Genomic DNA, 115,343 nt, shown 5'->3' on the forward strand with positions numbered 1-115,343 from the left:
AGCCCGAGCACCTCGACCGGCTGCTGGGGCACCTGGTCCGCTTCGAGGTCCGCGCGCTCACCAGCGCACCGCCGACCCTTGAGGAGCTGTTCCTGCGGCACTATGGCGACACCGCCGGCAACGGATTCGGCGCGTCCGCCGGAGGGGACCGATGAGCAGCTTCACCGGCACCGGCCGGCTGGCCCGGCTCGCCCTGCGCCGCGACCGGGTTCGCCTGGCCGTCTGGACCCTCGGCACACCCCTGATCGGCTACGCCCTCGCCCAGAGCGTCGCCGCCGTCTACCCCGACGAGCAGGCCCGCCTCGGGTACGCCGAGGCCGCCACCACCAGCGTGGTCGCCCGCGCGTTCAACGGCCCGATCGCCAGCACCGATCTCGGTGCCGTGGTGGTCACCGAGACGTACCTGACCCTGGCTCTGCTCGTCGCGTTGCTGAGCACCTTCGCCGTGGTCCGGCACACCCGGCAGAACGAGGAGACCGGCCGGGCGGAACTGCTCGGTGCCGCCGCCGTCGGCCGGTACGCGCTGCTCACCGCCGCCCTGGTGGTCGTGGTCGGTGCCAACGTGCTCGCCGCCGCGCTGCTGGCCTTCGTCTTCACCGGTGCCGGGCTACCGGTGGCCGGCTCGGTGGCCGCCGCCGCGGCGATCGGCGGCGTCGGCATCGCCTTCACCGGCGTCACCGCCGTCACCGCTCAACTGTCGGTGACCTCCCGAGGTGCGAACGCGCTCGCCGCCGCCGCGGTGGGTGTCGCGTTCCTGCTGCGGGCCACCGGAGACGTGCTCGGTGAGCGCGACCCCGATGCGGTACGGCTGGACAGCGCCTGGCCGACCTGGCTGTCTCCGCTGGGCTGGGGGACCCAGGTGGGTGCGTTCGGCGGGGAGCGCTGGTGGGTCCTCGCCCTGCCCGTCGCGCTGCTGGTCGCCGGGGTCGCGGTCGCCTACGCCCTGGCCGAACGCCGCGACGTCGGTGCCGGCCTGCTCGCCGCGCGGCGGGGCCGGCCCGAGCGTCGGCCGGGCTGCTCAGCCCGGCCGGGCTGACCTGGCGCCTGCACCGTGGCGCGCTCGCCGGCTGGGCGGTCGCGGTGGCGGTGCTCGGCCTCGCCATGGGGGTGGCCGGTCACGAGGTGGACGACATGATCGCCGACAACCCGGCCGCCGCCGAGGCGATCGCCCAACTCGGCGGCGGGTCCGAGCTGATCGACGCGTACCTGGCCGCGATGCTCGGGCTGTTCGCGCTGACCCTTGGCGCGTACGTCGTGCAGGCCCTGCTCCGTAGCCGGGCCGACGAGTCGGACGACATCCTCGAACCATTGCTCGCCACGGCCGTGAGCCGCACCCGGTGGCTCGGTACCCAGGTGCTCGGCGCGGTGCTCGGTGCGCTGGTGCTGATGCTGCTGGCCGGCGTCACCACCGGTCTCGGGTACGGCCTCGCCGCCGGTGACCCGCTCGGGTGGACCATCGAGCTGGGCGGTGCGGCGTTGCTGCGGTTGCCGGCCCTGCTGGTGGTCGCCGGCGTGGTGACCGCCCTGTTCGGGGCACTGCCCCGCTGGTCGGTCGCGCTGAGCTGGGCGGCGCTGATCGCGTTCCTGTTGCTCGGACAGCTCGGTGCGGTGCTCGACCTGCCGCAGGCGGCGCTGAACCTCTCGCCGTACACCCACGTGCCCTCGGTACCCGCCGCCGACCCGGCGGTGCTCCCGGTGGTCACCCTCACCGCCGTCGCCGCCGTCCTGCTCGCCGCCGGCCTGCTCACCTTCCGCCGCCGCGACACGCCCAGCTGAGCAGGGCTGCCGGAGCGACTGTGATCGCCTGTACGGCAGTGACCCGACCCGCCGCCGGACCTGGTGGCGCGGCACCGTACCCGGCCGACGGCCTGCCCGGGTGTTGCCGGCGGGCCAGGTGATCCTCTACGGTCTGTCCAGCGGTGAGCGGTGCGGTCCGCACCCGAGAAGACGCCGCCGGTGGTTCGTCGCGTGGGTCGGGATGGTGGAGTCCCGGGCCCCAGGTGCGTGGCGGTCAGCCGGCGGTCGAGCCCCGACCTGAGGGCGGCGCGTCGAGGCGCCGCGCGGCGGTGGACGGGGCGCGGACATTCACCGGGAGCACCCGTGTACCTCACCCCCCACGAGCAGGATCGCCTGCTCGTCCACGTGGCGGCCGACGTCGCCCGGCGCCGCCGCGACCGCGGCCTGCGCCTCAACTATCCGGAAGCCGTCGCGGTGATCACCGCCTTCCTCCTCGAAGGGGCGCGCGACGGGGCATCCGTGGTCGACCTGATGGCCGCCGGCCGCACCGTCCTCAACCGCGACGACGTGCAGGACGGCATCCCCGAGTTGCTGAGGGAGGTGCAGGTGGAGGCGACGTTCCCGGACGGCACCAAGCTGGTGACGGTGCACCACCCGATCCCGTGATCCCCGGTGAGATCCTGCCGGCCGCCGGGCCGGTGGAGATCAACGCTGGCCGTCCGGTCACCGTGCTGCTGGTGGTCAACACCGGCGACCGGCCGGTGCAGATCGGTTCGCACTACCACTTCGCCGAGGCCAACCCGGCGCTGGACTTCGACCGGGACGCCGCCTGGGGGCAGCGCCTCGCCGTGCCGGCCGGCACGTCGGTGCGTTTCGAACCGGGGGTGAGCCGCCCGGTCGACCTGGTGCCGCTGGGCGGTGCGCGGGTCGTGCCCGGCCTGCGCGGCGAGTGCGGCGGATCGCTGGACGAAAGGCGGCAGGCATGACCCATCGAGTGGACCGGGAGCGTTACGTCGCCCTGTACGGGCCGACCACCGGCGACCGGATCCGGCTGGCCGACACGAATCTGCTCATCGAGGTCGAACACGACCACTGTGCCGGCGGCGACGAGGCGGTGTTCGGCGGCGGCAAGGTGATCCGCGAGTCGATGGGCCAGTCCCGGGCCACCCGGGCCGAGGGGGCGCTGGACACGGTCATCACCGGGGCGGTCGTCCTGGACCACTGGGGAGTGATCAAGGCCGACGTGGGGCTGCGCGACGGCCGGATCGTCGCGCTGGGTCGGGCCGGCAACCCGGACACCATGGACGGTGTCCACCCGGATCTGGTCATCGGCCCGGCCACCGAGGTGATCGCCGGCAACGGCCGGATCCTCACCGCCGGTGCGGTCGACACCCACGTGCACCTCATCTGCCCACAACTGGTCAGCGAGGCGCTGGCGAGCGGGGTCACCACCCTGGTCGGTGGCGGCACCGGGCCGGCCGAGGGGACCCGGGCCACCACGGTCACCCCGAACGCCTGGCACCTGGCCCGGATGCACGAGGCGCTCGACACGTTCCCGGTCAACGTGCTGCTGCTCGGCAAGGGCAACACGGTGTCGGCGGAGGCGCTGTGGGAGCAACTGCGCGCCGGGGCCGGCGGGTTCAAGCTGCACGAGGACTGGGGCACCACGCCGGCGGCGATCGACGCCTGCCTGCGGGTGGCCGACGCCTCCGGCGTGCAGGTCTCCATCCACACCGACACGCTCAACGAGGCCGGTTTCGTCGCCGACACGCTGCGCGCGATCGGCGGTCGGGCCATCCACTCGTACCACACCGAGGGGGCCGGCGGCGGCCACGCGCCGGACATCATCACCGTCGCCGGTGAGCCGAACGTGTTGCCCTCGTCGACCAACCCGACCCGCCCGTACACCCGCAACACGCTGGCCGAGCACCTCGACATGCTGATGGTCTGCCATCATCTCAACCCGTCGGTGCCGGAGGACCTGGCCTTCGCGGAGAGCCGGATCAGGCCGTCCACCATGGCCGCCGAGGACCTGCTGCACGACCTCGGGGCGATCTCCATCATCGGCTCCGACTCGCAGGCGATGGGCCGCATCGGTGAGGTGGTGCTGCGCACCTGGCAGAGCGCGCACGTGATGAAGGCCCGGGTGGGCGCGCTGCCCGGCGACGGCGCGGCGGACAACCACCGGGCCCGGCGGTACGTCGCGAAGTACACCATCTGTGCCGCGATGGCCAACGGTCTGGATCACGAGGTCGGGTCGGTGGAGCCGGGCAAGCTCGCCGACCTGGTGCTGTGGGAGCCGGCCTTCTTCGGCGTCCGCCCGCACCTGGTGATCAAGGGCGGCATGATCGCGTACGCGCAGCTGGGTGACGCGAACGCCTCCATCCCCACCCCGCAGCCGATGTTGCCACGGCCGATGTTCGGCGCGTACGGCGTCGCGGCGGCGGCCACCAGTCTGGCGTTCGTCGCACCGGCCGCGATCGACGCCGGGCTGCGCCTCGACGTGCGGCGGCGGGTGGTGCCGGTGGCCGACGTGCGGTCGCGGGGCAAGGCCGACCTGCCGGAGAACGGGGCGCTGCCGCACATCGAGGTCGACCCGGACACCTTCACCGTGCGGATCGACGGCGTGGTGGTGGAGCCGGATCCGGTGACCGAACTGCCGATGGCGCAACGGTACTTCCTGTTCTGATGGCCACTCCGACCATGCTGCTGCTGCTCGCCGACGGGCGGTTCCCGGCCGGGGCGCACGCCCACTCGTCCGGCCTGGAGGCCGCCGTCGCCGCCGGCCGGGTCACCGACCTGGCCACGCTGGGCGAGTACCTGCGGGGCGGTTGGCCACCGCCGGGATGGTCGCGGCGGCGTTCGCCGCGGCGGCCCGTCGGGCGGCCTGGTCACCCGGCCGGGCCGCCGCGCTGGCCCGGCTCGACGTCGAACTGGACGCCCGTACCGCCGCACCGGCCCAGCGGGCGGTCTCCCGCCGGCAGGGGCGCGCGCTGCTGCGGGCCGGCCGGCAGATCTGGCCGGAAACGACCTTCGACGACCTGCCTGCCGTGCCGGGTGGCCCGCACCAGCCGCTCGTGCTGGGGCTGGTCGGTGCGGCCGCGGGTATCGACCCGGCGCAGGTCGCCACGGTCGCCGCCCACGCGACGGTGACCGGTTCGGCCAGCGCCGCCGTACGCCTGCTCGGCCTCGACCCCTACCAGGTGCAGGCCCTGCTGGTGCGGCTCGCCGCCGCCTGCGACGCCACCGCGGCGCGGGCGGTCCGGGCCGCCGAGGAACCACCGGAGCGGCTGCCGGCCGCCACCGCGCCGCTCGCCGACATCCATGCCGAAGCTCACGCCACCTGGGAGGTGCGTCTCTTTGCGTCCTGAAAACGACCACGACGAGTCCGTTCCCCACACCCACCCCGAGCCGGGGTCGACCCGCACGCCCCGCTGCCCGCCGCCGCCCGCGCCCTGCGGGTGGGCATCGGCGGCCCGGTCGGCTCCGGAAAGACTGCCCTGGTCGCGGCGCTGTGCCGGGCCTTCGCCGGCGAACTGCGCCTGGGCGTGGTGACCAACGACATCTACACCACCGAGGACGCCGACTTCCTCAAGCGGGCCGGCGTGCTCGATCCGGCCCGGATCCGGGCGGTGGAGACCGGCTGCTGCCCGCACACGGCGATCCGCGACGACATCGGTGCCAACCTCGACGCGGTCGACGAACTGGCCGAGGCGCTGGGCCCGCTGGACCTGGTGCTGGTGGAGAGCGGCGGCGACAACCTGACCGCCACCTTCAGCCGGGGACTGGCGGACCGCCAGATCTTCGTGGTCGACGTGGCCGGCGGGGACAAGGTGCCCCGCAAGGGCGGCCCGGGGGTGACCGCCGCGGACCTGCTGGTCATCAACAAGACCGACCTGGCGCCGATGGTGGGCGCGGACCTGTCCGTGATGGACCGGGACGCGCGCGCCCGGCGGGGGGCCCTGCCCACGGTCTTCCAGTCCATCACCGAGGATCCACTGGCCACCCGGGTGGCCGAGTGGATCCGCCACGAACTGGCCCACCACCGGGCCGCGATGGCGACCCCGCTGGCAGTGGCCGCCGGGCAGGCCTGATGCGGGCCAGCGCCCGGCTGGTGGCCCTCGCCGACCGGCACGGCCGCACCACCCTGCCCGAGTTGCGCGGTGAGAGTCCGCTGCTGCTGCGCCAGGTTCCGGCCGCAGGCGGTGGCGTCACGGTGTACGTCGTCGGCGGCGCGGCCGGTCCGCTCGCCGGCGACGACCTGCGGCTGGACGTCGAGGTGGGGCCCGGTGCGGTGGTCCGCGTCCAGACGGTGGCCGCCTCGATCGCCCTGCCGGGCCGTCCCGGCGCGGTGTCCCGGATGCTGGTCCGGGCGACCGTCGCGGCCGGTGGCGCGCTGCGCTGGATGCCGGAGCAACTGGTCGCGGCGACCGGCTGCGCGCATGTCGCCGACTCCCGGGTGGATGTGGCCGAGGGCGGCACCCTGCACTGGCGGGACGAGCTGATCTGCGGCCGGCATGGCGAGCAGCCCGGCAACGTCGAGGTCAACACCTGGGTCGACCTGGCCGGCCGGCCCCTGTTGCGACAATCCCTCGCGGTCGGGCCGGACGCCCCGGGCTGGGCCGGCCCGGCGGTGCTCGACGGCGCACCGGCCACCGGCTCGCTGCTGGTGATCGACCCGACCCGGCCCGGCGAACCGCCCTCGGTGCGGCAGACCGTGGCCCGACTGCCGTTGGCCGGCGGCCCCGCGACCCTGTGGACCGCCACCGCACCGGACGCGCACACCCTGCGCGCACACCTCGAACCGGACGGCGGGGAGGCTCCGGCGGCGCCGGACGAGATCGCGACTTCGGCCGAGGGACAGGCGTCCACTCCGGACTTCTCGCTTCGTTGATGCGCCGACATGGCAGGGTGTGTCCGGTACCGCCCTTGCCGGTGCACCAGGAACAGCGGGTGCTGTCCCGGCACCACGAACCGAGGGAGTGGAATGGCCAAGCATGTCAGTCGTCGAGCCGCGATCGGGATCGGCGCGGCAGCGGCGGCGCTGGTGACGGCGCCCCGCAGCGCCGCCGCGTCGAACGAGCCGGCAACCCGCGCGGCCGGGCCCGATGGCACCGACCCGGGCACCGTCGGGCCCGGCGCCGGGCGAGGTCCGGAGCTGATCCGGCGTACGTACCAGCGGCAGAAGGCCCGAGCCGGCGGGGTGTGGCGCTCGCACGTCGCGGTGCTCGACGCCGCCGGTGTGTTGCGGACCGTGGTGGCCGACGACGCCGATCGGGTGACGCACGGGTACAGCGTGCAGAAGCTCGCGGTCGCGGTGGCCGTCATGGACAAGATCGACCGGGGTGAGCTGCGGCTCGACCAGCGGCTCGATCTGACCGCCGACATCATCCTCGGCGGCAGCGGAATCTACTTCCTGCAGACTGTCTGGGGCGACGAGGTCACGGTGGCGAACTTCCTCACCGCGATGCTGCTCGTCTCCGACAACACGGCCGTGCGGATGTGCGGCCGGGTAGTGCCGGCGCTGGAGATCAACGAGATCCTCGCGGCCAAGGGTTTCCCCCATACCCGGGTGGAGCCGGTGGCCAACCCGAACCGGTTCTTCCTCGGCGTGACGACGCCGCGCGAGACGCACGACCTGCTGTGGGGACTGGCCACCAAGACCCTGCTGTCGGCCAGATCGAGCGACTTCCTGCTCGGCGTCCTGCGCTGGATCAACGGCTACCACGACGGCATCCGTCGCGAGATGTCCTCGGCCGAGCGCAGCCGGGTCGCCACCAAGTACGGCGCCGACTTCGACACGTCGGGCGCGGCCCGGCACGAGGCGGGCATCATGTTCGACGCGACCGGCGCACCCACCCTGACGTACGCGTTCTTCGCCGACTCGCTCGGCGACCTGGACAACTACGGCGGTACCCACCCGGCGGTGCGGGCGCACGCCGTCCTCGGCCGGGTCATGCTCGACGTTGTCGAACCGGTTACCAACCGGGCCGCGCGGGCGCGACACACCGTCCGGCCGTTCAGCCCGGTCGACGGCGGCTGAAAGTGCCCCTTGGCCTCGGAAAATGGGTTGGTGGGCTCGGCCTGACCGGCTAGCGTGCCGGGAACATGGACCTGCCACGCAGCTTCGTCATCCGCGAGGGTGACCTCCGGATCCTCAATCCGTTCGACGCCGTCAAGCTGGCCACCCTGGGGCGGGCGCTCAAGCTGCGGCCGGACACCTCGGTCCTCGATCTGTGCAGCGGCAAGGGCGAGCTGCTCTGCACCTGGGCCCGCGACCACGGCGTGGTCGGCACCGGCGTCGACATCAGCACCGCCTTCACCGAGGCCGCTCGGGAGCGGGCGGTCGAGCTGGGGTGGCCGGGCGGGTCCGGTTCGTGCACGGCGACGCCGCGTCGTACGTACCCGAGGACTCGGTCGACGTGGCGGCCTGTGTCGGTGCCACCTGGATCGGCGGGGGTGTCGCCGGCACCCTGGAGATCCTTCAGCGGGGGCTGCGTCCGGGTGGCATCGCGCTGGTCGGTGAGCCGTACTGGCGGATCGACCCACCGGACCAGGCGACGGTCGAGGGCTGTCACGCGGCAACCCGGGAGGATTTCCGGAGCCTGCCCGATCTGGTCAGTCTCTTCGGCGACCAGGGGTGGGACCTGGTCGAGATGGTGCTGGCCGACCTGGACAGCTGGGACCGCTATGCGGCGGCGCACTGGCTCAACCTGCGCCGCTGGCTGGACGCCAATCCGGACGACCCGCTGGCCGGCGAGCTACGGCAGGAGTTGACCGAAGACCCGCTGCGCCACGTCCGTTACGAGCGCGAGCACCTGGGCTGGGGAGTCTTCGCGCTGATCCGCCGCTGACCGGCCGGGCGGTGGTCAGGCGCGGGCGGTGGTCAGGCCCGGGCCGGGCTCGGCACGCGGGCGGTCCTGCGGGTCCAACCGTCCGATCAGGGCGTCGAGCAGCCCGGCCAGGTCGGCGTCCTCCGGTGCGCTCGAACCGGCCAGGTCGGTCTGGATCTGCGCGGCGAGGCGCTCGTGCTCGCGCCGGCCCCGGGCGGTCAGGTAGGCCCGGATGCGGCGGCGGTCGACGGGGTCGACCCGGCGGAAGACGAGGTTACGGTCGACGAGGTGGTCGACCAGCTTGGTCAGGGTGCCCGGCGGCAGGGACGCCTCGGCGGCGACCTCGCTCATCGGGTGGCCCCGGCCGTCGGCGAGCAGGCAGAGCACCCGCCACGCCTCGATGGTGAGCGACTCGGCGGCGAGCACCCCGCCGACCCGGCGCGAGAGCAGCCGTTCGGCGCGGGTGAGCAGGGGCAGCAGGTCGGCTGCGGAACCGGGAAGGTCTGACATGGCACTCCCGCCTGGCGGTTGCGGTGTCATCGTACCGAGACGTCCCGCTGGGTGGGGAGGTCTGGTCATCACCTGCGGGTGCGGCCACCATGTGTTCATGTCCGCGTCGGCACCGGGGTCCGGGCGCCCGCAGGCGGGAGAGAGCATCTCCGCCGGGGCGTCCTGGCTGACCGTCGACCGGGGCGTGGTGAGTATCGCGCTGGTGTATCCGATGCGCGGCCCGGCCGGGATGTTCGGCCCGAGCTGCGAACTCTGCGCCCAGCTGGCGGTGGAGGAACTCAACCGGGGCGGCGGGGTGCTCGGCCGGGAGCTGCGGCTGGTGCCGGTCGACGGCGGCGCGCCGCCGGCCGAGGTCGCCGCCGAGGTGGAGGCGCTGGTGTCGGTGGGCGCGGTGCAGGGGGTCACCGGCTGGCACATCTCCTCGGTGCGACAGGCGGTGGCGCCGCGCATCGCGCACCGCGTGCCGTACGTCTACACCGCCCTGTACGAGGGCGGTGAGCGTACCGAGGGTGTCTTCCTGACCAGCGAGACGCCGGATGCCCAGCTGTGGCCGGCGATGCGGGTGCTCGCCGCCGAGGAGGGAGTGCAGCGCTGGTTCGTGGTGGGCAACGACTACGTCTGGCCGCGCCGGACGAGCCGTGCCGCCTACCGGTACGCGCTGAGCAGCGGCGGCCGGGTGGTCGGGCAGCACTTCCTGCCGTTGGAGACGCACGACTACGCCGAGGTGCTGCGCCGGATCGAACGCAGTGACGCCGACGGGGTGTTGATGCTGCTGGTCGGTGCGGACGCGGTGCGGTTCAACCGGGCCTTCGCGCGGTCCGGCCTGGATCAGCGCTGCCTGCGACTGAGCACCCTGATGGACGAGAACATGTTGCTGGCCAGCGGTCCGGCGAACACCCGCCGACTGTTCAGCACGGCGGGCTTCTTCGCCGGGCTGGTCACCCAGGAGAATCTGGACTTCCACGGCACGTTCGCCCGCCGCTTCGGGGTGGAGACGCCGCCGCTGGGCAGTCTGGGGGAGTCCTGTTACGAGGGCGTGATGCTGCTCGCCGCCCTGATCGCCAAGGCCGGCACGCTGGACGTGCGGGCCGTGGAGGCCTCGGCCGACGTGGTGTCGTACGACGGACCGCGCGGCGAGTTGCGGCTGCGTGGCCGGCACGTCCGCCAGCGCATCTACCTCGCCGAGGCCGACGGCCTGGACTTCACCGTCCTTGCCGAGCTGTGACCCGGGTGACCGCGTCGTCGGCGTGACCTGACCGTGCCTTGACACATCCGCCCGCCGGCCGCATAAGATACTTCCTGCGTGAAGTATCCGGGCCGGTTCGCCGGATACCGTCACCCGTCCGACGACGGACGAAAATTGCCGTCCTGCGGCTGATAATCATGCGCCGATGCCATTCCGCCGATTCTCCTCGGCGGGGCATCGGCATTTTCTGTGTGGGCCCTCGGAAACGTCCCGGGTCAGCGGAAACAGTTTATTGAGGATTGGGAAACATCCGCGCAACGAAGTGGATCGAAGCTTTCCCTGCCCGATATTCGAATCGATGCCCGGCCGGCGTCCACCCGCCGCTCCGGGCGCGCGATGTTCCGACGGACCGCACCGCAGGTAACGCAGAACCTCTTCCTCGACTTGGGACCGACGATCGTTCCCGGGCCACTGACTGACGCCTCATGCGCGACGCAGGGAGACTTGATGACACTGTTCCGGGGCCGCCGCATCCTGGCGGGTGCCATGACCCTGGTCGCCGCGGCCGCTTTGGCCGCGTGCGGCAGCAAGACCACCGACGAGAACACCTCCGCGGGAGTGAGCGCCGACGTGTCCGGCGACACCGTCAAGGTGGGCCTGCTCAACTCCCTCTCCGGCACCATGGCCATCAGCGAGGTCACCGTCCGTGACTCGATCATGCTGGCGATCGAGGAGATCAACTCGGCGGGCGGCGTCCTCGACAAGAAGATCGAACCGGTCGCTGAGGACGGTGCCTCGGACTGGCCGACCTTCGCCGAGAAGGCCGAGAAGCTGATCCGCGAGGACCGTGTGGCCGCCGTCTTCGGCTGCTGGACCTCGGCCAGCCGCAAGGCCGTCAAGCCGGTGTTCGAGAAGAACAAGGCGCTGCTGTTCTATCCCGTGCAGTACGAGGGACTGGAGCAGTCGCCGTACATTTTCTACACCGGTGCCACGACGAACCAGCAGATCGTCCCCGGCCTTGACTACCTCAAGGCGCAGGGCGCCAAGTCGCTCTACCTCGTCGGCTCCGACTACGTCTTCCCGCGGACCGCGAACAAAATCATCAAGGCGTACGCCGAGGCGAACGGGATGACCGTGCTGGGGGAGGACTATGCCCCGCTGGGCTCCACCGAGTTCGGCACGATCACGAACAAGGTGAAGTCGTCCGGGGCGGACGCGGTCTTCAACACGCTCAACGGTGACAGCAACGTGGCGTTCTTCAAGGAGTACAAGTCCGCCGGGTTGACCGCCGCCAGCATGCCGGTGGTGTCGGTGTCGATCGCCGAGGAGGAGGTCAAGAGCATCGGCACCCAGTACCTCGAGGGACAGCTGACCGCCTGGAACTACTACCAGACCACGCCGGGGGCGGCGAACGAGAAGTTCGTCGCGGCGTACAAGGCGAAGTACGGGGCGGACAAGCCCACCAGCGACCCGATGGAGGCCGCGTACGTCTCGGTCTACCTGTGGAAGGCGATGGTCGAGAAGGCCGGCACCTTCGACGTGGAGAAGGTCCGGGAGGCCTCCGACGGCATCACCTTCGAGGCGCCGGAGGGTCTGGTCACGGTGGACGGTGCGACCCAGCACATCGCCAAGACGGCCCGCGTCGGCAAGGTCGGCGCGGACGGCCTGATCACCGAGGTCTGGAACTCCGGCCAGCCGATTACACCCGACCCGTACCTCAAGAGCTACCCGTGGGCCGGCGGCCTGAGCTGAACGGTTCGGCCCTGGTCCCGCGGCCGAGGCGTGAGCCGGCCGGGTGAAGCCCAGGCCCGGGCGGGACGCGACGTCCCGCCCGGGCCGCCCCCCAGCAGTTCGGAGTACGCACCGTGACAGTTCTCATCGGCCAACTCTTCACCGGCGTCAGCATCGGCGCGGTGCTGCTGCTGATCGCGCTCGGCCTGGCTCTCACCTTCGGCCAGATGGGTGTGATCAACATGGCGCACGGCGAGTTCATCATGGCCGGCGCCTACACGACCTACGTCCTGCAGCAGGTCATCACCGCGGCCGGCTGGTCGCTGCTGATCGCCCTGCCGGTCGCCTTCGTGGTGGCCGGCGCGATGGGCGTACTGCTGGAGATCCTGCTGATCCGCCGCCTCTACGCCCGGCCGCTGGACACGCTGCTGGTCACCTGGGGGGTGTCGCTGATCCTGCAACAGCTGGCCCGGGACGTCTTCGGCAGCCCCAACGTGCAGACCCGCGCCCCGGACCTGCTCACCGGCAACATCGCGCTGCCCGGTGGGATCACCGTGGCCAACAACCGGCTGTTCATCCTCGCCCTGGCCGCCGGCGCGGTCGTCGCGCTGACCGTCGCCCTGCGGGTCACTCCGCTGGGGCGCCGGATCCGGGCCGTCGTACAGAACCGGGACCTGGCGGCCGTCTCCGGCATCCCCACCGCCCGGGTCGACCGGATGACCTTCTTCATCGGCTCCGGTCTGGCCGGCATCGCCGGGGTCGCCCTCACCCTGCTCGGCCCGATCGGACCCACCATGGGCACCAACCTGATCATCGACGCCTTCCTGGTCGTCGTGGTCGGCGGGATCGGTCAGCTCAAGGGCACCGTGATCGTCGCCTTCGCCCTGGGCGTGCTCCAGGCGTCCGGCGAGTACCTCACCACCCTCAGCGTCGCCAAGGTGATGGTCTTCATCGCCATCGTCGCGTTCCTCCAATGGCGACCCCAGGGCATGTTCACCCTGCGAACCCGGAGTTTGGCATGACCACCGTCGCCAGAGATGCCGTCGCCGCCGTCGACCCGGCACCGCCGCCGGACAAACCCGCCGCCGGCCCGTCGCGGCACCGGTTCCGGGCCGTCGCCGGATTCGCCTTCGGCGCCGCCCTGCTGTTCGCCGTCGCCCCGCTGCTGCTGTCGGACTTCCGGCTGTCCCTGCTGGCCAAGTACCTCTGCGTGGCCATGGTCGCGGTCGGTATCGGCCTGGCCTGGGGACGTGGCGGCATGCTCGCCCTCGGCCAGGGCGTGTTCTTCGGTCTCGGTGGCTACGCGATGGCCATGCACCTCAAGCTCGCCGACGCGGGCCCGGGCAACATGCCCGACTTCATGATGCTGTACGGGCAGCTCGACGAGCTGCCACTGTGGTGGCGACCGTTCGCCAGCCCGTGGTTCGCCCTGCCCGCGACGGTGCTGCTGCCGATGGCGGTCGCCTTCGTGCTCGGCTCGCTGGTCTTCCGCCGCCGCGTCCGGGGCGCCTACTTCGCCATCCTCAGCCAGGCCCTCGCCGCCGCCATGGTGATCCTGCTGATCGGCCAGCAGGGCACCACCGGCGGCACCAACGGGCTCACCGACATCCAGGGCTTCTTCGGCTACAACCTGGACGACCCGGTCAACCAGCGGATGGTCTACTTCATCATCGCCGGCACCCTGCTGGCGTTGCTGGCCCTGGTCCGGCACCTGATGCAGAGCCGCTACGGCGAGCTGCTGGTGGCCGTCCGCGACTCCGAGGAGCGGGTCCGCTTCCTCGGGTACGACCCGGCCAACGTCAAGCTGGTCGCGTACGTGGTCGCCGCCGGCATGGCCGGGCTGGCCGGTGCGCTCTTCGTGCCGGCGGTCGGCATCATCTCGCCGGCACTGATCGGGATCGTGCCGTCCATCGAGTTCGTCATCGGCGTCGCCATCGGTGGCCGGGCGACGCTGCTCGGGCCGGTGCTCGGCGCGGTCGCGGTGGCCTGGGCGCGTACCGCCCTGTCGGAACGGTTCCCGGGCACCTGGACGTACCTGCAGGGCCTGCTGTTCGTGGTGGTGGTCGCCTTCCTGCCCGGCGGCCTGGCATCGCTGGTCGGCCTGGCCCGGCGCCGCGACGGTGAGTCGCGCGACGGCGAGCCACGGGCCGGTGTGCTCGCCCGACTGCGGCGAGGTAGGAAGGAGGCGGCGTGACGGAGCAGCTGGACGGACTCTACGTGCGTGACCTGCGGGTGAGCTTCGACGGGTTCACCGCCGTCGACGGGGTGTCGCTGGACGTCCCCCCCGGCGACATCCGGTTCCTCATCGGCCCCAACGGTGCCGGCAAGACCACATTGGTCGACGCCGTGACCGGGCTGGTCCGGGCCACCGGCTCGGTGCGCTTCGGCGACCGGGAACTGCTCGGCCGGCCGGTGCACCGGATCACCCGACTCGGGGTCGGCCGGACCTTCCAGACCTCGACGGTGTTCGAGGAGCTGACCGTGCTGCAGAACCTCGACATCGCGGTCGGGGCCCGGCGGAGCTGGGCGACGCTGCTGCGCCGCCGGCACGGGGTGCCCGACGAGGTGGCCGAGGCCCTCGACGTCATCGGCCTGGCCGGGCGGGCCGACCAGCTCGCCGGCACCCTGGCCCACGGGCAGAAGCAGTGGTTGGAGATCGGCATGCTGCTCGTGCAGGACGCCCGGCTGCTGCTGCTCGACGAGCCGGTGGCCGGGATGAGCCACGAGGAACGCGACGCCACCGGGCGGCTGCTGGAACGGGTCAGCCACGACCGCACCGTGGTGGTGATCGAGCACGACATGGACTTCCTGCGCCGCTTCGCGCGTACCGTCACCGTGCTGCACGCCGGCCGGCTGCTCAGCGAGGGCACCGTCGCGCAGGTGCAGGCCGACCCGCGCGTGCAGGAGGTATACCTCGGCCACCCGGTCGACGCCGGGACGGCTCCGACCGGTACGGAGGCATGATGCTCACCATCCGTGGCGTGCACGCCGGCTACGGGCGTAGCCGGGTGCTGCACGGCGTCGACGTCAGCGTGCCCGGCGACGGGGTCGCCACGGTGCTCGGCCACAACGGCGCCGGCAAGTCCACCCTGCTGCGGGTCGCCGCCGGCCTGCTGCGGCCCAGCGCCGGACGGGTCGAACTGGACGGCGAGGACATCACCCGGCTCGCGCCGCACCAGCGGGTCGCCCGGGGCGTCGCGTACGTGCCGCAGGGACAGCAGTGCTTCCCGCACCTGACCGCCGCGGAGAACCTGCGGCTGGTGGCCGACGGTCGGCGGGACGGGCCGGCGACCACCGCCGAGGTGCTGGATCTGTTCCCGGCGTTGCGCCCGCTGCTGCGACGGCGGGCCGGTCTGCTCTCCGGCGGCCAGCGCCAGCAACTGGCCATCGCCCGGGCCCTGATCACCCGGCCCCGGCTGCTGATGCTCGACGAGCCGACGGAGGGCATCCAGCCGTCCGTCGTCGCCGAGATCCAGGACCGGATCGTGGCGCTGATCGCGCAGACCGGCTTCAGTGTGCTCCTGGTCGAGCAGCACCTCGGCTTCGCGCTGCGGGTGGCCGACCGCTACCACGTGCTGGAGTCGGGCCGGGTCACCTCCGCCGGAGACGGTGGCGCCACCGCGGAACGCAGCGTCCGGGAGGCCCTCTCGGTCTGATCTATCTTGGCCGCGGCCACGGGTGCCGTAGTTGTAGGCATGCTGCCACTCGGACGAGTAGATCTTCGCGGTGGTGCCGGGCGACGATCTGCAGACCGACGGGCGTCCCGTCGCTAGCGAAGCCGGCTGGTGCGCTTGCGGCTGGGTGTCCACTGAGGTTGAATGCCCAGGTCAACGCTACGTTCATGCGCTCGCCCGGCCCGGTGTGACCGTGAGCGGCGTAGGGGGTCGTCGGCGTGAGCAGCACGTCTGAGGTCCTGAACACCTCAGCGAGCTGCTGGTTGTTGTGGGTGCGCAGGGTTCCGGCGGCGGCTTGCTGCGCGGCCGAACCGGCACGCAGCGCATGCCAGGCGGGCGCAGGATCGCTGAGGACCAGGTCGTGTTCGACCCACTGGATCGAACCGCTCGCGGCGAGTCGGTCGGCGGCAGCGCGTGCCGGCTCCGCCACCTGCGGGTCGACGTCGGCGTAGCCCAAGCTGCCCGACCAGGCCGCTCGAACGGGTTGCCCTTCGGTCGGGTCGGTGACCTGGCTGGCAAGGTCTGTGCCGAGAACGGCATCGAGGTAGGCGGTGGCGTCATCGGTGGTGCGAGCCAGCGGGCCAGGTGCGTTGAGCACGCTCGTGGAGGGACAGCGGCCACTGGTGGTCTTGATGCCGATGACGCCGCACCAGGCGGCCGGAATGCGGAGCGACCCGGCGCCGTCGTTACCGGTTGCCAGGGGTACGAGACCCGCCGCGACCGCGGCTGCCGAACCGGCGGAGGAACCGCCGGGGGTGCGGTCTGCCCGCCAGGGGTTGGTGGTGGGGCCGCGGTCGGTGTGTCCCCAGGTCTGCCAGGCGGTGCCGCGCGGCACTGAGGTGGCACCGATCGGGATGCACCCGGCGGCGATGAGTCGTCGAGCTTGTGGTGAGTCGACGCCTTCGGTGGCTTTGATACCCAGCGGCACCCCCGCGAGCGGCAGTCGGGTGCCATCGCCGACGGCGCGACGCAACTCGTGCGCGGTGCGGCGGGCCCGGTCCGGCCAGACCTCACGAAAGGCTCGTAGCTTCATGTCCACGGCCGCGATGCGGGCCAAGACAGCTTCGACGACTTCGGTGGGGCAGAGCTGCCCGGTGTTGACCAACTGCGCGATCTCGACGGCGTCCAGAAATGCGGGATCTGTGCCGAGTGATGCACTCACCGTTGGCGATCTTGGTCATTGCCGCGATCGTGGCCACCGCGCTGGCGGGACGGCGGGTGCACGGTTTGCGACCCGGTCTGTCGAGGTACGCGGGTCGGGACGGGGAAGGCGGATGCTGCCGCTCGGGCAGCTGCGGCAGGTCCGCTGGCACGCGCCTCGTACGGACGTCCCGCGTACTGCCAGGGGGCCAGATCGGGTTGCAGCTCCTGACGAATACTCCGTTCGACCAGGACGGCCATCTCGACGGGACCGATGCCGCCGGGCACCGGAGTGATGTTCTGCGGGATGCCGGTGGCCTCGGCGGAGATGTCACCAGCTACCCCACCGTCGGGCGACGGGACGAAGCCGGAGTCCACCACAAGCCGGTGGTGTGGGCGTATGTGCTGTGGGCCGAGCAACCCCGGGCTGCCGGTGACGGAGATGACGATGTCGGCCTCGCGGACCGCGCTGAGGTTGTCGCCGAGATCGAGTTCGAGCGGCTTGTGGCCATGTTCGGTGAGGCGGGTGACGACACCGCGTCCGACGAAGCCCCGGGCTCCCACCACGGCGACGGCTGGTGCGTCGCGGGTGAAGGGTTGCACCACTCGCCAGATTCCTTCCGCAGTCGCGCACACCTGCTGGTCGGACGCCTTGGTCAGCGCGTCGATGTCCTTCTGCGGGGCGATGTCCTGCACGAACTGGCGCAGCCGGGCCGGGACCGGCTGTTGCACGATGACGGCGGTGACGGCGGGATCGGCGTTGGCGCGCCTGATGGTGGCTGCGAACTCTGCTGGAGTCACCCGAGCTGGCAGCACCAAATGTTCGGTGTGCAGGCCGATCCTGGTGAAGTTGGCGACCTTCTGTTCTGCGGAGATCCGTGAGGCATTCGCGCGTGCCTGCCAGTCCACCGGGTCGTGGCCCCCGGCCTCGACCCTGATGATCGCTGCCGTCCTGCCGCGGGCCGTCATGGGTTCGCGATAGCTGGCGTACAGCTCGTGGACGGTGCGCAGGATTTCTCGGCCCGAGATGCGGTTGTCTGGCTGGGCGCTCATCCGCGCCGACCTCAGTAGGACCAGCCGAGGCTGGCGAGCGCCGTGGGCACTGGTTCCAGCGTGCGGCTGTCGAGTAGGTCGTACACCTGCTGCCCGGTCAGCAGTCGGTGGTTCTCGAGGTTGTCGTGATAGCGCCGTCCGTCCCAGTCCAGCGGGACAAGGGTGAAGGTGTCTGGGTCGAACGCGTCGTAGTACGAGAAGGGACCGTGGTGGGCCAGCCAGGTGACGTCGTGCGGCTCGGCGTCAAGGTGTTCCCGGGCCAGGTCCAGCGCCTTGGCGGCAACACCCGCCATGTCGTCGGCGATTCCGCTGCTGTCTTCGTTGGAGCGGATCTCAGACGCGACCGCCACGACCCGGTCTCGGCGGGGATAGAGACGTACCAGGCAGTGGGCGTCGCCACCGCGGCGGTGCGTCCAGTGCACGACAGCGCTGACGTGATCGTCGGACACGAGGACTACCGGCGTATCGCTGATCATTTCGTGTACCCCCTCCTGCTGTGGGTCAACCTGGCCGTCGTGATTCGGTAGATTCAACGACTCCCGTCGTCGGGTAGTTGGGCGAGGACCTCCGCCGGCGCGGGTTCGACCGGCAGGGGACGAGTGTCTGTGTGCCTGTCGGGGCTGCATCGGCTGAACGGGCCGTACTCGGCGGCGAGGGCGGCGAGGTGCGGGTCGAGGTGGTCGCGCCACCAGGTGCTCATGCCGGTCTCTGGGTCGCTGACCCGCAGGGTCTCCCATGCCCGCCACAGGGCGTAGAGGCGGGAGATCGCTTCTGGGTGGGCCCACCACCGTGGGCACCAGTTCATCCCGGAGGTTGGTCCGCTGGCGAGGCGCCGCTCGACGACGTGGGCGAGGTAGTTCCCGACGAACGCCTCGACGTCGCGGAAGACCGGCTCGTTGCCAGCGGGCTCGGCGGTGGGCGGCGGTTCGCCCGCGGGATCGCCAGCGAGTTCACCGAGTGGTGCGCTGAGGTCGGCGACGGGGCCGGAGGTCGGGCTGGTCATGAGGTCGGCTCCGGCGGGGTGCCGGGGGACAGGGTCCAGTCGGTACGGCTGTCGGGATCCCAGCGGGCGATCGAGGCGCGGATCGTGGCGGCGTGAGGTCCGTCCTGCCAGGGAGCGGTGCGGGCGAGCGCGGGTGGTGCGCCGGAGGCGTAGACGACCAGCCGACCGCGGGGCAGGGCGTGCAGGTCGGATACGTCGAGGATGCGTTGGCGGCGGGTGGAGTGGGAGACCGACCGGTTGCCCCAGCCGGTCCCGCTGCTGCTGGTCGAGCGGGTGGTGACCTCGTGCTCGCCGATGAGTTTGGAGAGTTCTTCCAGCCAGTCGGGGTCGGCGACGCCGCCGCCGTAGGTGCGGACGTTCGCGGCGGACCAGAGTTTGCGCATGCCTTCGCGTCCCCACACGTCGACGCCTTGGGGGTAGGACTGCAGGATGGTGATGATGGGTAGGCCGTGGGAGCCGTAGTACGAGTACAGGTTGGGCAGTTGGCGTAGCCGGCAGATGTTCGCCGCTTCGTCGAGGATGCTCAGCAGCGGTGGGTCGAGGCGCCGGCCGGCCGAGGCGCGGGCCTGCATTTCGCCGGCGCGTAGGACGGCGTCGGTGAGCGCGGCGACCAGTGGGGCGGGGGAGCCGGGTCCGCCTTGGGAGAGCAGGTACAGCACGTCGGTGGAGGTGACGAACGCGGCCGGATCGAACTCGGGTACCCCGCCTCGGGTTGGTGGGGTGACCCAGCGGGTGACGGCTGGTTCGGTGAGGCACATGAGCATCTTCTGGGCGCCGGCGTAGATGCCGCCTCGGGTCTTGTCGGGCATGTTGACCACGCCGGACACCGCGTCGCCGGGCAGGTCGAAGCCTCGGTCGCGCAGCAGGAGGGCTGGTTCGTCGTCACGTGGGCTGACGGCCCACCGGTAGGCGGCGAGGATGTCGTGGCCGGACACGGCGGCGGCCAGCAGCAGGTTGGCCACCAGCTCCTCGCTGGAAGGGTCGAAGAAGGCGTCCCGGTTGATTCCGGGTTCGCGTTCGGCGGCGGCGAAGTGTTCGGCGAGGCGTCGGGCGTCGGTGATGGTGGCCACGGCGCGCAGTGGGTTCCACCACATGCCCTGCTCGGCGCCGAGGATGTGTTGCGGGTCGAACGCCCACACCTGGCCGCGGGCGGCGCGTACCTCGCGGGTGGCGTCGACGATGTCGCCCTTGACGCTGGTGACCAGGGTCGGGCCGGGCGCGGCGACGACGGCGGGGATGGCCCGGCTGGTGGTCTTGCCGGTGCGCGGGCCCCAGATGTCGACGGCCATGTCCTCCCAGGACTGGCGCAGCGGCATGCCTCCGGCGACGGTGACCCCGATGAGCACGCCGAGTTGGTCGGGGTCGGGTCGGTCGACGGCGGCGAGGCTGGGCCGCAGTCGCCGGCCGCTGTCGGCGACCCCTTGGGTCCGAGGTGCGCCAGGTCGGAGCGGCTGGCCATCCGCCGGGCGGCCGGGTCGACCCGGGTCCGCCGCCTGCCGGTCCGCCGCCTGACCACCATCACCGCCGCGATCAGCAGCAGCAGCACGGCGATCAGACCGGCCGCGACGAGGGTGCACGCGGTGGTCCAGGTGATGTCTCCCCGCAGTACCGCTAGCGTCACCTGGATCGGGTGGCCGCCGGTGTGGCCGGGTGGGCGGGTCAGCACCACCGGTAGCCACACCGTGCCGGCGAGGACCACGAGCAGGGCGGCGAGCCCGCCCACGATCAGGCCGGCGTCGTCGTGGCCACCACGCGGCCCGGCTACCCGCCGGTTCACGTCATTGTCCAGCGGAAGTCGGTGTTGCCGAGCTGCTTCTCCACCTCGGTCGGTTCCAGGTGTATGGGGATACCCGGCCTCGATCCGACCTTGATCAGGAAGTTTCCGCGCCCGACGGTCTCGCCGCCCTCGGCGGCAGTCCACGACGGTGGCGCCGACCAGGACAGCACCTCACGCCGTTCGGCCTGCGACAGCGGCCGGACCCGGGAGACGGAGTCCAGCTCCTGCTCCGAGCAGGGACCGATCATCAGCACCGCGGACCGTTCGGCGAAGCCTCTGGCTTTGGCCCGGTCGTGGGCGGTGGGCAGTGCCTCCAGGTCGGCGAGAGAGTGGGTGATGAAGGCGGTGCCGGTGCCCTTCTGCCGGTTGAGGCGGGTGAGTCCGTCGGCGCGGTCGACCAGGCCGTGCCCGACCCGCAGCGCCCGCCACAGCTCGTCGAGCACGGTGAAGAAGGTGCGGGCGGGCGCGAGGCCGAGGTCGGCCATCAGGTGCGCGGCCTCGACCTGCGCGAAGCCGTACGACCAGGTCGACAGCAGGGTCGCGGCGGTGCGCAGTTCGTCGGTGTCGTCGATGCCGGAGATGTCGACGCAGACGGCGGGGGTGTCGAGGCGGATGGCGGTGGTGGTCTGCCCCTCGAAGGTGTCACCGAGCGGGCCGTGTAGCAGCGCCAGCAGGGTGCGGTGCAGGCCGTTGGTCTCTTCCCGGAACCGGGGGAGGTCTTGCTCTTCCTGCCAGAGGGTGACGGCGCGGACGTCGGCGGGGGCGTCGCGCAGGATGCGCAGGACGTCGGAGAGCACCGGCGGGGTGTCGGTCTCGCGTTCGGCGAGGTAGCGCAGCGCGGCAGCGAGGACGGTGGTCTCGTCGGAGCTGACGGGCCCGCGCCGGATCAGGGTGGCCAGGGCGACCAGCATGTTCAGCCGCCGGTCGGTGACCGCCGCGCGCACGACAGCGCCGGTGCGCTCGTCGACCCGGTCGAGGACCTGGCGCCACGGTCCGGCGTCGAGGGGGTTGATCCGGTCGAGGCCGGGCCCGATGCGCAGGACCTGCCCACCGAGGGCGCGGACCAGCTGCGCGTAGTCGGGCTTGAGGTCGCCGAGGATCAGCGGGGTCACGCCCTGGGCGGTGAGGCCGAGGACCATCCGGCGTACGGCGGTGGACTTGCCCATGCCGGGTTCGCCCTCGATCCACACCGACGGGTTGTTGATCAGCCGGGCCCGGGTGTACCAGGAGATCGGGTCGAAGCACACTGCCGAACCGGTGTAGAGGTGCCGGCCGACGGGCACCCCGATCATCGGTGTCGACGCGCCGGTGCCGAACGGGAACAGGCCGCAGACCTGCACGGTGGTGCCCCGGTACTCCGTCGGCGGTTCGATCCACGACCAGCGGCCACCGCCGGGCCCGGCGTAGCCGAGCCGGCCCGGCCGGCGGGTGGCTGGTCGACGCGGTGGTGGCGTCGGTGGGGTGCGGTCCCGGGTGCTGATGGTCATGTCACGGCCTAGAACGGGATGGTGGAGTGGGTGGGCAGCACGACACCGGCGGGCAGGCCGGCGGCGAATCCGGCGGCCTGGCAGCCGTACATCGGCCGCAGCACCAGCCGCGCCTCTCCGGCGCGGGCCCGGATGATGCCGGCAGCCTCGTCGAGCTGCTTCTCGTCGGCGACGGTGGCGGTGACAAGCACGGTGAACCGGACGACACCAGCACCGGCGGCTTCCTCCTCCGCGGCCTGATCGGCGGCGACGACGTCGGTCATGTCCCGGGCGCTGGGCCGGTGTTTCTTGCTGGCCAGGAAGCGAGCGTCGCGCTTGTCGGCCTCCACCAGCCGCGCGGCGTCGCCGGGGGGGTAGGGCCGGTAGACCATGGTCACCCGTTTGCGCAGCAGTTGCGGGTCGGGGTCGGTGAGCCGGGCGAACAGTCGCGAGTACACCACGCCCCGGGGAGCCTCCACCATGCACCAGGTCCGCGAGAACGCCGAGTCGTGCCGGTAGGCGTCCCAGCTCTCCCGGGTGGCCACCGGCCCGGCCTGCGGCCAGTCCGGGGTCAGCTGCGGATCCCGGGCGAGATCCGTGGCGACGGCCGGGTCGTAGGCGGCCCGCACCACGGCGGCGAGGCTGCGCGCGGATAGCGGCGTGATCCCGGCGCCGGTCGCGCCGGTCAGCCCGGCGTGCAGGTGCGGCAGCCGGCCGGCGACCTCCCGGCAGACGTCCTCGTGGGACAACGCCCTGCCAGGTGGGGCGGCGTAGGTCAGCGAGACCCGGGTGTCGACCGTCGCGGAGCCTGCCGGGGACGACTCGACGACGTCGTTGAGCACTTGCCGGGCCAGCGTTGGGGCGTCGGGCCGGGACGTGGCGGCGACCTCGGCGGCGAGCCGGGTGCCGGGATCAGGGGTGGTCTCGACGGTGACCTGCGCCTGTACCAGGTGCGGCTCGCGGGACAGCGCCGACAACCAGGACGCCAGGTGCGCGACGCGGGCGTCGACGACCGCCTGGTCGACCAGGTCCAGCCCTTCCGGCGCGCAGCGCAGCGTGACGGTGTAGTGGCGGCTCTGCGGGACAACGACGACCGCGACCGTCCCGGACCGGCCGGTCTCCACCTCGTACACCTCGGAGCGGGCCAACACCCCAGGAAGCTGGTGGGCGGCGGTGGCCCGGGACGCGACCCCGGAGACGTAGATGTGGTGGCGGCGGGCCCGCGTCAGCCACCACGCGACCCGGGCGGTGATGACCTGGATTCCGGTGCGCCCGTTGACCCGGATCGCCAGCGGAGCGAGGACCAGGACACCGAAGATCACCGTGAGCAGCGACGCGAGCAGGGAGACCGGCAGCATGGCGGCGGCGAGCACCATGACCAGGAACGCCGCGATGGTGCCGGCCGGGCCGAGGCCGAACAGGCCAGCGCCGCGGCCGAGTCGCCAGTTGCCGTAGGTGCGCTGCCCGGTCGGTCGGTCCCGTACTCCGGTGCTCACGAGCCCTCACCGTCCACCGCGCCAGCGGCTGTCTCACCGACCTTACGGACGGCCGCTGGGCCTGCCTTCGCTGCGGCGATACCTCCGGCCACGGCGAGCCCAGCCGGGCCAGCAGCCGCTGCCGTACCGGTGCCCGCTGCCGTACCCGCAGCGGCACCGGTGCCGGCACCCGTGCTCGCGGCGGCCCCGAGCCGGCTGCGGCGCCACCGGCCGCACCCGAGCCGGCGCTGGTGCCGGCACCTGCGGTAGCCCCACCGGACGGACGCGGTGCCGGCACCGAGGGCGAAGCACCACCGGGCCGGTCGGTGCTGCCGCCGGTCTGGCCACCGGAGCCGCCACCACCCTTCCCACCGCTGTTGGCCAAGCGCACCGCGCCGGACGCGACCTGTCCGGCCGCCGAGACCGCCGCCATGCCGGCACCGCTGGATGCGCCGCCGCTGGACAGCACCGACACCGCCGGGGCGATCAGCCGCAGTAACGCAGGGAGCGCCACGATCGCCATACAGAACATCACCAAGCCGGTGAGCAGGTCCGTGAGGGTCTGGCCCTCGCCCACGAGCCAAAACACCGCGGCGTAGATCGTCGCAGCGGCCGGCTTGTACAGCACCAGGGCGAGCAGCCACGTCAGGTACCGGTTGCGTACCGCCTGCCCGGACCCCGAGATACCCGATGCGGCCGCCAACGGTAGTAGGCCCGCCAGCAGGATGAGCCCAGCGTTGCGGGCCAGCAGCATCAGCATCTGCACCATCGTGGCCAGGAACATCATCAGCGAAATACCGATCACCATGATTGGTGAAAAGGTGGCGGTGGCCGTCGCCGGAGCGAGCAAGAGCAGCCGAGCGCCGAGGTCACCACCGGCCGAGGCATCAAGGATGGCGTCCGAGTACTCATCGCCGATGACGATCAGTACCTGCACTGCTGGCACGCCGGCGCCGGTGATCACGACCAGGGCCACCAGGCCCTTGGCCATGGAGCCGGCCTCCCGGCCGTTTCGCTCGATGGCCAGCCGGATCGCTCCGACCAGCAGGGCACCAACCGCAACCGCAACGACGGCCCAGTTGGTGTAGGAACGCAGGTAACCGACGGTCCCCTCGCAGACCAGCCGCCCGGCGTCGTTGAGCCGGCACGAATCAGACGTCTCCGTCGTAGGAATCGCCAGCCAACCGGCGACCACCGCCCGGAGCATCTCCGCCGCAGCCTCGGAAGCTTGCGTGGCGATGTCATCGAGGTACCTGTTGGCGGCGCCTTGCACGACGCTGCCGCCGATGCAGGCAAAGTCGATTGGCGGGCACTCCAGCATCTACCGTGCCCCCCACTCGACAACTCCTGTCAGGTCATTGGTGACCCGATTGACAGAAACCCAGGCGCCTCCGGGCGGTGCCTGCATCCGCCAGTCGTCGTCGCGCCAGAGCAGCGTCAGCGACAGCACGTGGTAGCGCGGCGTACCGGCAGACGGCGCGCGGAGTACGAGCCCGATCACCGCGGTATCGGGGGTGTAGGACTGGTAGCTGAATCCCGCGATCTGGCTGAGGGAGCCCGGGTCTGCCGGCGCGTCGCTAGTGGTTTCCAGCGACTCCAGCAGCCGATCCCGGTCGGTACTGGGGATGAACTGGCGCTCGATGGTCGGCTCCCAGTACTCCCGTCCGAGGGAATAGCTGGACCTCATTCCGATCTGTGCTGCGGCGATCAGAGCGCCCTCGGGGGTGTGCGCGAAGCCTGAGGCTGTGGTGTCACCTGTCTGCCTGGGGCCGCCGGTGGTACTGACCGGCACAGCGAGAGGACCCACCAGTTCCCAACTGACGTCATTCGGTGCGGTCGTCGGCACTGCGGCGGATGGCGCCTGTCCTGGTGTACTCGTGGCGGCGGGAGGCTGCACGGTCGGCGGCGCCCCGTCGACGACGTCGGGGTCACCGCCACCTGGATTGAGAACGGCGATCAGCAGCCCAGCCACGAGGACGAGCGCCACCAGCACCGCGGCGGCGATGAAGCCTGGACGGGTCCAGGGCGGGCGTTCGGCGAAGTCCTGTGGGGAGTCTCGTGGTGTGCTGGGCATGTCAGTTCCCTCAGCCGATGAGCGCGCCGACGATCGCGGACGCGCTGCCGATCAGGACGCAGGCGGCGAAGACCCAGCCCAGCTGCGAGACGTTGGTGTCGTCGCCGCGGCGGTGGGAGATCGCCATCTTCGCTGCGGTGTAGAGCATCCCGGCGACGCAGGCCGCGACGGCCAGCCAGGCGATCCACTGGAGGATGAGCAGGACGCCGCTGCCGGCGACACCGGGAGGCGCTACACCACCACCAGGATCGGGGACGGTTCGCTGTGCCAGAGTGCTTCCGGCCTGCGCCAAGCCGTCGATCAGGGTCATTGTCGTCCTTTCTGCTTCGCCTGCAGCGTGTGCCAGATCGCGGTGCGCAGTGCCTCGATGTCGGGCGGGATGCCGATGTCGGTGGGCTCGTCGACGGCGAGCAGGTCGTCGGTCCAGCCGACGCGCCAGATCTGCGGTGCCCAGCCGCTGAGCAGCCGTAGGCGTTGGGTGGCGATGCGGGGAGGACGTCGTGGTGACGCGGCGACGGCGACCACGCCGAGCAGCCACGTCATCCGGGACACCCCGGCACGGCGGCGCCACTGCTCGACGGCACCGGTGGCGGACCAGGTGCCCGAGGCCGACGCCCGGCACACGAGCACGACCTGGGCGCCAGGCATCGCCGGCGTGAGCGCGGGCCACGCCGCGCCGAAGTCGGCGCCGAAGCCGACCAGCCGGGCGAGGGTGCTGGTGCCAGCGCCGCCGTGGCACCCGACCCACCACATCGACGGCCACCCGCCCTGGTGGTGATTCTGGGCAATCGCGGCAAGGGGAAGCTGGGGCACGGCGGTCGGGCGGGTGCGGCGTGCCGCGACTGCGCCGGTCTTCACTGTTCGGGCCTGAGAAGGGCCGCTCCACTACCGCCCGTCACGTGATGCCTCCCCCAAGTGCCGCAGTCATCGAAGAGTACCTGAAAGTAGCGATGTGATTCCGAACGGTTCTATTGTGATTGGTGAGTCAACACCGAAAGTGATCAAAGGGGTACGGGGAGAGTTGAATGGCGAGGGCAGCGCGTGCCGTCACTGTTGCTGAGCGGCTAAGTGGGCCGACTCGAGTGATGTGCGTCGTTGTTCTCGCGTTATGCCATGGAGGGTGCGCTGGACCCGCTGCGTCGACTGTGCCGGCTCCGGGCCGTAGTGGTCCGGTGTACCCGAGCCTCGGCCATCCTGTGGAGACGCCTACACCCGGTGAGTCCCCGGGGCGGGACGACCACGCTGGCGACGAGTCGACCGTCGCGATGCCGTCGGCGGCGCAGGCATTACGAGTAGCCGTACGGTTCGCGGCGGCGTGGGTGCGGTCTGACCTGCCGGCCGACGTGTGGTGGCGGCAGGTCGCGGTGGTGTGCGACGACGGGTTCGCCGAGCAGTTGAGAACGGTCGACCCAGCGCGTGTCCCGGCGCGCCAGGTGACCGGCGGGCCGGTGGCAACGAAGCAGCCGCGGGATGGCGCTGCGGAGTACGAGATTCCGACCGACAGCGGCACCCTGGCCGTCACGACGGCGGCCGTGCGCGGGCGCTGGGTGGTCGTCGGTGCCGACTTCCGGCGGACGATCGGATGACTCGGAAACCGATCGCTCTGGCCGTGGCGGTGTTGGCCCTCGGGGTGCTGCTGTGCGGTGGCACGGTGGTGTTGCCGGTGCTGATGTTGGGCCAGTCGCAGGCGGAAGCCGCGGCGTGCGAGGTCTCGACGCTTCCGGGCGAGGCGGCGCCTGAGGTGGGTCGGTGGAGCAGTGCCCAGGTGGCCAACGCGACCGCGATCGTCGCTGTCGGGCGGCAGCGGCAGGTGCCTGCCCGCGGTCACGTCATCACCTTGGCGGCGGCGATGCAGGAGTCCACGTTGCGCAACCTGGCGAACGCCACTGTGCCAGAGTCGCTGGCTCTGCCGCACGAGGGCATCGGTCGCGACCATGACTCGGTCGGGCTGTTCCAACAGCGTCCTGGTTGGGGCACGGTCCGCGAGCGGATGACGCCCAGTTACGCCGCAGCGAGGTTCTACGAGGCGCTGACGCGCATCGACGGGTGGGAACGGATGCGTCTGACGGACGCCGCACAGGCGGTGCAGCGCTCCGGCTATCCGGAGGCGTACCAGAAGTGGGAGGACGACGCCGAGATGCTGGCCGCCGCAGTGTTCGGCGTGCCGGACATCCGTGACATCGGCGGTGGTGCTCCTGTCGCACCCTGCGGTATCGACGACCTCGGGCCGGTGCCGGTCGGACCGAGTGGATGGGTGCAGCCGTTGCACGCGTTCGTCGGCAGCCCGTTCGGACCCCGCAACGGGCGGTTGCACGCCGGGGTGGACATGTCAAGGACCGACGTGCGTGGCGACCCGATCCGGGCCGCATCGGGCGGGCGCGTGGAGCAGGTCATGTGCGACTGGTACACCACGTGTGACCGGGACGGGCACACCCGCGCCCGAGGCTGCGGCTGGTACGTCGACATCCGCCACCCGGGCCACATCGTCACCCGATACTGCCACCTGATCAAGCGACCGGAGGTGTCCATCGGCCAGCAGATCGCCGCGGGCTCGGTAATCGGGTTCGTCGGGAACAGTGGCGGCAGTTCTGGCCCGCACCTGCATTTCGAGGTGCACGTCAACGTCCCGCCCGGCCCGTACAACGCCAACAGCAGCAACGCGGTCGACCCGGGTCCCTTCATGCGCGCTCGTGGCGCTCCGCTGGGTGCCGGACCATGACCAGGTCCGGTCCGCGTCGCGTCCTGACCATGCCCGGGACCCCTGCCCCCGGGTGGGGCAGGGGCCGTCCGGTGCGACGACGCAATCCGGACGGCCCCGCGCGGCCCGGGCCTGGGTGGGCCGCGTCATCGTGTTCGCATCGCCGAAGGCGAGCGGTCAGGCCAGCCGGATGGCGTCACCGTCGACCGTCACGGTCGCGGCGGGCAGCGGTGCGCCGGCCGGGCCGGAGCGTACCGAGCCGTCGGCGATGTCGAACACGCTGTTGTGGCAGGCGCAGACGATGGTGCCGTCGGCGACCGAGGTGACCGTACAGCCCTGATGGGTGCAGGTGGCGGAGTACGCCTTGATGGTTCCCTCCGTCGGCTGGGTCACCACCACGCCGGCGTCGGCGAAGATCGCCCCACCGCCGACCGGGATGTCGGCCAGGCTGGCCAGCGCCGGCGTGCCCGGATCCGCGTCGTCACCCGGCTCGGCGGTGCCGGACGGGCCGGCGCCGGTGGTCGGGGCGGGCGGCGGTGGGGGTGCCGCCGCCGGCTGGCCGTACGTCGCACAACCGGTCAGCGCGGCCACGCCCGCCGCACCGGTGCCGGCCAGCAGGGCCCGTCGCGACCGGCAGCAGCCGGCCTGCTCGTGGTTCATCTGAGGGTGCCTTGCCTTTCCGAGGGGTCAGAACTGGATGCCGAAGGTGGTGAAGTACCAGACCGACGAGGTCAGGAAGACACCGATCAGGGCGACGAAAACGACCCCGCCGATCGCCGGTAGCACCCAGCCGGCGAGACCGCGCTTGGGCAGGGTCAGCATCTTCGTGGCGAACGCCCCGAAGAAGAAGCAGCCCAGCAGGGAGTGCACCAGCGTACGGGTGTCGTAGTCGGCGAAGCCGAGCGCGTACAGGCAGTGCACGGCGACCGGGACGGTGAGCAGGAAGGCGACCCGGCCCGACCAGCGGTGCGCCGAGCCGGCCCAGGACGGGGAGAACCCACCGAGCCGGCCCCACATCGCCAGCGCGGAGAGCAGCTGGACGACGGCGAAGAACGCCGCGCCGGTGCCCAGCCACACCTTGACCGTCAGCGGCGAGGAGAAGCCGGCCACGTTGACCGCGATGCCGGTCGGGGTGTGGGTGCGGCCGTAGACGCCGAGCGCCACCGCCACCGCGGCACCGACGGCCAGCGGCACCAGCAGCGAGGGTCGCCGTCTCGGGACGCTCGGCGGCGGACCCCCGAAGTCGCGCGTCACCTCGACCATCGGTTCGGGCTGCCGGCGGGGCACGGTGCGTGCCCCGCCGTGACGGTGCTGGGACATGTCACCGCGCCCCGGGGATGACCGGCTCGGCGGTGATGGTGAGCCCGTCGACCATGGTGCTGTTGAAGGCGGGGTCCAGTGGCGGCGCGGTGATCGGTTTGCCGTTGCGGGTGACGATGCCGATCTGGGTGCTGTCGGGCAACATGATCCAGCCACCGTCGAAGCCGGCCCTGCGGGCCTCGTCGGTCACCCGGTAGATCGCCGGAGCGGTGCCCGAGCCGGACTTCACGACCGCCTCGTCGACGCCGGTGTCATCGGGGCGGGCGGTGAACCTCCACCGCCGGACGCCGACGACCATCTCGCCGCTGGCGTTGTCGCCGCGGATGACGCCGGTCAGCTTCGCGTCCTTGCCGGTCAGCTCGATCTTGCCGTCCTGGACGGTGCCGGACAGCCACAGTTCCATGCTCCGGCCGTCGCAGACGTATGCCTCGGCCCTGCCGTCCCGGACGGTGATCGCGATGGTGGCGCCGTTCTCCAGCTCGCCGATCCAGTTCTGCTCGACCGACGCCACCTCGGTCCCGGCCGACGGCGCGTCGGGATCCGTCGGCGGCGACGTGCCGGCTGGTCGCCTCGCGTCCGGGTCCGCCGGGTCCCCCTCGGCGGGAGCGTCCGCCTCGACGTCGATGTCGGCGGGCGGCGCCGGGGCGGCGACCGGTGGGCCGCTTCCGGCCGCGGGCTGGGTGCCCGGTGGAGATGCCTGTGCACTCATCGTGAACAGCACGGCGGCCGTCACCGCCCCTGCCAGGAGGGTGAGCAACGGGGTCTGGCGCTTCATGGGCCACTCCCTTCGCCCAGGAGATACGGCCGGCGGTGGTGGATCGGTTCAATCGGCGTCGAGGAACCTCCGGCATGATGTCGACAGTGCCCGGTTAGGCAACGGTTCTCGCCTACTCGCGTGGGATAGCCGTAAACAAACAACATCGGTGGTTGTCACTCCCGTGTCATGCGCTATCAAGTGACAGGATGCATCTAAAGCGATAGGCTTCCGGGCGTTGGATCCCACCGAACGGGTTCGGGGATCCAATGTCCTGCCTGGTAGTCGAGCTGCCCGGTGGGTCGGTCCGAGGTCTGGCCGGCCGGCCGGAGGCTCAGGTCGCGGGGCCGGGAAAGCGTCCACGGGGTCCGGTAGGAAAGCGGCAACGTCACGGCATCGCTGGGAGAATCGCGTGCTTGTCGTACGGTCGTTGGTTCGTGGGGTCGGTCGACGCTGGCCAGTTCGGACGGCGTTCCTCGCCGGGGTCGGTGGCACCCTGGGCATCGGTGCCGTGGGCACCCTCAGCCTGCTGGCCGGCGCCCCGCTGCTGATCGCCCCGCTGGGCTCGACCTGCATGATGATCTTCGGCGCGCCGCAGGCACCCTTCGCCCAGCCGCGCAACGTCCTCGGTGGGCACACCATCTGCACCCTGGTCGGCCTGGTCGTGGTGCGCGCGCTGGGCAACGCACCGTGGACGATCGCCGCGGCCGTCGGCCTGGCCATGGCCCTGATGGGGCTGACCCGGTCGTTCCATCCGCCCGCCGGCGGCGACACCGTGCTGGTGATGCTCGTCCAACCCGGCTGGCTCTTCCTCCTCGCCCCCGTCCTGCTCGGCTGCGTGATCCTCCTCGGCGTCGCGACGGCGTTCCACAACGCGCACGCCCGCGGGTCCTATCCGGCGCCGGCGCGGGACGGTCCCGGGGGCAGGGTGGTGGCCGCGGAGGGCTGAGCGGGAGCGGGCCGGGCTCCGCGCCGGGAGACAGGACGAGCCGTCAGGTACCCGTCGACCTTCGGTCCCGCACGACCAGGTCGCGTCGAGTTGGGAGAGGAACGAGCAGATGCAGCAGGGTGATACCGGCCGGAGCCTGTCGCTCGGGCAGGAGAGGTCCTGGTTCATCGACCAGTACGTGGACGCGCCCGTCGACGTGCTGGTCGAACGGGTGGAACTGCGGGGGCCGCTGCGGGCCGACACGCTGGGCGTCGCGCTCGGCGACATCGTGGCCGCCGCCGGGGTGCTCCGCTGGGCGATCGGCACCGAGCAGGGACGCGCCTGCCAGCGGCCCGCGGCGCCGATGCCGGCGGCACTGCCGGGGACGGACCTGTCCGCGCTGCCCGCCGCCGAGCGCCGGGAGGCGGTCCGGCGGGCCGTCGGGCGTGCCGCCGCGACCCGGTTCGACCTCGGCCGCGGCCCGCTGCTGCGGGCCGAGCTGTTGCGGCTCGCCGCCGACGAGCACCTGCTCCTGTTGACCGCGCACCGCGCGGTGGTCGACCCGACCTCCCTCTCGCTGCTCGTGGCCCGGCTCGGCGCGGCCTACCGGGCCCGGCTCGCCGATCCCGCCGCGCCGGGTGGCACGGCCGACGGAAACGACTTCGTCGCGTTCGCCGAGCGGGAACGCACGGAGGCCGAGGCCGCCCGGGCGGTCGCCGGCGCCGCCTGGCGCGAGCATCTCGCCGACGTCGCGCCGCTGGAGCTGCCGACCGACCGGGTGCGCGGGGTCCAGCCCCGGTACGAGGCCGGCGCCGCCGACGTCCTGCTGCCGACGGTCCTACACGAGCAGTTGTCCGGGCTGGCGGCCCGGCTCGGCGTGCGTCCGGGCGATGTGCTGCGTGCCGGCTTCCAGGCGCTGCTGCACCGCTGGTCGGGCCAGCCGGTGCTGGCCGTGGGGTCGGCGAGGACCGGCGGGGCCGCTCACCGCCGACCTGGTCGGGCCGGTGGCCACCTGGCGGGTGCTGCGGTCCGAGACCGACGACAGCACGCCGTTCGTCGCGCTGTGCCCGCCGGGCGACACCCCGGAGCCGCTGCCGTTCGAAACCCTGGTCGAGGAGGTCCGTCCGCCCCGCGACCCGGCCCGCAGCCCGGTCTTCCAGGCCGCGTTCACGGCCCGGGAGCGCACCGCGCCGGCCGACTCGTTCGGTGTGGTCGCGGTGGTGGCGCAGACCGTGGTGCCGGCCGCGGCCACGCTGCCTGACCTGGCGCTGCTGGCCCAGCCGGACCCGGCCGGCACCCGACTCACCCTCAGCTGGCGGGCGGACCTGTTCGACACCGCCACCATGGAGCGGATGCTCGGCCACTACGTCAACCTGCTGCGGGCCGCCGTCGCCGACCCGGACACCCCGGTGCACCGCCTGTCCATCATGGACGACGCGGAACGGGATCGGCTGCTCGACGAGTTCAACCGCACCGACGCGCCGTTCCCGCGCGACGCCACCGTGCACGAGCTCTTCGAGGAGCAGGTGCTGCGCACGCCGGACGCCCGTGCGGTGACGATCGAAGGGCAGCACCTGACCTATCGCGAGCTCAACGAGCAGGCGAACCGGCTGGCCCACCGGCTGCGGGCCGGCGGCGTCGGGCGGGGCACCCTGGTCGCCCTCTGCCTGGAGCGGTCGCTGGAGCTGATGGTCGCCGTGGTGGCGGTGTTGAAGTCCGGCGGGGCGTACGTGCCGCTCGACCCGGCCTACCCGACCGACCGGCTGGCCTTCATGCTGGCGGACACCCGGGCCGGATTCCTGGTCACCCAGGAGCGGCTGCGTGAACTGGCGCCGATCGGCGACGACGTCGTGGTCCTCGTGCTCGACGACCCCGGCGACGCGGCGTCGCTCGCCGCACAGCCCGCGGCGAATCCGGTCAACGAGAACACCGCCGACGACCTGACCTACATCGTCTACACCTCGGGGTCGACCGGTCGGCCGAAGGGCGTCGAGACGATCCACCGTGGCGTGGTGCGACTGGTGATCAACACGGACATCCTCCAACTCGACGAGCACACCAGCTATCTGCAGATATCGCCGCTCTCCTTCGACGCCTGCACGCTGGAGATCTTCGGCCCGCTGCTCAACGGCGGGCGGGTGGTGCTGCTGCCACCCGGGGTGCCGACGCCCGCCCGGGTCGCGCGGACCGTCCGCGAGCAGGGGGTGGACACGCTCTGGCTGGTCGCACCGCTGGCGAACCTCACCATCGACACCCACCTGGAGGACCTGCGCGACCTGCGGCAGTTCATGGCCGGTGGGGACGTCCTCTCGCTGCCGCACATCCGGCAGGTGCTGGAGCGGCTGCCACACGTGGCGATGGTCAACGGCTACGGCCCGACCGAGGTCACCGCGTTCAGCGTCAGCCACAAGATCACCTACGTTGACCCGGACTGGCCGTCGATCCCGATCGGCCGACCGATGCACAACACCACTGCGTACATCCTCGACCCGTTGGGCCAACCGGTGCCCATCGGCGTCTGGGGCGAGCTGTACCTCGGCGGCCCCGGGGTGGCACTGGGCTACCACAACCGACCCGACCTCAACGCCGAGCGCTTCCTGCCGGACACCTTCCGTCCCGGCGAGGGTCACCAGCTCTACCGCACCGGCGATCGCTGCCGCTGGCTGCCGGACGGCACCATCCAGTTCCACGGTCGGCTGGACACCCAGGTGAAGATCGACGGGCTGCGCGTCGAGCTGGGCGAGATCCAGAGCACGGTCGCCGACGACGAGTCGGTGGCCGCGGCCGTGGTCACGGCGCCGGTGATCGGGGCGCGCCGCACCCTGGTGGCGTACGTCGTGCCGGCGGACCCGGAGACCTTCGACCCGGCCGTCGTGCGGGCCCGGGTCGCCACCGCCTTGCCCAGCGTCATGGTCCCCGCTCACTACGTCACGATCCCCACCATCCCGCTCACCCCGAACAACAAGGTCGACTTCCGGGCGCTGCCCGAACCGGAACTGGCTGCCGGCGGCACCCACCGACCGCCGGAGAGCGGCACCCAGCAGACGGTCGCCGAGATCTGGCAGGAGATCCTCGGCGTGCCGTCGGTCGGCCTGGACGACAACTTCTTCGAGCTGGGCGGGCACTCACTGCGCGCCGTGCCGATGATCGCGGCGGTCAGCATGCGGTTCGGTGTCGACCTGGCGGTTCAGGACATCTTCGAGGTGCCGGTCCTGGAGTCGCTCGCCACCCGAATCGAGGAGCGGATGCTGGAAGCCATCCCCGCAGAGGAGTTGGAGCGTATGTTCGCAGACATCGGCGGCTGAAGCCGCAATTGCGGACCGGGTCGGGTGCGGATTTCCCGACCCGGGTCGCAGGATTTGTCACGGCATTCGGTGGCTGAGCTTGTGGGCGACCGAGCGCCACCCGCCGCCCGGATAATCGAGCACCATTCCATTGGCGTCGACCGTCAATTTGTAGCTGCCGTAACGGCCCTTGTAACGGTAGGTGTCGCGGTCGATCCGCAGGTATGCCTGCTCGACGGCCCGTAGGCCGAACGACGGCACCTGAATCCACAGGACCCGGGCCGTGGCCTCGCTCCCGACGGTGAGTCCGAGCCGCCGGATGGCCAGCGCGTTCGTCGCCGGGGTGAAGGCAAGATCCACGTCGTCGCAGGGAAATGCCAGGTCAAGCGTACCTTCGGCGGAGTGCCACCGGCCGTCGTCGGCGGCGTGCAGCGCCAGCGTCCGCGGGCCGGAGGGCTCGTCCAGCTCCACCCGGACCGACCGCGAACGGCGGGCGGCATCCGTCTCGACGAGGTACGTGGCGCTGGTCGGACCGCCCCTGCCCCGGTAGAGCGCCGTGCCCGAGAGCCGGAAACCGTCCGCCGTGCGGTCGAGCTTGCCCATTTCCAGGAACAATCGATCGGACCGTTCCCAACTGGTCGTACTTAGTCTCTCCAAATCGGACATGCCGGAGATTCTAGTTCCTCGATTCTCCACTGGCGCAATGGCCCGGTCGGTTGTAACGTCGTCGGCAGAGCATGGCTGATCAGGTATCCACCAATCACTTTCCGGTCCGCCGTGAATGACGATCCGATCCACGAACCACTCCCAGAAGCCAAATTCGACCCGGTTCCCGGGCCGCCCCCGCGCGGGTTTCGGCCCGGGACGAGGCCGCTCCCGAATGCCTTTCCTGCTCCTGATCCAGAGAGGGGAGTGCCGTGCCTGTGCCGAGCATCGGTGACGATCCCACGTTCGTGGCCACCACCGACCACGACAGCATGCGACAGCTCCGGACCCTGATCGACGATGTGCTGGGCGTCCTCGGCGACGTGGGCGCGGGGCGGGCGACCCCGGTCGCGCCGGGCGGCCCGACGGCGGTCCGGGCGTACGCCGACGACGTGCTCGCCGAGCCCCTGCTGCCGGCCTCCGGCGGCAAGCCCGCCGAGGTGCTGCGGCAGCTCGTCGAGGCGTACGCGAACTGGTCGGTGGACGTGAGCCACCCCGCCACGGTGGCCCGGATGCAGTGCCCGCCCACCGCCGTGGCCGTCGCCGCCGACCTGGTGACCAGTGCCCTGAACCAGTCGATGCACGCCTGGGAGGCCGGCCCGTTCGCACTGGAACTGGAGCGCCGGCTGATCCAGGATCTCGCGGCCCTGGTGGGCTACGGCGTCGCCGCCGGCGGCACGGTCACCGCCGGCGGCAGCATCTCCAACATCATGGCGATGCTGGTGGCCCGGGACGAGGCCTACCGGCGTCGGCTCGGCCGGTCCACCTTCGACAGCGGGGTCGCCGTCGCCGGGGTCCGCCCGGTGGTGCTCTGCACCGAGACGGTCCACTTCTCCGTGGACCGGGGTGCCAGCATCGCGGGCATCGGCGCCGACGGCATCATCCGGGTGCCGGCCGACGAACTGGGCCGGATGGTCCCGGCCGAGGCTGACCGGATCCTGCGTGAACTGCCGGCCGACCACCTGCCGGTGATGCTGTTCGTCTGCGCCGGCTCCACCGACTTCGGCTGGGTCGACCCGCTGCCCGAGCTGGCCGAGGTGGCCCGGGAGCACGGCGTGTGGCTGCACGCCGACGCCGCGTACGGCGGTGGGGCGCTCTTCTCGGAGCGGCTCCGGCCACTGTTCGACGGGCTCGCCGAGGCCGACTCGGTCACCCTGGACCTGCACAAGTTCGGCTGGGTGCCGGCCTCGGCCGGAGTCTTCCTGACCCGCGACGCGGCGGCACTGGACCACCTCGCCGCCCAGCAGACCAGTCTCAACTCACCCGATGACGTGGCCGAGGGCTTCGTCGGCCGCTACGGGCACTCCATCCAGGCCACCCGCCGCTGCGACGCCCTCAAGATCGCCGCCACGCTGCGCGCGTACGGCCGCGAGGGCATCGGGGCGATGGTCGACGCCTGCCACGACCTGTCCCGGTACGGTGCGGCGCGGGTGACCCGGGAGCCGAAGCTGGAACTGGCCGCGGAGCCGGTGCTCAGCACCGTGCTGTTTCGCTACCGGCCCGGCGGCGGGGCCGACCCCGACACGTTCAACAGCACCCTGCGTCGGCAGCTGATGCGCGACGGGCACGCGATGCTCGCCCGGGTCTTCCTGCCGCGTCCCGGCGGCGGCCGGGACGTCTGGCTCAAGCTCATGCTGCTCAACCCGGCGACCAGCGGAGAGCAACTCGACCAGGTGATCGACGACGTGCTGGCCGCGGGCGCGGCGTTGGAGGCGACGGGCCGGTCCTGACGCCCGTCCGACGAGATCGTCAGGGAGCGCAACGATGGTGACGCAGACGCAGGGTGCGACGACGCTCGCCTACACCCCGGTGGACGAGTCGGTGTCGATCCGCGACTCGATGAACGTCGCGCCGCGGGTGCTCGCGGTGCCGCTGACCTTCCTCACCGGCAAGCCGCACACGGGTCAACGCCCGGTCCGGCTCACCCCCGGTCTGCACCTCTGGGCGGCGACGGCCTCGATGGTCGCCGGCCTGGTGGTCAGCTGGGTGGCGCTGGCCCTGGGCGGCTGGGGCCTGCTGCTCCTGCTGCCCGGCTGGTCGATGACGCTGCACGGGGCGCGGAACCTGCGGATGATGATGTACCACCAGGCCGCGCACCGGAACATGTGGGCGCGACCGCGCCGTGACCAGCTCGTCGGGCGCCTGGTCGCCGCCGCGCTGATGGTCCAGGACTTCGGCCGCTACAGCACCGAGCACGTGATCGACCACCACGCGGTACACCACATGACCGTCCGCGACCCGACGGTGCAGGCGTTCCTGATCGGCCTGGAGCTGCGACCGGGCATGACCCGCCGGCAGATGTGGCGTCATCTGATCCTGCGCAAGCTGCTGTCCCCGGCGTTCCACCTGAACTTCCTGCTGGGCCGCGTGCAGTCCTACTTCGCGCCGGCGAGCTGGCCGTTGCGGGCGGCCACGGTGGCCGGCTACGCGGCGGTGGCGGCGCTGGCCGGCTGGCTCGACCAGTGGGTCTTCCTGCTGGTCGCCTGGGTGCTGCCGATGACGTTCCTCTACCAGGTCAGCAACACCCTGCGGCTGTGCGTCAAGCACACCTTCCCGGCGCCGGAGGTCACCCAGCGGCGTGGTCGGGAGTACTTCGCCAGCCTCACCAACGCCATCCTGATCGGGGAGCGGGCGCCGGCCGCCGCTCCGGGCGGGCCGCTGCGCCGCGCCGGACGGTGGTCCCGCTGGTGGCTGCGGATGCTCACCGTGCACCTGCCGGCGCGGTACCTGGTGCTCACCGGGGACACGGTGGTGCACGACTTCCACCACCGGCACCCGATGAGCCGGGACTGGGCGAACTACATCTTCGCCCGGCAGGCCGACATCGACGCGGGGCACCGGGGCTGGCCGCCGTACCGGGAGGTCTGGGGGCTGGTCCCGGCGATCAACCTGGTCTTCGACTCGCTGCGCGAGGCCGACCCGCAGGAGTACGACCGGGCGCGGATCGCCCAGGTCAGTGGGCGCAGCGTCTTCTCCGCCTTCGACGACTGACGGCCGGTGCCGGACCGTCCACCCAGGAGGTACGACCCAGATGAGCAGCCGGAAGACCCAACGAACCGTGATCATCGGCGTGGCCCGCAGCGATGCCCACGCGGTGGCCAACCACCTCATCGCGATGCGCCTGCGGGAGGCCGGCTTCCTCGTGGTCAACCTCGGCGTCTGCACGCCGCTGGAGGACTTCGCCGACGCGCTGGCCGCCCATCCGGACGCCGAGGCGGTGGTGATCGGCAGCCTCAACGGCCACGCCTACGAGGACCTGAGCGACCTGCCGGCGCTGCGGGCCGCCGGCCGGCTGCACTGCCCGATGATCGTCGGCGGGAACCTCTCGGTCGGCAGCCACAAGGACGGTGACGAGCGGGAGCGGCTGCTGCGCCTGGGCGTCGACCACATCCTCGACGACGCCGACCAGATCCCGCTGCTGCTGGACCTGTTGCAGGCGGCCCGGGCCACCCCGTTGACCGGTGTCTGACCTTCCCGAGCTCGACATCGAGCCACGAGTCGCGGCGATGCTGCCGCCCTGGACGGAGATCATGCAGTACATACGCAAGTCCCCGAAGCGAGCGCCGGTCGAGGTGCTGCGCGCGGCGGCGGCGCGGGGCCGGCCGGTGGTGCAGCCCCGCTGCGGCGTCGGTGGGCACGGCGAGATGCGGACCCTGCTGACGACTCTGGAGCAGCGTGCCCGGCCAGGCATCCTGACCATCACCATCGACTCGTTCACCCGGCTCAAGCAGTTCCGCACCGCGGCACAGGCGTTGCAGCGTGACCCCGCCGGCCTGAACGGGTACCCACTGGTGACGCACGGCTGGCGGCGCGGCCGGGAACTCAACGAGCTGGTGGACGCCCCGATCGAGGTCCGGCACGGCTCACCCGACCCGCGGGAGCTGTTCGCGGTGTCGCTGGCGTCGGGCTTCACCTCGTTCGAGGGCGGCGGGATCGACTACAACCTGCCGTACTCCAAGGACGTGCCGCTGGCCCGGTCGCTCGCCGCCTGGGCGCAGGTCGACCGGCTCTGCGGCGTGCTCGCCGAGGCGGGGGTGGTCGTCGACCGGGAGCTGTTCGGCACCCTCACCGCCGTGCTGGTGCCGCCGTCGGTGAGCCTCGCGGTCTGCCTCCTGGAGGCCCGCGCGGCCAGCCTCGCCGGGGTGCGCTGCCTGTCCGTGGCCTACCCGCAGGGTGGCGAGGTGCACCAGGACATCGCCGCGCTGCGGTCGATCCCGGTGCTGGCCCGCCGGTACCTGCCCGAGACGGTGGAGATCTTCCCGGTGCTGCACGAGTTCATGGGGGTCTTCCCGGCCGATCCGGACGTCGCCGACGCGCTCATCCTCTACGGCGGGCTCACCGCCCGACTCGGCGGCGCCGCCAAGGTGATCAACAAGACCAACCAGGAGTCGCGGGGCATCCCCGACGCCGACGCCAACGTCTCCGGGATCCGGACCACCGCGCTGGCCTGCACCGACCTGCTCGACTTCGTCCGGGTCGACGAGGCGACGGTCGAGGAGGAGACCTACTGGCTGCAACGTGAGGTCGCCGAGCTGGTCGAACCGGTCCTGGCGGCCTCCGACCTGCCGGCGGCGATCGCCGACGCCTTCGCCGGCGGTCGGCTCGACATCCCGTTCAGTGCCAGCGTGCACGCCCGGTCGGAGGTCATCCCCAAGCGGGACGCCACCGGCGCCATCCGCTACCTCAGCGCCGGTCGGCTGCCGTTCAGCCGGCCCACGCTGCGGCGCAACGAGCAGTGCCTGCGGGTCGACCGGGCCAGCCTCAGCCGGCGGCTGGTCGACGAGATTCGCTCCGACATCGACTTCTTCCTCCACGCGGAGCGGCGGTTGCGGGCCGACCGCGCGGCCGTGGAGACCGCCGGACCGGGCACCGCCGGCCCGGCCGGTCCCGGTGCCGCCGCTCCCAGCCCGGGAGGCATCCGATGACCGGCACCGTCCTCGACGCCGACGAGCTGACCCGCGCCGCCCTCGCCGACGGTGCCGGCCACCCCGGTGACCTGCGCTTCCAACCGGCGCTGCGCCGGCTGGTCCAGGCGATCAACGACGAGGCCCGGCTGACCCCGGACGGTGCCCGGGTGGCGCGGGCGTCGCTCGTGGGTTCGTTGCGAACCCAGCTGCGGCTGGCCGCCCGGCCGGTGCCGCCGGCACCCCGACCGGTCGCCGTGACGGTGGTGACCGGTCTGCACCGCACCGGCACCACCCTGTTCCAGACGCTGCTCGCCGCCCACCCGGGGGTCCGCGCACCGCAACTGTGGGAGCTGCTCGCCCCCGCCGCGACGCAGCCGGCCGCGGAACTGGTCGCCGCGGCCACCCGCTACGTCGACGAGTACCACCGGGCCGCGCCGGCGTTCGCCGCCATCCACCCGCTGCACGCCCGCAAGCCCGAGGAGTGCCACCGGCTGATCGCCAACAGCTTCCACTCCGAGATCTACGGCCTGCGTTACCACGTTCCCGGCTACCTGGGGTGGCTGGCCCGCCAGGACCACACCGCCGCGTACGCCCTGCACCGTGAACAGCTCGACGCGATCGTCGCCCGGGACTCGGGCGGGGGGCACCTGGTGCTCAAGTGCCCGTTCCACCTCTGGCACGCCGCAGACCTGGCCGCGACCTACCCGCAGGCCCGGGTCGTCCGGCTGCACCGCGATCCGGTGGCCGCCGTCGCCTCGGTGTGCAGCCTCACCCGGACGGTCCGGGCCGCCCGCTCCGCCCACGTCGACCCGCACGAGATCGGTGCGTTCTGGCTGGATCGCACCGCCGCCGCGGTGCCCGGGCTGCACGATCCCGACGCGTTCGCCGGGTTGGCGGTGTTCGACCTGCGCTACCGGGAGCTGATCGCCGATCCGGTGGCGGCGGTGGCCCGGGTCTGCGCGTTCGCCGGACTGCCGTTCGACGCGCCGGCCCGGCAGGCGGTGCGGACCGCGGCCCAGACCGCGGCCCGCGGCGCCCCCGGCCGGCACCACTACCGACTGACCGACTACGGGCTCGACGAGGAACGGGTGCGCCGCCGCTTCGCCGACTACCGGGCCGCCTACCGACTGTGACCCATCCTTTCCGGTCGTTCCACCCCGCAGAAGGAGAGATGCCGTGCAGACCACCACGACGAACACCGAGGTTCCCGCACCGCGCAGCCCGGAGCCCGCGGCGCCGGCCAGCACGCCGATGGAGTTGGCGCTGCACGAGGTCGAGGCGGTGAACTCGGTCGCCGGTGACAACCCCGTCAAGATCGGGATTCTCTCGCCGATGACGCGCCCCGGCGACGCGATGGCGGGGGTGCTGATCTCCCGGGGCGCCCGCCTGGGTGCGGAGTACCTCCGCGAGCACGGAGGCGTCCTGGGCGGCCGGAACGTGTCGTTCGTCGCCTACAACGACATGGCCACCGCCGCCCAGGAGGGCTTCCCGCGCTCCGCCGTGGCGGGCCTGGCGAAGCTCGCCATGGTCGACGAGGTGCTCGCCGTGCTGGGCCAGTGGCACCTGCGGACCACCCCGTGGGTGGCGGAGATGTGCGAGAAGCTCGGCGTGCCGATGTTCGTGGAGAACGGGCACAGCACGGTGACCCACGGCCGGCGGACGATCTACCGCACCTACTTCTCCATCGCCGACCGGGTACCGCTGATGATGGACTGTCTGGCCGACATCGGTGCCCGCCGGATCGGCATGATCGCCCCCGACACGGTGTTCGGCAAGACCATGGCCGACACCCTTCAGGAGTACGGCGAGTCCCGGCACGGCATGGAGTTCCTCCGCTTCGACTTCGAGCAGGAGGTGGCGCTGGACTGGCGTGAGCAACTGCGCCAGATCAAGGAGTGGGCGCCGGACGCCTTCATCAACGGCGGGCTCAACGTCGTCGCCGGTGGCGGCCCGGTCGGCAACAGCTACCACATCCTCCAGCAGGCCATCGAGCTCGGTCTGCTGCCGGCGGTGCCGATGATGGTGACCTTCGGCTTCCCGATGCGCTCGCAGGACTACTGGCGGATGGCCGGCGCGGGCGGCAACGGGGTGATGTGGCCGGCGACGAAGTTCCGCCCCTCGTGGTCGGAGATGACCCCGATCGGCCGCTGGTTCACCGACCGGTTCATGCAGCGGTACGGCTTCGCGCCGCCGGACACCTGCCTGAGCGCGTTCACCGACGTGACGATCATCGGCCAGGCGCTGGAGGTGGCCGGCACCGACGGTCGCGAGGCGCTGCTCGACGCCCTGGAGTCCACGGAGTTCGACACCTGGCGGGGCCCGCTGCGCTTCGAACGGGGCGCCGAGCACTGGCACCACAACCCGCCGGAGCTGGTGGTCATGCAGTACCAGACGGTCGGCCAGACCTTCGACGACGCGGCGATCATCTATCCGCCGGCCCTGGCGGACAGCAAGTTCCGGCCCTCGGCGGCCGGCGGGGAACTGCCGTGACAACGGTTCCCGACGTGGTGGACCGGGCCGCCGGCCCACCACGCACCGCCGCCGGCACGGTCGTGGCCACCCTGCTCGCCCACGGCGTCGACCGGGTGTTCTGCGTGGCCGGGGAGAGCTACCTGGCGGTGCTCGACGAACTGCACGCCACGCCGGCGGTCGACGTGGTGACCAGCCGGCACGAGGCGTCCGCCGGGTTCGCCGCGGTGGCCGACGCGAAGCTCACCGGACGGGCCGGGGTGTGCCTGGTCAGCCGCGGCCCGGGAGCCACCAACGCGAGCATCGCCGTGCACTCCGCGTTGCAGGACGCCGTGCCGCTGGTGCTGGTGGTCGGCCAGGTGCCGCGGGTGGACCTCGGCACGGAGGCGTTCCAGGAGGTCGACTACGCGCGGGCCTTCAGCGCCCTGGCCAAGGAGGTCCTGGTCCTGCTGGAGCCGGCGCGGGCCGGCGAGTTCGTCGCCCGGGCGCTGCGGACCGCAGAGTCGGGCACCCCCGGCCCGGTGGTGCTGGTGCTGCCCGAGGACGTGCTGGAGATGCCGGACCCCGACGGTGCCGTCCCGGCGCGGTGGCAGCCCGCCGCGACCGGCGCCGCTCCGGCCGAGCTCGACCGGGTGCGGGAACTGCTGCGTCGGTCGGAACGTCCGCTGCTGCTGGCCGGTGGCGCACTGTCCGGGCAGACCGGTCGGCGGCTGCTGGCCGCCGCCGCCCACCGGCACCACCTGCCGGTGCTGACCAGCAACAAGCGGCAGGACCTGTTCGACAACCGGGATCCGTGTTATGCCGGCCACCTGCACAACAACACCCAGCAACAGCAACGGGACCTGCTCGGCCGGGCCGACCTGATGCTGGCCGTCGGCACCCGGCTCGACGACGTGACCACCCTGGGCCGGCGGCTGCCCGACCCGGGTGCCGCCGGGCCGGCCCTGGTGCACGTCTACCCGGACCCGCAGCGACTGGGCCGGGTCCACCCGCCGACGGTCGGGCTGGCCGGCGACCCGGTGGAGTTCCTGCGGCAGCTGGCCGCCGCCGAGCCGGCCGGGGTGGACGCGGGCCGGGTCGCCTGGGTCGACGAGCTGCACGAGTTGGAGGTGGCCAAGGCACGGTGGGCCGAACATCCCAGCGACGACGGCGTGGCGTTCGGCGCGCTGGTCGCCGGCCTCGACGAGCTGACCGGCGGTGACGTGGTGGTCACCCTCGACTCGGGCACCTTCACCAGTTGGCTCTACCGCTACCTGCGGCTGACCGGGGACGGCCGGATGCTCGGGGTCGGCTCCAGCGCAATGGGCTTCGGGGTACCGGCCGGGGTGGCCGCCGCGCTGCGCACCGGCCGGCCGGTGGTGGTGCTGGTGGGCGACGGCGGGTTCCTGATGACCGGCTCCGAACTGGCCACCGCGGTGAGCCGCCGGTTGCCGCTGATCGTGGTGATCGCGAACAACGGCAGCTACGGCACCATCCGGGCGCATCAGGAACGGGCGTACCCGGGGCGGGTCATCGCCACCGACCTGGACAACCCCGACTTCGTCGCGCTGGCCCGGGCGTACGGCGCGCTGGGCCTGGCGGTCGGGACCGAGCAGGACGTGGAGCCCTGCCTCGCCCGGGCGCTGGCGCACGGCGGACCGGTGGTCGTCGACGTACGGACCAGCCTCTCCTGGATCTCGGCGTACCGGCGGATCGACGTGAGCGGCTCGACCGGGGTGGGGGTGGGTGTCGCGTGAGCATGTACGAATCGTTGACCGGGCTGATCGGTGACACCCCGCTGGTGCGGCTGCGCCGGGTCGCCACGCCCGGCTCGGCGCCGCTCTACGCCAAGGTGGAGTACCTCAACCCGGGTGGCTCGGTGAAGGACCGGATCGCGCTGCGGATGGTCGAGACCGCCGAGGCCGAGGGGCTGCTGCTGCCCGGTGGGACGATCGTCGAACCGACCTCCGGCAACACCGGCGTGGGGCTGGCCATCGTCGCCCAGCAGCGGGGCTACCGCTGCGTCTTCACCTGCCCGGACAAGGTCTCCCGCGACAAGATCGACGTGCTGCGGGCGTACGGGGCGGAGGTGGTGGTCTGCCCGGCCGCCGTGCGTCCCGAACATCCCGACTCGTACCGCAGCACGGCCACCCGGATCGCCGCCGAGCGGCCCGGCGCGGTGCAGCTCAACCAGTACGCCAACCGCAGCAACCCGGAGTCGCACTACCACAGCACCGGGCCGGAGTTGTGGCGGCAGACGGAGGGCCGGCTGACCCACTTCGTCACCGGGATCGGCACCGGCGGCACGATCTCGGGCGCCGGCCGCTACCTGAAGGAGGTTTCCGGCGGGGCGGTGCGGATAGTAGGCGTCGACCCGGACGGGTCGGTCTACTCGGGCGGCGCCGGCCGGCCGTACCTGGTGGAGGGGGTCGGCCAGCCGAGCTACCCGGACTCCTACGACCCCTCGGTGGTCGACGAGATCATCCCCATCGCCGACCACGAGGCGATCCTGATGACCCGCCGGCTGGCCCGCCAGGACGCCCTGCTCACCGGCGGTTCCGGCGGGATGGCCGCCGCCGCCGCGGTCCGGGTCGCCGCGGCGGCGGGCCGCGGGCGCTGGTCGTGGTGCTGCTGCCGGACTCCGGCCGGGGCTACCTGTCGAAGATCTTCAACGACGACTGGCTGGCCGGGCTGGGCCTGCACGATCCGCCCACCGACCAGCCGAGGGTCCGCGACGCCGCGACCGGCGGCCACCCGGCGCTGATCCGGCCCGACGAGACCCTCGCCAACGCGGTGAAGCTGCTGCGCGACGCCGACGCCACACACCTGCTGGTCAGCGCGGCGCCGCCGCCGGTACGGCTGGCCGAGATCCTGGGCACGGTCACCGATGCGGTGCTGGCCCGGGCGTACGCCGCCGGCGCCGGCGCCGACGACCCGGTCGGCGCCCACCTGGGACCGGTGCCGCCGCAGGTCGGTGCCGGCATGCCGCTGCCGGACGTGGTCCCGATGCTGTCCGATCCGTCGTCCGCCGTGCTGGTGTTGGACGGCGGGCGCCCGCGTTGCCTGCTGACCGCCGGCTGCCTCGTCGAGTACCTCGCCGGGGGTCGGGCGGCGGGCACGTCCGCACCATCGCCGCTGGGGGAGCAGTGAACGCTGTCATCGAGTACGTGGACCCGGTCGAGGGGTTCCGTGGCTGGCTGGTCTACGACGGGTCGGACTGCCGGCTGGCCGCCGGCGGTTGCCGGGTGAAGCCGGGGCTGACCGTGGCGGACCTGGCCGAGCTGGCCGGCCGGATGACCCTGAAGGAGCGGCTGCTGGGCATCAACGTCGACGGCGCCAAGTGCGGCATCGACTACGACCCGCACGCACCCGGTAAGAGTGCCGCGCTGCGCCGGTTCCTCGGCTTCCTGCGCGGGCAGCTGATGACCCGCTTCAGCATGGGTTGCGACATGGGCACCCGCTGGGAGGAGCTGGAGGAGCTGGCCGCGCTGGAGGGCATCCCGTCGATCAAGTACGCGGTACGCGGGGCGCAGGGGTTCAGCGAGGCCGAGTTCGTCGCCCGGATGGGCCTGCTCGACCAGCACGTCGGCGCGTTGACGCTGGCGCAGCGCCGCGCCGGGCACGCCCTGGCCCAGGCGGCGGTGATGGCCGCCCGCGCCGGCGCCCTGCCCGGCCCGCTGTCGTGCACCCTGCAGGGCTTCGGCAACCTCGGCCGGGCGGCGGCGTACACGCTGGTGCAGGAGGGTGTCCGGATCACGGCGGTCGCCGACGAGTACGGCTGCGTCGCCGACCCGGCCGGGCTCGACGTCGCCGCCATGCTGGCCGAGCCGGCCGGTACCCCGGTGCCGCGGCTCGCCCCGCAGGCCAGGGGGCTGCCCGCCGCCGCACTGTTCGACCTATCCACCGACCTGGTGCTGCTGGCCGCCGGCGCCGACGGGCTGCCGGCCGAGCGGGCCGGCCGGCTGCCGGCCCCGGTGGTGGTGGTCGGTGCGAACTGCGGGCTGAGTCCGCAGGCGGAGCATGCCCTGCACCGGGCCGGGGTGCTGGTGGTGCCGGACTTCGTCGGCGGCATCGGCGGGTCCGCGTCGATGGAGGCGCTGTTCGGGCCGGCCCGCTGCCCGAGCCCGCGGGGCGTGCTCGACGGCGTGACGGAACTGATGCGCCAACTCGTCGACCACCTGACCGACGAGGCCCGGCGCCGCGACCTGCCGCTGCGGCAGGTCGCGTACGACACGGCCGCCGCCGCCCGGGTGGCCCTCGGCGAGCCGCCGTACGGCGGCAGCCCCTTCCTCACCCGACCACTGACCGCGACGAGCCACCCCGTCCGTCGCTGAACCACGGAGGCACCCATGTCCGTCACCCACGCCCACCCGGTCGACAGCTGCCGTCACGAGCGGGGCCACATCACCGACTCGCGCTTCTACGGCAACCGCTACGCGACGGCCGCCAGCCGGCGGATCTACTGCGACGTCTGTCGCAAGCAGCGCTGGCTCGACATCGAGGCGGCGTTGGCCCAGGCGCAGGGTGAGCTGGGCATGATTCCCGGTGCGGCCGTCAACGGCATCGTCTCGGCAGCCCGGCTGGAACGCATCGACCTCGACGCGGTGCAGGAGGAGATCGAACGTTCGGGCCACTCGCTGGTCGGGCTGCTCCGGGTATTCCAGGCCGCCTGCCTCGACGGCAGCGGCGAATTCATCCACTTCGGCGCCACCACTCAGGACATCCAGGACACCGGGCAGTCGCTGGAGATCCGGGACACCCTGGACGAGGTGGACCGCGAACTCGCCGAGATCCTCGCCTGCCTGGTCGAGTTGGCCGAGGAGCACGCCGACACGGTCGCGGTGGGGCGTACCCACGCCCGGGCCGCCCTGCCGATGAGCTTCGGGCTCAAGGTCGCCAGCTGGATCGACGAGATCCTGCGCCACACGGAGCGGCTCGCCACCGTCCGGTCCCGGGTGGTGGTGGCGCAGCTGTTCGGCGGCGCCGGGACCATGGCCGGTTTCGGCGGCGAGGGCATCGGCCTGCTGGAACGCTTCGCCGCCCGGCTGGGCCTGGGCGTGCCCACGATCGGCTGGCACGTGGCGCGCGACCGGATGGTCGAGTTCGTCACCACGCTCGCCATGGTCGCCGGCACCCTGGGCCGCATCGCCGACGAGATCCGCACCATCGGCCGGCCCGAGTTCGGCGAGGTCACCGAGCCGTGGCGGTACGGCAAGGTCGGATCGAGCACGATGCCGCACAAGCGCAACCCGGAGCGGTGCGAGCAGGTGGTGGTGATGGCGAGGCTCGCCGCCGCGCAGGCAGGTATCGCGTTCACCGGGATGATCGGTGACCACGAGCGTGACTCACGGTCGCTGCGGGTGGAGTGGGCGTGCGTGCCGGACGTGTCCCACTACACCCTGGCGGCCTGCGAGATCACCCGGGAGCTGGTCGCTGGCCTGACGGTCAACGTCGACCGGCTACGGGAGAACACCCGCGCCGTCGCCGACCAGCTCGCCTCGGAACGGCTGATGCTCGCCCTCGGCGCGCACGTCGGCAAGCAGACCGCCCACGAGCGGGTCTACGAGCTCAGCCAGCACGCCCACGACGCCGGCCGGTCGCTGCGGGAGTCGCTGGACGGCTGTGCCGACCTGCGCCGGCTGCTGCCGGACCAGGAGGTCGACGTCATCTTCGACCCGGCCCGTTACCTCGGCGCGTCCACCGACCTGACCCACCGCGCGGTGGCCGAGGCCCGCAAGTGGCTGGGAGGTCGTGAGTGAACGGTGACCTGCGACGGAACCGGACGGCCGGTCCCGGACCGGTGGCCGGCGGGCCACCCGGCCGCCCGGGTGGCCCGCCGGCCGGTCCCGGATCAGCCCCGGCCCATCAGGGCGCCCCCGTTGATCTGGATGATCTGACCGGTGACGAAGCCCGCACCGGCACCCGCGAGGTAGCCGACCAGGCCGGCGATGTCCGTGACGGTGCCGCCCCGGCCGACGGGCGCCTGCGCCGAGCGCTGCCGGTGGAACTCCGGCGTCATCCGGTCCCGGAAGAACTCGGTGCCGGCGACGTATCCGGGGGCCACCACGTTGACCGTGATCCCCCCGGCGGCGAGTTGGCCGGCCAGCTCCGTCGACCACGGGTGCAGCGCGGCCTTGGCGGCCCCGTAGGAGGCGTTGCCACGGAACGCGGCGATCGAGGTCACCGTGACGATCCGGCCGCCCGGGCGACGCAGGGCGGGCAGCAGCGCCTGGGTCAACAGCACCACCGGGAGCACGTTCCCGCCGAGGTTGCGCAGGTACTGCTCGCGGATGGTGGCCAGGTCGTCGGCCGGGTGCGGCGCGAAGTTGCCCCCGGCGTTGTTGACCAGCACGTCGACCGTACGCCCGCCGTCGGTGATCTCGTCGGCGGCCCGGCGTACGTCGTCGGGCTCGCACAGGTCGGCGGCGACCGCCCGGACGCTGCCGCCGCCGCGCGTCAGCTCCTCGGCGGCCTGCTTGAGCACCTCCGCCCGCCGGCCGAGCAGCACCACCTCGTGCCTCGCGGCCAACTCCGCGGCGATCGCCCGGCCGATGCCGGTGCCACCCCCGGACACCACGGCCAGCTTCGTCACACCGACCACCCCTCTCGCTCCTCGATGCCCGGGAGTATCCACCACCTCAGCCCGACGACGGGAGCCACCGCGTGAGCGCGCACGACCAGCACGGCGATCCGCTGCCCGAGACCGCGGCGGGCATCCTGGCCGAGGACCGGGCCCACCTCTTCTACTCCTGGTCGGCCCAGCGGCAACTGCGGCCGATGCCGGTGGCCCGGGCCCTCGGCTCGTACTTCTGGGACTACGAGGGCAACCGCTACCTCGACTTCGCCTCCCAGTTCGTGCACGTCAACATCGGCCACCAGCACCCGAAGGTGGTGGCGGCGATCCAGCGGCAGGCCGGGCGGCTGTGCACGGTCAGTCCCGCGTTCGGCAACGACCAGCGGGCGCGCGCGGCCCGGCTGATCGCCGAACGGGCCCCCGGCGACCTCGACCGGGTGCTGTTCACCAACGGGGGCACCGATGCGGTGGAGCACGCGGTGCGGATGGCCCGGCTGGTGACCGGCCGGCCGAAGGTGCTGGCCGCGTACCGCTCGTACCACGGTGCCTCGCAGCTCGCGCTGCACCTCACCGGTGACCCGCGCCGCTGGCCGGTCGACACCGGCGCGGCCGGGGTGGTCCACTTCTTCGGCCCCTACCTCTACCGCACCGCGTTCCAGGCGCGCACCGAGCAGGAGGAGGCGCAGCGGGCGCTGGCCCACCTGGAGCAGGTCGTCGCGCTGGAGGGGCCGGGCACCATCGCCGCCGTCATCCTGGAGCCGGTGGTCGGCACCAACGGGGTGCTGGTGCCCCCGGACGGCTATCTGCCGGGCGTGCGGGAGCTGTGCGACCGGCACGGGATCCTGCTGATCGCCGACGAGGTGATGGCGGGCTTCGGCCGCGCCGGACGCTGGTTCGCCGTGCAGCACTGGGACGTCGTACCGGACCTGATCACCTTCGCCAAGGGGGTGAACTCCGGGTACGTGCCGCTCGGCGGGGTGCTGATGGGCCCACGGATCTTCGAGGCGTTCGCCGACCGACCCTACCCGGGCGGGCTGACCTACTCCGGCCACCCGCTGGCCTGTGCGGCGGCGGTGGCCGCCATCACCGCGATGACCGAGGAACGGATCGTCGAGCACGCCGAGCACCTCGGTGCCGAGGTGCTCGGCCCCGGGCTGCGCGAGCTGGCCGACCGGCACCCGGTCGTCGGCGAGGTGCGCGGGCTCGGCGTGTTCTGGGCGCTGGAACTGGTCCGGGACCGCGAGACCCGCGAGATGCTGCCGCCGCTCGGTCCGCCGGGCGGTCCACCCGGCCCGATGGACGAGTTGGCGGCGGCCTGCCGCAAGCGCGGGCTGTGGCCCTTCCTGCACACCAACCGGGTCCACGTCCTGCCCCCGTGCACCGCGACCGAGCAGGAGGTCCGCGAGGGCCTGGACATCCTCGACGAGGCGCTGTCCGTCGTGGACGGCCAGCACCGATGACTACCGAACCCGAATCCGACCGTCGTCACCGCAGTCCGTGCCGAGGAGCGACATGAACCAGCACGCCCAACGCCTGTCCACCCTCACCGCCGAGCAGCGCGCGTTGCTGCTCAAGCAGGTCGGCGCCCAGTTGACCGAACGCCAGCGCCCGGCCACCCGGATCCCCGCCGCGCGCAGCCCGGTGGCCGCGCGCCGGTGTCCTACCTACAGGAACAGCTGTGGTTCCTCGACCAGCTGGTGCCCGGGCAGTCGACGTACAACGTGCCGTCGGTGTTCCGGCTGGAGGGGACGCTGGACCTGGCGGCGCTGCGCCGGGCCCTGGCCGACGTCGTCGATCGGCACGAGGCGTTGCGGACCACCGTCCGGGCCGAGAACGGCGTGCCGTACCAGCAGGTCGCCCAGCCGGGGGAGCAGCCGCACCAGCTGGTGGTGGACGATCTCAGCGACGTGGTGGATCCGGTGGCCCGGCTGGCGGAGGCACAGCGGCGGGTGCAGGAGGAGATCCGCCGTCCGTTCGACCTGGCCACCGGGCCGCTGTTCCGCTCGCTGCTGGTCCGTCTCGACGAGACCGACCACCTGCTCGCCGTCACCATGCACCACGTCGCCTCCGACGGCTGGTCGCAGGCGGTGCTCACCAACGAGCTGTCCGAACTGTACGCGGCCCACCACGCCGGCCGCCCGCCGGCGCTCGAACCACTGCCCGTGCAGTACGGCGACTACGCGGCCTGGCAGCGCAACCAGCTCACCGACGACGTCTTCGCCGGCCAGCTCGACCACTGGCAGCAGCGGCTGCGCGGGCTGCCCACCCTGGAACTGCCCACCGACCGGCCCCGGCCGGCGACGATGTCGTACCGCAGCGCCGCGGTGTCCCACACCCTCGACGGTGACCTGTTGCAACGGCTGCGCCAGCTGTCGGCCCGCAACAACACCACCCTGTTCATGACGCTGATGACGGCGTACCAGGCGGTGCTGGCCCGCTACAGCGGTCAGGACGAGATCGTCGTCGGCACCACCACCACCGGCCGCGAGCCGGCGGAGCTGGAACCGCTGATCGGCTACTTCGTGAACATGGTGGTGCTGCGCACCGACGTCGCCGACGACCCGACCTTCGGCGAGCTGCTGCAACGGGTCCGTGGCGTGGTGCTGGAGGCGTGGAAGCACCAGCAGGTGCCGTTCGAGAAGGTCGTCGAGCGGATCCAACCGGTCCGCGACCCGTCGCGCAATCCGCTCTTCCAGGTGGGTCTGCAACTGCTCGGCAGCGCCACCCAGAGCACCGAGCCGAACCTGCCCGGCCTCGCCGTCACCTCGCTCGACGCCAACCCGGGCGGCCACCCGTTCGACCTGTCCATCACCGCCACCGAGAGCCCCGACCAGCTGCGCCTGGTGGCCGACTACTCGGTGGACCTGTTCGACGAGCCACGGATGGCGCGGCTGCTGCGGCACCTGGAACGGGTGCTGCGCACCGCCGTCGACTCGCCCGACACCCCACTGTCGGCGCTGCCGCTGCTCGACGAGGAGGAGCGGACGCTGCTGCTGCACACCTGGCAGGGGCCGAAGGGGGAGCGGGCCCGCGAACCGGTGCACGTGCAGATCGCGCGGCTCGCCGCCGAACGTCCGGACCTGGTGGCGGCCACCATGGACGGTGCCGAGCTGACCTACGGCGAGTTGGATCGGCGCGCCCGGGTGCTGGCCCACCGGTTCCGGGCGCTCGGCGTGGGCCGGGACGACATCGTCGCGCTGCTGCTGGAACGGGGCTTCGACCTGATCGTCGGCATGGTCGCCGCGCAGCAGGCCGGCGGCGCCTTCGTGGTGATGGACCCCGGTCACCCGGTCCGCCGCATCGAGTTCATCCTCACCGACACCGCTGCCAAGGCGGTGGTCACCCGGTCCGCGTTGGCCGACCGGCTGCCGGAGGACACCACCGCCACGGCGGTGCTCGTCGACGCCGACTGGACGCGGCTGGAGCAGGCGGCTGCCGGCGCGGCGCCGCCGGACGAGCTGGCCGACGAGAACTCCCTGGCCTACGTGCTCTACACCTCCGGGTCGACCGGCAAGCCCAAGGGCGTGATGATCGAGCATCACGCGCTGAACACCTTCCTGCTCTGGCTCGGCAACATCTTCGACTTCGGGCCCGGCGACCGGCTGCTCCAGCACATGGCGCCGATCTTCGACTTCGCCGAGGGCGAGATCTTCACCGCGCTGACCCGCGGGGTGACAATGGTCTTCGTTCCCGAGGAGCACCGCACCGACCCGGACGTGATCGGGCGACTGCTGGTCTCCGAGCGGATCACCTACATCGGCGGGCCACCGGCCATCCTGGGCCGGATCCCGCCGGGCGCATACCCGGACCTGAAGTACATGATCGCCGGTGGCGAGGCGGTGACCGGTGACCTGATCAACCGGTGGAACACCCCGGGCCGCCGGTTCATCAACGGGTACGGGCCCACCGAGGCGGCCGTCGGCTGCATCTTCTACGAGTGCGAGCACCGCACCTGGGTCGGCCAGCCGCCGATCGGTCGGGCCATGCCGAACCGGGTGGCGTACGTGCTGGACCGGTGGAACAACCTCCAGCCGATCGGGGTGCCCGGCGAGGTGGTCACCGGCGGCGAGGGCCTGGCCCGCGGCTACCTCAACCGCCCCGAGCTGACCGCGGAGAAGTTCCTCGACGACCCGTACCGGCCGGGGGAGCGGATGTACCGCACCGGCGACCTCGGCCTGTGGACCGAGGACGGGCAGATCCAGTTCCTCGGTCGCATCGACACCCAGGTCAAGCTCAACGGGCTGCGTATCGAGCTGGAGGAGATCGAGTCGACGCTCACCGCGCACCCCGGCGTCGCCGAGGCGGCGGTGGCGCTGCGCGAGGACAGCCCCGGCACCAAGCGACTCGTCGGCTACGTGGTGCCGGCGGGTGCGGCGGCACCGGGCACCGAGGACCTGCGCGAGCACCTGCTGGCCGACCTGCCGCCGTACATGGTGCCGCACGCCTTCGTGGCCCTGGAGGTGCTGCCGCTGACCAGCGTCGGCAAGGTGGACCGCAACCGGCTTCCGGCGCCCGAGGAGGCCGGCCCCGCCGACCTGGTCTTCGTCGCCCCACGTACGCCGGCGGAGCAGCAGGTCGCCGAGATCTTCGCGGCGGTGCTGGGTGTCGAGCAGGTCGGCGCCGACGCGAACTTCTTCGAACTGGGCGGCAACTCGCTGATGGCGGCCCGGGTGCTGTCCCGGATCACCGAACTGGGCGGGGTCAGCGCGACCATGCGTGACTTCTACACCGGGCCACGGGTCAGCGAGATCGCGCAGCTGCTGGCCGGCGCCGCCGACGTGGTACCGGCCGCCGTCGACGCGGTACCGGCCGCCGTCGACGCGGTACCGGCCGGCGCCGCGGCAGCGCCAATGGCCGACCCGACACGGGCCCGGCTGGAGCAGGAGATCGCCGACCTGGAGCAGCGGCTGCGGGCCGCCCGGGCGGCGCTGGCCGGGCAGGACGGCCCGGATGCGGCGACGCCCGGCGGGCACGAGGGGCAGCGGCTGCCGCTGTCGCCGACGCAGGAGCAGCTGTGGTTCCTGGAACAGCTCGCACCGGGTCAGCCGACCTACCACATCCCGGTGCCGGTGCGGCTGACCGGGCCGCTTGACGCCGACCTGCTCGGGCGGGCGCTGACCGCCGTCGTGGCCCGCCACGAGGCGTTGCGCACGACCTTCGGCGCCGACGAGGACACCCCGTACCAGCTGGTGTCGCCCGCCGGTGAGGTGCCGATGCCGGTGCGCGACCTGGGCCCGGTCGACCCCGCCGACCGGGAGCAGGCGCTGCACGCCGAGTTGGCACGCGACGCCACCGCGCCGTTCGACCTGGGCCGCGACCTGATGCTGCGGGCCCGGCTGCTCCGCCTCGACGCCCAGGAGCACGTGCTGAGCCTGGTGCTGCACCACATCTGCGCCGACGGCTGGTCGGCCGGCGTGCTGGTGCGCGACCTCGCCGAACTGTACGACGCGCTGCGCCACGACCGGCAACCGCAGCTGCCCGGACTGCGCCTGCAGTACGCCGACCACGCGCTGGCCCAGCGCCGGCAACTCGACGGCGGTGAGCTGGAGCCGCAACTGGCGTACTGGGCGCGGCAGTTGGCCGACGCGCCCGTGCTGGACCTGCCCGCCGACCGGCCCCGCCCGGCCACGGCCAGCAACCGGGGGGCGTTGCTGGTGCACCGGATGCCCGCCGACGTGCTGCACGGGTTGCGCCGGGTGGCCCAGCGCGAGCAGGCCAGCACGTACGCGGTACTGCTCGCCGGCTTCAAGACGGTGCTGATGCGTTACACCGGGGTGGACGACGTGGTCGTCGGCACCGCCGGTGCCGGCCGTGGCCGGCCCGAACTGGAGGATCTGGTCGGCTTCTTCGTCAACATGCTCGCCCTGCGCACGGACCTCTCCGGTGATCCGAGTTTCGCGGCGGCGGTCCGGCGCACCATGGGCACCCTGCTGGCCGCGTGGGAGCACCAGGACGCACCGTTCGAGCGGGTGGTCGGCCGGCTCGGCCGGCGCCGCGACCCCAGCCGCAACCCGGTCTTCCAGGTCTCCATCGACCTGCTCAGCGGCGACCTGGTCGACTTCCGGTTCCCCGGGCTCGCGGCCGAGTTCCTCGACGTCGATCCCGGCGTGTCCCGCTTCGACATGGCCATCAACGCGTACGAGGAGACCGACGGGATCACCTTCCGGGTGGAGTACGCGACGGACCTGTTCGACACCCATCGGGTCGAGGCGATGTTCCGCCACCTGGAGCGGGTGCTGCGGGCCGCCGTCGACGCGCCGGACACGCCGCTGTCGGCCCTGCCGCTGCTGGACGACGACGAACGCGCCGAACTGCTCGCGTTGGCCGGTGGCGAGCGCCGCGAGCACCGCCCGACCACGCTGCCGGAACTGTTCGCGGCGAGCGTGACCCGCGGCCCTCAGGCCACCGCGGTGATCGCCGCCGAGGGCAGCCTGAGCTACGCCGAACTGGACGAGCGCAGCCGCCGGCTGGCCGCCCGCCTGCGTGCCGAGGGCGTGCGCACCGGTGACATCGTGCCGGTGCTGCTGGACCGGAGCGTGGCCGAGGTGGTCAGCGTGCTGGCGGTGCTGCGGGCCGGCGCGGCGTACGCCCCGATGGACCCGGCCGCGCCGCCGAGCCGGCTGGCCTTCCAGGTCCGCGACACCGGCGCCCGGGTGGTGGTGGGCGACGCGGCGCTGGCCGGCACGTTGGCCGGGGTGACCGCGGTCGATCCACACGCCGACGTGGCACCGGCGGGCGACGAGCCGGGGCCGGCGGACCTGTCGCCCTCCTCGCTGGCGTACGTGCTGTTCACCTCCGGCTCGACCGGCGAACCGAAGGGCGTGCTGATCGAGCACGGCATGGTCGCCGGCTATCTGGAGTGGATGGTGCCGGATTTCGCGGTCGGCCCGCAGTCCCGGGTGCTGCACTGCTGCGCCCCGGTGTTCGACCTGGCCGTCGGCGAGATGTTCAGCGCACTGGCGGCCGGGGCGGCCGTGGTGGTGGCCGGCCGGGACGACGTGCACCGGCCGGGCGCGTTGATCGAGCTGGCCCGCGACACCGGTGCGACGCACGTCTTCACCACACCCACCGTGCTGGGGCTGCTCGACCCCGCCCGGCTGCCCGCGCTGCGCTCGGTGATGATGGCCGGCGAGCCGGCCCCGCCGTCGCTGGTGGCAGCATGGAACGTCGACGGTCGGCGGGTGTTCAACCTGTACGGCCCGGCCGAGGCGACCGTCGGCTGCACCTGGTACGAGTGCCCGACCGGTGCCGAGCCGGCCCCACCGGTGCCGATCGGCCGGCCGATGCCGAACCGTCGGGTGTACGTCGTCGACGACACCGGGCAGCTGGCCCCGGTCGGCGTGCCCGGCGAGCTGGTCATCGCCGGAATCGGCGTGGCGCGCGGCTACCTCGACCGGCCCGAGCTGACCGACGCCGCGTTCGGCGCCGACGAGCGGGCCGGCCAGGGCGGGCGTACCGCAGTGGTGACCTGGGGCGGTGGAACCGGGCCGGGCAACTGGAGTTCCTCGGCCGCCGCGACGGTCAGGTGAAGCTGCGCGGCCTGCGGGTCGAGCTGGGCGAGGTCGAGCACGCGCTGCGGACGGTGCCCGGCGTGCGGCGTGCCGCCGCGGCGGTGCACGGCACGGGCGCGGCGGCGGTCCTGGTCGGCTACGTGGTCGGCGACCTCTCCGACGCCGACGTCGAGTCGCTGCGGCCGGCGCTGGCCGGGAAGCTGCCCGGCTACCTGGTGCCGAACGTGGTGCTGCGCCTGCCGGAGTTGCCGCTGACCCGCACCGGCAAGGTGGACCGCAAGCGGCTGCCCGCGCCGGAGGCCGGCGCCGCGCGGACGGCCTACGTCCCGCCGGGCACCGACGACGAGCGGGTCGTGGCCGGCGTCTTCGCCGAGTTGCTCGGCCTGGAGCGGGCCGGCCGTGACGACGAGTTCTTCCTACGTGGCGGCAACTCGTTGCAGGCGATCCGGGCGGTGGGCCGGCTCAACGACGCGCTCGGCGTGCCGCTGACCGTGCGGGACTTCTACACCGCACCGACCGTCGCGGCCCTGGCGGACCTGGCCGGGCGGCGGCGGGCCGCCGAGCAGGCGGCGCAATGGCAGCTGCTGGACGAGATCGAGCAGCTCAGCGACGACGAGGTGGAACGGCTGCTGGCGGCGGACTGATCGCCGGTCGCACCGCTGGGCCCGCCGCCACGGCGGCGGGCCGGCGGTGTCCTGAGAGGAGTGAGATGTCCGACGAGACCTTCGACGGCAGGGTCGCCCAACTGGACGAGCGCCGGCGGCTGCTGCTGCAACGGCTGCGCGAGCAGCGCCGGCAGCAGCCGGCGACGATCGGTGCCCGGCCGGCCGGCGACGAACGGGTGCCGCTGTCGCGGGCCCAGGAGCAGCTGTGGTTCCTGGCCCAGCTCGCCCCGGCCGAGCCGACGTACAACCTGGTGCAGGCCTCGTACCTGGCCGGCGAGCTGGACAGCGGGGCGTTGCGGCGGGCCCTGGACGAGGTGGTCCGCCGGCACGAGGCGTTGCGCACGGTCGTGGAGACCGCGGACGGCGAGGCGTACCAGCGGGTGCTGCCGCCCGGCCCGGTCACCCTGGCCACCGGCGACGTGTCCCACCTGCCGCCCGGCGAGCGCCGCGCGGCGACCCTGGCCCTGTTGCAGGAAAAGGAGGTGCACCGCCCGTTCGACCTGGCCGCGGGGCCGCTGTTCCGGGCGCGGCTGGTGCGGCTCGGGCCGACCGAGCACGCCCTCGCCCTCGCCGTGCACCACATCGTGGTGGACGGCTGGTCGATGGGCCTGGTCATCCGCGAGCTGGGCGCCGCCTACGACGCCTACCGCCGCGGCGGCCGGCCCGAGCTGCCCCCGCCGCCGCTGCAGTACCCGGACTTCGCCCGTTGGCAGCGCCGGCACCCGGCGCCCGCCGACCTGGAGGTCCACCTGCGGTACTGGGCGGACCGGCTGGCCGACCTGCCCACCCTGGAGCTGCCCACGGACCGGCCGCGGCCGGCCACCGCGTCGTTCACGGGCGCGATGCTCGACCACCCGCTGGACCCGCAGCTGCACGCCGGGGTGCAGGCGCTGGCGAAGGAGGCCGGCGCGAGCCCGTTCATGGTGCTGGTGGCGGCCTTCGGCGCGCTGCTCGCCCGCTACACCGGCGCCGACGACCTGGCCGTCGGCACGACCTTCGGCGGGCGCAGCCGGCCGGAGCTGGAGGGCGTGGTCGGGTTCTTCGCCAACATGGGCGTGCTGCGGCTGGACGCCTCCGGCGATCCGAGCTTCGCCACCCTCGTCGACCGGGCCCGGGACACCTGCCTCGGCGCCTGGGAACACCAGGACGCCCCGTTCGAGCGGGTGGTGCAGCGCCTCGCGCCACCCCGCGACCCGAGCCGCAACCCGCTGTTCCAGGTGGCCGTGCAACTGCTCGACGGGTCCACCTGGGGCGGGCCGGCGCTACCCGGCACCGACAGCGACCCCGTCGACCTGCGACTGGACCGGTCCCGCTTCGACATGATGGTCAGCCTGATCGACCACGGCGACCGGTACTCGGTGCTGACCGAGTACTCGACCGACCTGTTCGAGGCGCGGCGGGTACGCACGATGCTCGACCACCTCGCCCGGCTGCTCGACGCCGGCCTGGCCGACCCGGGCACGCGCCTGTCGCGGTTGCCGCTGCTCGACCCCGCCGAACGGGAACGGGTGCTGGCCGTCGGCGCCGGTGAGCGGCGGGAGGTGGCCGCGGCCACCGTCCTGCAGCTCGTCCGCGCTCAGGCCGAGCGCACCCCCGATCTGGTGGCGGTGCGACACGGCGACGACGAGCTGACCTACCGCGAGCTGCTGGACCGGGCCGTCCGGCGGGCGGCCGGGCTGCGGGCCGCCGGGCTGCGCCCCGGCGACCGGGTTCCGGTGCTGCTCGACCGGGGCGTCGACGAGGTGCTGAGCCCGCTGGCGATCTGGCACGCCGGCGGGGTGTACGTCCCACTGGACACCGCGGCGCCGCCGAACCGGCTGCGCCGGATCCTGACCAACTGTGCGGCCCGGCTGCTGCTGACCCGTGTCGAACACGCCGCCGGGGTGCCGGACGGGCCCTGGCGGACGCTGCTGCTCGACTCCGGCGACCTCGACTCCGGCGACCTGGCCCCGGATGTCACCGCCGGAGCGGACGGACCCGGGCCCGACGATCTGGCGTACGTGTTGCACACCTCGGGCACGACCGGGGATCCGAAGGGCGTCCAGCTGCCGCACCGGGGATTCGTCACCTACCTGGACTGGATGCGGGACCTGTGGCGCTGCGGGCCCGGCGACCGGGTACTGCACGGCTGCGCGCCGGTGTTCGACCTGGCCGCCGGGGAGGTGCTGGCGGCGCTCACCTCCGGCGCCACCGTGGTCGTGATCGGGAAGGATCGGCTGCTCTCACCGGACGGGCTCGCCGGCGTGCTGGAGCAGGAGCGGATCACCCACCTCTTCCTGACCCCGACCACCCTCGGCCTCGCCGAGGGGGACACCGACCGGTTCGGCGCGCTGCGGGAGGTGCTGGTCGGTGGGGAGGTCTGCCCCGCCGACCTGGTCGCCCGCTGGGCGCGCCCCGGACGGCGACGGTTCGTCAACCTGTACGGCCCGACCGAGGCCACCGTCGGCTGCCTCGCACACGACTGCACCGACTGGTCGGCGTCCACCCCACCGCCCATCGGCCGGTCGATGCCGAACCGCCGCACCTATGTGGTCGACCGCTGGGACAATCCGGTGCCGCCGGGGGTGCCGGGGGAGATCCTGGTCGGCGGTGCGGCGCTGAGCACCGGCTACCTCAACGACGTCGGGCTGACCGCGCGGCGGTTCACCGGCGATCCGTTCGTCCCCGACGGGCGGGTCTACCGCACCGGGGACCGGGGGCACTGGGACGCCGACGGGCGGCTGCACTTCGACGGCCGGTTGGACGGGCAGGTCAAGCTGCGCGGGCTGCGCGTCGAACTGGACGAGATCGAGGCGACGCTGAGCCGGCACCCGGCCGTCACGCGGGCCGCCGTGACGGTGGTACGCGACGGCAACGGGGTGCAGCGGCTCGTCGGGTACGTGGTGGACGCGGCCGTTCCGGCCGACGACGTGGCACTGCGTACGCACCTGGCCGCGGAACTGCCCGCGCACCTGGTGCCCGGCCACCTCGTCCGGTTGCCGGCGTTGCCGCTGACCACCAGCGGAAAGGTCAACCGGCGGATGCTGCCGGCCCCCGAGGCCGGGGACGTGGACGAGGTGGGCAGCGCACCGACCGGTACGACCGAACGTCAGGTCGCGGAGATCTTCGCCGAGGTGCTGGGGGTGGCACGGGTCGGCGCGGAGGCGTCCTTCTTCGACCTGGGCGGGCACTCGTTGCAGGCGGCCCATGTGCTGTCCCGGGTCGCCGGCCGGCTCGGCGCGTCGGTGCCGCTGAAGCAGTTCTACACCACTCCCACGGTCCGCGCGGTGGCCCGGCTCGCCGGCCACGGTCCGGTGGCCGACGCCTCGCCACTGGTCAGCCTCAAGCCGGGCGGTTCGCGGCCCCGGCTGTACTGCCCGCACGCGGTTTCCGGCTCGCCGTACTGGTACCTGCCGTTGAGCCGGGCGCTGCACCCGGAACAGCCGATGGACGGCTTCGAGGCGCCGGGTCTGGAGGGGGACGCCGATCCGATCGACGACCTGGTGGTCCTCGCCGGGCGGTACGTCGCCGCGCTGCGGGAACGGCAGCCGCACGGGCCGTATCTGCTGGCCGGCTGGTCGATGGGCGGTTTCCTCTGTTTCGAGATGGCCCGGCAGCTCGCCGCGGCGGGCGCGGCACCGGACCTCGTCGTGATGATCGATTCCAACGAGCCCGGCCCGCTGCCGCTGCCGGGTGAGCGGCAGGTGATGGAGACCTTCGTGGCCGACCTGGCCGGGCTCTCGGGTTCCCCGGCGCCCGTCCTGGGCGCCGAGGTGGTGGGCGCGCCGGACCCGATCGGGGCGCTCACGGCCTTCCTGGTCCGGCACGGCCTGATCCCGCCGGACGTGCGGACCGACTTCGTCGCCCACCGGTACGCGGTGTTCCGCGCGAACATGCGGGCGATCTACGGCTACCAGCCGGCCCGGTACCCGGGCCGGACGGTGCTGGTGCAGGCGGAGCGGGAGGCCAGTCGTGCGGCCTGGCGCCGGTGGGCGCCGGAGCTGGAGACGCTCACGCTGCCCGGCGACCACTACTCGATGTGGTCCCCGGCGAACCTGCCCGCGCTGGCCTCGCTCATCGACACCCAGGTCGACCGGGTTCTCGGCGTCGGCTGACCCCGGTCACCCCTGATCGGCTGGGTTCCGGTGACTCCCGCTCCGACGCGGGGTCACCGGGATCCAGCCGGTCGAGGAAGTCCCGGCGCGAGCGTGACGTGGGGACACGGACGCTGTCGACCTGATGGCGTGGACGGATCGGGCGGGGCCGGGGACGACGCCGGTCACCTCGCGGTGGGCTGCGCTCCGCTCGGTGCGGGTGCCTCGTCGACCGGGTCCGGCGCGGTCTCCTCGGCCGCGCCGGTGACCTCGGCAACCGCCTCGGCCTGCACGCGGGTGGACAGCCGCCAGGTCCGGTAGGCCAGCAGGAAGCCCAGCATCAGCAGCCCGGCGTCGATCCAGAGACTGCGGCTGAGCCCCAGAGCCGAGCGGCTCGGGTCGTTCTCGGCGGTGGCCAGGTAGACGCCGCCCACGACGACCACGCTGATCACGCTGGCCAGCAGGGTCCCGGTGGAGACCAGGGCCGACAGTGCGGCGGCGTAGCGTGGGCCGACCGTCGCGGCCGTCTGCTCCACCAGCGTGCTGAAGCCGGCCGCCATCCCCGCGCCGGCGAGCAGCAGCAGTGCCGACACCACCGGGATGGGCCAGCCGCCGGCGACGACGATCGCCAGGGCTGCCAGGGCCAGGGCGAAGACGAGCAGGCCGGCCACGGGCAGCGGCCGGTGCAGTCGCTTCGGCAGGCGCGTCCAGGTGAGGCTGACCGCCGCGAAGCCCACCGGGTACGGGATGAACATCAGCCCTGCCTGCAGCGGTGTGTAGCCCAACCCGTTCTGCACGTGCAGGGTGAGCGGGAACAGCACCCCGGCGAAGGCGAAGTTGAGGATGCAGCACGCCAGCAGCCCGGACTTCACCCCCCTCGGGCGCAGCGCGTCGATCTCCAGCACGGGCTGCCCGCCGCGGGCGCCCAGCCGCAGTTCGTAGCGGACGAACAGGACGAGCCCGACGGTGCCGGCGGCGATGCTCGCCGGCGCCCAGGCCGGCCACCCCTGCTCGCGTCCGAAGACCAGCGGCGCGACCACGGCACCCATCGACGTGGCGAGCAGCGCGATGCCCGCGAAATCGGGCCGGAACCGCCCGGTGGGGGTGTGCGCCGGCAGGTAGCGCGGTGCCGCCGCCAGCAGCGCCAGGCCGATCGGCACGTTGACCAGGAAGGCGGCGCGCCAGCCGCTGCCCAGCACGTCGGCGCTGACGATCACCCCACCGGCGATCTGGCCGGCGGCCACCCCGAGGGCGAGGACCATGGAGTAGAGCCCGATGGCGCGGGCCCGGGCCGACCCGCTGAAGACGATCTGGATGACCGAGAGGACCTGCGGGACCATCATGGCCCCGAAGGCACCCTGCAACAGGCGGGCGGCGACGAGGGTGCCCGCCGTGGGCGCAATGCCGCAGAGCAGCGAACTGGCGGTGAAGCCGGTGAGGCCGATCATGAACAACCGCCGGTGGCCGACGTCGCCGCCGAGGCGGGCGCCGGTGACGACGAGGACCGCGAACATGAGTGTGTATCCGGACAGGATGAGTTGCAGCACGGCGCCGGAGGTTTGTAGGTCGTCCTTGATGGTCTTGGTGGCCACCGCGACGATGGAGTTGTCCATCGTCGCCATGATCTGCGCCACCAGGAGAATGAGCAGCACCAACCGGGCGCCACGCGGTCGAGATTCGTCCTCAGTGGACATCAATGCTCCTCGTCGGATGGGATGGCGGGGTTCGCCGGCCGAGGTAGAGATTTCCGTGCCGACAGTGGTTACGCAACTACGTGGCGGTGGGTGTCGCGCCGGCTGTCCGCGCCTCCTCCGCCGCGCCGTCGCTCGGCACGGCGGCGAGCCGGGCGGTCGCCGCGCCCACGGCCGGGCCCGCCACCGGCGGCGCGGCCGGCCCGGCGGGCTCGGTGGGCGGTGGGTCGTCCGCCCGGTCGACGTCGGCCGCCGGCGGCGCCAGCGGTCCGACGGACGCGCCCAACTCCGGCCCGAACGCCAGCAACAGCCCGGCCGCGACCAGACACAGCACCCCCAGCGCGATGGCGGGGACGGCCAGCCCGCCGCCGAGGGAGAGGATCAACAGCATGGCGGACGGCCCGAGGATGCCGCCGACCTTGGTCGCCGCCCCGGCGAAACCGGAGCCGGTGGCCCTCGTCGCGGTCGGGTAGATCTCCGCGCTGTACGGCAGCAGCATCGCGTTGACCGCCGACAGCGCGAGCACCAGCAGCCCGATGGAGGCCAGCAGCAGCGTCTGCCCGGCGTCGCCGACGCTCCAGACGGCGACACCGCCCAGCCCGACGCCGGTGACCAGGATGAACAGCGCCAACGCACGGCGACCGCTCCAGCCCGCGTAGAGCAGCACGACGAGTGCCAGCGCGGGAGTGGAGTAGAGCGCCGAGTCGGCCAGCAGCCCGCTGGCGACCCCGCCGGCCAGGCCCGCCTCGCGCAACTGGGCGGGCAACATGACCAGGAAGCCGAAGTTCACCAACCCCCAGACGATGCCGACCACACCGATCACGGAGGTCACGACGGGGTACCTGCGCAGCAGGGTGGCCATGCCGGGGCGGGTGGCGCCGGGGTCGACGGCGGCCGGCGGGGTGGCGCCGAGGTGCGAGCCGTACCGGCGCAGCACCGCCTCGGCCTCGGCGCGCCGGCCGGCGCGCAGCAGGTAGAGCGGGGACTCCGGGATCAGCGGCGCCAGCACGAGCAACAGCAATCCGGAGGGCAGCCCGATCAGCCAGAGCGAACGCCAGGTCAGCGCCGGCTCAAGGTAGTGTGCGGCCTCGCTGGCCGCCAGATAGCCGCCCAGGCCGCCGATGCTGCCGACGGTGACCGCCACCCAGCCCCGATGCCGGCGCGGGGTCAGCTCGGCGAGCAGCGTGAACACCAGCGGCAGCAGGCCACCGGCGGAGGTGCCCATCGCGAAGCACATGACCAGGTTCCACTCGAAGCTGGGCATCGCACCGCACGCCGAGGTCGCGATGAACAGCAGGGTGGCCAGCAGCAGGGCGGTACGCCGGCCGTACCGGTCGCCGAGCAGGCCCCAGAGGACCGAGCCGACGGCGGTGCCGGTGAGCGCGACCAGTGGCAGGATCGAGACCGCCTCGAGCGACATGTGGTACTCGTCGCTCATGCCGGGCATGACGAAGCCGAGGGTGAGCGGCTTCATGATGTCGACCACCAGGGCGATGGTCAGCACCGCGCAGGTGACGGCGTAGGCCGGACGCAGCCGTCCGTGCTCGATGGACTCCACGGTGACGCTCTCGGCGTCCGGTCGCTGCACCCCCCCGAACAGCGCCCGCCCGGCCACCACCATGCCGACAAGGAGCAGCGCCATGCCGAGCAGCATGGTGGGCGTCCACATCTCCATCGGCTCGCCCGCCGGCATGCCATCCATTCCCGGCATGCCGGCCGCCCCGGTCTCCGCACGGCCGTGGTCGATCATCATCTTGACGTCGGGCAGTTGGGTCAGGACGCCGGCCGTCACCAGCGCCACGCCGAGCAGGAATCCGAGCTGTCCGCGTCGCTTCGTGGGTGCGCCGTCAGTCGTGCGGATCACGGGCATGGAGAGCCGACCTCCGAGCTGTCACGAGGGGAAGAGTGAACGTCGGTCAATTGGCGACGAGCGAAATCTACCGAGCACTTTCCTCGGTGACAACCATCGATTTTACGGCGCATTTCGACGGGTGCTTCTGGATTGCCGCCTCCCGCGCCGCCTCACCCTGTTTCGGGCCGATTTGGCGGCCTCTGTTCGATCGGTCGAGCGGCTTCGTTGCAGACCTACATAGATCGATGCTAGGCTCACCCGAGTGCCCAGGATGACCCGGCGGGCGCACTTCCCACGTGCCGCAGGCACCGAACCTTCCCAGCTCAGATCGTTCCTCGCTGCCGGTCTCGGCGCGGCAGCCCCGGCGGTGATCGCCTGTCGGCTCGACCCGTTGCAGCGCCCCGTACGGGCTCGGAATGAAGCGTCGCGTCGCCGTTTCGACTATTCTCCCAGCGTCATTTGATTGTGCGCTCCCGTCAATCTTCGCGTAACATTCACCTGGCCTGCATAAATGGTGAGCAGGGGCATGGCAACCACTCGACGGTCCAGCGTCGTGGACGCCGACTCGTGGAGTTGCGGGGTGAACTGCACCGATTCCTGGAAATCGTGCCGAGATTGTCCCGTAGGCGATCGTTCGGTGATCCGGGGCCCGCCGGCGAGAACGGACGCCACCGCCACCGCCGGTGGCCGTCGACGGCTCCTCCCGGGCCGCCGCCCCGAGGCAACATCCATCACCGTCGGTATCGAAAGGATTGCCGAAGGGGCCGGGGTGAACCGGCCCCATCCCTGTTGTGCCAGCATGGAGGACATGCCCATCCAGCCCGCCCGACTGGCGATCACGGAAAGTGACAACTTCGAGTCGGCTGACGAGTTCGTCGGCGCGCTCGTCTCGCTGAGCCGGGTGATGGTGGCCGTCGCCACGCGGACACTGGCGCGCATCGACGCCGACGTGACGCTGCAGCAGTTCCGCACGCTCGTGGTGCTCGTGCCGGGGCCGCAGCGGGTGGTCGATCTGGCGAACCTGCTCGGTGTGCAGTCGTCCACCGCCACCCGGATGTGCGACCGGTTGGTCCGGAAGGGACTGGTGGCGCGCCACGAACGGCTGGCCGACCGGCGGGCCGCCTGGGTCGGGCTGACCGTCGCCGGCAAGGAACTGGTCGGGCTGGGGATGCGGGCCCGGCAGCAGGAACTGGAGCGGATGCTCGCCGACCTGCGCTTCGGTGATGCCGGGCAGGCCACCGCCGCGCTGGGCGCGGTGCTGCGCGCCGCCGGCGAACTCACCGACGACGCCTGGTGGCGGCAGTGGGCGGACTCGGTGGCCGACTGACGACGGTCAGGCCAGCCGGTGGTCGAGCCCGTCGAGGTCCGCGACGAACCACACCTGGGTGCCCCGGTTGGACTCGGTCACCAGATCCCGCAGAAAGCGACGTCGGAAGGTCTGGCCGGCGCGGTCACCGAACTCAAGCGGCGGCCCGGCCGGGGAGTTGCAGGTGCGCGGCAGCGGCCGGCTCGCCGCGTCGCTGATGCGCGAGGGGCTGATCGACGCGTACCACCTGTTGGTCTTGGTCACCGCCGGCCGTCGCGCCGCCCGGTGGGCGACACGTTCCTGGATGGACCTTCTCCGCACCTTCGACAACGACTACCATTACGTCTTCGTGCCGGTCCCGCGCGGACCGACCGGCCGCCGACGAGATGGGGTGGACGATGGCCGCCGAGACCGAACCCGACGCCGGTGGTCGGGGGCTGCTCCGGTCGCTGCTGCACTCGGAACGGCACCGGCTCGCCACCGCCGTGCTGCTCGCCGTCGCGGCGGTGGCGTGTCAGCTCGTGCCGTACCTGATGGCCTACCGGGTCGCCGTCGAGCTGGTCACCGAGGCGGCCCCCGACGGCAACGCCCTGATCCGGTACGCCGTCATCGCGCTGGTCGCCATCGCGGCCGGCACCGCGCTGATGGGCGGCGCCCTGGCCATCAGCCACGTCTGCGCGTACCGACTGCTGCACCGGCTGCGCCAGCGCATCGCCGAACGGCTCGGGGTGCTGCCGCTCGGCGAGGTGACCCGGCGCGGCAGCGGTGGGATCGGCAAGCTCGCCATGGAGGACGTCGAGCGGATCGAGGTCTTCGTCGCGCACATGCTGCCGGACGCGGTCGCCGCGCTGACCGTGGTCGCCGCCACCACGGTCTGGCTGTTCGTCATCGACTGGCGGCTGGCGCTGGCCGCGGTGGCGGTCGTCCCGCTGGCGATGCTCGCGATGCGGCGGGCCACCCGTGGATCGGGCGCCTGGGTGGCCCAGTGGCACGGCGCGGGCATGGCCATGAACCAGGCCGTCACCGAGTTCCTGCACGGCATCAAGGCCGTCAAGGTGTTCAACCGGCAGAGCGACACGGTGGCCCGGGCGACCGACGCGGTACGCCGGTACGTCGACGCGGAGACCCGCTGGGGAAAGGCCTTCCTGCCGGGCGGTGCGGCGTACTTCACGGTGATGGCGGCCAACGTGGTGGTCGTCGTGCCGGTGGGGCTCTGGCTCTACCGCGCCGGCGCCGTCGACCTGCCCACGCTGCTGCTGTTCCTGCTGCTGTCCCTCGGCTACACCGCGCCGCTGACCAAACTCACCGGCTACGGCTCGCAGCTGCGTCAGGTGCGGTTCGGCACCGACGAGATCGCCAGATTGCTGGACACCCCGGCACTGCCGGACACCGGCCGCCGGCTGCCGCTGGGCCCGGCCACGGTCGAGCTGACCGGAGTCTCGTTCGGCTATCACCCCGACCGGCAGGTTCTGAACGGGGTGGACATCCACGCCGAGGCGGGCCGGGTCACCGCGATCGTCGGGCCGAGCGGCTCGGGCAAGACCACCGTGGCGCGCCTGGTGTCCCGGTTCTTCGACGTCTCCGCCGGTAGCGTGCGCGTGGGCGGCGTCGACGTCCGGGAGATGGCGGTCGACCAGCTGATGGACACCGTCGCGGTGGTGTTTCAGGATCCCTTCCTCTTCCACGACACCGTCCGGGCCAACCTCACCCTGGGCCGGCCCGACCTGGCCGACGAGGCGGTGCACCGCGCGGCCCGCGCGGCCCGCTGCCACGACTTCATCCTCGCCCTGCCGCAGGGGTACGACACCGTGGTCGGCGAGCGGGGCGCGACGCTGTCCGGTGGCGAACGCCAACGCATCTCCATCGCCCGCGCGCTGCTCAAGGACGCACCCGTGGTGGTGCTCGACGAGGCCACCGCGTCCACCGATCCGGAGAACGAGGTGTGGATCCAGGAGGCGGTGGCGAACCTCGCCGCCGGGCGCACCCTGCTGGTCATCGCCCACCGGCTCACCACCGTGCGGGACGCCGACCAGATCGTGGTGATGACCGACGGCCGGGTGACCGAGAGCGGGCGCCACGACGAGTTGCTGGGCGCCGGCGGCACGTACGCCGGGCTCTGGGCCGATGCCACCACCAGTGCCCGATGGAGCCTCGGCGTCAGCGGCGAGCGGAGCGGAGCACACGCATGACGACCCTGACGTCGACGCCGGCCACCCGGCCGACCGGCACGGTGGCCGGGCGTACCCTCGCCCTGATCCGGCGGCTGTGGTCGCTGTCCGACCCCCGGTTGCGCCGCCAGCAGTTGTGGGGCATCGCCGCCCGGATGGCGGCGGCGGTCTGCACCGCGGTCCCGATCTGGCTGCTGGTGGTGGTCCTGCAGCGGTTGCGCGAGGCCAACCTCGGCGGCCCGGAGATCAGTCAGCGTGAGGTGCTGTGGTGGAGCACCGGCGTGGTGGCCGCGGTGCTCGGCCAGTTCGGCTTCGACCTGCTCGCCCAGCGGCAGAGCTGGGTGGCCTCGTTCGAACTTCTCGGCGAGTTGCGCCTGCGGGCCCTGGAACACCTGCGCCGGCTGCCGCTGGGCTACCACACCAGACGGCAGAGCGGCGACCTCACCGCACTCGTCACGCATCACCTCAGCGAGCTGGAGCCGGTGGTCTTCGGGGCGATCCCCACCATCATCGGAGCGGCCCTGCTGCCCCTGGTGATCGCCGTCGGCCTGCTGCTGGAGGACTGGCGGATGGGCCTCGCGGCGCTGGCGACCATTCCGCTGGCGATGCTGGTCTACGCGTGGTCGCAGCGCACCTTCGCCCGGCTGGCCGCGGAGCGCGCCGAGGCCAGCGGCCAGGCCGCCGCCCGCTTCCAGGAGTACGTCTCCGGGATCGCCGTCGCCCGCGCGCACGGTGCCACCGGTGACCGGGCCGGACGGCTCGCCCGGGCCCTGCTGCGGCACCGGGAGGCCAGCACCGGGCTGGTGAGCCGGCTGGTCGTGCCGCTGGTGCTCTTCCTCACCGTGATCGAGCTGGGCCTGCCCGTGGTGCTCCTGGCCGGCGCCTTCCTGCTGATCGGCGGCGACCTGGCACCGGCCACCTTCCTGGTGTTCGCGGTGCTGTCGCTGCGCATCCACGGACCGCTGCGCGCGATGGGCGAGCAGACCGAGAGCCTGCGGGTCGGTGAGGCGGCCGTCGACCGGCTCGGCGCCCTGCTGGCCGAGCCGGTGCCGGCGGAGATCCGCACCGGCGCGGCCCCGCAGGGGCACGACGTCGCTTTCGAGGGCGTCTCCTACACCTATCCGGGTGCGGTCCGGCCCGCGCTGCGCGACGTCAGCTTCGAGGCACCGGCCGGTACGGTCACCGCGCTCGTCGGCAGCAGCGGCGCCGGCAAGACCACCTGCCTGCACCTGCTGGCCCAGTTCTTCACCCCCGACGCCGGCGCCGTCCGCATCGGCGGGACCGACATCCGGGAACTGGACACCGGGACCCTCTTCGACGCCGTGACCGTGGTGTTCCAGGACAGCTACCTGTTCAGCGAGTCCGTCTGGGACAACATCCGGTTCGGCCGGCCCGGCGCCAGCGACGAGGAGGTGCGTCGGGCCGCGGCACAGGCCCGGGTGGACGAGATCGTGGCCCGGCTGCCGCAGGGCGGCGACACGCCGGTGGGGGAGGGCGGGGCGACCCTGTCCGGCGGCGAACGGCAACGACTGTCGCTGGCCCGGGCCATCCTCAAGGACGCACCGATCGTGCTGCTGGACGAGCCGACGGCGGCGATGGACGCCACCAACGAGCGGCACGTGCAGCAGGCGTTGTCCGGCCTGATCCGGGAACGCACCGTGCTGGTCGTCGCGCACCGGCTGGGCACGATCCGGCACGCGGACCGCATCGTCGTCCTGGACGACGGCCGGGTGGTGGAGGTGGGCCGGCACGACGAGCTGCTGGCCCGCCAGGGGCGCTACGCGCGGATGTGGGCCGAGCAGGAGGCGGCCCGGTCCTGGCGGCTCTGATCGCGGCGTTCGGCCGGTTCCTGCTCCCGACGGCGCCGGATGGTCAGGTGGCGATCCAGACGTTCTTCGGCCGGAGGAACTCCCGCACGCCGGCCTCGCCACCGATCCGGCCCCAGCCGCTCTGCCGCACGCCACCGAAGGGTGCCGACGGCAGGATGCCGGGCACGCCGTTGACCCAGACGCTGCCCGCCGCGACCGCCCGGCTCACCCGGTGCGCCGTGCGCAGGTCGGTGGTGTGCAGGTACGCCCCGAGGCCGTAGCGGGTGCCGTTGGCCAGTCGGACCGCCTCCTGCTCGGTGTCGAACGGAGTGAACGCCAGCACCGGCCCGAAGATCTCCTCCTGGGCGAGCTCGCTGGCCGGGTCCACGTCGGCGAAGACCGTCGGAGCGATGAAGTAGCCGTCGCCGAGGTCGCCGCCGAGCCGTTCGCCGCCGGTCACCAGCCGGCCCTGCTCCTTGTCGCGGGCCCGTTCGACCACGCCGAGAATCCGGTGGCAGGCACTCTCGCTGACCACCGGGCCCATCAACGTGCGCTCGTCGGCGGGATCGCCGAGCGGCACCCGGGCCAGCCGCGCGGTGACGGTGCGCAGCACCTCGTCGTAGACCGAGGAGTGCGCCAGGACGCGGGTTCCGTTGGCGCAGCCCTGCCCGCTGAGCGCGATCACCCCGCTCATCGCCAACCGGGACGCCATCCGGACGTCGGCGTCGCCGAAGATGATGTGTGCGGACTTGCCGCCCAGTTCGAGACCGACCGGGACGAGCCGTTCCGCGGCGTCGGCGAGGATCTTCCGGGCCGTCCCACCGCCACCGGTGAAGTGCACCTTGTCGACACCGGGGTGCCGGACGAGCGCCGCACCGCCGGCCGCCGCGCCCGGCACCACGTTGACCACGCCGGGCGGGAAGCCCGCCGCCAACGCCAGCTCGCCGAGCCGTAGCGCGGTGAACGGCGCCAGCTCCGAGGGCTTGAGCACGACCGTGTTGCCGGCCGCGAGCGCCGGGGCCAGCATCTGCGCGACGGAGACCAGCGGGCCGTTCCAGGGAATGATCAGGGCGACCACGCCGTACGGCTCGTCGAGGGTGTAGTCGACGGCGCGTACCGGCCAGGTCGGGACGACCTCGCCGCCGATCTTGTCAGCCCATCCGGCGTTGTAGCGCAGGTGGTCGACGGCCACGCCCGGCATCATCGAGGCGAACTGCCGAGGGCAGCCGTTTTCCAGCGTCTGTAGCCCACCCAGCTCCGTGGCGTGCCGTTCGACCAGCTCGGCCAGGCGCAGCAGCAGATCACGGCGGACGTTGCCGGCGGTGGCCCGCCAGCCGTCGAGTGCCGTGCCGGCGGCGCGGACCGCGGCGTCCATCTCGGCGGCGCCGCCCAGCGGCACGGCGGCGGTGGCCCGCCCGTCGCCGGCGTAGACGTGCTGGTGGACGCCGCCGGTGGTGGACGTCGTGCGGGTGGCGCCGATGAGAACGCCGGTGTCCGGGATCAGTTCGGTCGGTGCTGCGGTGACGGGCACGTGGCGACCCTCTTCCGGCTCGGCGCACCACCTCAAGGCGGGGCGGTCAGCGGAGTATGTTGCGTCGGATCCTAGTGTAGTTTGTTGCGTTAGGCAGCCCCACCCGAAGGGTGGTGCGGATCGCCGGAGCGATGACGGAGGAGGTCGAGTCGTGGCAGGACATCTGTCGTACTTCGAGTTCGGGACGCCGGACGTGGCGGTGGCCAGCCGGTTCTATGCCGAGCTGTTCGGCTGGGAGGTGCAGGCGCAGGAACACGGTGGGTCGATCGACACCGGGCCGGCCGGCCCGGGTGCGGTGGCGGTGCCGGGCGGCCTGCACCGTGACCCGGGACCGCCGCAGCACTACCTCTACTTCGCCGTCGACGACATCGACGCGGCGATGAAGCGGGTGGTCGAACTCGGCGGCGAGGTGGAACCGATGCGCCCGCCGACCGAGCAGTGGGGCGCGTTCGTCGAGTGCCGGGACAACCAGGGTCTCGCCTTCGGCCTGCACCTTCCGCCCACGAGAGACACGTCCGAGCCGACGGACTGAGCGGACGACGGGTGCCGCGCACCGGTGGGTTGCGCGGCACCCGTCGGATCCGGCGCCGGCCGCGCCCGGCGGCTCACTGGGCGTCGGCGAGGTACCGGCCCGGCACGAAGCCGGTCCGGGCGGTGGAGAGACCACCGTCCACCGTGATCACCGACCCGGTCACGTACGAGCCGGCCCGGCTGCACAGGTAGATGGCGGTGCCGACGATGTCGTCCGGCCGGCCGATGCGCTGCAGGGGCGTCACCGCGGCGATCTCCTCGCCCATCGCCTCCAGCACACCGGCCATCATCCGGGACGGGAAGCTACCCGGTGCGATCACGTTCGCGGTCACCGTCGGCGCGAAGTCGTGCGCGAGCATCCGGGTGATGTGGTGGATGGCCGCCTTCGCCGCGGCGGCCGAGTAGGTCGGCATCTCCGGCACCCGCAGCGCGTCGGCGCTGCCGATGTTGATGATCCGGGCCGGGTCCTCGGCGGTGCCGGCCGCCCGCAGCAGCGGTGCCAGCTCCCGCACCAGGAACAGCGGGGCCTTGAGGCCGAGGTCGAGGACGCTGTCCCAGGCGCTGGCGGGGAACTGCTCGACCGGTGCCGTCCAGGCGGTGCCGGCGTTGTTGACCAGGATGTCCAGCTTCGGCTCGCGTTCGGCGATCTCCCGGGCCAGCCGGACGCACTCCTGCTCGTCGGCGAGGTCCGCCGGGATCGCCACGCACTCGCCGCCGCCGGCCGAGAACGCCTGGGCCACGTCCTCGCAGTCGGACTTGGTCCGGGCGGTGAGATAGACCCGCGCGCCCGCCTCGACGAACCCCTGGGCGATCATCCGCCCGATCCCCTGGGTGCCGCCGGTGACCAGGGCCACCCGGCCGGCCACCGAAAACAGCTCACTCATGACAACCTCCACAGACGATAAGCTTCGCTACCGTACGACGCCGGGCTCGACGTCACCTACCCCGCGCCGGCCTCCTCGCCCACGGCGAGCGCGCCGAGCGTGGCGTACGAGTCGCGGCCGGCCACGAAGTGCTGGGTGGCCGTCCGCATGTCGCGCAGCCGCCGTTGCAGCGGGGAGGTCTCGTACACGGCGCTTCCGCCGGCCAGCGTGTGCGCGGCGTCCACGACCTGCGCACACAGGGCGGTCACCTGTGCCGCCGCCGCCCGCAGCCGGGCCCGCCGCAACGGCGTCGATGCGCCGGTGGACGACTGTGCCTCGGCCGCCTCGGCGTAGAGCAGCGCCCGGGCGGCACGATGCATCGTCTGCGCCTCGCCCAGCCGGTCCTGGAAGACCGTGGACGCGGCGAGCCGGCGTGCGCTCAGCGCCGGTCGCTTGCCGTCGACGGCCAGCCGGACCAGGTCGGCCAGCGCGCCGTCGGCCAGCCCCACCGCGACCGCGCCGATGATCAGACTGGACTGGGCGATGCGGTGCACGGCGTCGTCGTCCCGGGCGGCGACCGCGCGGTGGTCGGGCACCCGCGCGTCCTCCACCACCACGTCGTGGCTGGCGGTCCCGCGCAGCCCCAGCACCCGCCAGGTGTCCACGACCCGGACGTCGCCCGCCGGCACGAACAGGATGCGGGTCGCCGGCACCCCGTCGGGGCCGACCGGCACGCTGCGACCGGAGACCAGCACGCAGTTCAGGTAGAACCACGCCGCCCGGGGACAGCCGGTGACGAACGGCCACTGGCCGGTGAGCCGCCAGCCGCCGTCGCTGGTGCGGGCCCGACCCTTGGGGGCGACCGCCCCGGCGACGAGGGTGTCCGCGCCGTCGGCGAAGACGTCGTCCAGCGTGGCGGCCGGACCGCACCGGACGATCAGGTGCGACAGCGCCACCTGGCCGACCGTCCACGACGTGGCGGCGTCGGCGCGGGCGAGTTCCTCCAGCACGGCGAGCACGTCGGGCAGGCCGAGCTGGTCACCGCCGTGACTGGCCGGGGCCAACATCCGGAAGCAGCCGGCGTCACGGAGATCGTCGAGGAGGTCGTCGGGAAGCCCGCGTCGCTGTTCGATCTCGTCGGCCCGTTTCGCCACGCGGGACGCAAGCTCGCCCACCCGTGCCAGCGTTGGGTTCACGTCCGCTCCTCCTATGTCTGGTGTGTCGTGTCCGGACGCTATCTTCCGCCGGTGGGTGCTGTCCATGGCGCGCCCGCCGAGTTAGCGTGTGTGGTGAAAAAACAACACACCATGGACGCGCCGCCTGGAGGACGCCGATGACCACTCCCACTGACACCGGTGCCCGAGTCTTCGCGGTCCGGATGTGGACCTCGCTGCTGGCCACCCAGGAGCTGCTGTCGACGTACCTCGGTGTCCGCCTCGGGCTCTACGAGGACCTCGCCGCCAAGGGACCGGGCACGGTGGCGGAGATCGCCCAGCGCACCGGCGTCGACCCGCGCTACGCCCGGGAGTGGCTGGAGCAGCAGGCGGTGGCCGGCATCCTCACCGTCGACGACCCGTCCCGGCCGGAGCAGGCGCGGGTGTTCGCGATACCCGCCGCGCACGCCGAGGTGCTCACGGTCTCGGACAGCCCGGTGTCGATGGCGGCGCTGGCGGTGCTGCCGTTGGGCGGCGTGGCGGCGGCGCTGCCGGCGCTGCTGGACGCGTACCGCGACGGTGGCGGGGTACCCGACGCGGTCTACGGCGTCGACTGGCGGGAGGGCCACGCGGGCGCCAACCGGGCCATGTTCACCCACCAGATGGCCGGCTGGCTGCGTCGTCACGCCCCGGACATCCACGCCCGGCTCGCCGGCTCGCCGGCCCGGGTGGCGGATGTGGCGTGCGGCGCGGGCTGGGCGGGCATCGGGCTGGCCCGGGCCTTTCCCGGGATCGCCGTCGACGGGTACGACATCGACGCCGACGTCATCGACGACGCCCGGCGGCACGCCGCGGACGCCGGCCTGACCGACCGGGTGTCCTTCGCCGCCCGGGACGCCGCGGACCCGGAGCTGGCCGGGGTCTACGATCTGGTCTGCCTCTTCGACGCCCTGCACGAGATCTCCCGCCCGGTGGAGGTGCTGCGGGCCTGCCGGCGGCTGTGCGCCGAGGGCGGCAGCGTCCTGGTGCTGGACGCCCGGGTGGCGGAGCGGTTTGCCGCGCCGGCCGACGAGATCGAGCGGTTTCAGTATGCGACGAGCGTGCTGCACTGCCTGCCGGCCTGCCTGAGCCAGCAGCCCTCGGCCGGCACCGGCACGGTGCTGCGTCCGGAGACCGTACGGCGACTGGCGGTCGAGGCGGGCTTCGCCGCCGTCACCCAACTCCCGATCGACGACCGGTTCCACCGGCTCTACCGCCTGATCGGCTGAACCGGCGCCGGCGCCGGCGCACCGCGACCGCCCGGACCGGCGTACGGGTCGGCGGCCCGCGGCCGGCGCGGCACCCCACCGGCACCCGCGAAGGGCCGGCCATCCGCGGTGATGGCCGGCCCGGCGACGCCCGGAGGGTCAGGCCCCGGCTTCGCGCTCGGCGATGCGCCGCAGCACGTGCGCCTGCACCGCGCCGAGTGTCGTGATCGACCGGGCGGTCTTCTCGTCGATGGGTTCGAGGTCGAACTCGTCCTCCAGCGCGAAGGCGAGTTCCATCAGGGCCAGCGAGTGGAAACCGAGGTCCTGGACCAGGGCCGTCTCCGCGTCGCGCAGGCCGTCGGGGTTGGGCGCCAGGTCCAGCACGATGGCCTGGACCTGGGCGCGGATCTGCTCGTCGGACTGCTTCGGCCCCACGACCGTCGGGGTCTGCTCACTCATGTCGCTTCTTCCTTCCGGATCGCCCGGCTCACCGGAGCTGTGCGGTTTGATGGACGGGTACGGGTTCCGTGGGTTGGGGCGGGCCCACCGACGGGGTCTGGCAACTGCGCAGTACCGCGGCGAGCACCGGCACCGCCGCCGTGGTCCAACCGGCGACCGCGGTGTCGAGGTCGCCGAATTCCTCCTCCAGCACCGCCAACCCGCGTACGGGGACGACGGCGCCCAACTCCACCAGCAGTGGCCGTAGCCGGGCGTCGGAGACGAAGCGGTGCTGGGCCCAACCGGCGGTCATCACCGGCACCGCGACCGTGCCCGGACACAGCCCCTCGCGGGGGAGCATGTCGAGGAAGAGCTTCAGCAGGCCGGTGTAGGAACCCTTGAAGGTCGGGCTCACCACCACCAGCAGGCCGGGCCCGCGGACCCGGCCGAGCACCCGTTCCAGCGGCGCGTGCGCGGCGGTGCCGGCGATCAGCCGGGCGGGCAGGTCCGGGCCGAGTTCGGCCAGGTCCACCAGGTGCGGGTCGCCGAGGTGGACGCCGAGGCCGGCGAGCCCGGTGCGCAGCGCGCCGGTGAGGTGTCGGGCGACGGTGAGGGTACGCGAGCCCTTGCGGGGGTTGCCGACCAGGACGGTGGCCGGTACGGACACGGTGTCGGTCGGTTGGCTCGTCCGCTCGGGCGCGTGCTGCCACAGGTCGGTCACCGGTCTCCTTCCGGTTCGGCCAGCAGCCCGCGGCGGCGCAGGATCGGCAGGACACCCTCACCGAAGGTGTACGCCTCCTCCAGGTGCGGCTGGCCGGAGAGGATCAGGTGGTCCAGTCCGAGGGCGTGGTACTCCTCGATGCGGTCGGCCACCTCGACATGGTTGCCGACCAGTGCGACGGCGGCACCCGGCCGGACCAGGCCGTAGCCGGCCCACACGTTCGGATACACCTCGAGGTCTCCGGTCCGGCCCTGGTGCAGGGCGGCCATCCGGCGCTGCCCCTCGGATTCGGTCCGGCGGAACCGCTGCTGGGCGGCGGCGATGGTCTCCGGGTGCATGCCCGCCACCAGCCGGTGCGCGACCTCCCAGGCCTCCTCGGCGGTGTCCCGGCTGATCACGTGGAAGCGGGAGCCGTAGGACAGTTCGCGGCCCTGTGCGTCGGCCCGGTCGCGGACCTGCTTCACCAGCGCCGCCAGTGGCTCGGGCGGCTCGCCCCAGGCGAGGTAGACGTCGGCGTGGCGGGCGGCCACCTGGTGGGCGGCGGCGGAGGAGCCGCCGAGGAACACCGGCGGGGTGACCGGATGGCCCCGGGTCAACCGGCCGGCCCGGACCCGGTAGTGGGTCCCGTCGAAGTCGTAGGGCCGGCCCGTCCAGGCACGGGCGAAGATGTCGAGGAACTCCTCGGCACGGGCGTAGCGCTGGTCGTGGTCGAGCCAGTCGCCGTAGCGCAACTGCTCGTCCGGGTCGCCGCCGGTGACCACGTTGAGCAGCAGCCGCCCGCCGGAGAGCCGCTGTAGCGTGGCGGCCATCTGCGCCGCCACGGTGGGGGACATCGAACCGGGCCGGACGGCGACCATGAACTTCAGCCGGCTGGTCCGGCCGGCGAGGGCGGCCGACACCAGCCAGGGGTCCTCACAGAACAGCCCGGTCGGCACCAGGGCGCCGGCGAAACCGAAGCGGTCGGCGGCGGCGGCGACCTGAGCCAGGTAGTCGATGTCCGGTTCGCGGCGGATGTTCTGCGCCGGGTCGACGGGCGCGCCCTGCGGGGTCTTCGCCACCTCACGGCCGTCACCGTGGGACGGAAGGAACCAGTGCAGGTGAAGTGGCATGTGGACCTTCCTGTCACAGCATCCATCGGCTGAGCGGCTGCCGTCGTACGGGTGGGGGCACCGTCCGCTCCCTGCGCGCTACCAGGTAGGGCTGGTCGAAGCCTCCCAGCAGCCGGATGCGGTGTCAAGAGTGTGTGACGCCAGTGTCGTGTTGCTTGACGTTTGTTGGCGTCCGTCAGAGGTGTCGGACCCTGCCCAGCGGGGCGTTCGGTTCGGCCGCCAGCCGGGCGGCCAGGTCGGCGTAGCCGGCCAGGAAGGCGGTCGCCTCGGCGCCGGGGTAGGCCGCGGTGCTGTGGTAGAACACCGCGCGCAGGTCTGTCGGGCCGACCGGGGCGACGGCCAGCTCGAACCGGAACCGGCTGCCGAGCCCGGGTGGCACCAGCAGCTCGAATCCGACGTCGGCCGCCGTCGTCCGGTGGTCCATCTCGGCCATCACGTTGAACAGCACGTCGTCGGCGCGCCGCCCGCCGGTCTGCACCACGTCCAGCGGAAGCATCTGGTACGGCAGGTCCTGGTAGGTGAAGGCCCCGATCGCCGCGGCGTGCGCCTGCCCGACCAGGTCGGCGAAGGTCGCGGCCTGCCCGACCCGGGCCCGCAGCAGCACCATGTTGGCCAGCAGGCCCACGGTCTCGCGCAGCTCGGGCCGGGACCGGTTGGCGAACATCGAGGCCACCGCGAGGTCGTCCTGGCCGGTGATCCGGTGCAGGTGGTGGTAGAACACGGCCAGCAGCACCGAGAACAGGGTGGTGCGCTGTGTCCGGGCCAGCGCGCGCAGCCGCGCGACCGCCTCGCGGTCCAGGTCGACCGCGACGTCGGAGGTCGCCGGGCCCTGCCCGGCAACGTTCTGGGGCGCCGGATCGGTGCCGCCCGGCTCGCCGGTGGGGAGCCCAGCGCGGGGAGCTGGCTGCCGGCCAGTTGCCGGCGCCAGTACTCCCGGTGCCGGCGCAGCCCGTCGCCGTCGAGCAGGTCCTGCTGCCAGCGGACGAACGACGCGTACTGCCAGCCGGTGGGGGGCGGTTGCGCGGCCGACCCGGTGGCCCGGGCGTAGAGCGTGCCCAGGTCGCGGAAGAGGATCCCGGTGGACCACGCGTCGGTGACCAGGTGATGCAGGTTCAGGCAGAGGATGTGCTCGCCCGGCCCGAGCCGCCACAGCGTCGCCCGGGAGGGCCAGACGGTCGGGTCGATCCCGGTGCGCAGCTCGGCGCGTACCGCCTGGTCCGCGGCACCGGCCGGGTCGGGCGTCCCGGACAGGTCCACCCGGCGGGCGGCGGCCGGCACCGGTGGGTGCACGACCTGGGCCAGTCGCGCACCCCGGCCGGTGAAGGTGGTACGCAGCGACTCGTGCCGGTCGGTGAGCGCGGACAGCGCGGCGTCCAGGGCGTCGGCGTCGACCTCGCCGGTGAGCCGACACAGCAGTGGGCAGCTCAACGCGCCGAAGTCGGTGCGATAGTGCTTGATCATCCAGAGCAGACGCTGGGCCACGGAAGCTGGTGTCTGTCGTATCTCCACACCCGGACGATAGCGCCAATCCGTTGGCATCGGTCAGCTCACTGGGTATGTTGTGTTGTATGAGCTTTGTCGTGCCGGCTCGCGTGAACACCACACTCACCTGGGACTACGAAGCCTCCGACCCCCGGCTCGTGGCGCTCTACGAACGGGCCAAGTCGTCGCAGTGGCGAGCCTCGGACGTCGACTGGTCGGTGCCCGTGCCGTTCGGCGAGCCGCTGCCCGACGACTCCGCCTTCGCGATGGCGGCCTTCGCCGACTCGCCACTCGCGGCGCGCGGCCCCCGTGCCTGGGACGCGTTCCGCTGGGAGTTCCAGTCGTGGATGGTCAGCCAGTTCCTGCACGGCGAGCAGGCCGCCATGATCGTCGCGGCCCGGCTCGTGGAGACGGTGCCGGATCTGGACAGCAAGTTCTACGCCGCCACCCAGGCCGTCGACGAGGCCCGGCACGTCGAGGTCTTCTCCCGGTATCTGCGGGAGAAGATCCCCGAGCCGTACGAGGTGTCCCCGCCGCTGCGGGAACTGCTCACCGACATCCTGTCCGACTCGCGGTGGGACGTCACCGCGCTCGGCATGCAGATCATGGTCGAGGCGATCGCGATGGCCTCGTTCCGGTTGTCCAACAGCAGCTTCCACGACCCACTGATCAAGGAGCTGACCCACCTCGTGGCCCGCGACGAGGCGCGCCACGTCACCTTCGGGGTGCTCTCCCTCAGCGGGCTCTACGACCAGCTCACCACGGCCGAGCGGGCGGAGCGGGAGGAACTGGTCCTGGACGCCGCGGCGCTGATCCGGCGACGGTTCCTGCTCGACGACATCTGGCAGCGGCTGGAGGTGGACCGCGCCGCGGGGGTGGAGTTCGCCACCAACCACGACCTCATGATCAAGTACCGGCAGGCGGTGTTCTCCCGGGTCGCCGTCGCGCTCGGTCAGATCGGCCTGATGACCGACCAGGTCCGCACCGGCCTGGACAAACTGGGCCTGCTGCAGTTCGCCGGCGAGCGGCTGCGTGCCCGGAAGGGGCGTTGACATGACGGCCACCCGGCAGCCCCTCGACCTGGCCGCGGTGATGCGGCTCGGCGAGCTCGGCGACCAGATCACCCCCTTCGCGCTGCGCGCCGCGTGCGACCTGCGCATCGCCGACCTGCTCGCGGACGGCCCGCGTACGGTGGCGGAGCTGGCCGGTTCGGCCGACGCGCACCCGGTGCACTGCTGCGCCTGCTGCGCGCGCTGGCCGCCCGGGGCGTGTTCACCGAGGTCGCCGACGCCACGTTCGCCCTCACCCCACTCGCCGAACCGCTGCGGGGCGACCATCCGATGTCCCTGCGGGACAGCTTCACCCTGCTCGACTCGGACGTGCGGGCGTGGGGCGCGGTCCGGCACACCCTGCGCACCGGGGAACCGGCCTTCCCACACGTGCACGGCCAGGACTACTGGGCCTATCTGGCCGACCACCCGCAGGAGAGCAGCCGGGTCGACGACTGGATGCGCAGCGTCAACCGGCTGCACCTGCGTACCGTGCTCGGGGCGTACCCGTGGCGCCGGTTCGGCACCCTGGTCGACGTCGGCGGCGGCACCGGCGGTTTCCTGGCCGGCCTGCTCGCCCGCTTCGCCGCGGTCCGGGGCGTGCTGTTCGACCTGCCGCACGTGGTGTCGGGCGCGGCGGAGGTGCTGGCCGCGGCGGGGTGGCCGACCGCTGCGCGGTGGTGCCCGGTGACGCCTTCGACGCGGTGCCCACCGGTGGCGACGGATACCTGCTCAAGACCGTGTTGCCCGGGTTCGACGACGACTCCGCCACCCGCATCCTCGGCAACGTCCGGGCCGCCATGCGGCCCGACTCCCGGTTGGTGCTGCTGGAGGCCGTGCTGCCGGCCGGCGACGCCTTCGACATGGCGAAGCTGTTCGACGTGCACGCCATGGTGCTCACCGGCGGCGCGCACCGCAGCGCCGAGCAGACCGGCCGGCTGCTGGAGCGGGTGGGGCTCCGGTTGGCCCAGGTCGTCGGCACGCCCACGCTCACCGTGCTGGAGGCGCTGCCGGCCGACTGAGCCGGCCGACCGGGCCGGCCGGCTCCGGGCCGGCGGTCAGGCGATGCGGACCGGGATCGAGGCGTACGCCCGGAACGGGGTGTCGCGCTCGCGCACGGTCGGCGCGGCGGGCTCGAGGACGGCGAGCCGGGCCAGCCGGTCGAAGACCACGGCCCCCTCCATCCTGGCCAGGAAGGCACCGAGGCAGAGGTGGGCACCCCCGCCGAAGGCGAGATGCGGGTTGTCCGCCCGGCCCACGTCCAGCCGGTCGGGACGGGAGAAGCGACGCTCGTCGTGGTTCGCCGCACCGATCATCAGCACCAGGACCCGGCCCCGGCGCACCGTGCGCCCGCCGATCTCGATCGGTTCGTGGACGTACCGTGCCGTGCCCTGGATCGGCGCGTCCCAGCGCAGGAACTCGTCGACGGCGGTACCGACCAGCGACCGGTCGGCCCGCAGCCGGTCGAGCTGGTCGGGGTGGCTCAGCAGGGCGGCGGCCCCGGTGCCGATCATGTGGACGGTGGTCTCGAAGCCGGCGAAGAACGAGAAGACCGTGTTGTCGACGATCTCGTCGTGGCTGAGGGTGTCCCCCGACTCCTCGGCGTCCAGCAGCCGGGAGAGCAGGTCGTCGCCCCGGCGGGCGCGGCGCTGGTCGAGCAGGGCGCCGATGTGTTCGCGCAGCCACCGGACGGCCACGTCGGCCTCGGCGCGGGCGTGTTCGGGGACGACCGCCGTGAAGGCCCGGCCGAGGTTCATCGCGTGGCGGCGCACCTCCTCGGTGGACTCCGGTGGGATGCCCATCAGCCGGCAGACCACCCGGACCGGTAGCGGGTAGGCCAGCTCGCCGACCAGATCCATCCGTCCGTTCGCCAGGGCCGGCTCGATCAGCTCGTCGACCAGGTCCGCCACGTAGGAGCGCAGCTGGCGGACCACCGCGGGGCTGAACGCCCGGCTCATCAGGCGCCGCAACCGGACGTGGTCCGGCGGGTCGCGATAGAGCATGATCCGCTGGAAGAACGCGCTGGCCGGCCCGTCGCCCACCGACACCTGGTGGTAGCCGTCGGGAAACTCGCTGCCCAGCCGGGGGTCATGCTGCAACGCCGCGACGTCGGCGAAGCGGGTGACGCCCCAACTGCCCGGTCCGATCCGGCACAGCGGTCCGGCGGCGCGCAGGCGGGCGTACTCGGGGTAGGGATCCTCGACGACGTTCGGGTCCAGGGCGTCGAACCGTGGTGTCAGGGCCGGTGCGGTCATGCATCTAGTGTCTGTCGGGTTGACACCGGACGGCAAGTCACATGCCGACATACCACACAACCGTCGGGCCGGGTGGCGCAGTCCGATCCGGGCCGGGTCACGGGTTCCGGCGACTTTTGTCGGATGTTCGGCAACCGGCGCGCAGTTCGATCACGCGCGGTGATCCCGAGTGTCGGATCGAGGTCGGCCGTGCGGAGCCACGCCGGGCGGTGCTCCGCCGCCCCGGTGCGCGCGGGTGGCGCGTGCCGGGGCGGGCATGCGCTGCTCATCGCGGATCCGCGGCCGGGGAGGCCGGGCCGCCGGGGGCGGGGCCGGAACTCTTCCTGTTGCGGCACGGAAAGTCACATGCATTGTCGCCTATCAGAATTACCGACGGAGATAGCACGCGGATGTCACATTATTGAAGCCGATCGGTCATTCCCCTGCCGCGGCGGTCCGCCCTAGGGTGTGACACCAGCAGGAGGGGGGAATTGTGTTGCCGATGGTCAAAGCTCGGAGAGTGAGTCGAACCGCCGTCGCGATTTCCGTCAGCGGCAGTGTCGACCGGAGCACCGCCGGGTATGTCACCCGGGTCGCCGAGTACATGCTGGAACACGTCGACTCGCGCCCGGACCGGGTCGAGTTGGATCTGACCGACGTGACCGGCGTCGACGAGGTGGGCTTCACGTCCCTGGTCGACGTGGCCGCCGGTGCCACCGCGGCCGGCGCGGCGGTGGTGGTGCGATGCGGCGCCGAGCGGGCCATGCTGGAGCGGCACCGCGGTGGACGCGGGGTGGCCTCGGAGCAGATCGGTCGAATGCTGCGCGTGCACTTCAAGTTCCTGGTGCGGCGGCGCATGTCCCGTCCCGCGGTCGCCGGGGCACGCGTGGTGCGCTGGTGCCCCGGCCCGCTGGCCGGTCGCAGCCGGGGCTGACCGCGACCGGCAGGTGGCGCGGTGGCGCGGGCCGGGTGAGTTGCCCGAGGCACCCTGTTCGGCCGCGCGAGTCCGGTTCAGCGCACTTAACCCGATTGTCGCCGACATCGCGGCGCTTGCAATTTGCATTATCGCGTGTTGTTGCACGACGAGCCGAAAGAAATCTGTCTATACGCTGACTGCGTGCGACGTCGATTATTGCGGGCTCAATTAAATCCACGTCCCTTGTCCGCCCTGCTCGGCATGGCCGTCGTCGGACGGGACGCGATCGAACCCCGCCACCGGATGTCGCCCGCGCCAATCGGCCGACCCTTCCGGCCGCGCCGCCGAGCCCCGGCCCGCTCAGGGCACCCGTACGGCCCGCAGCTCGGCGAGCGGGACGTCGGCGTCGGCGACCGCACGCCGTACCAGGTCGACGTAGCCGCGGACGAAGGCGTCGGCCCACGCCGGATCGAACTCGGCACGCGAGCACAACAGCAGCACGGAGGTCACGTCGCCCTGCGGCACCACGACGAACTCCAGCGCGAAGCGCCGCCGCTCCAGCTGGGCCTCCATGTCGTCCAGTTCCTCGCCGGCCATGTCGGTACGGGTCATCAGGCTGCCGATCAGCTGGAACAGCACGTCGTCGGTGCGCCCGGCGCCACCGGTCACCGTGTCCGGCGGCAGCAGCTGGTGGGGGAGGTCCTGGTGGCGCATCGCGTCCATCACGGTGGTCCGCGCCTGCCCGATCAGCTCGCTCAGCGTGGTGTCCGGGGTGAAGCGTTCGCGCAGCAGCACCATGCTGGCGAAGAAGCCCACGGTGTCGCGCACCTGCGGCAGCCCGCGGTTGGCGAACAGCGAGGCCACGGTGAGGTCGCCGGCGGCGGTCTCGGCGTGCAGCAACGCGTAGAACACCGCGAGGGTGACCGGGAACAACGTGGTGCGGTGCCGGCGGGCGAGCTGCCGCAGGGCGGCGGTGGTCTCCGCGTCCAGGTAGTGCTCGACCGAGATCCATGGCGGCTCGCCGTCGGGCACCGGGCGCCGGCGGCGGGCGGGCAGCTCCACCAACCGCGCGCCGGCGAGCTTGCCCGTCCAGTAGCGGGTGAGCCGTTCCAGACTCGCCCCGGAGAGCTGCTCGGCCTGCCACCGGGCCCAGTGCGCGTACTGCCACTGCGGCGCGGGGAGGTCCACCGGCTCGCCGGTCTCACCGGCGTACAGGGCGCGCAGATCCCTGGAGAGCAGGGCGTTGGAGTAGTCGTCGGAGCAGTAGTGGTGCAGGGTGAGCACGACCAGGTGGTGCTCCGGCCCGAGCCGGACCACCCGGGGGCGCAGCGGCCACACCGAGGCGTCGACTCCGGTGGCCACCTCGGTGGCGACGATCCGTCGGGCGGCGGCGGCGGGATCGGCCTCGGCTGACACGTCGGTCACCGGCACCGGCACGGCTCGCGGCTCGTGGATCCGCTGGCGCAGCCGCCGGCCGCGCGGGTAGGTGGTCCGCAGCGGCTCGTGCCGGGCGGTGAGCGCGGCCACCGCCCGGGTCATGGCCTCGTGGTCGTACGGGCCGCGAAGGCGCCACAGCACCTGTTCGTTGAGGGCGCTGTCCCGCCCCCGGTAGTGGTCCATGAGTGCCAGCAGGCGTTGACCGACGGAAGCGGGTTCGTCACGCACCCGCCCAGCCTAGAACGCGACAAGGCAAGTGTCGACAGTGCGGCTTCCGGCGCCGACGACGTATGTAGGGTCTTGCCGGCCGGGGCCCACTCGCGGATAGTGCTCTGTATGCGAGCCGACACCGCGCGCCCTCACCTGTCCGCGGCGTTCCTGGCGACCCAGGACGACCCCTACCCGGCCTACGCCCAACTGCGCGCCCGCGGCCCGTTGTCCCGGGCGGAACTGGGCCAGTGGCTGGTCACCGGGCATTCCGTGGTCTCCACCCTGCTGCGCGACAACCGGCTGGAGAGCCGGATGCCGGCGGAGTACACCCGGCTCACCCTCGGCGACGGCCCGGGTGCGGAGTTCCTGGACCGGATCGTGCTGACCCGCACCCCGCCGGACCACACCCGCCTGCGGCGGTTCATCGGCCGGGCGCTGGGCACCCCGGTGGTGCGCCGGCTGACCGGACACATCGGCGCGGCGGCCGACGCGCTGCTCGCACCTGCCCTGGAACGGGGCCGGCTCGACGTGGTGACCGACCTGGCGGTGCCGCTGCCGGTCGGCGTGGTGTGCGATCTGATCGGGATCCCGTCCGGTGACCGGCCGGAGGTGCTGACCCGGGTCGTCTCGTTGGCCAAGGTCTTCGACGCGGCGAACCTGACCCCGGCCGACCTGCACGACATCAACGCCGCGCTGCCCTGGCTGCACGACTACCTCGCCGAGTTGCTGTCCAGCCGGCGGGAGCAGCCCGGCGGGCCGACGCTGGCCGGGATGTACTGGGAGGAGTCGGCCACCGACCGGCTGGCGGTCGCGGACTTCGCCGACAACATGCTCTTCCTGTTCCACGCCGGGTTCGAGACGACCATGGGCCTGGTCTCCAACGGGGTCGCCGCGCTGCTCGCCCATCCGGAGCAGCTGCGCCGGCTGCGGGCCGATCCGGCGCTGGTGGCCTCGGCGGTGGAGGAGTTCCTGCGCTACGACGCGCCGATCCAGAACGTCATCCGGGTGGCCCGCGAGCCGGTCGAGGTGGCCGACGTGAAGATCCGGGCCGGGCGGACGGTGCTGCTGCTGCTCGGCGCGGCCAACCGGGACGCCACGGTGTTCACCGACGCGGAGCGTCTCGACGTCGGTCGCGATCCGAACCCGCACCTCGGATTCGGCGGGGGCCTGCACCACTGCCTCGGCACCGCCCTGGCCCGGCTGATGTCGGTGGTCGTCTTCGAGCGGCTGGTGGGCGCCGTGGAGATCCTCGGTCCGGCGGCGCCGCCGGTCCGGCGCCGACACGCCAGCCTGCGCTCGTACGACCACCTGCCGTTGGCGGTGCGGGCCCGCTGACGGGCGGTGTGTCGACTGTGCTCGCGTGTGGTCGCCGCCGGGTAGGGTGTGGTGTCGTCTGTCGACATCAGGAGGATCTTCATGTCCGACGTGGTCGCACCCGTCATCCCGTTCCTGCGCTACCAGGATCCGCGCGCCGCGATCGACTGGCTGTGCTCGGCCTTCGGCTTCGACGTGCTGGAGACCACCACCGGCGGCGAGGGTCAGGTCGTGCACGCCGAGTTGCGCTGGGGCATCGGCACCTTCCAGCTCGGCCCGGCCGGGTCGTCGAGCCTACCCATGGGCAGTCCGCGTGACCTGCCCTTCACCAGCCAGGGCGTGTACGTGTACGTCGGAGACGCCGTCGACGCGCACCACGACCGCGCCGTCGCCGCGGGCGCCGAGGTGGTCATGCCGCTGACCGACACGGACTACGGCTCCCGGGAGTACGTCGTCCGGGACATCGAGGGCCACCTGTGGGGCTTCGGCAGCTACGCGCCGAAGCTCGACTGACCGTTGCCGACAGAACGTCCACGCCTTTTCGTCCGTAGGACACAAAGAGCACATAGAGTGATTGTTCGTCCTGACTTCGTCCGCAGCACAGACTCCGAGGAGTGACCCATGGCCGATTCCTCCGTCCCGCCCACCGTCGCCCCCTACATCGCGTACGAGAACCCGGCGAAGGCCATCGAGTGGCTGGTGAACACGTTCGGCTTCACCACGCTGGGCGTCTTCGACGACGGGGCCGGAAACGTCTACCACGCCGAACTGCGCATCGGTGACCACGGGCTGATCATGATCAATCCCGCGAACGGCGGGCTGCGTCTCGGCGAGCCGCTGGCGCTCGGCGCCGCGACCGCCGGCACGTTCGTGCGGGTCGAGACCGACACCGAGGTGGACGATCTGCACGGCCGCGCCGTCGCCGCCGGTGCCGAGATCCTGCTTCCGCCGGAGAGCAAGCCGCACGACTCGTACGAGTTCACCTGCCAGGACCCGCAGGGTCACGTCTGGACGTTCGCGACCTACCGGACCGCGCTCGGCTGAGCGTCGCCGGAAACCTGGTGCGGGACGGCCCTGGCCCAGGGCGTCCCGCACCAGCCTCCGGTTCGCTAGCGCCGGGGCAGCAGGAAGCTGCCCAACAGGGCCAGGGCGAAGCTGATCACGCTGAACCAGAGGGTGCCGACCATCGCTCGCTGGAAGCTGATCTGGCTGGTCTCGAAGGCCCGCTGCTCGACGACCTCGGCGGCGCCGCCGCCGCTGCCGGCGGCCAGACTCGCGGCGTCGCAGCCGGGCGGCGGGAGTGTCGGGTCCGCCGCGTCGAGTTGGCTGGTGACGCAGTCGCGGAACCGGTCGCCGATCTGCCCGGCCTGGGCGTCGGAGACGCCGGCGGCGACCAGGTCGGCGCGCAGCCTCGGCGCCACGTCGTCGACCGCCGCCGGCGCCTGGGCGGCGAGCAGGCTGAAGAAGAGCGTGCCGCAGGCCGCGATGCCCAGGGTCACGCCGATCTGGTAGTTCGCGTTGACCACCCCCGAGGCGGATCCGGCCTGGTGACCCGGCACGTCGTGCAGCGAGTAGCCCATCAACGGCGGGAAGGTCATGCCCATGCCGGCGCCGCCGATGAACATCGGGACGAGCAGCTGCCAGATGGTCACCTGCGGCGTGCTGTCGATGACCCACATGAACCAGAACATGCTGACGATCAGCAGCAGCAGCCCGGCCTGCAGGCCCAACCGGCCGAGCTTCGGCGTGATCGCCCGGGCGGAGAGCCAGCCGAGCAGGGGCACGGCGACGTCCCACGGCAGCCCGGACAACCCGGCGCGCAGGATGCTGTAGCCGACGCCGATCTGCAGGTAGATGGTGATGACCAGGAAGAACGACATCACCGCGCCCTGGAAGAGGAAGACCACGATCAGGCCCGAGTTGAACGAGCGGTGCCGGAACAGCGACATCGGCACCAGGGGCGACTCGGTCCGGGACCGCTGGTGCACCACGAACAGCGCGAAGACGGCCAGGCCGCCGGCCATGCTGGCGTACGTCCATGCTGGCCAGTCCTGCTCACGTCCCTGCACCAGCGGGTAGACGATCAGCAGCACCGCCGCCGTGATCAGGGTCGCGCCGACCACGTCGAGTCGTTCCCGGCGGTTCGGCTTCGACTCGGGCAGCAGGGTCCGGGCGGCCAGGAAGGCCGCGATGCCGATCGGGACGTTGACCAGGAAGATCGTCCGCCATCCCAGGCCGGCCACGTTGGCGGTGGTCAGCAGCGCGCCGACCAGCGGGCCGCCGACCGTGCCGAAGGCGAGCGCCGCGCTCATCGCGGCGAACGCCCGGCCGCGCTCCTTCGGCGCGTAGAGCAGCTGGATGAGGGTGTAGACCTGCGGCACCATCACCGCGCCCATCGCACCCTGGACGAAGCGCAGCACGATCAGCTGCTCGGGCGACTGGGCGAGCCCGGCGAGCAGCGAGGTGAAGGTGAAGCCGGCGACGCCGATGAGGAACATCCGGCGTACGCCGACGATGTCGCCGAGCCGACCGGAGATGATCAGCATCGAGGCGAACGCGAGCGCGTACCCGGCCACCAGCCACTGCATGGTGGAGGCGGTGGCGTCGATGCCGTCCCGGATCGACGGCAGCGCCACGTTGACGATGGTGATGTCGAGCAGGTCCAGCACGAACCCGGTGAGTACGACGACGAGGGCTAGGGTGCGCTTGCGGCCGGTGATCGGGGGAACGAACTCGTCGGGTGGTGCCGGGGCCGGCGCCGACACCGTGCTGGTGTCGGCACCGGACGACGTGCGGCTGTCGTCAGACATCGGATCCCTTTCCTGAGGGCTCAACGGACATCGCGTGGGTGGGGGGCCTGCCTGCGTGGACTCCTCCGTTGCCGGACGGTGAGCCCGGCGTGCCGGCAACGGATGGAGATCAGGTAGTTGCGTTAGGTCAGCACCTTATTGGAAATGTGTGTCGCTCAGGAACCGCCACACCGGTACGAATCCGATCGAGAAGGGATTCACCGTCGTGACAGGACACGACAAGTGGCCGGCCGAGTGTGGCCAGCGCACCGCCGTATCCGGCGGGTGTGGCCAGGTCGGTCAGGTGTGGCGGGTCCGCCGGGACGGGGGTGGCGTCCCAGCTCAGCAGGGCGGCCGGCTGGTCCGGGCCGGTCACGGTGATCGCGGCGGGATCCACCGTCAGCCCGTCGCCGGTCGCCTTGAGCAACGCCTCCTTCCTGGTCCAGTACCTGATGAAGGCGGCCGTCCGGTTCCGGGCCGCGGTGAGGACCGCACGTTCGGTGGGGGCCAGGGCGCGCAGCGGCAGGGTGTCCCCGCGCAGCGCGACCCGTTCGACGTCGACGCCGATCTCGGTCCGTAGGGCGAACGCCACCACACACCACCGTCCGGAGTGCGCGACGGAGAACGTCACCGGGGAGGCCGGCGTGCGGAGCACCGGCTTGCCGTGTGGCCCCCCGCACCGCCGGCAGGTCGCCTCGAAGCGCAGCCCGGACGCCGGGACGCCGAGCATGTCGGCGAGCACCAGTCGCGTCAGCGCCCGCGCGGTGAGATGCGCCGCCCGCCCTCGCCGGTCGGTGAACGTCGCGTGTCGGCGGCGCTCCCCGGTGCCGAGCAGGGCGAGCAGGCCCGGGTCGTCCGGCGACGCGACCCGGGCCCACCAGACCTGGCAGGTGCCCTCGACGGGCAGGCCGGTCGTCATCGCGGATGCCCCCTTCCGCCGCGCGCCGTCGAGGCGCGACGGCCGTCGCGACGTTGTATGTGGAGCGTATTGCAAGTAGCTTGTTCTTTCTACTGTACGTATCCGGGCGCGCTTGTTACCTTGGCGTCGACACCGGCTCGTGTGCCAGCGACGCGAGAGCTCCGTCGGACAGGGGAGACCCAGATTGGGCGTTGAGGCCGAACACAGACGACCCCTCACCCGGGACGGCATGCGGAACGACATCGCGGCGGTCCTCGGCGAACCACCCGACACGGTCGCGGACGACGCCGACCTGCTCCAGCTCGGTCTCGACTCGATCGGCGTGATGCGGCTGGTCGGCCGCTGGCACCAGTGCGGTGTCTCGCTGAGCTTCGCGGAGCTGATCGAGGGACGCACCCTCGACGACTGGTGGCGGATGGCCGTCGACCGGGTGCCCACCGGCGCGGTGGCGGCGGACGAACCACCCCTGGCCGTCGTGGACGGTGCCGAGCCGTTCGACCTGGCACCCATGCAGCACGCCTACTGGGTGGGCCGGGGCGACGGCCAGGCCCTCGGTGGCGTCGGCGCGCACTTCTACAACGAGTTCGACGGGACCGCGGTGGACCCGGCCCGGCTGGAGGCCGCCGTCCGGGCACTGCTGCGCCGGCACGGCATGCTGCGCGCCCGCTTCGACGAGGACGGCCGGCAACGGATCCTGGCCGACAGCGCCTGGCCCGGCCTCACCGTGCACGACCTCCGTGGCGACGATCCCGAGACGGCCGAACGCACACTGCTGCAGCTGCGCGACCGGTTGTCGCACCGGCGGCTGGACGTGGCCCGCGGCGAGGTCTTCGACGTGCAGCTCTCGCTGCTGCCCGGCGGAGCCACCCGCTGCCACGTGCACATCGAGATGCTGGTGGCCGATGCGCACAGCTTCCGCATCCTGATGTCCGAACTCGCCCGGCACTACCGGGATCCGGCGGCCGAACCGCCCCCGATCGGGCTGGACTACCCGACCTACCTGGCGACCCTGCGCGCGCGCCGGGACGGCGAGCGGGACGCCGACCGCACGTACTGGCAGTCGCGGCTGCCCGAGCTGCCCGGCCCGCCGGAGCTGCCGTTGGCCGTCGACCCGCAGCAGGTCAGCGGCCAGCGCGTGGTCCGGCACCACCACTGGGTCGCCGCCGAGCAGGTCGAGCGGCTGACCCGACGGGCCCGGTCGTACGGGTTGACCCTGCCGGTGCTGTTCCTGACCGCCTTCGGTCACGTGCTCGGCCGCTGGAGCGCCGCCCCGCGCTTCCTGCTCAACCTGCCGCTCTACGACCGCCAGACGGTCCACCCCGACGTCACCCACCTGGTCGGCGACTTCACCAACCTGCTGTTGCTGGAGGTCGACACCGGCGCCGACCGTGACTTCGTGGCGTTCGCCCGCGCGGTGCAGGACCGGATGCGCGCCGACGCGGCCCACCCCGGCTACACCGGCGTGGACGTGCTGCGCGACCTGACCCGCCACCGCGGTGGCACCCCGGTCGGCGCGCCGGTGGTCTTCACCAGCGCACTCAGCCTCGGCGAGCTGTTCGACACCGAGGTGCGCGACAGCTTCGGCACACCCGGCTGGACGATGTCCCAGACCCCGCAGGTGTGGCTGGACGTGCAGGTCACCGAACGCGAACACGGACTGTTCGTCAACTGGGACTGCGTCGAGGAACTCTTCCCGCCGGGCCTGATCGGGCAGATGTTCGAGGCGTACCTCACGGTTCTCGGTTGGCTGCTGGACGACGACGCGGACTGGTCAGCGAGCCTGCCGGAACTGCTGCCACCGGTGACCCGGCAGGTCCGGGCGGCGGCCAACGACACCGCCCGCCCGGTCCGTCGCCGCCGGCTGCACGAGGACTTCTACGCCCACGCCCGCGCCGAGCCGCACCGTCCGGCGTTGCTCTGGGGCACCGACGGGCTGCTCAGCTACGGCGAGCTCGCCGACCGGGCCGACCGGGTGGCCGGTGCCCTGGTCGCGGGCGGGGTCCGCCCCGGTGACGCGGTCGCCGTCACCGTCGAGAAGGGGCCGGAGCAGGTCGTCGCCGTGCTGGGCGTCCTGCGCGCCGGCGGGGTGTACGTGCCCGTCGGCGTCGACCAGCCGGCCGCCCGCCGGGCCCGGATCCACGCGGTGGCCGGGGTGCGGCACGTGGTGGCCAGCAGCCCACCGCCCGAGCTGCCCGCGCCGTTGTGCGTGGTCGACGTGGCGGACCGGTCGTTCCCGCCGGTCACCCCGGTCACCGGCAGCGACGACGACCCGGCCTACCTGCTGTTCACCTCCGGCTCCACCGGCGAGCCGAAGGGGGTGCAGGTGCCGCACCGGGCCGCGGTCAACACCATCGACGACATCGACCGGCGGTTCGGGATCGGGCCGGCCGACCGGGTGCTGGCCGTCTCGGCCCTCGACTTCGACCTGTCGGTGTACGACATGTTCGGTCTGCTCGGCGTCGGCGGGGCGGTGGTCTGCCTCGCCGAGGACGAGCGACGCGACGCCGACCGCTGGCGGGAACTGGTCCGCCGGCACCGGGTCACCGTCTGGCAGTCGGTGCCGGCGCTGCTGGACATGCTGTTGAGCGCGGGGCCCGGCGACACGGACCTGCCGCTGCGGCTGGCCCTGCTCGGCGGTGACTGGGTCGGGCTCGACCTGGCCGCCCGGCTGGCCGCGCGGGCCCCCGGCGCGACGCTGGTGGCGCTGGGCGGCACCACGGAAACCGCCATCCACTCCACCGTGCAGGTGGTGCCGGTGCCGGCACCCGCCACGTGGCGCTCGGTGCCGTACGGCGTACCCCTGGCCAACCAGCTGATGCGGGTCGTCGACCCCGCCGGACGGGACCGGCCGGACTGGGTTCCCGGCGAACTGTGGATCGGCGGGGAGTCGGTGGCCGACGGCTACCGCGGCGACCCCGAACGGACCGCCGCGCAGTTCCGCGAGATCGACGGGGTGCGCTGGTACCGCACCGGTGACCTGGCCCGCTACCAGCCGGACGGCATCGTCGAGTTCCTCGGCCGGGCCGACGCCCAGGTCAAGATTCGTGGGCATCGGATCGAGCTGGGTGAGATCGAGACCGCCCTGGAGCGACACCCCGCGGTCGCCCGGGCGGTCGTGGTGGCCCTCGGCACGCCCCGGCGGCTGGCCGCCGCGGTCAGCGCCGCGACCGAGGTGGACCCGGACGCGTTGGGCGACTGGCTGGCGGAGCAGGTGCCGGGGTACATGGTGCCGGATCAGGTGGTGCTCACCGACCGGTTGCCGCTGTCCGCCAACGCGAAGATCGACCGGCGGGCGGTGGCCCGCCTCGTCGAGGCGGCCCGGCCCGGAGTGGACGAACTCGAGGCGCCGGTCGGCGACATCGAACACGAGGTCGCCCGGGTCTGGACGCAACTGCTGGGCGTGCCGGCGGTGGGCCGGCGGCAGAGCTTCTTCGCCGCCGGTGGGGACAGCCTGGTCGCCACCCGGTCGATGGCGCTGCTGGCCGAGGCCGGACTGGCCGGGTCGAGCCTGCGGCAACTGTTCGCCACCCCGGTGCTGGCCGACTTCGCCGCCACCCTGCACCGCACCGGCGAGGACCGGCCCGCCGCCGCGGTGCTGCCCGCGGACCCGGCGAACCGGTACGCGCCGTTCCCGCCCACCGACGTGCAGCGGGCGTACTGGCTGGGCCGCAGCAGCGACTTCGCGCTGGGCGGCGTCGGCTCGCACTGGTACTGGGAGTTCGACGGGACCGACGTCGACCTCGACCGGCTGGAGGAGGCCGTCAACCTGCTCGTCGCGCGGCACGACATGCTGCGCGCCGTCTTCGACGACGACGGCGACCAGCGGGTGCTGGCCGAGGTGGACCGCTTCCGGATCGCGGTGCGCACCGGTGGCGACGCGGCACTGCGGGAACTGCGCGAGCGGATGTCCCACCGGATCCCCGATCCGGGCCGCTGGCCACTGCTGGAGATCGCCGCCGTCCGGTACGCCGACGGTCGGGTGCGGATCGGGTTCAGCTTCGACTACATCGTGCTCGACGCGCTCAGCATCGTGATCTTCTTCGACGAGTTGACCACGCTGTACCGCGACCCCGCGGCGGTGCTGCGCCCGGTCGGGGTGACCTTCCGCGACTACCTGCTCGCCGCACCGGCCGATCCGCAGGCCGTGGCCGAGGACCAGCGGTACTGGCTGGACCGGCTGGACACCCTGCCGCCCGGCCCGCCGCTGCCGCTGGCCGTGGACCCGGCCACCGTGGTCGGGCCGCGTTTCCACCGCCGGGAGGACCGGCTCGACCCCGCGCAGTGGCGTCGGCTGACCGAGCAGGCCCGCCGGCACGGGGTGACCCCGGCCAGCGTCCTCGCCACCGCCTTCGCCGAGGTGCTGTCGGCCTGGAGCGGGCGCGGGGAACTGACCGTCAACTTCACCCTGTTCAACCGGCGCGACGTGCACCCCGACATCAACCACATCCTCGGCGACTTCACCTCGCTGCTGCTGGTCGCCTACCGGGCCGGGGCGGGCGACAGCTGGCTGGACCTGGTCCGGCGTACCCAGGAGCAGGTCTGGGAGGGGATGGCCCACGACTCGGCGTCCGCACTGTGGGTGCTGCGCGAACTCGCCCGCCGCCAGCAGGGCGGCACGGTGAGCATGCCCGTCGTGTTCACCAGCGCGCTCGGCGTGGCCGGCGGCATGAGCGAGATGTCCTTCCCCTTCGGCGAACTGGTCTGGGGAATCTCGCAGACCCCGCAGGTGTGGCTCGACAACCAGGTGATGGAGCGCGACGGCGGCCTGGTCTACAACTGGGACTCGGTCGAGGAACTGTTCCCGGCCGGGCTGCTCGACGCGATGTTCGACGCGTACCGCGAGCTGTTGGGCCGGCTGGCCACCGCGGACTGGACCGCCGCCGGGCCACCGCCGCTGCCGGCGGCCCAGCGGCAGGTCCGCGACGCGGTCAACGACACCGGCGGACCGCTGCCGACCGGGCTGCTGCACACCGGGTTCTTCACCCGTGCCGCCGCCACGCCCGCCGCCCCGGCGGTGATCACCGCCGACGGCGCGGCCGTCGGCTACGGCGACCTCGCCGCCCGCGCCCTGCGCATCGGCGGGCGCTGCGCGCGCACGGCGTCAACCCGGGCGACGCGGTCGCGGTGACCCTGCCCCGCGGCGTCGACCAGATCGCCGCCGTGCTCGGCGTGCTCGCCGCGGGCGGGCACTACGTGCCGGTCGGTGTCGACCAGCCGGCCGAGCGGCGCGACCGGATCTACGCCCGCGCCGCCGCGCGAGTCGTCCTCGCCCGGCCCGATCTGCCCACCGGGCATCCGGTCGTCGCCCCGGACACCGCCGCCACCCCGCTGCCGGCGCCGGTCGAGGTCGACCCGGACCAACTGGCCTACATCATCTTCACCTCCGGCTCCACCGGTGAGCCGAAGGGGGTGGAGATCACCCACCGGGCGGCGCTGAACACCGTCGACGACATCACCACCCGCTATGGTGTCGGCCCCGCCGACCGGGTTCTCGCGGTCTCGGCGCTCGACTTCGACCTGTCCGTGTACGACATCTTCGGGCTGCTCGGTGCGGGCGGCGCGGTGGTCTGCGTCGCCGACACCGACCGGCGGGAGGCCCGCAGCTGGGCCGCCGCGGCCCGGCGCGGCGGTGTCACCGTCTGGAACTCCGTGCCCGCCCTGCTGGACATGCTGCTGGTCGCGGCCGACGCCGAGGGCCTGCCCGACGGGCTGCGCCTGGTGCTGCTCTCCGGTGACTGGGTCGGGCTGGACCTGCCCGGCCGGCTGCGCGAACGGTGCCCGCGGGCCGTTTCGTCGCGCTCGGCGGTGCCACCGAGGCGGCGATCTGGTCCAACGCCTGCGAGGTCGACGAGGTGCCCGCGCACTGGCGGTCGGTGCCGTACGGCCGCCCGCTGCGCAACCAGCGCTACCGGGTGGTCGACCCGCGCGGCCGGGACTGCCCCGACTGGGTGCCCGGTGAGCTGTGGATCGGCGGCGTCGGGGTGGCCCGCGGCTACCGGGGTGACCCGGAGACCACCGCCCGGCAGTTCGTCACCGAGGCCGGGCACCGGTGGTACCGCACCGGCGACCTCGGCCGGTACTGGCCCGACGGCACGCTGGAGTTCCTCGGCCGGGTCGACTTCCAGGTCAAGATCCGGGGGCACCGGATCGAGCTGGGGGAGATCGAGGCGGCGGCCCAGGCGCACCCCGGGGTGGCCCGCGCCGTCGCGCTCACCGTCGGCGAGGGTGCCCATCGCCGGCTCGCGCTGGCCGTGGTGGCCGACGGCGGACCGGTCGACGACCCGGCGCTGCTCGGCTTCCTGGCCGAACGGCTGCCCAGCTACATGGTTCCGGAGCGGGTGGTCGGCGTGGCGGACCTGCCGCTGACCGCCAACGGCAAGGTGGACCGCCGGGCGTTGACCGCCCAGGTGACCGCCGAGCCCGACGACGCAGCCGACGAGAGCCCGCGCGGAGACAGCGAGAAGCTCGTCGCCGAGATCTGGTCCGAGGTGCTCGGCTGCGACCGGATCGGCCGCAACCAGAGCTTCTTCGCGCTCGGCGGGGACAGCCTGTTGGCCACCCGGCTGGTGGAGACGCTGCGACTGCGCCACGGGACCGAACTGTCGCTGCGGCAGCTGTTCCTGGCGCCGACCGTGGCGCAGCTGGCAGATGTCTTCGACACCCACCGCCGCGCGGTGGAACCCGGTGACTTCGAGGAGGGCACGATATGAGTCAGTCGTCCGCCGGTGACCTGCTCGCCGAGTTGGAGAGCGCGGGGGTGCGGGTCTGGTTGGAGGCCGGTCAGCTGCGCTTCCGGGCACCGCAGGGGGCGATGACACCGACCCGCCGGGAAGCGCTGCGCGCCCGCCGCGACGAGATCGTCGCCCACCTCGACAACGGTGGCGGCGTCGCCCTGGTGCCCGACCCGGCGCGCCGGCACGACCCGTTCCCGGTCACCGACGTGCAGGCGGCGTACCTGCTCGGTCGGGGCGAGACGTTCGCCTACGGCGGCGTCGCCTGCCACGGCTACGGCGAGCTGATCTATCCGGCGCTGGACCCGGCCCGGATGACCGCCGCCTGGCGGGCGCTGATCGAGCGGCACGACATGCTCCGCGCGGTGGTGGAGGCCGACGGTGCGCAGCGGGTGCTGCCGCAGGTGCCGCCGTTCGAGGTGCCGGTGATCGACCTGACCGGCCGCCCCGACGCGGTGGTCGAGGCAGGTCTCAGCGCGGTCCGCGCGGAGATGGACCACCTGGTGCACGCCCCCGACCGGTGGCCGCTGTTCGCCGCCCGGATAACCCTGGCCGACGACCGGGCCGTGCTGCACATGTCGATCGACTTCCTGATCGCCGACTTCATCAGCGTCCAGGTGGTGCTGGACGAGCTGCACCGGCTCTACCACCGGCCGGACGAGCCGCTGCCGCCGCTGGAGATCACCTTCCGGGACTACCAACTGGCCGAACGGGCGGTGCGCGACAGTCCGCGCCACGCGCGGGACCGGCAGTGGTGGCTGGACCGCGTCGACGACCTGCCGGCCGCACCGGAACTGCCGACGGTGTCCCGCCCCGCCGACAGCGAGGGACGGTTCCGCCGCTGGGAGACCCGACTGTCGCCGCAGGTCTGGGAGGGCTGCGCCAGCGCGCCGGCCGGCACGGCGTCAGCCCGTCCGGCGCGGTGCTGGCCGCGTTCGCCGACGCGATCGCGGCGTGGAGCCGCCGGAGCCGGTTCACCCTGGACATCACGCTGCTCAACCGGGCACCGCTGCACGAGCAGGTCAACTCGCTGGTCGGCGACTTCACCTCGGTGGATCTGCTGGCGGTGGACGCCGATCCGACCCGCCGCGTCGACGAGCGGGCCCGCGACCTGCAGGCGCAGCTGTGGGAGGACCTGGACCACCGGACGTTCAGCGGCATCGAGGTGATGCGGGAGATCGCCCGCCGGCAGGGCGCCGAGGCGGCGCTGTTCCCGGTGGTCTTCACCAGCGCCATCGGCATCGCCGACGCGGGGGCCGCCGCCGACGGCGCACCGCTCGGCGAACTCGGCTACGGCATCAGCCAGACCCCGCAGGTCTGGATCGACTGCCAGAACATCGAGCGCGACGGTGGTCTGGTGTCCAACTGGGATGTCCGCGAGGAGGTCTTCCCGCCCGGGATGGTCGACGACATGTTCGCCGCGTACGACGCGCTGCTGCACCGGCTGGCCGCCGACGACGCGGCGTGGACCCGTACCGGGCTTCCGGAGCCGCCGCCGGCGGCCCTGGCGCGCCGCGCCGAGGTGAACCGGACGCAGTCCGCGCTGCCCGCCGGGATGCTGCACGACCGGGTGGTGTTGCAGGCGCTGGGCACCCCGGACCGGCCGGCCGTCGTCGCCCGGGACCGGACGTTGACCTACGCCGAGCTGCTGGGCCGGGCGGCCGGGGTGGCCGAGGCGCTGACCGCGGCCGGCTGCCGCCGGCAGGAGCTGGTCGCGGTGGTGATGGACCGGGGCTGGGAGCAGGTCGTCGCGGTGCTCGGCACGCTGCTCGCCGGCTGCGTCTACGTGCCGGTGGACACCTCGCAGCCGGCCGCCCGGCGGCGCACCATCCTGGACGGTGCCGGCGTGCGCTGCGCGCTGACCCAGTCCCGGGTGGACCCGGACGGCTGGGCCGACGGGCTGCGGATGCTCGCCGTCGACCTGCTTCCCGGGGGCGAGCCGCACCCGGTCGAGGGTTCCGGCGACCCGGAGGAACTGGCGTACGTCGTCCACACCTCCGGCTCGACCGGCACGCCCAAGGGTGTGATGATCAGTCACCGGGGCGCGTTGAACACCGTGCTCGACATCAACGACCGCTTCGCCGTCGGCCCCGAGGACCGGATCCTCGGCCTGTCCAACCTCGGTTTCGACCTGTCGGTGTACGACATCTTCGGCCCGCTGTCCGTCGGTGGCGCGGTGGTCGTGCCCGACCCGGACCGCCGCGGCGACCCGTCGCACTGGGCGGAACTGGTCGACACGCACGCGGTGACGGTGTGGAACTCGGTGCCCGCCCAGTTGCAGATGCTGCACGACTACCTGGTCTCCGCCGCGGTGGCACCCCCCGACGGGCTGCGGCTGGCCATGCTCTCCGGCGACTGGATCCCGGTGGCCCTGCCCGAGGCGATCCGGGCCCGGGTGCCCGGACTGCGGGTGGTCAGCCTCGGCGGCGCCACCGAGGCGTCGATCTGGTCGATCTGGTACCCGATCGACCAGATCGACCCGGCCTGGCGCAGCATCCCGTACGGTCGGCCGTTGACCAACCAGAGCTTCCACGTGCTCGACGGGGCGCTGCGGCCACGTCCGGACCTGGTCGGCGGGGAGTTGTACATCGGCGGCGCGGGGCTGGCGTTGGGCTACCTGAACGACAGCGAGCGCACCGCCGAGCGGTTCGTCGTCCACCCGGAGACCGGTGACGTGCTGTACCGCACCGGCGACCTCGGGCGGTACCTGCCCGACGGCACCATCGAGTTCCTCGGCCGGGAGGATCTCCAGGTCAAGATCAGGGGCTACCGGATCGAGCTGGCCGAGATCGAGTCGGCGCTGGGTGCGCATCCCGGGGTGGCCGGCGCCGTCGTGGTGGTCGACGGCGACACCCCGCTGGAGCGTCGCCTGGCGGCGTTCGTCGAGCCGGCCGGCCGTACGGTCACCGCCCGGCAGGCGGAACACGACGAGGCGACGGCGCGACAGCTCGGCGCGGCCGCCTGCGTCGATGCCGACGCCACGCTCGCCGGTGTCGACCGCGAGCGCTACCTGGCGTACGCCCACGGGCTGGACGATGTCGCGCTGCCGGCGATGCTCGACGCGTTCCGCGCGGCGGGCCTGTTCGCCTCCGGCGGCCAGCGGCACCCGCTGGCCGAGCTGCTCGACACCGCCCGGGTCGCCCCGCGGCACCACCGGCTGGTCCGGCGGTGGCTGCGGGCGCTCACCGGCGCCGGCCTGCTCGACCTCGACGGCGCCGGCCGGTACGGGCTGACCGAGGCGGGCGCGGCGGCGGACACCGCCGCCGGATGGCGCGGCGTCGAGCAGTTCGCCGACGCCGAGGACCGGGAACTGCTCGCCTACTTCCGGGCCAGCACCGCCCAGCTGCCCGCGCTGCTGCGCGGCGAGGACGATCCGCTGGCGCTGCTGTTTCCGCAGGGGCGGGTGGACGTCTCGCAGGGGCTCTACGAGCGGACCCTGTTCAACCGATGGGCCAACGAGGCGGCGGGGGCGCTGGTGCGCCGGATCGCGGGGCAGCGCATCGAGCCCGGTCCGCTGCGGGTGTTGGAGATCGGTGCCGGTGCCGGCGGCACCACCGCCGCGGTGCTGGCCGCGCTGGACGGCCACGAGGTCGACTACCTGGCCACCGACCTGTCGCCGTTCTTCGTCAACGAGCTGCGGACCCGGTTCGGCGAGCGGCCCGGTCTGCGTCTGCAGGTGGTCGACATCGACCAGGACCCGACCGTCCAGGGCCTGGCCCCGAACTCCTTCGACGTGATCGTGGCCGGCGACGTGCTGCACGCCAGCTCCGACGTCGGTCGGGCGCTGGAGCGGCTGCGTGCGGTGCTGGCCCCGCAGGGCTGGCTGGTGGCCTGTGAGATGACCCGCGACCACCACCAGATCATGACCTCGCTGGAGCTGCTGGTCCGGGTGGACGAGGCCACTGCCGACTTCACCGACCTGCGCCGGGGCACCGAGCAGGTGTTCCTCGACCGCCGGTCCTGGCTGGAGGTGCTGGATTCGGCGGGCGCGGCGCAGCCGCTGTGCCTGCCCGAGCCCGACGGCTTCATCGCCGAGCTGGGCATGTGCGTGCTGGCCGCCCGGTTCAAGACCGACCGGCTGCCGGTCTCCCGGGACGACCTCACCGAACACCTGGCGCGGCGGCTGCCGGAGTACATGGTCCCGGCGGTGGTGCAGGTCGTCGACGCCTTCCCGCTCAACGCCAACGGCAAGGTCGACCGGGCGGAGCTGCGGCGCCGGCTGCCCCGCCGGGGCGACCGCCGCCGCCACGGCCAGCGCCCCCGGCAGTGACCTGGAGCGCCGGATCGCGGCGGTGTGGGCCGAGGCGCTGCGGGTGGGCCGGGTCGGCCGAGACGAGAACCTCTTCGAACTCGGCGGTGACTCCCTGGTCGCGGCGCAGATCACCGGCCGGATCCTGGAGGAGGTCCCGCAGGCGGCCGGCCTCTTCTTCGACCAGTTGCTGCGGCAGGTGCTGGAGCAACCCACCGTGGCCGCGCTGGCCGGGCACATCGAGGCGGAGACGGCCGCGCCGGTCGTGGCGGCGCCGGCCGGCGACACCCCACCCGCACCGGCGGGCTGTCCGTGTTGCACCCGGGCGGCGCCGGCACGCCGTGGGTGCTGGTGCCGGGCTGTGCCGCGACGGCCGACCGGTACGCGACGCTGGTGCCGCACCTCGCGACGACCGGTCCGGTGCTCGGGCTGGCCACCGCGGCGACCGACGACCTGCCCGGGTCGCCGCCGAGCAGGCCCGGCTGGTCAACGCCGCCGGCCTGCCGGCGGTTCGGCTGATCGGGCACGGCCTCGCCGCGACCCTCGCCCTGGAGGTGGCCCGTTCGCTGACCGAGGCGGGCGGGCAGGTCGAGGCCCTGGTCCTGGTGTCGCCGTGGCGACCGGCGGGCGCCGGTGCGGCCGCGACCGCGTACCGGGTCGAGACCGGAGCCGCGGAACCCGACGAGGGCTTCGCCGCGCGGCTCTCGGCGACGGTCCGCCACGAGCCGACCCTGTACGCCGGCGACCTCACCGTGCTGCGGCCCGCCGGCGAGGTCCCGTACGACGCCGAGGAGCTGGAGTTCTGGGCCGACCTGTGCCTGGGTGACGTGCGTACGGTCGAGGTCGACGGTGACCACCGGACGGTGCTCGGGGCGGCCGGGGCGGCGCTGGCGGCACTCGACCCGGAGCCGGCCCGGTGACCGCCGTCGCCGTGCTCGGTGCCTCCGGTGCGGTCGGTCGGGTCGTCCTGGACCTGCTGCGCTCGTGGGACGTCGGTCCGCTGCGGGCCGGCGCCCGCCGTCCGCCCGACGTCGAGGGGGCCGAACAGGTGGCCGTCGACGCGCACGATCCGGCCGGCCTGGCCCGCTTCTGCGCGGATGCCCGGGTGGTGCTCAACTGCGCCGGCCCGGCGATCGACCTGGCCGACGCCGTCGCGCGGGCGTCCGCGGAGGCCGGCGCGGACTACGTGGACGCGGCCGGCGACGACAAGTTGTACGCCGCGGTCGCGGCGGTCCCCGGCGGTGCGGGGCGGGTGGCGGTGGTGTCGGCGGGGATGATGCCGGGGCTGTCCGGGCTGCTGCCCCGGCTGCTCGCCGCGCACCTGCCCGACGGGGAGCGGCTGACCGGCTACGTCGGCGGGCGGGACCGGTTCACCCTGACCGCCGCCGTGGACTACGTCTCCGTCGACGAGAGTTTCGGGTGGCCCTCGGCGGCCTGGCGGGACGGCCGGGTGGTTCCCGGTGCGCTGAGCCCGCTCACCGACGTGTCGGTGCCCGCCTTTCCCGAACCGGTCACGGCGCAGCCCTACCTGAGCACGGAGACGGCCCGGCTCGCCGCCGGGTTGGGCCTGCGGCAGGTCGACTGGTACTCGGTCTTCGCCGGTGAGCGGGTGCTGGCCGCGCTGCGCGCCGCATCCCGTCCCGGCGACGGCGGCCACCGGCGGGCCGGCGAGCTGTTGCACCGGGCCGCGGAGCTGGACCTGTTCGGGCAGCAGCCGTACCAGCACCTGGTGGTCACCCTGGACGGCCCGGGCGGTGCCCGGACGGCCGTGGTGCGCAGCACCGGCGCCAGCGATCTCACCGGCACGGTGGCCGCGTTGACGGCCCGGGCCGTGCTGGCCGGTGCGGTGCCACCGGGTGTCTGGCACGCCGCCGAGGTGCTCGACCCGGTCGCGACCTTCACCGAGCTGGCGTCGGCGCCGGGCGTGCTGCTCGCCTCCGTGGTGGCGGACGCCGCCGCCGTCGACGAGTACGAGGAGGACGTGATTTGAACCGACCCACCCGGGTGGTCGTCTGCGGCACCCGCTTCGGCCAGGTCTACCTGGAGTCCTTCCGTGACGCGGACCCGAGTTTCCAGCTCGCCGGCATCGTCGCCGGGGGCAGCGACCGCTCCCGGGCCTGCGCGGCGCACTACGGGGTGCCGCTGTACACGTCGGTGGCGCAGCTGCCCGACGACATCGACATCGCCTGCGTGGTGATCCGCGGCGGCCTGCTCGGCGGTCGGGGCTCCGAGCTGGCCATGGAGCTGATGGCGCGCGGCCTGCACGTGTTGCAGGAACACCCGCTGCACCACGACGAACTGGCCCGCTGCCTGCGGCAGGCCCGCCGGCACAAGGTGGTGTACCAGCTCAACCCGTTCTACCGGCACATCACGCCGGTGCGCCGCTTCCTCGGCGCGGCCGGCGAGCTGCTGCGCCGCCAGCCACCGCGCTACCTCGACGTGGCCTGCGGATTCCAGCTGGCGTACTCGCTGCTGGACCTGCTCGGCCAGGCACTCGGCGGGGTCCGGCCGTGGCGGTTCACCGAGCTGCCGGCGCTGCCCGCGACGGTCACCACGGCGACCGATCTGGACCTGCCGTTCCGCAGCCTGGACGGGGTGCTGGCCGGGGTGCCGGTCACGCTGCGGGTGCAGAACCAGATGGATCCGGCGGACCCCGACAACTACGCCCACCTGATGCACCGGATCACCATCGGCACCGAGGCCGGCAACCTCACCCTGGTCGGCACGCACGGCCCGACGGTGTGGACGGCCCGGCCCGACTTCCCGCGGGAGGTCGCCGGGATCGGCGCCGATCCGCACTTCGCGGCCCGGCGCGACACCAGCACCCCCAGCGCGGTCACCCTCGGCCCCACCGAGGTCCCGCACTACGACACGGTCTTCGGCACCACCTGGCCGCAGGGGGTCCGCCGGGCGCTGTGGACGCTGCGGGAGACCGTCGAGCGGGGCGAGGACCCGCTGCGCCAGGGCCAGTACCACCTGACGCTGTGCCAGCTGTGGCAGGAGCTGACCGCGATCCTCGGCCCGCCGGAGCTGGTCAGCGCCGAGCCGCCCCGGATGCTCGCCGCCGGCGACCTGGCGGCGCTGGCGGCGGCCGGGGAGGCCGCGGTGGCCGCCCCCGCGAACCGGCGGTGGCCGGCGGCGTGGGGACGGCCGGGTGAACGAGATCGACGCCACGGCCCGCCGCTGGCTGCGCTGCTACCGGCCCCGGCCGGCGGCCACGGTACGGCTGGTCTGCTTCCCGCACGCCACCGGCAGCGCACCGTTCTACCGGGGCTGGGCGGGGGAGCTGCCGGACGGCGTCGAGCTGCTGGCGGTGCAGTACCCGGGCCGGTTGGACCGGATCGGCGAACCGCCGGTGACCGCCATGCCGATGCTGGCCGACATGATCGCCGAGGTGCTCGCCCCCCGGCGGGACCTGCCGGTCGCCCTGTTCGGGCACAGCATGGGTGCCGCGGTGGCGTACGAGGTGGCCCGCCGGTTGGAGCGTTGGCACCGGGAACCGCTGGCGCACCTGTTCGTCTCGGGACGTCCCGCGCCGTGCCATCACCGGCCGGGCAGCAAACACCTCGGCCCGGACGACGACCTCTGGGCGGAACTGCGCAGGCTGGGCGGCACCGATCCGGCGGCGTTGGACAATCCGCAGCTGCGGGCGGCGTTGCTGCCGACGCTGCGGGCGGACTACCGGCTGGTCGAGAGCTACCGGCCGGTGCTGGGCGAACGGCTGGCCACGCCGGTGTCCGCGCTGGTCGGTGACGCGGACACCGAGGCGACCGTGGACGAGGTGGCGGCCTGGGCGGGGTACACCCGGGCGGCCTTCGACCTCACCGTGTTCGCCGGCGATCATTTCTACCTGGTGCCGCACCGGGCGAAGGTGCTGGCCGGCGTCATCCGGAGCCTCGGCCTGCCGTGAGGCCGGCCGGCGCGGACGGCACCGGCCCGGCGAGGTGCCGGCGCCACAGCAGGCGACGCTTCGGCTTGCCGCTGGTGGTCCGTGGCACGGTGCCCGCCGGCATCGGCACGACGTGCACGGTCGCCTCCGGCACCAGCGGTCGCACCAGGGCGGGGATCCGGGGCAGCCACTCCGGCCGGGGATGTTCCAGATGGACCACCACGGTCGGCGTGCCGGCCCGCAGGCCCAGCACGGTGGCCAGCCGGCCGGGCGGCGCGCCCAGGGCCGCGCCGAGCACCGCGTCGAGGTCCTCGGCGAAGACGGTCCGCCCGCGGACCTTCAGGCTGTCGCCGAGGCGACCCAGCACGAACAGCTCCCCGTCGCGGACGAAACCGGCGTCGCCGGTGCGGACCCGGCCGTCGGGGAACGCCGGCCCGCCGGCGTAGCCGTCGGTCACCCCGGCCCCGCCGACCACGATCTCCCCGACCACGCCGTCGCCGACCGGCCCGGCGTCGTCGCCGACCACCGTCACCTCGGCACCGGCGAGCGGGTGCCGCAGCCGACCACCGGCACGCCGTCCGGCCCGGGCGCCTGCCGCCACCCGGTGCGCAGCGGCAGCCCGCTCACCGCCAGCGTCGCCTCCGCCAGCCCGTACGCGGGCAGCAGCGCCTCCCGGCGCAGCCCGTACGGGGCGAGCAACCCGGCGAAATCGTCCAAGGTGGCCGGCTGGATCCGCTCGGCACCCACGATGACCGCCCGCCACCGCCCGAAGTCCAGCCCGGCCAGCTGCTCGGCGCGGACCCGGCGCACCACGTGCGCCAGGCCGAAGCCCGGCATCGCCGTCAGCCGGGCACCGTGCCGGCCGAAGCACTCCAGGAAACGGGTGGGTCGGCGGACGAACTCCGCCGGCGTGAGCAGCCACAGGTCGGCACCGGTGACGATCGGCGCCAGCAGGCACCCCACCAGTCCCATGTCGTGGTGCACCGGCAGCCAGGACGCGGTCGGGTCGTCCGGCGTCATCTCCAGCCAGTCGCGGATGGCCGCGACGTTGGCCTCCAGCGCCGGAACGGGCACCCGCACCCCGCGCACCGTGCCGGTGGTGCCGGAGGTGAACTGGAGCAGCGCCGGCCGGGCCGGTGTCGCCGCCGCGCCGCCCCTCGGTCCACCGGTGCCGGCCGCAGTTGCGTGCCCGCCGGGCAGCTCCGCCACGTCGACGGTGGGCACCCCGGCGTGGGCCGCCGCCCCGGCGAGCGCCGATGCGGATCCGGTGTCGACGACCACCAGCCGGGGCCGCATCACCGCCAGGGCCGCGGCCAGGTGTTCCGCGTACCGGTCCGGGTCGCCGAAGGTGGCCGGTGGGGCGAGCGGCGACGCGGTCGCGCCGGCCAGCAGCGTGCCGAACAGGGCGCCGACGAACTCCGGGCCGGCGGGCAGCACCAGGCCCACCACGTCGCCCGGCCGCACCCCCGCGCGGCGAGACCGGCCGCGTGCTCCCGGACCAACCGGGCCAGCCGGGTGTACGGCCACCGGTGCCAGCCGCCGTCCGGCTGGGAGAACCGGATGCCCCGGTCGTCGCGCGGGTCGTCCAGCCAGGCCAGCAGCCCGGTCATGCCGGGCGGGCCTCGATCACCGGGAACATCGGCGTCGGGGTCGCCTCGACCAGTTCCAGTCCGGCCCCGGCCAGCAGGGCCCGCTGCTCGTCGAGGCTGCGCGCGCCGCCCGCGCTCAGCGTCAGCATCAGCATGTCCATCCGGCGGGCCAGCGGGGTGCTGTCCGCCTCGGACTGCCGCCCGGCCTCCAGGATGAAGACCCGGCCCCGCGGGGACATGGCGGCCCGGATCCGCCGCAGCACACCGGTCGCCTCCTCGTCGCTCCAGCTGTAGAGGATCCGCTTGAGCACGTACGCGTCGCCGCCGGCGGGGATGTCGTCGGTGAGGAAGCTGCCGGGCACCACCCGGGCCCGGTCGGCGACACCGGTCGCGGCGAACGTCTCCGGCGCGTTCGCCACCACGCCGGGCAGGTCGAACAGCACCCCGCGCATCCGGGGGAAGCGGGCCAGCAGGTCGCCGAGGAAGCGGCCGTTGCCGCCGCCGACGTCGACCACGGTGTCGAAGCGCGACCAGTCCGAGGCGCGCACGATCGCCATCAGCTCCATGCCGGTGACCCCGCTCATCACCTTGTCGAAGGCTTCACCGTCGCCGGGGTGCCGGCCGAAGTGGTCCCACATGCCGATGCCGTGCACCGCGTCGAACGCGCCCTCGCCGGTGCGCAGGGTGTGGTCCAGACCCTCCATGGCCCGGGTGCACACCACGGGGGAGAGGAAGATGTCCCGGGCCGAGTAGGGGTGGTCGGCCCGCAGCAGGTCGGCCATCGGGGTGAGGCCGAACTCGCCCGGCGTGACCTCGGCGAACAGGTCGCGGGTGGCCAGGTACCGCAACGCCTTGGTCAGCGACGGTTCGTGCGCGCCGCAGGCGTCGGCCAGCTCCGCGGCGGGCAGCGGCCCGTCGGCGAGCCGGTCGGCCACCCGCAGCAGGCAGACCGCCCGGATCGTGTACGGCAGCAGGTAGTCACCCACCTCCATCAGCCGCAGGATGGCCGGTACGTCGATTCCGGGACGTCGTCTGGTCAGCATCGCTGCTCCTTGTCAACTGGGTCGGTCAGCCGGCCGGCCTACCGGCCGGTTGCGGCGGCGTGGTCAGCAGGTGGTCGGCGAGGGTGGCGAGGTGTGCGCCGGTGGGGGTGTCGAAGCTGTCCAGCCAGAGCGCCCGGCGGTACCACCAGTGCAGCGGGTACTCCCAGGTCGCGCCGAGCCCGCCGGTGACCTGCAGGGCGTCCTCGCAGGCCGACACGGCCGCCCGCCGGCCGGCGACCACGGCCTCGGCGTGGGCGTGGGCCACCTCGGCCGGGGCGGTGTCCCCGGCGCCGTGGAGCCAGCAGGCCCGCAGGGCCAGCGAGGTGGCCAGTTCCAGCGTCACGTAGCTGTCGGCCAGCCGGTGTGCCACCGCCTGGTACGCACCGATCGGCCGGCCGAACTGCACCCGGTCCCCGGCGTGCCGGCGGGCCAGCTCAAGGGCCCGCCGGGCCACCCCGACGGCCTCGCAGGCCAGCAGCGTGCCGGCGTGTCGACGGGCGTCGGCCAGCACCCGCTCGGCGGAGCCGGGCGCGACCAGCAACTCGCCCGGCGTGTCGGCGAGGCGCAGCCGGGCGGCACCGCGCAGCCGGTCCAGGGTGGGCTGAGCCTCGACGGCGAGCCCGGCGGCCGGTGAGCGCACCGCGAACAGCGCGACACCGTCGTCGGTGTCGGCGGCGACCACCAGGGCGGTGGCCGCCGTCGCGTCGGTGACCAGGGCGCGCCGGCCGGTCAGCCGCCAGCGGTCGCCGTGCCGGGCGGCCCGGCAGCCGCCGCCGGCCGGGTCGTCCTGCCAGGCGACGGTGAGCGGGTCGGTGGTGAGTTCCCGGCCCGCCGCCCGGTGGATCGGGTGGGCCAGGCCGACCGTGCTCCACCACGGCGTGGCGGCCAGGGCGTAGCCGCCCTCCTGGGCCAGCAGCCCCTTCTCGACCATGCCCAGCTCCGGGTCGCACCAGCCCTGCCGGCGCAGGTGCGGCCAGGTGTCCGGGTCGACGCCGCCGGTGTCGGCCAGCCCGGCGACCCGCTCGACCGGGTACCGGTCGGCGAGCAGCCGGGCGGCGGCGGCCGACAGGTCACGCTGCTCGTCGGTGAGGGCGAAGTCCATGATGTTTCCTCTCCGGCCGCAACGGCTCACCTGGTCCGGGGCAGGCCCAGGACGCGTTCGGCGATGATGCCGCGCAGGATCTCCGAGGTGCCGCCCTCGATCGAGTTGGCCCGGCTGCGCAGGCGCAGGTGCTGCCAGTGACCGGCGGCGTGGCTGTCCGGGCCGTGCAGCATCGCCGCCGGGCCGAGCAGGCGCAGCGCGAACGCGGCCAGCCGCTGGTTGGTGATCGACCAGTGCAGCTTGAGGATCGAGCTTTCCGGCCCGGGCTTGCCGGTGCGCGCCAGCGCGGCCATCGTCCGGTGGCCGGTCCAGCGCAGCCCCTGCAACTGCACGTGCAGCTCGGCCACCTCGGCGCGGACCGCCGGGTCGCCGGCCAGCCCCAGGTCGTGCACGGTGCGCAGCAGCCGGTCGAACTCGACGGCCAGCCGGGCGGTGAGGGTGATGCCGAAGGTGCCGCGTTCGTGGGCCAGGGTGGTCATCGCGATCCGCCACCCCTCACCGACCGGCCCGAGCACGCAGTCGCGGGGGACCGGCACGTCGGTGAGCACGATCTGGTTGAAGTCGCTGTCGCCGGTGCTCTGCCGCAGCGGCAGCACCCGCACGCCGGGGCTGCGCATGTCGACCAGCAGGCAGGTCAGGCCCGTGTGGGCGGTGGAGCCCGGCTGGGTGCGGGCCAGCAGCAGGCACCAGTCGGCCTGGTGCGCGTACGACGACCAGACCTTCTCCCCGGTGACCCGCCACCCGTCGGCCGCCGCGACCGCGCGGGTGCGTACGGCGGCCAGGTCGCTGCCGGCGTCGGGCTCGGAGAAGCCCTGGCAGAACACGAACTCGCCGGAGAGGATCGGCTCCAGGAAGCGTTTCTGCTGCTCGGGCGTGCCGTGCGAGACGACGGTCGGCCCGACCATGCCCAGGCCGATCACGTTGACGTGATCGGGGGCCCCGGCCAGGGCGCTCTCCTCGGCGTAGATGCCCTGGTAGGTGGGCGGCAGCCCGCGCCCGCCGTAGGCGACCGGCCAGGTCAGGCCGCTGTAGCCGGCGGCGTGCAGGGCCTTCGTCCACTCGCCCGGTGCGGTGCCGCCCCGGTAGCGGGGAACGTGTTCGGCCAGCCAGGCACGCAGTCCGGCGCGGAACGCCGCCTCCTCGGGGGTGTCGCGCAGCCGCACCGGTCAGCCCTCCCGGGCGGCCACGGCCCTGGCCGGATCGCGGTAGGCGCACGCCCCGGCGCCGAAGTACCGTTCCCGCAGGGTGGTCTCCGCCGGGTCGTACGCGGTGCGGAAAAGCCCGCGTCGTTGCAGCTCGGGCACGAGCAGGTCGCAGATGTCGTCGATGCCGTCCGACGGCGGGCAGGGGATCAGGTTGAAGCCGTCCACGTCGGCGACGGTGAGCCACTGCTCCATCCGGTCGGCGACCTGCTCGGGTGTGCCGAACAGCGTCACCGGGGCCTCCAGCCGGGGCCGGCGGGGCCGGGAGACGAGGTACTTGACGTCGCCCACGGTCCAGGTGCGGTCCGGGGTGAGCTTGCGCAGGAAGCCGAGGAAGGAGTGGCTGGCCTGGCTGCGGATCTGGTCGACCGGGGTGTCGTCGGGGAAGGCGGCCAGGTCGATGTCCATCCAGCCGCACCACTTGGCCAGCTGTCCCTCGCTGCTCCACAGGGTGTTGTACGCCTCGGCCTTCGCCTTCGCCTCGGCCCGGTCCCGACCGACCATGACCATCGTGCCCTGCAACGCCTTGACCGTGCCCGGGTCCCGGCCGTGCCGCGCCGCGGCGGCGCGCAGGGCGGCCACCGGTTCGGCGCCGGAGGTCGGGTCGGCCAGGGTCAGGAAGACCACCTCCGCGTGCCGGGCGGCGAAATCGATGCCGCGGGGCGAGGAACCCGCCTGGTAGAGCACGGGGGTGCGTTGCGGGGAGGGCTCGCACTGGTGCGGGCCGCGGACGGTGAACCAGCGGCCCTCGTGGTCGATCTGCCGGACCCGGTCGGGGTCGGTGAAGATGTCCCGTTCGGCGTCGCGGACCACCGCGTCGGCGTCCCAGCTGTCCTCCCACAGGGCGCGGGCGACCTGGACGTACTCGTCGGCCCGGTCGTAGCGGTCGTCGTGGTCGAGATAGTCGCCGAGCCCGCTGGCGGTCGCCGACCGCAGGTAGGAGGTGACGATGTTCCAGCCGACCCGTCCGCCGGTGAGGTGGTCCAGCGAGGAGAACAGCCGGGCGCACTCGTACGGCGAGTGGTAGGTGGTGGAGTAGGTGATCGCGAAGCCGAGGTGCCGGGTGGCCGCCGCGGCGGCCGAGAGCAGCAGTGCCGGATCGATGGAGGGGATCTGCACCGCGTGCCGGACGGCCGGTGCCCAGGATCCCCGGTAGACGTCGTAGACGCCGTGGATGTCGGCGAAGAACAGGGCGTCGACGCAGGCCGCCTCGAGTTGGCGGGCCCGGGAGATCCAGTACTCCAGGGACCGGTAGCCGGTGGCCGTGCGGTCGCCGGGGACCCGCCACATGCCCTTGAACTGCGGTGACGGGGAGCACTGGGTGAACACGTTCAGATGCATGCCCGGTTTCCTCACATCCGTTCCGGCGGGTACCGGCGGCCACGCTGCCAGGTGACGACACGCTACCGGGTGTTGACAACAACACGCCACACCCAAGATACGAGTCAAGCCACTATCATGCGTCATGTGCCCAAACTCAACGGCAGGAACCACGTCAACCTGACCGTCCGCGACCTGGAGCGCAGCACCGAGTGGTACTGCCGGGTCATGGACTTCACCCCGGTACGGGACGCGACACCCGCCGAGTCCGGGTTCACCTTCCGGACGCTTGTGCACCGCGGGTCGCTCTCCTCCATCGTGCTCGGGCAGGCGGTGGAACCGGATCCGGCACCCTTCGACGAACGGCGGGTCGGCCTGCACCACCTTGGTTACCACGTGCCGGAAATGGCGGACCTGGACCAGTGGGCCGACCATCTGGACGCGGTCGGGGCCGAGCACTCCGGGGTTCGCGAGCTGTTCCTGGAGGCCGGCTACGGCATCTGGCTGCGTGACCCGGACAACATCTGGTTGGAGTTCTACTGGCTCAACGCCGACTACTTCATGAACCGGCTGCGCCAGCAGCGCCGGGCCGAGCGGACGGCGCGGGCCGGCGGCCAGCCCCGTCGGTTGTAGGGTCTTGCCGAAAACAACATACGCTCTGGATAGTGGGAACGCGGACCGACGTGGCTGCCACCGGTGGCACGGCACGCGCCGGCGGTGTGCCGCGCCGCCGGGTACGTCCGCACCGACGACTGGGAGACCGACGTGGAAGAGACCCGGAACAGCGTCTATTGGCACGACACCGAGCCGGTCGCGGCCGGTGAGCCGCTCGACGGCGACACGACCTGCGACATCTGCATCGTCGGCGCCGGATACACCGGCCTGTGGGCGGCGCACTTCCTCGCCGAGGCGGAACCGTCGGCCGACATCCGGGTGCTGGACGCCGGGACGGTGGGCGGCGGCGCGTCCAGCGCCAACGGCGGGTTCGTCGGGCTGACCGCGGGCAAGGTGCTGCGCCGGCTGTTGTGGTACTACGGCCGGGAGAAGGCCGCCGGGGTCTACCGCACCGGCGCCCGGTCGATCATCGACATCGGCCGGTTCTGCCGCCAGTACGGTATCGACGCCGACTTCGCCATGAACGGCATGCTCCAGGTGGTCACCGACCGCAAGCAGCTGGCCCGGCTCGAACTTCAGGTCAAGCGCAGCGAGCGCACCGGCCTGCGTGGCTCGTTCAAGCTGCTGGACCGCGACGAGGCCCAGCAGCGTGTCGGTTCGCCGCAGGTGCTCGGCGCGCTGCGGACGACCGGCGCGCTGGTCAACCCGCACCGGCTGGTGCAGGGTCTGGCCCGGGTTGTCCGGGAGCAGGGCGTCGACATCCACGAGCGGACCCCGGTCATCGAGGTGCGCAAGGTGGGCAACCGCTACCGGGTGAGCACCCCGACCGGCACGGTGACCGCGAACGAGGTCGTCCTGGCCACCAACGCCTGGCAGCACAGCTTCGCCCAGACCCACACCAAGGTCATGCCGGTGTGGAACTACCTGATGGTGACCGAGCCGCTGACCGACGCGCAGCTGGCCCGGGTCGCCTGGCCCGGCCGGGAGGGGGTCAGCGACTCGCTGTCGTTCGCCCACGCGGCCCGGCTGACCGCCGACAACCGGGTCGTCTGGTCCGGTGGCCGGTGGTACTACTTCGACGGGCGGGACACCGACCGGGCGCACCTGCGCAACGACGCCGCCCACGCCGACCTGCGGGAGTCGTTCGCCCGGTTCTTCCCGGCCTGGCGGGACGTCCGGTTCAGCCACGCCTTCGGCGGGCCGATCGGCTGGAGCCGCACCTTCATCCCGCAGTTCGGCCGCACCGGTGACGGCCTGGTCTACGGCCACGGTTACACCGGCAACGGGATCGCACCCAGCCACACCGGGGGCAAGATCCTGCGAGACCTGGTGCTGCGCCGCGAGACCGAGTACACCGAGTTGGCGTTCGTCACCGTGAACCAGCCGAAGTTCGCCAAGGGCGCCACGGGTGACAAGGGTGCGCACCTGTTCATCTGGCGGCAGGAGACCGGCGACCGGCTGCCGCTGCTGCTGCCGCACGCGGCCGCGCTGGCCCCGCGGGCGTTCTTCGCCGCCCGCGCCGCCCGTCGGGCCCGGGTGGCCGGCGCCGGCCGCTGAGCGGGCCGTCCCCGGCTGCCGGATCGGGCCCGACCCCCGACCCCCGGCGCCCGGCCGGCAGCGCCCGGCCGGGCGCCGGGGTCAGCGGGACGTGGCGCCGAGCAGCCGGCTCTCCCCGACGGCGAGATCCCAGAGGGCCGCGGCCGGCCGGCCTGACTCCGCCCATGCCTTGCGGGCCAGCTCGACAGGGGCCAGCACCGGCTCGGCCGAGAGCGCGAACGTACCCCAGTGGATGGTCATCATCCGGTCCGCCCCCAGGTCGCCGCAGGCGCGGACCGCCTCGGCCGGGTCCATGTGCAACGGCTTCATGAACCAACGCGGACGGAACGCGCCCACCGGCAGCAGCGCGACGTCGATGCCCGGGAAGCGGGAACCGATCTCGGCGAACGCCGGGCCGTAGGCCGAGTCGCCGGCGAAGAAGACCCGGTGAGCGGGCGGACCGGCGGCGGTCATCAGCCACCCGCCCCACAGGCTCTGGCAGGTGTCGAAGAGGCCCCGCCGGCTCCAGTGGTGTGCCGGGGTGAAGTCGAACCGCACGCCGCCCACCGTGGTCGACTCCCACCAGTCCAGTTCGACGACCCGGCGGAAGCCCCGTGCCTGGAACCACCAGGCCAGCCCGGCGGGCACCAGCACCGGGGTGTCCCGGGGCAGCCGGCGTACGGTCGGCTCGTCGAGATGGTCGAAGTGGTTGTGGCTGATCACCACCACGTCGACCGGCGGCAACGACTCCCAGGCCACGCCCGGTGGCGTGTACCGGGCCGGCGTGCCCGGGATCTTCTCGGCGAAGACCGGGTCGGTCAGCACCACCCGACCGCCGAGCTGCACCAGGCAGGTCGCGTGCCCGATCCAGGTCACCGCGGCCTGCTCGGGGAGGGGGCGGGGCACCGCCTCGTCGACCACCGGTACCCGTCCGGCGGTCGGGCCGCTCGGCCGGTTGCCACGCTCACGGGTCAGCCGCAGGACCGCCGCCGGGCCGGGTACCGGATGGGTGAGCCGGTCGGCGAAGCCGCGCGGCCAGGCGCGCCCGGCGGGCCGACCGGCGAGCCGGGCGAGGACGCGGTGGACGGTGCGGGGTCGGTACACGGGTCCTCCTCAACTCCGCCCGGGTCGGCCCCGGGCCGTAACCGGACGGGTCAGCCTCGGTCGGGCCGACGGGCGGTGAGCATCAGGTAGCCGAGACAGGATTCCGCGACCGCCTGCAGGTCCAGTACGGCGTTGCCGACCTGGCGCAGCACCCGCGGGCCGTACGTGCCGGAGAGACGCTCGCGTTCCCGGGCGACGGCCTCCCGGGTGGCCCGGTGCGAGCGGCGCACGTGCGGACCGGCGTCCAGCACGTCGACCAGTTCGAAGCCGGCCTCGCGCACCTGGTCGGCGTACGCCTGCGCGGTGGGCGGCGTCGACATCGGCATCCTCGCCCAGATCCGCTCCTGCTCGGCATCCATCGGGCGGGCCAGGGTCAGCTCGGCGAGGACCAGCCGGCCCCCGGGCCTCAGCACCCGGTGCGCCTCGGCCAGCGCGGCGGCCTTGTCCGGCACGTGCACCAGCACCTCCAGGGCCAGTGCCGCGTGGAAGCTCTCGTCGGGGTACGGCAGGTCGGTGGCGTCGGCGCGGGCGAAGCGGACCCGGTGGGCCAGCCCCTCCTTGACCGCGAGTTCGCCGGCCCGCTCGACCTGCCAACCGCTGAGCGAGACGCCACTGACCTCGGCGCCGGTGACCCGGGCTATCCGGCGGGTGGGACCGCCCGTGCCGCA

87 protein-coding genes and 8 pseudogenes (2 of these 95 cut by a window edge) are annotated in these 115,343 nt (G+C 72.9%); 56 read left to right on the forward strand and 39 right to left on the reverse strand.

From position 1 onward, the window contains the following. The 10 genes and pseudogenes from KIF24_RS12605 to KIF24_RS12650 form a co-directional block, all read left to right on the forward strand. Positions 1-155: the 3' portion of an ABC transporter ATP-binding protein gene (locus tag KIF24_RS12605; protein WP_221084204.1), read on the forward strand. The gene continues 766 nt to the left of window position 1, outside the view; only the last 155 of its 921 coding nucleotides appear in the window; the start codon falls outside the window, past its left edge; its stop codon occupies positions 153-155. Further along, positions 152-1,776: pseudogene (locus KIF24_RS12610) on the forward strand (ABC transporter permease). Before KIF24_RS12605 ends, KIF24_RS12610 begins: the two are co-directional and overlap by 4 nt. Positions 1,777-2,100: 324 nt before the next feature. Then, on the forward strand, positions 2,101-2,403 hold the full coding sequence (locus KIF24_RS12615) for an urease subunit gamma (RefSeq protein WP_221084205.1): 303 nt from the start codon (positions 2,101-2,103) through the stop codon (positions 2,401-2,403). Then, complete coding sequence (locus KIF24_RS12620) at positions 2,400-2,723, forward strand: urease subunit beta (RefSeq protein WP_221084206.1); 324 nt, start codon at positions 2,400-2,402, stop codon at positions 2,721-2,723. The genes KIF24_RS12615 and KIF24_RS12620 overlap by 4 nt, the downstream gene beginning before the upstream one ends. Continuing rightward, on the forward strand, positions 2,720-4,426 hold the full coding sequence (locus tag KIF24_RS12625) for an urease subunit alpha (RefSeq protein ID WP_221084207.1): 1,707 nt from the start codon (positions 2,720-2,722) through the stop codon (positions 4,424-4,426). Before KIF24_RS12620 ends, KIF24_RS12625 begins: the two co-directional genes overlap by 4 nt. Before the next feature lie 142 nt (positions 4,427-4,568). After that, positions 4,569-5,108: an urease accessory protein UreF gene (locus KIF24_RS12630; protein ID WP_230415524.1), complete on the forward strand. Its 540-nt coding sequence runs from the start codon at positions 4,569-4,571 to the stop codon at positions 5,106-5,108. A 90-nt stretch (positions 5,109-5,198) separates the two neighbouring features. Next, a complete protein-coding gene (ureG, locus tag KIF24_RS12635) occupies positions 5,199-5,831 on the forward strand; it encodes an urease accessory protein UreG (protein ID WP_331461094.1) in 633 nt (210 codons plus the stop codon). Further along, the gene (locus tag KIF24_RS12640; RefSeq protein WP_221084208.1) at positions 5,831-6,631 is read left to right on the forward strand and encodes an urease accessory protein UreD; all 801 of its coding nucleotides are present in this window, start codon (positions 5,831-5,833) and stop codon (positions 6,629-6,631) included. The genes ureG and KIF24_RS12640 overlap by 1 nt, the downstream gene beginning before the upstream one ends. Before the next feature lie 93 nt (positions 6,632-6,724). Next, positions 6,725-7,780 carry a serine hydrolase gene (locus KIF24_RS12645; protein WP_221084209.1) on the forward strand — a complete coding sequence of 352 codons (1,056 nt, stop codon included), beginning with the start codon at positions 6,725-6,727 and terminating at the stop codon, positions 7,778-7,780. A 313-nt stretch (positions 7,781-8,093) separates the two neighbouring features. Further along, entirely contained in the window at positions 8,094-8,591 is a 498-nt protein-coding gene (locus KIF24_RS12650) for a hypothetical protein (protein WP_230415526.1), read from the forward strand. Positions 8,592-8,606: 15 nt separating this feature from the next. Here KIF24_RS12650 and KIF24_RS12655 read toward each other — a convergent pair whose 3' ends face one another. Further along, complete coding sequence (locus tag KIF24_RS12655; RefSeq protein ID WP_221084210.1) at positions 8,607-9,080, reverse strand: MarR family winged helix-turn-helix transcriptional regulator; 474 nt, start codon at positions 9,078-9,080, stop codon at positions 8,607-8,609. 97 nt (positions 9,081-9,177) lie between these two features. Between KIF24_RS12655 and KIF24_RS12660 the strand changes: the two genes are divergently transcribed. The 6 genes from KIF24_RS12660 (at position 9,178) to urtE (ending at position 15,653) form a co-directional block, all read left to right on the forward strand. Then, positions 9,178-10,305, forward strand: a complete 1,128-nt coding sequence (locus KIF24_RS12660; RefSeq protein ID WP_221084211.1) for a substrate-binding domain-containing protein — start codon at positions 9,178-9,180, stop codon at positions 10,303-10,305. A gap of 468 nt (positions 10,306-10,773) precedes the next feature. Beyond that, entirely contained in the window at positions 10,774-12,018 is a 1,245-nt protein-coding gene (gene urtA / locus KIF24_RS12665) for an urea ABC transporter substrate-binding protein (protein ID WP_221084212.1), read from the forward strand. 113 nt (positions 12,019-12,131) lie between these two features. Then, positions 12,132-13,019 carry an urea ABC transporter permease subunit UrtB gene (gene urtB, locus KIF24_RS12670; protein ID WP_221084213.1) on the forward strand — a complete coding sequence of 296 codons (888 nt, stop codon included), beginning with the start codon at positions 12,132-12,134 and terminating at the stop codon, positions 13,017-13,019. After that, the gene (urtC, locus tag KIF24_RS12675; protein WP_230415528.1) at positions 13,016-14,191 is read left to right on the forward strand and encodes an urea ABC transporter permease subunit UrtC; all 1,176 of its coding nucleotides are present in this window, start codon (positions 13,016-13,018) and stop codon (positions 14,189-14,191) included. The genes urtB and urtC overlap by 4 nt, the downstream gene beginning before the upstream one ends. Beyond that, positions 14,188-14,961 carry an urea ABC transporter ATP-binding protein UrtD gene (urtD, locus tag KIF24_RS12680; protein WP_221084214.1) on the forward strand — a complete coding sequence of 258 codons (774 nt, stop codon included), beginning with the start codon at positions 14,188-14,190 and terminating at the stop codon, positions 14,959-14,961. The genes urtC and urtD overlap by 4 nt, the downstream gene beginning before the upstream one ends. After that, positions 14,961-15,653 (forward strand): urea ABC transporter ATP-binding subunit UrtE, encoded by a 693-nt coding sequence (gene urtE / locus KIF24_RS12685; RefSeq protein ID WP_221084215.1) that lies wholly within the window; start codon positions 14,961-14,963, stop codon positions 15,651-15,653. Before urtD ends, urtE begins: the two co-directional genes overlap by 1 nt. Position 15,654: 1 nt before the next feature. On the opposite strand, the gene KIF24_RS12690 is transcribed toward urtE, so the two are convergent. The 10 genes from KIF24_RS12690 to KIF24_RS12735 all read right to left on the reverse strand — a co-directional run bounded on the left by KIF24_RS12690 (position 15,655) and on the right by KIF24_RS12735 (position 26,412). Then, positions 15,655-16,833: an amidase gene (locus tag KIF24_RS12690; RefSeq protein ID WP_331461095.1), complete on the reverse strand. Its 1,179-nt coding sequence runs from the start codon at positions 16,831-16,833 to the stop codon at positions 15,655-15,657. Further along, entirely contained in the window at positions 16,830-17,864 is a 1,035-nt protein-coding gene (locus KIF24_RS12695; protein ID WP_221084216.1) for a tetrahydrofolate dehydrogenase/cyclohydrolase catalytic domain-containing protein, read from the reverse strand. The genes KIF24_RS12690 and KIF24_RS12695 overlap by 4 nt, the downstream gene beginning before the upstream one ends. Before the next feature lie 11 nt (positions 17,865-17,875). After that, positions 17,876-18,313 (reverse strand): hypothetical protein, encoded by a 438-nt coding sequence (locus tag KIF24_RS12700; RefSeq protein ID WP_221084217.1) that lies wholly within the window; start codon positions 18,311-18,313, stop codon positions 17,876-17,878. 80 nt (positions 18,314-18,393) lie between these two features. Next, positions 18,394-18,867, reverse strand: coding sequence for a DUF4913 domain-containing protein (locus tag KIF24_RS12705; RefSeq protein WP_221084218.1), 474 nt, complete (start codon positions 18,865-18,867; stop codon positions 18,394-18,396). Then, the gene (locus KIF24_RS12710) at positions 18,864-20,213 is read right to left on the reverse strand and encodes a type IV secretory system conjugative DNA transfer family protein (protein ID WP_331461096.1); all 1,350 of its coding nucleotides are present in this window, start codon (positions 20,211-20,213) and stop codon (positions 18,864-18,866) included. The genes KIF24_RS12705 and KIF24_RS12710 overlap by 4 nt, the downstream gene beginning before the upstream one ends. 427 nt (positions 20,214-20,640) lie before the next feature. Next, on the reverse strand, positions 20,641-22,131 hold the full coding sequence (locus KIF24_RS12715; protein WP_221084219.1) for an ATP/GTP-binding protein: 1,491 nt from the start codon (positions 22,129-22,131) through the stop codon (positions 20,641-20,643). A gap of 8 nt (positions 22,132-22,139) precedes the next feature. Then, entirely contained in the window at positions 22,140-23,606 is a 1,467-nt protein-coding gene (locus KIF24_RS12720; protein ID WP_221084220.1) for an SCO6880 family protein, read from the reverse strand. A gap of 1,300 nt (positions 23,607-24,906) precedes the next feature. Further along, positions 24,907-25,578, reverse strand: a complete 672-nt coding sequence (locus KIF24_RS12725) for a hypothetical protein (RefSeq protein WP_331461097.1) — start codon at positions 25,576-25,578, stop codon at positions 24,907-24,909. Between the two features lie 91 nt (positions 25,579-25,669). Beyond that, positions 25,670-25,969, reverse strand: coding sequence for a hypothetical protein (locus KIF24_RS12730; protein WP_221084222.1), 300 nt, complete (start codon positions 25,967-25,969; stop codon positions 25,670-25,672). Continuing rightward, on the reverse strand, positions 25,966-26,412 hold the full coding sequence (locus KIF24_RS12735) for a hypothetical protein (protein ID WP_221084223.1): 447 nt from the start codon (positions 26,410-26,412) through the stop codon (positions 25,966-25,968). The genes KIF24_RS12730 and KIF24_RS12735 overlap by 4 nt, the downstream gene beginning before the upstream one ends. 566 nt (positions 26,413-26,978) lie before the next feature. On the opposite strand from KIF24_RS12735, the gene KIF24_RS32685 reads away from it, so the two are divergent. Both KIF24_RS32685 and KIF24_RS12745 read left to right on the forward strand, forming a co-directional pair. Beyond that, positions 26,979-27,245, forward strand: a complete 267-nt coding sequence (locus tag KIF24_RS32685; protein WP_230415529.1) for a hypothetical protein — start codon at positions 26,979-26,981, stop codon at positions 27,243-27,245. Further along, a complete protein-coding gene (locus KIF24_RS12745) occupies positions 27,242-28,378 on the forward strand; it encodes a M23 family metallopeptidase (protein WP_221084225.1) in 1,137 nt (378 codons plus the stop codon). Before KIF24_RS32685 ends, KIF24_RS12745 begins: the two co-directional genes overlap by 4 nt. Positions 28,379-28,534: 156 nt before the next feature. On the opposite strand, the gene KIF24_RS12750 is transcribed toward KIF24_RS12745, so the two are convergent. The 3 genes from KIF24_RS12750 to KIF24_RS12760 are packed head-to-tail and all read right to left on the reverse strand — an operon-like array spanning position 28,535 to position 30,452. Beyond that, complete coding sequence (locus KIF24_RS12750; protein ID WP_221084226.1) at positions 28,535-29,017, reverse strand: Rieske (2Fe-2S) protein; 483 nt, start codon at positions 29,015-29,017, stop codon at positions 28,535-28,537. A gap of 27 nt (positions 29,018-29,044) precedes the next feature. Further along, a complete protein-coding gene (locus KIF24_RS12755) occupies positions 29,045-29,677 on the reverse strand; it encodes a DUF6529 family protein (RefSeq protein WP_230415531.1) in 633 nt (210 codons plus the stop codon). A gap of 1 nt (position 29,678) precedes the next feature. Beyond that, a complete protein-coding gene (locus KIF24_RS12760) occupies positions 29,679-30,452 on the reverse strand; it encodes a hypothetical protein (RefSeq protein WP_221084227.1) in 774 nt (257 codons plus the stop codon). 391 nt (positions 30,453-30,843) lie between these two features. On the opposite strand from KIF24_RS12760, the gene KIF24_RS12765 reads away from it, so the two are divergent. The 3 genes and pseudogenes from KIF24_RS12765 (at position 30,844) to KIF24_RS32695 (ending at position 34,664) form a co-directional block, all read left to right on the forward strand. Next, positions 30,844-31,380, forward strand: a complete 537-nt coding sequence (locus tag KIF24_RS12765; RefSeq protein ID WP_221084228.1) for an HPP family protein — start codon at positions 30,844-30,846, stop codon at positions 31,378-31,380. A 109-nt stretch (positions 31,381-31,489) separates the two neighbouring features. Next, positions 31,490-32,263 (forward strand): annotated as a pseudogene (locus KIF24_RS32690) (condensation domain-containing protein); the annotation flags it as partial. Between the two features lie 100 nt (positions 32,264-32,363). After that, positions 32,364-34,664 (forward strand): non-ribosomal peptide synthetase, encoded by a 2,301-nt coding sequence (locus KIF24_RS32695; RefSeq protein ID WP_331461098.1) that lies wholly within the window; start codon positions 32,364-32,366, stop codon positions 34,662-34,664. Positions 34,665-34,721: 57 nt separating this feature from the next. On the opposite strand, the gene KIF24_RS12775 is transcribed toward KIF24_RS32695, so the two are convergent. Beyond that, the gene (locus KIF24_RS12775; protein WP_221084229.1) at positions 34,722-35,309 is read right to left on the reverse strand and encodes a putative glycolipid-binding domain-containing protein; all 588 of its coding nucleotides are present in this window, start codon (positions 35,307-35,309) and stop codon (positions 34,722-34,724) included. Between the two features lie 257 nt (positions 35,310-35,566). Between KIF24_RS12775 and KIF24_RS12780 the strand changes: the two genes are divergently transcribed. From KIF24_RS12780 to KIF24_RS12825, 10 genes and pseudogenes are all read left to right on the forward strand, one after another. After that, positions 35,567-37,078, forward strand: coding sequence for a pyridoxal phosphate-dependent decarboxylase family protein (locus KIF24_RS12780; protein WP_331461099.1), 1,512 nt, complete (start codon positions 35,567-35,569; stop codon positions 37,076-37,078). Positions 37,079-37,112: 34 nt separating this feature from the next. Continuing rightward, a complete protein-coding gene (locus KIF24_RS12785) occupies positions 37,113-38,339 on the forward strand; it encodes a fatty acid desaturase (RefSeq protein ID WP_221084230.1) in 1,227 nt (408 codons plus the stop codon). Between the two features lie 40 nt (positions 38,340-38,379). Further along, positions 38,380-38,817 carry a cobalamin-dependent protein gene (locus KIF24_RS12790; protein ID WP_221084231.1) on the forward strand — a complete coding sequence of 146 codons (438 nt, stop codon included), beginning with the start codon at positions 38,380-38,382 and terminating at the stop codon, positions 38,815-38,817. After that, complete coding sequence (locus KIF24_RS12795; RefSeq protein WP_221084232.1) at positions 38,810-40,273, forward strand: methylaspartate mutase; 1,464 nt, start codon at positions 38,810-38,812, stop codon at positions 40,271-40,273. The genes KIF24_RS12790 and KIF24_RS12795 overlap by 8 nt, the downstream gene beginning before the upstream one ends. After that, positions 40,270-41,388 carry a sulfotransferase family protein gene (locus KIF24_RS12800; RefSeq protein ID WP_221084233.1) on the forward strand — a complete coding sequence of 373 codons (1,119 nt, stop codon included), beginning with the start codon at positions 40,270-40,272 and terminating at the stop codon, positions 41,386-41,388. The genes KIF24_RS12795 and KIF24_RS12800 overlap by 4 nt, the downstream gene beginning before the upstream one ends. 118 nt (positions 41,389-41,506) lie before the next feature. Then, on the forward strand, positions 41,507-42,745 hold the full coding sequence (locus KIF24_RS12805) for an ABC transporter substrate-binding protein (protein ID WP_221087322.1): 1,239 nt from the start codon (positions 41,507-41,509) through the stop codon (positions 42,743-42,745). A gap of 17 nt (positions 42,746-42,762) precedes the next feature. Beyond that, a complete protein-coding gene (locus KIF24_RS12810) occupies positions 42,763-44,460 on the forward strand; it encodes a thiamine pyrophosphate-dependent enzyme (protein ID WP_221087323.1) in 1,698 nt (565 codons plus the stop codon). Continuing rightward, positions 44,457-45,853 (forward strand): annotated as a pseudogene (locus tag KIF24_RS12815) (pyridoxal-phosphate dependent enzyme). Before KIF24_RS12810 ends, KIF24_RS12815 begins: the two are co-directional and overlap by 4 nt. Continuing rightward, complete coding sequence (locus tag KIF24_RS12820) at positions 45,850-47,037, forward strand: Glu/Leu/Phe/Val dehydrogenase dimerization domain-containing protein (protein WP_221084234.1); 1,188 nt, start codon at positions 45,850-45,852, stop codon at positions 47,035-47,037. The pseudogene KIF24_RS12815 and the gene KIF24_RS12820 overlap by 4 nt, the downstream one beginning before the upstream one ends. 15 nt (positions 47,038-47,052) lie before the next feature. Beyond that, on the forward strand, positions 47,053-48,462 hold the full coding sequence (locus KIF24_RS12825) for a class-II fumarase/aspartase family protein (protein WP_221084235.1): 1,410 nt from the start codon (positions 47,053-47,055) through the stop codon (positions 48,460-48,462). 92 nt (positions 48,463-48,554) lie between these two features. On the opposite strand, the gene KIF24_RS12830 is transcribed toward KIF24_RS12825, so the two are convergent. Continuing rightward, positions 48,555-49,295 (reverse strand): SDR family NAD(P)-dependent oxidoreductase, encoded by a 741-nt coding sequence (locus KIF24_RS12830; protein ID WP_221087324.1) that lies wholly within the window; start codon positions 49,293-49,295, stop codon positions 48,555-48,557. 71 nt (positions 49,296-49,366) lie between these two features. Here KIF24_RS12830 and KIF24_RS12835 point away from each other — a divergent pair, with 71 nt between their 5' ends. The 4 genes from KIF24_RS12835 (at position 49,367) to KIF24_RS12845 (ending at position 61,547) form a co-directional block, all read left to right on the forward strand. Further along, complete coding sequence (locus KIF24_RS12835; RefSeq protein WP_221084236.1) at positions 49,367-50,737, forward strand: aspartate aminotransferase family protein; 1,371 nt, start codon at positions 49,367-49,369, stop codon at positions 50,735-50,737. A 195-nt stretch (positions 50,738-50,932) separates the two neighbouring features. After that, complete coding sequence (locus KIF24_RS12840; RefSeq protein ID WP_331461101.1) at positions 50,933-56,806, forward strand: amino acid adenylation domain-containing protein; 5,874 nt, start codon at positions 50,933-50,935, stop codon at positions 56,804-56,806. Continuing rightward, positions 56,803-57,432: a phosphopantetheine-binding protein gene (locus KIF24_RS32705; protein ID WP_331461102.1), complete on the forward strand. Its 630-nt coding sequence runs from the start codon at positions 56,803-56,805 to the stop codon at positions 57,430-57,432. The genes KIF24_RS12840 and KIF24_RS32705 overlap by 4 nt, the downstream gene beginning before the upstream one ends. Before the next feature lie 65 nt (positions 57,433-57,497). Then, complete coding sequence (locus tag KIF24_RS12845) at positions 57,498-61,547, forward strand: non-ribosomal peptide synthetase (protein WP_221084237.1); 4,050 nt, start codon at positions 57,498-57,500, stop codon at positions 61,545-61,547. A 164-nt stretch (positions 61,548-61,711) separates the two neighbouring features. Here KIF24_RS12845 and KIF24_RS12850 read toward each other — a convergent pair whose 3' ends face one another. Next, positions 61,712-63,220 carry an MFS transporter gene (locus tag KIF24_RS12850; RefSeq protein WP_221084238.1) on the reverse strand — a complete coding sequence of 503 codons (1,509 nt, stop codon included), beginning with the start codon at positions 63,218-63,220 and terminating at the stop codon, positions 61,712-61,714. Positions 63,221-63,296: 76 nt separating this feature from the next. After that, positions 63,297-65,081, reverse strand: a complete 1,785-nt coding sequence (locus KIF24_RS12855; RefSeq protein WP_407939917.1) for an MFS transporter — start codon at positions 65,079-65,081, stop codon at positions 63,297-63,299. Positions 65,082-65,877: 796 nt separating this feature from the next. On the opposite strand from KIF24_RS12855, the gene KIF24_RS12860 reads away from it, so the two are divergent. Beyond that, positions 65,878-66,396: a MarR family winged helix-turn-helix transcriptional regulator gene (locus tag KIF24_RS12860; protein ID WP_221084239.1), complete on the forward strand. Its 519-nt coding sequence runs from the start codon at positions 65,878-65,880 to the stop codon at positions 66,394-66,396. A 6-nt stretch (positions 66,397-66,402) separates the two neighbouring features. Here KIF24_RS12860 and KIF24_RS12865 read toward each other — a convergent pair whose 3' ends face one another. Next, positions 66,403-66,696, reverse strand: a complete 294-nt coding sequence (locus tag KIF24_RS12865; RefSeq protein ID WP_221084240.1) for a DUF4180 domain-containing protein — start codon at positions 66,694-66,696, stop codon at positions 66,403-66,405. A gap of 77 nt (positions 66,697-66,773) precedes the next feature. Here KIF24_RS12865 and KIF24_RS12870 point away from each other — a divergent pair, with 77 nt between their 5' ends. After that, positions 66,774-68,564 carry an ABC transporter ATP-binding protein gene (locus KIF24_RS12870; protein WP_221084241.1) on the forward strand — a complete coding sequence of 597 codons (1,791 nt, stop codon included), beginning with the start codon at positions 66,774-66,776 and terminating at the stop codon, positions 68,562-68,564. Beyond that, complete coding sequence (locus KIF24_RS12875) at positions 68,561-70,372, forward strand: ABC transporter ATP-binding protein (protein WP_230415536.1); 1,812 nt, start codon at positions 68,561-68,563, stop codon at positions 70,370-70,372. Before KIF24_RS12870 ends, KIF24_RS12875 begins: the two co-directional genes overlap by 4 nt. Positions 70,373-70,415: 43 nt before the next feature. Here KIF24_RS12875 and KIF24_RS12880 read toward each other — a convergent pair whose 3' ends face one another. Then, positions 70,416-71,882, reverse strand: coding sequence for an aldehyde dehydrogenase family protein (locus tag KIF24_RS12880; RefSeq protein WP_221084243.1), 1,467 nt, complete (start codon positions 71,880-71,882; stop codon positions 70,416-70,418). Positions 71,883-72,033: 151 nt separating this feature from the next. On the opposite strand from KIF24_RS12880, the gene KIF24_RS12885 reads away from it, so the two are divergent. Continuing rightward, on the forward strand, positions 72,034-72,414 hold the full coding sequence (locus tag KIF24_RS12885) for a VOC family protein (RefSeq protein WP_221084244.1): 381 nt from the start codon (positions 72,034-72,036) through the stop codon (positions 72,412-72,414). A gap of 73 nt (positions 72,415-72,487) precedes the next feature. Here the strand turns inward: KIF24_RS12885 and KIF24_RS12890 are convergent, their stop codons facing one another. Together KIF24_RS12890 and KIF24_RS12895 are read right to left on the reverse strand one after the other, a co-directional pair. Next, entirely contained in the window at positions 72,488-73,297 is an 810-nt protein-coding gene (locus tag KIF24_RS12890) for an SDR family oxidoreductase (RefSeq protein WP_221084245.1), read from the reverse strand. 56 nt (positions 73,298-73,353) lie between these two features. Beyond that, positions 73,354-74,538 (reverse strand): acyl-CoA dehydrogenase family protein, encoded by a 1,185-nt coding sequence (locus tag KIF24_RS12895; RefSeq protein ID WP_221084246.1) that lies wholly within the window; start codon positions 74,536-74,538, stop codon positions 73,354-73,356. A gap of 71 nt (positions 74,539-74,609) precedes the next feature. Between KIF24_RS12895 and KIF24_RS12900 the strand changes: the two genes are divergently transcribed. Continuing rightward, positions 74,610-75,698, forward strand: a complete 1,089-nt coding sequence (locus tag KIF24_RS12900; RefSeq protein WP_221084247.1) for a class I SAM-dependent methyltransferase — start codon at positions 74,610-74,612, stop codon at positions 75,696-75,698. Between the two features lie 138 nt (positions 75,699-75,836). On the opposite strand, the gene KIF24_RS12905 is transcribed toward KIF24_RS12900, so the two are convergent. The 5 genes and pseudogenes from KIF24_RS12905 to KIF24_RS33920 form a co-directional block, all read right to left on the reverse strand. After that, a complete protein-coding gene (locus tag KIF24_RS12905) occupies positions 75,837-76,136 on the reverse strand; it encodes an acyl carrier protein (RefSeq protein WP_221084248.1) in 300 nt (99 codons plus the stop codon). 28 nt (positions 76,137-76,164) lie between these two features. After that, the gene (locus KIF24_RS12910) at positions 76,165-76,836 is read right to left on the reverse strand and encodes an NADPH-dependent FMN reductase (protein ID WP_221084249.1); all 672 of its coding nucleotides are present in this window, start codon (positions 76,834-76,836) and stop codon (positions 76,165-76,167) included. Next, a complete protein-coding gene (locus tag KIF24_RS12915; protein WP_221084250.1) occupies positions 76,833-77,945 on the reverse strand; it encodes an LLM class flavin-dependent oxidoreductase in 1,113 nt (370 codons plus the stop codon). The genes KIF24_RS12910 and KIF24_RS12915 overlap by 4 nt, the downstream gene beginning before the upstream one ends. A gap of 175 nt (positions 77,946-78,120) precedes the next feature. Then, positions 78,121-78,948 carry a condensation domain-containing protein gene (locus KIF24_RS33915; protein WP_269440701.1) on the reverse strand — a complete coding sequence of 276 codons (828 nt, stop codon included), beginning with the start codon at positions 78,946-78,948 and terminating at the stop codon, positions 78,121-78,123. Beyond that, positions 78,882-79,484, reverse strand: a pseudogene (locus tag KIF24_RS33920) (condensation domain-containing protein); the annotation flags it as partial. The pseudogene KIF24_RS33920 and the gene KIF24_RS33915, both read right to left, overlap by 67 nt. A gap of 29 nt (positions 79,485-79,513) precedes the next feature. Between KIF24_RS33920 and KIF24_RS12925 the strand changes: the two are divergent. Together KIF24_RS12925 and KIF24_RS12930 are read left to right on the forward strand one after the other, a co-directional pair. Beyond that, positions 79,514-80,479, forward strand: a complete 966-nt coding sequence (locus KIF24_RS12925; RefSeq protein ID WP_221084251.1) for a ferritin-like domain-containing protein — start codon at positions 79,514-79,516, stop codon at positions 80,477-80,479. A 1-nt stretch (position 80,480) separates the two neighbouring features. Next, positions 80,481-81,498: pseudogene (locus KIF24_RS12930) on the forward strand (methyltransferase). 36 nt (positions 81,499-81,534) lie between these two features. Here the strand turns inward: KIF24_RS12930 and KIF24_RS12935 are convergent. Then, positions 81,535-82,731: a cytochrome P450 gene (locus KIF24_RS12935; RefSeq protein ID WP_221084252.1), complete on the reverse strand. Its 1,197-nt coding sequence runs from the start codon at positions 82,729-82,731 to the stop codon at positions 81,535-81,537. 499 nt (positions 82,732-83,230) lie between these two features. Here KIF24_RS12935 and KIF24_RS12940 point away from each other — a divergent pair, with 499 nt between their 5' ends. Then, positions 83,231-83,644 (forward strand): hypothetical protein, encoded by a 414-nt coding sequence (locus KIF24_RS12940; protein WP_331461103.1) that lies wholly within the window; start codon positions 83,231-83,233, stop codon positions 83,642-83,644. Between the two features lie 342 nt (positions 83,645-83,986). Here KIF24_RS12940 and KIF24_RS12945 read toward each other — a convergent pair whose 3' ends face one another. After that, a complete protein-coding gene (locus KIF24_RS12945) occupies positions 83,987-85,246 on the reverse strand; it encodes a condensation domain-containing protein (protein ID WP_221087325.1) in 1,260 nt (419 codons plus the stop codon). Positions 85,247-85,399: 153 nt separating this feature from the next. Between KIF24_RS12945 and KIF24_RS12950 the strand changes: the two genes are divergently transcribed. The 3 genes from KIF24_RS12950 to KIF24_RS12960 all read left to right on the forward strand — a co-directional run bounded on the left by KIF24_RS12950 (position 85,400) and on the right by KIF24_RS12960 (position 87,631). Continuing rightward, positions 85,400-86,608 carry a cytochrome P450 gene (locus KIF24_RS12950; RefSeq protein ID WP_221084254.1) on the forward strand — a complete coding sequence of 403 codons (1,209 nt, stop codon included), beginning with the start codon at positions 85,400-85,402 and terminating at the stop codon, positions 86,606-86,608. 81 nt (positions 86,609-86,689) lie between these two features. After that, positions 86,690-87,100: a VOC family protein gene (locus tag KIF24_RS12955; protein WP_221084255.1), complete on the forward strand. Its 411-nt coding sequence runs from the start codon at positions 86,690-86,692 to the stop codon at positions 87,098-87,100. Between the two features lie 108 nt (positions 87,101-87,208). Further along, positions 87,209-87,631: a VOC family protein gene (locus KIF24_RS12960; RefSeq protein WP_221084256.1), complete on the forward strand. Its 423-nt coding sequence runs from the start codon at positions 87,209-87,211 to the stop codon at positions 87,629-87,631. A 65-nt stretch (positions 87,632-87,696) separates the two neighbouring features. Here the strand turns inward: KIF24_RS12960 and KIF24_RS12965 are convergent, their stop codons facing one another. Both KIF24_RS12965 and KIF24_RS12970 read right to left on the reverse strand, forming a co-directional pair. Continuing rightward, on the reverse strand, positions 87,697-89,397 hold the full coding sequence (locus tag KIF24_RS12965) for an MFS transporter (protein WP_221084257.1): 1,701 nt from the start codon (positions 89,395-89,397) through the stop codon (positions 87,697-87,699). A 127-nt stretch (positions 89,398-89,524) separates the two neighbouring features. Continuing rightward, positions 89,525-90,295, reverse strand: a complete 771-nt coding sequence (locus tag KIF24_RS12970; protein ID WP_221084258.1) for a 4'-phosphopantetheinyl transferase family protein — start codon at positions 90,293-90,295, stop codon at positions 89,525-89,527. A 229-nt stretch (positions 90,296-90,524) separates the two neighbouring features. On the opposite strand from KIF24_RS12970, the pseudogene KIF24_RS12975 reads away from it, so the two are divergent. The 8 genes and pseudogenes from KIF24_RS12975 (at position 90,525) to KIF24_RS12995 (ending at position 105,185) form a co-directional block, all read left to right on the forward strand. Beyond that, positions 90,525-97,005, forward strand: a pseudogene (locus KIF24_RS12975) (amino acid adenylation domain-containing protein). Beyond that, a complete protein-coding gene (locus KIF24_RS32720; RefSeq protein ID WP_230415542.1) occupies positions 97,002-98,195 on the forward strand; it encodes a condensation domain-containing protein in 1,194 nt (397 codons plus the stop codon). Before KIF24_RS12975 ends, KIF24_RS32720 begins: the two are co-directional and overlap by 4 nt. Before the next feature lie 386 nt (positions 98,196-98,581). Beyond that, the gene (locus tag KIF24_RS32725; RefSeq protein WP_230416349.1) at positions 98,582-101,296 is read left to right on the forward strand and encodes an amino acid adenylation domain-containing protein; all 2,715 of its coding nucleotides are present in this window, start codon (positions 98,582-98,584) and stop codon (positions 101,294-101,296) included. 43 nt (positions 101,297-101,339) lie between these two features. Next, a pseudogene (locus KIF24_RS34450) lies at positions 101,340-101,456 on the forward strand (phosphopantetheine-binding protein); the annotation flags it as partial. Between the two features lie 160 nt (positions 101,457-101,616). Further along, entirely contained in the window at positions 101,617-102,195 is a 579-nt protein-coding gene (locus KIF24_RS34455; RefSeq protein WP_331461408.1) for a thioesterase domain-containing protein, read from the forward strand. Further along, the gene (locus tag KIF24_RS12985; RefSeq protein WP_221084259.1) at positions 102,192-103,265 is read left to right on the forward strand and encodes a saccharopine dehydrogenase NADP-binding domain-containing protein; all 1,074 of its coding nucleotides are present in this window, start codon (positions 102,192-102,194) and stop codon (positions 103,263-103,265) included. Before KIF24_RS34455 ends, KIF24_RS12985 begins: the two co-directional genes overlap by 4 nt. A 14-nt stretch (positions 103,266-103,279) precedes the next feature. Continuing rightward, a pseudogene (locus tag KIF24_RS12990) lies at positions 103,280-104,302 on the forward strand (Gfo/Idh/MocA family oxidoreductase); the annotation flags it as partial. 127 nt (positions 104,303-104,429) lie between these two features. Then, positions 104,430-105,185 (forward strand): thioesterase II family protein, encoded by a 756-nt coding sequence (locus KIF24_RS12995; protein WP_221087326.1) that lies wholly within the window; start codon positions 104,430-104,432, stop codon positions 105,183-105,185. Here KIF24_RS12995 and KIF24_RS35310 read toward each other — a convergent pair. From KIF24_RS35310 to KIF24_RS13020, 6 genes are all read right to left on the reverse strand, one after another. After that, positions 105,160-105,696 (reverse strand): hypothetical protein, encoded by a 537-nt coding sequence (locus KIF24_RS35310; RefSeq protein ID WP_331461105.1) that lies wholly within the window; start codon positions 105,694-105,696, stop codon positions 105,160-105,162. The two genes, KIF24_RS12995 and KIF24_RS35310, sit on opposite strands and share 26 nt — an antisense overlap. Continuing rightward, positions 105,693-106,628: an AMP-binding protein gene (locus KIF24_RS35315; protein ID WP_331461106.1), complete on the reverse strand. Its 936-nt coding sequence runs from the start codon at positions 106,626-106,628 to the stop codon at positions 105,693-105,695. Before KIF24_RS35315 ends, KIF24_RS35310 begins: the two co-directional genes overlap by 4 nt. Before the next feature lie 142 nt (positions 106,629-106,770). Continuing rightward, entirely contained in the window at positions 106,771-107,796 is a 1,026-nt protein-coding gene (locus tag KIF24_RS13005; protein WP_221084260.1) for a methyltransferase, read from the reverse strand. A gap of 25 nt (positions 107,797-107,821) precedes the next feature. Continuing rightward, the gene (locus tag KIF24_RS13010; protein ID WP_221084261.1) at positions 107,822-108,898 is read right to left on the reverse strand and encodes an acyl-CoA dehydrogenase family protein; all 1,077 of its coding nucleotides are present in this window, start codon (positions 108,896-108,898) and stop codon (positions 107,822-107,824) included. 26 nt (positions 108,899-108,924) lie between these two features. Further along, positions 108,925-110,061: an acyl-CoA dehydrogenase family protein gene (locus KIF24_RS13015; RefSeq protein ID WP_221084262.1), complete on the reverse strand. Its 1,137-nt coding sequence runs from the start codon at positions 110,059-110,061 to the stop codon at positions 108,925-108,927. Positions 110,062-110,064: 3 nt separating this feature from the next. Beyond that, the gene (locus KIF24_RS13020; protein ID WP_221084263.1) at positions 110,065-111,441 is read right to left on the reverse strand and encodes an NtaA/DmoA family FMN-dependent monooxygenase; all 1,377 of its coding nucleotides are present in this window, start codon (positions 111,439-111,441) and stop codon (positions 110,065-110,067) included. 117 nt (positions 111,442-111,558) lie between these two features. On the opposite strand from KIF24_RS13020, the gene KIF24_RS13025 reads away from it, so the two are divergent. Together KIF24_RS13025 and KIF24_RS13030 are read left to right on the forward strand one after the other, a co-directional pair. Next, positions 111,559-112,053, forward strand: a complete 495-nt coding sequence (locus KIF24_RS13025) for a VOC family protein (protein WP_221084264.1) — start codon at positions 111,559-111,561, stop codon at positions 112,051-112,053. Positions 112,054-112,116: 63 nt separating this feature from the next. Further along, positions 112,117-113,592, forward strand: a complete 1,476-nt coding sequence (locus KIF24_RS13030) for an NAD(P)/FAD-dependent oxidoreductase (RefSeq protein ID WP_331461107.1) — start codon at positions 112,117-112,119, stop codon at positions 113,590-113,592. Between the two features lie 81 nt (positions 113,593-113,673). Here the strand turns inward: KIF24_RS13030 and KIF24_RS13035 are convergent, their stop codons facing one another. After that, complete coding sequence (locus tag KIF24_RS13035; RefSeq protein ID WP_221084265.1) at positions 113,674-114,675, reverse strand: MBL fold metallo-hydrolase; 1,002 nt, start codon at positions 114,673-114,675, stop codon at positions 113,674-113,676. A gap of 50 nt (positions 114,676-114,725) precedes the next feature. Further along, on the reverse strand, positions 114,726-115,343 hold the 3' portion of the coding sequence (locus KIF24_RS13040; protein ID WP_221084266.1) for an SAM-dependent methyltransferase. 216 nt of this gene lie beyond the right edge of the window; 618 of the gene's 834 nt are visible here — the last part of the coding sequence; its start codon lies off the right edge, out of view — the gene reads right to left on this strand; its stop codon occupies positions 114,726-114,728.

The organism is Micromonospora tarapacensis (genome assembly GCF_019697375.1).
GTDB classification, from domain to species: Bacteria; Actinomycetota; Actinomycetes; order Mycobacteriales; family Micromonosporaceae; genus Micromonospora; species Micromonospora tarapacensis.

Excerpts from the sequence above, each read along its gene's own strand:
- KIF24_RS12625 (WP_221084207.1), top strand. The coding sequence starts at position 2,720 with ATGACCCATCGAGTGGACCGGGAGCGTTACGTCGCCCTGTACGGGCCG.
- KIF24_RS12640 (WP_221084208.1), top strand. The coding sequence starts at position 5,831 with ATGCGGGCCAGCGCCCGGCTGGTGGCCCTCGCCGACCGGCACGGCCGC.
- KIF24_RS12645 (WP_221084209.1), top strand. The coding sequence starts at position 6,725 with ATGGCCAAGCATGTCAGTCGTCGAGCCGCGATCGGGATCGGCGCGGCA.
- KIF24_RS12655 (WP_221084210.1), bottom strand. The coding sequence starts at position 9,080 with ATGTCAGACCTTCCCGGTTCCGCAGCCGACCTGCTGCCCCTGCTCACC.
- KIF24_RS12660 (WP_221084211.1), top strand. The coding sequence starts at position 9,178 with ATGTCCGCGTCGGCACCGGGGTCCGGGCGCCCGCAGGCGGGAGAGAGC.
- urtA (WP_221084212.1), top strand. The coding sequence starts at position 10,774 with ATGACACTGTTCCGGGGCCGCCGCATCCTGGCGGGTGCCATGACCCTG.
- urtC (WP_230415528.1), top strand. The coding sequence starts at position 13,016 with ATGACCACCGTCGCCAGAGATGCCGTCGCCGCCGTCGACCCGGCACCG.
- urtE (WP_221084215.1), top strand. The coding sequence starts at position 14,961 with ATGCTCACCATCCGTGGCGTGCACGCCGGCTACGGGCGTAGCCGGGTG.
- KIF24_RS12695 (WP_221084216.1), bottom strand. The coding sequence starts at position 17,864 with ATGAGCGCCCAGCCAGACAACCGCATCTCGGGCCGAGAAATCCTGCGC.
- KIF24_RS12705 (WP_221084218.1), bottom strand. The coding sequence starts at position 18,867 with ATGACCAGCCCGACCTCCGGCCCCGTCGCCGACCTCAGCGCACCACTC.
- KIF24_RS12715 (WP_221084219.1), bottom strand. The coding sequence starts at position 22,131 with ATGACCATCAGCACCCGGGACCGCACCCCACCGACGCCACCACCGCGT.
- KIF24_RS12730 (WP_221084222.1), bottom strand. The coding sequence starts at position 25,969 with ATGACCCTGATCGACGGCTTGGCGCAGGCCGGAAGCACTCTGGCACAG.
- KIF24_RS12735 (WP_221084223.1), bottom strand. The coding sequence starts at position 26,412 with ATGTGGTGGGTCGGGTGCCACGGCGGCGCTGGCACCAGCACCCTCGCC.
- KIF24_RS12745 (WP_221084225.1), top strand. The coding sequence starts at position 27,242 with ATGACTCGGAAACCGATCGCTCTGGCCGTGGCGGTGTTGGCCCTCGGG.
- KIF24_RS12750 (WP_221084226.1), bottom strand. The coding sequence starts at position 29,017 with ATGAACCACGAGCAGGCCGGCTGCTGCCGGTCGCGACGGGCCCTGCTG.
- KIF24_RS12755 (WP_230415531.1), bottom strand. The coding sequence starts at position 29,677 with ATGTCCCAGCACCGTCACGGCGGGGCACGCACCGTGCCCCGCCGGCAG.
- KIF24_RS12760 (WP_221084227.1), bottom strand. The coding sequence starts at position 30,452 with ATGAAGCGCCAGACCCCGTTGCTCACCCTCCTGGCAGGGGCGGTGACG.
- KIF24_RS12775 (WP_221084229.1), bottom strand. The coding sequence starts at position 35,309 with ATGTCCGATTTGGAGAGACTAAGTACGACCAGTTGGGAACGGTCCGAT.
- KIF24_RS12785 (WP_221084230.1), top strand. The coding sequence starts at position 37,113 with ATGGTGACGCAGACGCAGGGTGCGACGACGCTCGCCTACACCCCGGTG.
- KIF24_RS12790 (WP_221084231.1), top strand. The coding sequence starts at position 38,380 with ATGAGCAGCCGGAAGACCCAACGAACCGTGATCATCGGCGTGGCCCGC.
- KIF24_RS12800 (WP_221084233.1), top strand. The coding sequence starts at position 40,270 with ATGACCGGCACCGTCCTCGACGCCGACGAGCTGACCCGCGCCGCCCTC.
- KIF24_RS12805 (WP_221087322.1), top strand. The coding sequence starts at position 41,507 with ATGGAGTTGGCGCTGCACGAGGTCGAGGCGGTGAACTCGGTCGCCGGT.
- KIF24_RS12825 (WP_221084235.1), top strand. The coding sequence starts at position 47,053 with ATGTCCGTCACCCACGCCCACCCGGTCGACAGCTGCCGTCACGAGCGG.
- KIF24_RS12845 (WP_221084237.1), top strand. The coding sequence starts at position 57,498 with ATGTCCGACGAGACCTTCGACGGCAGGGTCGCCCAACTGGACGAGCGC.
- KIF24_RS12850 (WP_221084238.1), bottom strand. The coding sequence starts at position 63,220 with ATGTCCACTGAGGACGAATCTCGACCGCGTGGCGCCCGGTTGGTGCTG.
- KIF24_RS12860 (WP_221084239.1), top strand. The coding sequence starts at position 65,878 with ATGCCCATCCAGCCCGCCCGACTGGCGATCACGGAAAGTGACAACTTC.
- KIF24_RS12870 (WP_221084241.1), top strand. The coding sequence starts at position 66,774 with ATGGCCGCCGAGACCGAACCCGACGCCGGTGGTCGGGGGCTGCTCCGG.
- KIF24_RS12875 (WP_230415536.1), top strand. The coding sequence starts at position 68,561 with ATGACGACCCTGACGTCGACGCCGGCCACCCGGCCGACCGGCACGGTG.
- KIF24_RS12890 (WP_221084245.1), bottom strand. The coding sequence starts at position 73,297 with ATGAGTGAGCTGTTTTCGGTGGCCGGCCGGGTGGCCCTGGTCACCGGC.
- KIF24_RS12895 (WP_221084246.1), bottom strand. The coding sequence starts at position 74,538 with ATGGACAGCACCCACCGGCGGAAGATAGCGTCCGGACACGACACACCA.
- KIF24_RS12900 (WP_221084247.1), top strand. The coding sequence starts at position 74,610 with ATGACCACTCCCACTGACACCGGTGCCCGAGTCTTCGCGGTCCGGATG.
- KIF24_RS12905 (WP_221084248.1), bottom strand. The coding sequence starts at position 76,136 with ATGAGTGAGCAGACCCCGACGGTCGTGGGGCCGAAGCAGTCCGACGAG.
- KIF24_RS12915 (WP_221084250.1), bottom strand. The coding sequence starts at position 77,945 with ATGCCACTTCACCTGCACTGGTTCCTTCCGTCCCACGGTGACGGCCGT.
- KIF24_RS12925 (WP_221084251.1), top strand. The coding sequence starts at position 79,514 with ATGAGCTTTGTCGTGCCGGCTCGCGTGAACACCACACTCACCTGGGAC.
- KIF24_RS12935 (WP_221084252.1), bottom strand. The coding sequence starts at position 82,731 with ATGACCGCACCGGCCCTGACACCACGGTTCGACGCCCTGGACCCGAAC.
- KIF24_RS12945 (WP_221087325.1), bottom strand. The coding sequence starts at position 85,246 with ATGGACCACTACCGGGGGCGGGACAGCGCCCTCAACGAACAGGTGCTG.
- KIF24_RS12950 (WP_221084254.1), top strand. The coding sequence starts at position 85,400 with ATGCGAGCCGACACCGCGCGCCCTCACCTGTCCGCGGCGTTCCTGGCG.
- KIF24_RS12955 (WP_221084255.1), top strand. The coding sequence starts at position 86,690 with ATGTCCGACGTGGTCGCACCCGTCATCCCGTTCCTGCGCTACCAGGAT.
- KIF24_RS12960 (WP_221084256.1), top strand. The coding sequence starts at position 87,209 with ATGGCCGATTCCTCCGTCCCGCCCACCGTCGCCCCCTACATCGCGTAC.
- KIF24_RS12965 (WP_221084257.1), bottom strand. The coding sequence starts at position 89,397 with ATGTCTGACGACAGCCGCACGTCGTCCGGTGCCGACACCAGCACGGTG.
- KIF24_RS12970 (WP_221084258.1), bottom strand. The coding sequence starts at position 90,295 with ATGACGACCGGCCTGCCCGTCGAGGGCACCTGCCAGGTCTGGTGGGCC.
- KIF24_RS32720 (WP_230415542.1), top strand. The coding sequence starts at position 97,002 with ATGAGTCAGTCGTCCGCCGGTGACCTGCTCGCCGAGTTGGAGAGCGCG.
- KIF24_RS32725 (WP_230416349.1), top strand. The coding sequence starts at position 98,582 with ATGCTGCACGACCGGGTGGTGTTGCAGGCGCTGGGCACCCCGGACCGG.
- KIF24_RS13005 (WP_221084260.1), bottom strand. The coding sequence starts at position 107,796 with ATGCTGACCAGACGACGTCCCGGAATCGACGTACCGGCCATCCTGCGG.
- KIF24_RS13010 (WP_221084261.1), bottom strand. The coding sequence starts at position 108,898 with ATGGACTTCGCCCTCACCGACGAGCAGCGTGACCTGTCGGCCGCCGCC.
- KIF24_RS13020 (WP_221084263.1), bottom strand. The coding sequence starts at position 111,441 with ATGCATCTGAACGTGTTCACCCAGTGCTCCCCGTCACCGCAGTTCAAG.
- KIF24_RS13025 (WP_221084264.1), top strand. The coding sequence starts at position 111,559 with ATGCGTCATGTGCCCAAACTCAACGGCAGGAACCACGTCAACCTGACC.